Here is a 114,505-nt window from a genome sequence, read left to right on the forward strand (position 1 = left end):
TGGGACAACGTACCCGTCATCATCAGCGCCGAAGCGTCGATGCGCGAATGGCTGGCCACCCATGCCGCCAAGGTCGGCGAACTGCCCCTGGAGCATTTCGCCAGCCTTCGCCAGCAGGTGCTGGAACGCCATCCCGAACTCAAACACCGCATCAGCGTGCTGCGTCACCGCGTATTGATGTACGCCTTCGAAGAAGCGGGCTACCCGCAGCCGCAAGCCGGGGAAATGGCCGATGTGTGCTTTGAAGCGTTCATTCATGCGCGCCACCAGCTCACCGTATTCCCCGAAGCCGTGCCGATGCTGCAAGCGCTGCGCGAGCACTTCTTGCTGGGAGTGATCACTAACGGCAACGCGGACGTGCAGCGTGTGGGCCTGGCGGACTACTTTCACTTCGCCCTGCGCGCCGAAGACCTCGGCATCGCCAAGCCGGATGCGCGGTTGTTTCAGGAAGCGCTGCAACGCGGTGGCGTGGACGCCAGCGCAGCGGTACATGTTGGCGATCATCCCGGGGATGACATCGCGGGAGCCCAACAAGCAGGACTGCGCGCGGTGTGGTTCAACCCGACGGGTAAGGTCTGGGAGGCGGATCAACGCCCGGATGCGCAGATTCGCAGCCTGACGGAGCTGCCACCGCTGCTCCGCAGTTGGCAGTAACGCTGTAGCGGCAACACCGCGGGTTCATAGACATTGTTTCAGACATGAAAAAGCCCGCAGCGACGGCGGGCTTTTTCAGCAAGCGGGAAGCTGACCTCAGATAGGTCGGCTGCCGTACTTGTTATCCGGTTTCTTGGGCGGGTCTGCCACCACGTTGGCCTCGACTTCCTGCACTTTGCCGCCTTTAGCGAGGAACTCTTCCATCGCACGGGCCAGCGCATCGCGCTCTTTGTTCTTGGCTTCAACGCTCGGCAGCTCATCGACCGAAACTGCGGCCTTGGCCTTGCCTTTGGCTGTTTTGGCAGGCGCATCATCGCCACCGTCATCGCCTTCGTCAGGAGCGTCTTCCGCTACCGCCTCCAGCTCTTCGGTATCGTCGTCCTCACCTACTTCCAGGTCGTCTTCCAGATCATCGTCGCTCATGTTCTACCTCATGACTTGCGAAAAGCAGATTAGTTATAGCCCAGCTTCACCCTCTGTCGAAGGTCGCCGGAAAAAAAATCAACATCCACCGGATAACCAATGGCTTATGCCCCATCACCGTGCAAAGTGGCGAGGACTTTACGAGCACCGCCATGATCACGGTGCTCGCCCAGATAAACACCTTGCCAGGTCCCCATCGCCAAGCGGCCGGCCTTGACCGGCAAACTCAGCTGGCAGCCCAGGAGACTGGCCTTGAAGTGCGCCGGCAGATCGTCCGGGCCTTCGTCGTTGTGTTCGAACCCGGCTCGGCCTTGCGGCACCAGCGAGTTGAAAAAACGCTCGAAGTCACGACGAACCGCCGGATCGGCATTCTCGTTGATGGTCAACGAGGCCGAGGTATGCTGCAACCACAGATGCAACAGGCCCACGCGACACGCCTTCAATTCAGGCAAGCCGGCAAGCAACTCGTCGGTTACCAGGTGAAAGCCCCGGGGCTTGGCCCGCAGGGTAATCAGGGTCTGTTGCCACATACAGTTCTCCGCCCATCGGCGCGCATTCTAGCGCGCTCAGGGAAAAAACAAAGTGCCGAATACGCCTACATGCCTGTAAGACATTCGCATCCGGAAAAGTGCCGTGTGCGCGCCATCACATACGCTGCGCAAAAAACCGGCACCACGCGTTATGACTGACAAACGCCAGACAAAAAAATGCCCGGCAAGCCGGGCATGTTTTTTCGCCTACTTACAAGTTGTAGCCGCGCTCGTTGTGTTGCGCCAGGTCGAGGCCGACAGCCTCTTCTTCGTCGGTAACCCGCAGACCCATGACCATGTCCAGCACCTTGAGGATGATGAAGGTCACGATGGCGGTGTAGATCACAGTGAAGCCGACGCCTTTGCACTGAATCCAGACTTGAGCTGCCACGTCAGTCACGGTGCCGAAGCCGCCCAGTGCTGGGGCTGCAAACACACCGGTCAGGATTGCGCCGAGGATACCGCCGATACCGTGCACACCGAAGGCGTCCAGGGAGTCGTCATAGCCCAGTTTGCGTTTCAGGGTCGTGGCGCAGAAGAAGCACACCACACCGGCCGCCAGGCCGATGATCAGCGCGCCCATCGGGCCCACAGTGCCGGCTGCTGGCGTAATTGCCACAAGGCCCGCAACCACACCCGAGGCGATGCCCAGGGCACTTGGCTTGCCGTGGGTGACCCACTCGGCGAACATCCAGCCCAGTGCGGCGGCGGCAGTAGCGATCTGGGTCACCAGCATCGCCATACCGGCAGTACCGTTGGCCGCCGCTGCGGAACCGGCGTTGAAGCCGAACCAGCCGACCCACAGCATGGCCGCACCCACCAGGGTGTAACCCAGGTTGTGAGGCGCCATTGGCGTGGTCGGGAAGCCTTTACGCTTACCGAGGACCAGGCACGCTACCAGGCCGGCCACACCGGCGTTGATATGCACCACGGTACCGCCGGCAAAGTCCAGCACGCCCCAATCACCCAGCAACGAACCCGGACCGCCCCACACCATGTGGGCAATCGGCGCGTAGACCAGGGTGAACCAGACGCCCATGAAGATCAGCATCGCGGAGAACTTCATACGCTCGGCGAAGGCACCGACAATCAGCGCCGGGGTGATGATGGCGAAGGTCATCTGGTAGGTGACGAACACCGCCTCAGGGAACAGCGCCGCAGGGCCGGTGATGCTGGCTGGGGTCACACCCGACAGGAACAGCTTGGACAAGCCGCCCACGAACGAGTTGAAGTTGACGACACCCGCTTCCATACCGGTGGTGTCGAACGCCATGCTGTAGCCGTAGACGAACCACAGGATGGTAATCAAGCCAGTGATGGCGAAGCACTGCATCATCACCGACAGAATATTTTTGGAGCGAACCATACCGCCGTAGAACAGCGCCAGGCCGGGAATGGTCATGAACAGCACGAGCGCGGTGGATGTGAGCATCCACGCCGTGTCACCGGAATTGAGGACTGGAGCAGCCACTTCGTCTGCCGCCATGGCCAGGCTTGGCATTACGATGGACAACAGGGCTCCGAGCCCTGCGAATTTACGCAGAGTCATATTGTTTTCTCCTGGGGCGTTGGGTTTGGCGGCTTAGATTGCGTCGGTATCGGTTTCGCCGGTACGGATGCGAATAGCCTGTTCCAGATTGACCACAAAGATCTTGCCGTCACCGATCTTGCCGGTGTTGGCGGCCTTGGTTATCGCCTCGATAACCCGATCAAGATCCTTGTCGTCAATGGCGACATCAATCTTCACCTTCGGCAGGAAATCAACCACGTATTCCGCGCCGCGATACAGCTCGGTGTGACCCTTCTGCCGCCCGAAGCCTTTGACCTCAGTAACGGTAATGCCCTGCACGCCGATCTCGGACAACGACTCGCGTACATCGTCCAACTTGAACGGCTTGATGATGGCAGTGACTAGCTTCATGAAAACTCTCTCCCGAATTGGTGGACTTGCCCCAGGAAAACAAACCCGTCTCAAGTCTAAGCGCAGCGCCTGGCTTTGTAACGCGTCGTCGCAAGAGCAATTGCCATTACGACGCCAGCGAACCACTGGTGACGAAACCTGTACCCCTGATCCGTCGGCGCACTGCATTCGTCACAGCGACTGCATCAGTGCATGGGTCATGTTCGTCTAAGCAGAAACCTTGCCAGCTCCGTAAAAATCATTGAAATCAGTCCTTTGCCCACTTATGCCCACCTGCGGGGCTTTTTGGCGGGGTGATTGCGCACGAAAACGGTGCGCTACCGCCCGACACCCTGCGCGAAAAGCGTGCGCCCGAGGTCGTGGAAATGACTATAGACGCTGCGTGATACACTGCCCGCCAACAGTTTTCCGGAATATTTCCCATGCTCGCGCCCAAAGACCTCCTCGACGCCCTGAGCGGCCACGCCTCCCGCCTGTTCAGTGGCGAGACCCCGCTGCCCCGCAATGAAATCGAAAGCCAGTTCAAGGCCTTGCTGCAAAGCGGCTTCAGCAAGCTCGACCTGGTCAGCCGGGAAGAGTTCGACAGCCAAATGGTGGTGCTGGCCCGCACCCGAGCACGCCTGGAAAGCCTGGAGGCGAAGGTGGCGGAGCTGGAAGCGCGGTTGACCCCGGCAGCCTCTGAATAAACCCCGGTCAATGTAGGAGCTGGCTTGCCTGCGATGGGATCGACTCGGTCCCTCTGACACACCGAACCGCCTATATCGTAGGCAAGCCAGCCGCCACACTCGTTCTGCGTCACTCTCCGGATACGTCCTGTAAAACCTCCCCCGCTTCGCTCTTCCCCACCTCGTCTACCCTTGAAAAACCGCAGGAAGCGGCCCGCCCTTTCAAGGAATGAGCATGTCCCTCGCCATCGTCCACAGCCGCGCCCAGATCGGCGTCGAAGCCCCTGCCGTCAGCGTCGAAGTACACATGGCCAATGGTCTGCCATCGCTCACGCTGGTGGGTTTGCCGGAAACCGCCGTCAAGGAAAGCAAGGACCGCGTGCGCAGCGCCATCCTCAATTCAGCGCTGCAATACCCGGCCCGTCGCATCACCCTCAACCTCGCGCCCGCCGACCTGCCCAAGGACGGCGGGCGTTTTGACCTGGCGATTGCCCTCGGGATTCTCGCGGCGAGCGTGCAGGTGCCGGCGCTGATGCTCGATGACGTGGAGTGCCTGGGGGAATTGGCGCTCTCGGGCGAGGTACGCGCGGTGAAAGGCGTGTTGCCGGCAGCGCTGGCGGCGCGCAAGGCCGGGCGCAGCGTGATCGTGCCTCGGGCGAATGCCGAAGAGGCCTGCCTGGCGTCCGGGTTGAAGGTGATTGCGGTGGACCACCTGCTGCAGGTGGTGGCGCACCTGAATGGGCACGTGCCGATCGAACCCTTCAAGTCTGACGGTTTGCTGTACTTGAACAAGCCCTACCCGGACCTCAGCGAAGTCCAGGGCCAACTCGCCGCCAAACGCGCGCTGCTGATCGCTGCGGCAGGCGCGCATAACCTATTGTTCAGCGGGCCGCCCGGCACCGGTAAGACCTTGCTCGCCAGCCGCCTGCCGGGTTTGCTGCCGCCACTGAGTGAACACGAAGCGCTGGAAGTCGCCGCGATTCAATCCGTGGTCAGCCTGGCACCACTGAGCCATTGGCCCCACCGGCCGTTTCGCCAGCCGCACCATTCGGCCTCCGGCCCGGCGCTGGTGGGCGGCGGGTCGAAGCCGCAACCGGGGGAAATCACCCTGGCCCACCACGGGGTGCTGTTCCTGGATGAGTTGCCGGAATTTGATCGCAAGGTGCTGGAGGTACTGCGCGAGCCACTGGAGTCGGGGCATATCGTGATCTCCCGCGCCCGTGACCGCGTGAGTTTCCCGGCGCGCTTTCAACTGGTCGCCGCGATGAACCCCTGCCCTTGCGGTTACATGGGCGACCCCAGCGCGCGCTGTCGCTGTACGCCGGAGCAGATCCAGCGCTACCGCAACAAACTCTCCGGGCCGCTGCTGGACCGGATCGACCTGCACCTGACCGTCGCCCGCGAAATCACCGCACTGAACCCGGCCCCGCAGCCCGGCGACAACACGTCCACCGCCTCGGCGCTGGTTGCCCAGGCACGGGAACGCCAGCATCAGCGCCAGGGCTGCGCCAATGCGTTCCTGGATCTACCGGGGTTGCGCCAGCATTGTGCGCTGTCCAAGCCGGACGAAGCCTGGCTGGAAAGCGCCTGCGAGCGCCTGACCCTGTCCCTTCGAGCAGCCCACCGCCTGCTCAAGGTCGCCCGCACTCTGGCGGATCTGCAACGCGCCGACACTATCGGCCGCCCCCACATTGCCGAAGCCCTGCAATACCGGCCCTCGGCCTCCAGCCAAGTCGACTGCGCAAACGCTTAGACATAAAAAATCAGCAATAAACCGGGTGCCGCCGGCACAGCGCAATCACCTGTTCACGCACCTGATGTGCAACGTTCTCGCTCTCCCCGCGCTCCAGAGCGTCGAGTACATCGCACAGCCAACCGGCCAGTTGCTCGCACTCGAACACGCCGAAACCGCGGGTCGTGACGGCGGGCGTGCCGATGCGCAGCCCCGAGGTGACAAAGGGTGAGCGCGGATCGTTGGGCACCGAATTCTTGTTGGCGGTGATGCCGGCGTTGCTCAGGGCCGCATCGGCGTCTTTGCCGGTGTAGGGCCGGTCGGACAGGTCGATCAGCATCATGTGGTTATCGGTGCCACCCGAGACAATCGTGTAACCGCGCCGCTGCAATACGGTCGCCATGGCCCGGGCATTGACCACGACCTGGGCCTGGTAGGTTTTGAACTCGGGCCTCAAGGCTTCCTTGAAGGCCACTGCCTTGGCCGCGATCTGATGCATCAACGGCCCGCCCTGAACACCCGGAAATACCGCCGAATCGAGCTTTTTGTAAAACGCTGCGTCCTGGCCCTTGGACAAAATCAACCCGCCCCGTGGGCCACGCAAGGTTTTGTGCGTGGTGCTGGTGACCACATGGGCGTGCGGCAACGGGTCCGGGTATTCGCCAGCCGCGACCAGCCCGGCGATGTGAGCCATGTCGACCCAGAAAATCGCACCGACCTTGTCGGCAATCGCCCGCATGCGCGCCCAGTCTTTGTACCGCGAGTAGGCAGAGAACCCGCCGATCAGCATCTTCGGCCGCGTTTCCACAGCGATGCGCTCCATCTCGTCGTAGTCGAGCAAGCCCGTCTGCGGATCAAGCCCATAAGGCACGATGTGGTAATGCCGGCCCGAAAAGTTAGAGGGATTGCCGTGGGTCAGGTGACCGCCCTGGGCCAGGTTCATGCCCATCACCGTATCGCCGGGGTTGATCAAGGCCAGGAACACCGCGGCGTTTGCCTGGGCGCCCGCATGGGGCTGCACGTTGGCGTAATCGCAGTCGAACAGGGCCTTGACCCGTTCGATGGCCAGGCGTTCGGCCACATCGACGTATTCGCAGCCGCTGTAGTAGCGCTTGCCGGGATAACCCTCGGCGTATTTGTTGGTCAATACCGTGCTCTGGAGGCTCATGACCAGCGGGCTGGCGTAGTTTTCGGAAGCGATCAGTTCGACATGGTCTTCCTGACGGCGCTCCTCGTTATGAATCGCCTCACACAACTGCGGGTCGAAGGCTTCAAGCGTCAATGTTGAGTCGTACATGATGAACAGGTCCTTGCTGAAAAAGTCAGGTCGTTGACGGTTGATCGGCGCTCGGCCAGTAGTAGTCATCCGGCATGGCGCGGGCGCCGAAGATGGCCTGGCCGACGCGGACAACGGTCGCGCCTTCCTCGATGGCGATCTCGAAATCCCCGGACATGCCCATCGACAACTCCTCCAGGCTGACGCCCGCCGGGGCGTGATCGCGCAGGCGCTCGCGCAGTTCGCGCAGCCGCACAAAGCACGGGCGCACGCGGGCCACGTCGGCCGAGAACAGCGCCAGCGTCATCAGCCCGCGAACGCGCAAGGCCGGGAATGCCGGCAGGGCCTGCAGAAAGTCCGCGACGGCGTGCGGCTCCAGGCCGTATTTGCTGGCTTCCCCGGAGGTATTCACCTGCACGAACACATCCAGTTGCCGCCCTTCGATCTGCAGGCGACGATCCAGCGCCTCGGCCACTCGCAGGCTGTCCAGCGCCTGGAACTCACTGGCAAAACGCGCGACCTGCTTGGCTTTGTTGGTTTGCAGGTGGCCGATCACCGACCACTGCAGATCGGCCAGATCGCCCATGGCCTGCCATTTGCGCAGGGCTTCCTGCACCTTGTTCTCGCCCAGCAGCCGACAGCCCGCCGCATACGCCAGGCGCAGGTGCGCCTCGTCAAAGGTTTTGCTCACCGGCAACAGGCGCACGCTCGCCGGGTCGCGGCCGACCCGCGCACAGGCACTGGCGATACGTTGCTGTACGGCCGCCAGATTGCGCCGAAAATCCTCCACGCTGGTGGCCTGCGGGTAACGCCCGTGACGCGCATGCAGGGTGGCGAGGGCTTGCGCTTCGGCGCGCATCATTGGGCCGCTTCCTTGGCCACCGCCACCGCCTCGGAAACCGCTGCACGACGACGTGGCAAGCGGCCGTTGAGCAGCGCATACGCGGCCAATCCGATCAACAACCCCCAAAACGCGCCACCGATGCCCAGCAGGGTGATGTTGGCGGCGCACGCCAGAAAGGTGATCAGCGCGGCTTCACGCGACCTGACGTCCGCCATCGCGTTGGCCAGGCTGGCGCCGATGGTGCCCAGCAGGGCCAAGCCGGCCAGCGTGGTGATGAACGCCGGCGGGAACGCCATGAATACGGCGGCCAGCGTCACCCCGAACACCCCGACGAGGATGTAGAACACCCCAGCGGCAACCCCGGCGACCCAGCGCTTGGACGGGTCCTCCGAGGCTTCCTTGCCCGTGCAGATGGCCGCCGTGATCGCCGCGACGTTGAACGCGTGCGAGCCGAACGGCGCCATCAACAGCGAACCCAGCCCGGTCACTGTCAGGATCGGGTTGGCGCTGGTCTTGAAACCATCATTGCGCAACACCAGCATACCCGGCATGTACTGGCCCGTTAGCGTGATCAGAAACAGCGGCAGCGCCACACTGAGCAACGCATTGAGCGAAAACTCGGGCCGGGTGAATACCGGCGTCGCCAGTTGCAGGGACAGGCCCGACAGGTCCACCCGCCCCTGCGCCAGCAGGAATCCCAAGCCCAGCAGCAGAATGCCGACGACGGCGTAGCGCGCAGTAAAGCGCTTGAGCCCGACGTAAGCGGCGATCAGCAACCCAACCAACACAGGGTCGAGGCTCATGCCACCAAACGCGCCGATACCGAACTGCAGCAGAATTCCCGCCAGCATGGCCGCCGCGATGCCAGACGGAATCAGCCGGATGACTTTTTCGAAACAGCCGGACAGCCCCAGCAGCACAAACGCCACGGCTGAAACGATGTACGCGCCGACCGCCTCGGCGTAAGGCGTGGCAGACAGCGCGACCACCAGAAACGCCGCAGCGGGCGTCGACCAGGCGGTGATGATCGGCTCACGGCTCACCCAACTCAGAAACAGCCCGGTCACCCCCACACCGATCGACACCGACCAGACCCACGAAGCGGTCAGCTCGGGACTCAGCCCAGCCACCTTGGCGGCCTGGAACACCAGAATGAACGTGCCGCCATAATTGACGATGACCGAAATCAGCCCGGCCACGATGGGGTGGAACAGGTCGCGCAGGCGCAGCGACGACGGCGATATTGACGAAGACATAGATACTTAGCTCCTTGCCAGGCGAGGGGTTGAGCCATCGCGTGATGGGCCATTGGCCGGCGTGAAGGCCGTGGCGCAGGTCGAAGTCTACGGATAGACTGGCCTGCCAATACCAGCCAATTTTTCAAGGCAAGGCAGACCGCATGGCGAAAACCTTCGAGCTGGAAACCCTGCAAATGCGCCTCAACGATGCGCAATTCCAGCGGTTGGGCCTGCACCAGCGCATTCAACGCGCGCTGCGTGCCTTGATCCTCGACGGCGCGCTGGCACCCGGCCTGAAGCTGCCAGCGACGCGGGTGTTGGCCAAGTCGTTGGGGATCGCGCGCGATACGGTGGAGAACGCCTACGTGCAGTTGCAGCGCGATGGTTTTATCGTGCGCCGCGAAGGTTCCGGCAGTTACGTGTGCGAGGCCATCGGCACCGAATTGCGCGGTGCCTCGCGCCGCCGCATCAAGGCGCAGGCGGTCAAAACCAGCCAGGCGGCTCCCGGCGCCGGCTTGAGCCAGCGCGGGCGGATGATCCTCGACAGCGGCGGCGTGGCCGACCAACAGGTGATCAAGGCATTTGCCACGGGCCTGCCCGAAACCCGCTCGTTCCCGACCGAGGTCTGGGAGCGCCTGCAGCGCCAGGTGATGAAGGACTATCGCAGCAGCGTGCTGTTGCACGGCGACCCGCAAGGGGCCGAGTCGTTACGCAAAGCCATCGCCACCTATTTGAACCTTGAGCGTGGGGCCAAGTGCTCGCCCGACCAGGTCCTGGTGCTGAGCAGTACGCGCCAGGCGCTGTTTCTGTGCGCGCAGCTGCTGGTGGACGTCGGCAAACCGATCCTGCTGGAGAACCCGGGCTACTACGGCGCCCGGAAGGCCTTCGAAACCGCGGAGGCCAAGGTCGTGCCGATCGATGTCGATGAGTCGGGCATCCGCACCGACCTGCTGCACGCCGACCGCAGCGGCGCCACGTGCGTGTATGTCACGCCCTCGCATCAATACCCGACCGGCGCCACGCTGACCCTGGAACGGCGTCTTGAGTTGATCAACTGGGCTGCGGAAAAAGGCAAATGGGTCATCGAAGATGACTACGACAGCGAGTTTCACTACGCCGGCAAACCCACGGCCTGTGTGCAGGGCCTGGACAAGTATCAGCGCACGCTGTACCTCGGCACCTTCAGCAAGACCCTGTTCCCCGGCCTGCGCATGGGCTACATGGTGCTGCCCCCTGAACTGGTCAAGGCCTTCACCTATGCGCGCAGCATGATGGACGGCCACACCCCGCAAATCCTGCAACTGACGCTGGCGCGCTTTATGGAGGACGGTCATTACAACGCCCATGTCCGTGCGATGCGCAAACTCTACGCCGGGCGCCAAGCCATCATGCTCGACGCCATCGGCAAGCACCTGGGCGATGTCGTCACGGCATGCCGGCCCCAGGGCGGGCTGCAAATCCCTTGCGTGCTGCATGAGGGTTGGTCGGAAGAAAAAACCATCCGCCAGGCCGCCAACGCGGGCGTGCAACTGGCCGGCCTCAGCCGGCTGTATGCCGGTGCCGCCACGCAACAGGGATGGCTATTGGGCTATTCGTCCTTGACCGCCCATGAAATCGAAACCGCCATGCTGCGCCTGGCTAACGCGCTCAAGGCGCGCTAGCCGCTTCAGGCGCGCCTTCAACGAAACCGATCGACCTCTTGGCGCAAGCTCGCCGCCAGCGTCTCCAGCTCCTTGGCGGTAATCGCCAGGTTCGACACCACTTCGCGTTGCTCGCTGTTGGCCAGCGCAATGCTCTGCAGGTTGCTGCTCAGCAACGTCGCCGTGCTGCTCTGCTCCTGGGTGGCGGTGGTGATCGCGGCGAATTGCTGCCCGGCCGAGCGGCTTTGCTCGTCGATGCGTGCCAGGGCCGACGCCACGTCGGCGTTGCGTGACAAGCCTTCCTGCATCAGCGCATTGCCCTGCTCCATGGTGCTGATGGCGTTACCGGTTTCCTGCTGGATGCTTTGGATCATCCCGGAAATCTCATCGGTGGCCTGGCGGGTGCGCGAGGCCAGGTTGCGCACTTCGTCGGCGACCACGGCAAACCCACGGCCTTGCTCGCCAGCGCGGGCGGCTTCGATGGCGGCGTTGAGCGCCAGCAGGTTGGTCTGTTCGGCGATCGCGGTGATCACGCCGACGATCCCGCCGATTTCCTGGGAGCGCTGGCCCAAGGTGTTGATCACCGTGGCCGTGCTGTTCAGGGCGGTGGCAATGTGTTCCAGGGACGACGAGGCCTGATCCATCGAGTTGCGGCCGATGCGCGTCTGCTGGGCGTTTTCCTGGGCCAGGCGTTCGGTGTTGCCCATGTTGTCGGCGATGTTCAGCGAGGTGGCGCTGAATTCTTCCACCGCGCCGGCCATGCTGGTGATCTCGCCAGACTGCTGCTCCATGCCCTCATAGGCCCCACCGGACAAACCGGACAACGCCTGGGCGCGGCCGTTGACTTCCTCGGAGGCCTTGCGGATATGCGACACCATGGTCGACAACGCTTCTCCCATCTGGTTGAAGCTGCGCGCCAGTTGGCCGATCTCGTCATGGCTGGACACGTTCAAGCGCGCGCTCAAATCACCGGCGCCCAAGGCTTCGGCCTGGCGTACCAGGTCGCTCAACGGCGCCAGTTTGCTGCGCAACAACCACACCGTCGCGCCCACCGCCAGCAGCATCGCCAGCAGGCTGCCGATCACCAGGCGAGTGCCCACCGACCACGTGACCGCGCGGATCTCGGCTTTCGGCATGCTCGCCACTACCGCCCAGGGGCCGCCGTCAAACGGCACCGAGACGCTGTAGAAATCTTCGTGCTTGTCGCTCCAGAAGCGGCCCTTGCCGGGAGCCTTGGCCAGGTCCAGCATCACCGCAACAGCCTGGTCCGGCGCCTGCACCCCGGCCGGCGGCACCAGCCAGTGTTTCTGCTCATCGAGCAGCGCCAGCGAACCGGTCTGGCCGATGCGGAAGCGCTTGAGGTTGGCGAACTGGGCGTTCTGCGCATCGGTGTAGTCGAAGCCGATGAACAGCACCGCGATGACCTTGCCGCTGGCGTCGCGCACCGGGCTGTACTGGGTCATGTAGGAGCGATCGAACAGCACGGCGCGGCCGATGTACGTCTGCCCGCCGACCACCCGCGAGTAGGCCGGCCCCTGGCGATCCAGCACCGTGCCGATGGCACGGCTGCCATCCTGCTTGGTCAAGGAGGTGCTGATACGGATAAAGTCATCGCCGCTGCGCACGAACACCGTGGCCACGCCGCCGGACATCTGCTTGAACTCGTCGACGCCATCGAAGTTGTTGTTCAGCAGCACCTTGCCCAGGTACAGGCTCGGGGTTTGCACACCGGCCACGGCGACCGGCTGATCCGCCTGCACACTCAAGCCGGCGCTGAAGCGCTTTTCAAACAGCCCGCTCAAACGCTGGGTGCTCTCGCGCAAGGTGCCGTGGAACGTACTGAGTTGGTCGGCCAGCAGGCGCGCCTCGCTGGCCAGGTGTTCTTCCCGGGTATCGAGGTTGGCGGAGTCGAGGGAACGCAAGGCAAAAACCGTACTGCCGCTGATAACGACAGCCAGAATCACGGCTAACGCGAGGCCTAACTGGGAGGCGATCCGAGCACGAGGTTGAGACATGACAGCTCCTGGCCGAGGCCTGGATCATCCTGATCTCATAGCGTTGCTCGGCAAATTTTCTAGTGAGATTCGTTGGTGCACGATAGTTCCAACATCCCTACTTCGGCGGACGATAGCAATACTTGAGCGAATCGCAGGGGTATCACGCAAACGATTGCAAACTCGCGCTGAAGCGCTTCAATCGAGACGTTCGACGACGGGCAAGACCATGGCCTGCACTTCGCCTTGCAGAAACTCCGCCAGCCGGCGCAGGCGCTCGCCGCCCGGGCGGGTTTTCGGCCACACCAGGTAATAATTTTCCCCGCTGGCCACGGCGGTTGGCCACGGCAGGCTCAGGCGCCCTTGAGCCACGTCTTCGGCGACCATCAGCAGATCGCCCATGGACACGCCATAACCCCGCGCGGCCGCGATCATGCCCAATTCCAGGGTATCGAACACCTGCCCGCCCTTGAGCGACACCTGGGCAGACAGCCCCATGCGCTCCAACCAGTTACGCCAGTCGCGCCGATCGGGCGTGGGGTGCAGCAACTCGGCGCTGGCCAGGCGATTGACGTCCCACGGGCCATCGCTCAACAAGTTGGGCGCACCGACTGGAATCAACAGTTCCGGGAACAGGTAACTGGCGTCCCAATCCGCCGGAAAGTGCCCGTTGCTCAACAGCACTGCGCAGTCGAAAGGCTCTTGGTTGAAGTCGACTTCATCCACGCTCATCCACGCGCTGGTGAGCTGCACTTCGTTGCCCGGCTGCAAATGCCGGAAACGACTGAGCCGCGCCAACAGCCAGCGCATGGTCAGGGTCGAGGGGGCCTTCATGCGCAAAATGTCATCTTCGGCGTTGAGGGTATGGCAGGCCCGCTCCAGCGCGGCAAAGCCCTCACGCACCCCAGGCAACAGCAGGCGCGCGGCCTCGGTGAGCTGCAGGTTGCGGCCGCTGCGCTGGAACAGGCGGCAGGCGAAATGCTCTTCGAGGGTGCGGATATGCCGGCTCACCGCACTTTGGGTGATGGACAGCTCTTGCGCCGCGCGGGTGAAAGAGTTGTGCCGGGAAGCGGCTTCAAAGGCCCGCAGGGCATAAAGCGGAGGAAGACGACGAGACATAAGGAAAGCTCCGACAGCACAATGTCGAAACCCTACCAGAATCAATCAAGCATGAGTTTTAATCATGCGAGCAATCGCTTTTATCCCTTTGTGCAATGGGCTGAGAGCGCCGAGAATCAGCCCTTTCCGAATCTTCCGAGCATTTGAGCGTGATGATCATCCAACATCCGGCACGTACCGAACTCTGGGCCATTCTGCGGCTGGCGGGGCCGCTGATTGCCTCACAGTTGGCGCACATGCTGATGGTGCTGACCGACACCCTGATGATGGCCCGCCTGAGCCCCGAGGCCCTGGCCGGCGGTGGCCTGGGCGCGGCGAGCTACTCGTTCGTGGCGATTTTCTGCATCGGCGTGATTGCCGCCGTGGGCACCCTGGTCGCCATCCGCCACGGCGCGGGCGATATCGACGGCGCCACCCGCCTGACCCAGGCCGGGCTGTGGCTCGCCTGGCTGATGGCCCTGGCGGCGGCGGTGCTGCTGTGGAACCTCAAGCCGGTGCTGCTGATGTTCGGCCAGACCGAGACCAACGTGGACGCGGCGGGACAATTCCTGACCATCCTGCCGTTCGCCCTGCCCGGTTACCTGAGTTTCATGGCCTTGCGCGGCTTCACCAGCGCCATCGGCAAGGCCACACCGGTGATGGTGATCAGCCTCGGCGGCACGCTGGTCAACTACCTGCTCAACCACGCGTTGATCGAGGGCATGTTCGGTCTGCCGAAACTCGGCTTGATGGGCATCGGCCTGGTCACGGCCATCGTCGCCAATGGCATGGCGCTGGCGCTGATGGGGTACATCCGCAGCAACCGCGCGTACTCGGCCTACCCGCTGAGCGCAGGCCTGTTGCGTCTGAACACCCAGTACTTGCGCGAGTTATGGCGCCTGGGCCTGCCGATTGGCGGCACCTACGCGGTAGAAGTCGGGTTGTTTGCCTTTGCAGCGCTGTGCATGGGCACCATGGGCAGTACGCAATTGGCGGCGCACCAGATCGCGCTGCAAATCGTCTCCGTGGCGTTCATGGTGCCGGCGGGGATGTCCTACGCGGTGACCATGCGCATCGGCCAGCACTATGGCGCCGGGCAACTGCTGCAGGCGCGCATGGCCGGGCGTGTCGGCATCGGCTTTGGCGCGGCGGTGATGTTGGGATTTGCCGCGGTGCTGTGGCTGTATTCCGATCCGCTGATCGGGCTATTCCTCGACCATAACGACCCGGCATTCCACGAGGTAATCGTGCTCGCCGTCAGCCTGCTGGCCGTGGCGGCCTGGTTCGAACTGTTCGACGGCGTGCAGACCATCGCGATGGGCTGCATCCGTGGGCTCAAGGACGCCAAGACCACCTTTCTGGTGGGCCTGGGTTGCTATTGGCTGATCGGCGCGCCGGCGGCCTGGATGATGGCCTTCACCCTGGGCTGGGGACCGACCGGCGTGTGGTGGGGCCTGGCGCTGGGCCTGGCCTGTGCGGCGGTGAGCTTGACCTGGGCGTTCGAGGCGAAGATCAAGCGCATGATTCGGCACGAGCCAGACGCTCAACGCTCATTCCATGCCGCGCAGACCGACTAGAAGTCTTGCGCGGTTGAAATGTGGGAGCGGGTTGGCAAATAGAGGATGAGCTAGCCCAATAAAGCCTGCTGGTCCTTGCCAAACGTCAGGTAATCCACCAGCTCCGGCAACGGCAGCGGTTTGCTGATCAGGTACCCCTGGGCCTGGTCGCAACCAAACAAACGCAACAGCGCCAACTGCTCTGCGGTTTCTACGCCTTCGGCCACCACTTCCAGATTCAGGTTGTGGGCCAGGTTGATCATGGCGTGAACCAGCTTGCGGTTTTCTTCGCGCTCTTCCATGCCGCCGACAAAACTCTTGTCGATTTTCAACAAGGCAATCGGCAGGCTGTTGAGGTGTACGAACGATGAGAAGCCGGTGCCGAAGTCGTCGAGGGAAAAGCGCACACCGAGGCGACCGAGGGCGTCCATGGTCTGCTTGACCAGATCACTGCGGCGCATCACGGCGGTTTCGGTCAGCTCGAATTCCAGCCATTGCGCATCCACCCCGCGCTCGGTAATCAGCCGGCTGAGGGTCGAAAGCAATTGGCTGTCCTGGAACTGGCGAAATGACAGGTTGACCGCCATATGCAGCGGCGGCAGGCCGCGTTCGCGCAGGTCCTGCATGTCGCGCAAGGCCCGGGAAATCACCCAGTAACCCAGCGGAACAATCAACCCACTCTGTTCGGCCAGGGGCACGAATTCGCTGGGCGGCAACAGGCCGCGCTCGCCATGACGCCAGCGCACCAGCGCTTCGAGGCCGACGATATGGCCGTCGTCCAGGTCGAGGCGGGGTTGGTAATGCAGTTCCAGTTCGTCGCGCCGCAGCGCTCGGCGCAATTCACTTTCCAGGTCGGCCAGGCTGCGGGCGTTGCGGTTGATGCGTTCGTTGAAGATATGAAAGGTGCAGCCCTGGGTGCTCTTGGCTTGCTGCATGGCGATATGGGCATGCCACATCAGCGGGTCGGCGCCAGCACGCGCGCGGGCATGCGCGACGCCCAGGCTGCAACCGATCAGCAGGCTTTCGCCATCCACCCAATACGGTTCAGCCATGGCTTCGGTGATGCGCTCGGCCATCCATTCGGCACGCTGGGGTGCGCGGCGGGTGTCGATCAGCAAGGCAAACTCATCGCTGCCCAGGCGTGCCAACTGGTCGCCGGCTTCGAGCTGGCTCTTGAGCCGCGAGACCACTTGCAGGATCAACCGGTCGCCGGCCTGGTGGCCGAGGGCATCGTTGGCGTGGCGGAAGTTGTCGAGGTCCAGGTGACCCAGGGCCAGGCCGCGACCTTCGTTGTCGGCCAGGCGCGCAGCCAGCAGGGTCTGGAAGCCCTGGCGGTTGGCGATGCCGGTCAGCGGGTCTTGTTCGGCCAGGCGCTGCAGGGTATTTTCCAACACGCCGCGCTCGCGCACATGGCGCAGGCAGCGGCGCAGGGTGGCGGTGTCCATGGCATGACGGACCAGCCAGTCACTGACCCCCAGGGGCGCCACCAGTGGCTCCAGTTCCAGCAACAACACGCACGGCAAGCTGCACCGCCCCGGGCCGGGTTGCAGGTTGGGCGTGGTCAACAGCACGGCGCTGTGGTCGTCCTCGAACAGACGACTCACCGAGTCCCAGTTGGGCGCACTGATCAGCACCGCCCCATCGCCCATCGGCGCCAGGCACTCGCGCAACAATGCTGCCCACTCAGGCGCATCGGCCAGCAGCAGCAAACGCAAGGGTTCGACAGGCGTAGACAAGCTAGCTCCCTAGACTCTGCAAGATTTCGTTGGCGGCGGGCATTATGACGTGCGGCCTAGTAACCACCAATGATAATGTTTATCAAATACAAACAATGCGCACAATAGTCGCAAATACCCGCACATCCTGCGGCAAAGTAGCAAAAGCGGCAAATTTAGATCGAGTGGTACGTCACACCGTCGATCCAAGGCAGCAGAATCTTGCCAGCCTGTTAAAATGCCCGCCCTTTTGAACAATGACTCCCTGAACTCTGTATGTCCCGACTCAATCCCCGGCAGCAAGAAGCCGTGAACTACGTCGGCGGCCCTCTATTGGTGCTCGCCGGTGCTGGCTCCGGCAAGACCAGCGTGATCACCCGCAAGATCGCGCACCTGATCCAGAACTGCGGCATCCGCGCCCAGTACATCGTCGCCATGACCTTTACCAACAAGGCGGCGCGGGAAATGAAAGAGCGTGTCGGCACCCTGCTCAAGGGTGGCGAAGGCCGTGGCCTCACCGTGTGTACCTTCCACAACCTGGGGCTGAACATCATCCGCAAGGAGCATGCGCGGCTGGGCTACAAGCCGGGTTTCTCGATCTTCGACGAGACCGACGTCAAAGCCCTGATGACCGACATCATGCAGAAGGAATACGCGGGCGACGACGGTGTCGACGAGATCAAGAACATGATCGGCGCCTGGAAAAACGACCTGGTCCTGCCGCCCGAAGCCCTGGAAAACGCGCGCAACCCCAAGGAACAGACCGCCGCCATCGTCTACACCCACTACCAGCGCACGCTCAAGGCGTTCAACGCAGTCGACTTCGACGACCTGATCCTGCAGCCGGTCAAGCTGTTCCAGGAACACGCCGACATCCTCGAAAAGTGGCAGAACAAGGTGCGCTACCTGCTGGTGGACGAATACCAGGACACCAACGCCAGCCAGTACCTGCTGGTGAAGTTGCTGATCGGCAAGCGCAACCAGTTCACCGTGGTGGGCGACGACGACCAGTCGATCTACGCCTGGCGCGGTGCACGCCCGGAAAACCTGATGCTGCTCAAGGTCGACTACCCGTCCCTGAAAGTGGTGATGCTGGAGCAGAACTACCGCTCTACCAGCCGTATCCTGCGCTGCGCCAACGTACTGATCTCGAACAACCCCCACGAGTTTGAAAAACAACTGTGGAGCGAAATGGGCCACGGCGATGAGATCCGCGTGATCCGCTGCCGCAACGAAGACGCCGAAGCCGAGCGCGTGGCCGTCGAACTGCTGACCCTGCACCTGCGCACCGACCGACCCTACAGCGACTTTGCGATCCTGTATCGCGGTAACTACCAGGCCAAGTTGATCGAGCTGAAGCTGCAGCACCACCAGATTCCGTATCGTCTGTCGGGCGGCAACAGCTTTTTCGGACGCCAGGAAGTGAAAGACCTGATGGCCTACTTCCGGCTGATCGTGAACCCGGATGATGACAACGCCTTCCTGCGGGTGATCAACGTCCCACGCAGGGAAATCGGTTCGACGACGCTTGAGAAACTCGGCAACTACGCCACCGAACGCAAGATCTCGATGTACGCCGCCACCGACGAAATCGGCCTGGGCGAACACCTGGACACGCGCTTCACCGATCGCCTGTCGCGCTTCAAGCGCTTCATGGACAAAGTGCGCGAGCAGTGTGCCGGCGAAGACCCGATCAGCGCCCTGCGCAGCATGGTCATGGACATCGACTATGAAAACTGGCTACGCACCAACAGTTCCAGCGACAAGGCCGCGGATTACCGCATGGGCAACGTCTGGTTCCTGATCGAAGCGCTGAAGAACACCCTGGAAAAAGACGAAGACGGCGAAATGACCGTCGAAGACGCCATCGGCAAGCTGGTGCTACGCGACATGCTCGAGCGCCAGCAGGAAGAAGAAGACGGCGCCGAAGGCGTACAGATGATGACCTTGCATGCGTCCAAGGGCCTGGAATTTCCCTACGTGTTCATCATGGGCATGGAAGAGGAAATCCTCCCGCACCGCTCCAGCATCGAAGCCGACACCATCGAGGAAGAACGGCGCCTGGCCTACGTGGGCATTACCCGTGCGCGTCAGACACTGGCCTTCACCTTTGCCGCCAAGCGCAAGCAATACGGCGAAATCATCGATTGTGCCCCCAGCCGGTTCCTCGACGAACTGCCGCCGGACGACCTGGCCTGGGAAGGCAATGACGACACCCCGACCGAGGTCAAGGCCGTTCGCGGCAACACCGCCCTGGCGGATATACGCGCGATGTTAAAGCGCTAGAATTGACTATTTTTTAATCTACTTTCGGCGCACTGCGCGCCATTAGAGGAAGCGTTCCGTGGAAGCACTGCACAAGAAAATTCGCGAAGAAGGCGTCGTGCTTTCCGATCAGGTACTCAAGGTCGACGCGTTTCTGAACCATCAGATCGACCCGGCGCTGATGAAACTGATCGGCGACGAATTCGCCACCCTGTTCAAGGATGCGGGCATCACCAAGATCGTCACCATCGAAGCCTCGGGGATTGCCCCGGCGATCATGACCGGCCTGAACCTCGGCGTGCCGGTAATCTTCGCCCGTAAGCAACAGTCCCTGACCCTGACCGAAAACCTGCTGTCGGCGACGGTGTATTCCTTCACCAAGAAAGTCGAAAGCACCGTGGCGATCTCGCCGCGCCACCTGACCAGCAGCGACCGCGTGCTGATCATCGATGACTTCCTGGCCAACGGCAAAGCATCCCAGGCGCTGATCTCGATCATCAAACAGGCCGGCGCCACCGTTGCCGGCGTGGGGATTGTGATCGAGAAGTCGTTCCAGGGTGGGCGTGCCGAACTGGATGCGCAGGGTTATCGGGTTGAATCGCTGGCGCGGGTGAAGTCGCTGAGCGGGGGTGTCGTTACCTTCATCGAGTAATCGCTGACGGAACCCGGTAAAAAATGTGGGAGGGGGCTTGCCCTCGATAGCGGTGTATCAGTCACCAAATGTGCTGGCTGACCCACTGCTATCGGGGGCAAGTCGAATCGTCGCACCGCCCCTCTCACATTTAGTGCGCGGTGGCCTGGAGGCCGGCGAGCAACAGCCGCTGATACACGTCCTCCTTCAAACCTTCAGGCTTATCCAACCCCATCCGCTTCAGATGCTCGGGAAACGCCTCCGGCTCCGGTGCATCCAGCGCCGCCTTGCCCAAGTCGAAAATCTCGCTCAGCTTGAATTTGCTCTTGAGCCAGTTCAACGCCCGCAGCAGATCCCGTTCCTCATCCGTGAAGTCAGTGCCCATCGGATACTCCGGAAACAATCGGCGATGCCGTGCCTGAAGGCTCTGCAGCCGCTCCGGGGTATTGTCGGTAAAGCGCGGGGCCAGCTGGAAATCCTGGGGCAACTTGCCGGCCTTTTGCGCCTGCTCGATCAAGTCGCCCTGGAACCTGGAGTCGGTGATGTTGAGCAACGCCTCGATCACCTTGGCGTCGGTCTGACCGCGCAAGTCGGCAATTCCGTATTCGGTGATCACAATGTCCCGCAGGTGCCGTGGGATGGTGCAATGGCCGTACTCCCAAACGATATTGGAACTGACCTCTCCCCCCGCTTCGCGCCAACTGCGCAGCATCAGGATCGAGCGCGCGCCCTCCAGCGCGTGGCCCTGGGCAACAAAGTTATACTGCCCGCCCACGCCACTGAGCACGTGCCCACCTTCCAGTTGGTCGGCAACCCCGGCGCCGAGCAAGGTCACCACAATCGCGCTGTTGATAAACCGCGCATCCAGACGCTGCAAACGCTTGAGTTCTTCCTGCCCGTACAGCTCGTTGATGTAACTGATGCGCGTCATGTTGAATGCCTGGCGCTTGGCGAGCGGCATGTCCTGCAAACGCTGGTAGAAACTGCGCGGGCCAACGAAAAAACCGCCATGGATCGAAATGCCCTCGGGCTGTGCCGCGTCATCGAGCAGACCGGCATTCGCCTGCTCCTGGGTCGCTACATCCGGATAGACCTTGCGCCGCACAATCCCGGCATCCGCCAATACCAGCAGGCCGTTGACGAACATTTCGCTGCAACCATAGAGGCCTTGCGCAAAGGGCTCGACGCCGCCTTCACGGCTGATCAGCGGCGCCCACTGGTACACATCGAGGTCGGTCAGCAGCAGCCGATAGGCTTCGTTATCCGCCTGGCGCGCGAGCAAGGCGGCGGTCAGCGCATCGCCCATCGAACCGATCCCGATCTGCAAGGTGCCGCCATCACGCACCAGCGTGCTGGCATGCAGGCCGATAAAGTGGTCCTGGAAGCCCACCGGCATATTCGGCGTGGAGAACAGCGTGGTGCTGTCCTTCTCATCGAGCAGGTAGTCGAATGCATCCATGCCCAGCTCCGCATCACCGGGCATGTAGGGCAGATCGGTGTGGACCTGGCCGACAATCAGCACGGTTTCCCCGGCGGCGCGGCGCTTGGCGATCATCGGCAGCAGGTCGAGGGTGATATCGGGGTTGCAGCTCAGGCTCAGCCGGTCGGGGTGTTCGGCGCTGCTGGCCACCAGTTGCGCCACCAGGTTCAGGCCAGCGGCGTAGATATCGCGCGCGGCATGGCTGTAGTTACTGCTGATGTAGTCCTGCTGCGCTGATTGGCTGTGAAGCAGGCTGCCGGGCTGCAGGAAAAATTGCTGTATGTGGATATTTTTCGGAAGACTGTCTTTATGCAGGTCGGCGAGAAAGTCCAGCTCGGGATAGTCGCCAAACACCCGTTCGGTAAACGGTTCCAGGAAGCGCTTCTGCAAGCCATCGCCCAACGCCGGGCGACCCAGGCTCAATGCGGTGTAGATCGTCAGCGCCCGCTCCGGCAGCTTGGCGATACGTCGGTACAGCGCATTAACGAACAGATTGGGCTTGCCCAGGCCCAGAGGCAAGCCCATGTGGATATGCGCCGGCAAGCGCGCAAGTACGTCGTCAACGGCTTGCTCGATTGAACATAACTGCACCATCCGACCCTCCTGAACATTTCGTGATTAGGGGTTGGACAGAGAGTGGCGGGTCTTTGCTGCAAAGAACAGCCTCTAAACATAAATCGAAGGCACAAAAAAGCCGCTCGTAAGCGGCATTTTTGACGAAGATCGCTGGATTACAACCCGGACATCTTCTTGATTGCGCCCTTCAGATCAGCATCCGAGCAATCAGCACAGGTGCCTTTTGGCGGCATGGCGTTGATACCCGTGATCGCCTTGGCCAGGATGCCGTCGAGGCCGCCCTGGTGGTCGGCGCGGTCTTTCCAGGCGGCGGTGTCGCCGATTTTCGGGGCGCCCAGCAGGCCGGTTCCGTGGCACGCACTGCAGTGCTTGGTGATGATCTCGTCCGGCGTTTTTGCACCGCCGCCGCCGCCCGCAGTTGCGGCGACTTCCATCCCTTTGCACTCCTGCCCCTGCACACACACTTGGCCAACAGGCTCCAGGCGCTTGGCAATGTCATCATTGGTCGCAGCTTGAGCGCTGACAGCCCATAGGGCCAGTACGGTTGCTGGTACAGCCAGCATTTTCATAATTAGGTTCACGCGTTCACCCTCAATGGTGGCTATTCACGCCTGCGGCCACGGTTTCGCAGGCGGCGAAAGTATAACGGTTAGCCCGCTTGGCTGAAACAACCCTATTAAGCAAAGGGAGATTCAGTTTCGCGGAATATGGCTGCGGGTGTCTCTGCAATGCTGGCAGGACGCCTCTTCTGTCAAAAGTTCGCGGGTGTGGCTGCGCTGATTAGTCGCGCCGGCACATCGAACGGATTGCGAAAACGATGGGGTTTGGTGCTTTCAAAGTAGTAGCTATCGCCGGCTTCGAGCACAAAAGTTTCAAGACCGACCACCAACTCCAGGCGACCTTCCACCAAAATCCCGGTTTCCTCGCCTTCATGGGTGAGCATTTCTCCGCCGGTATCGGCGCCAGGCGGGTAAATTTCGTTGAGAAACGTGATCGCCCGGCTCGGATGCGCGCGGCCCACCAGTTTCATGGTGACGGCGCCGTCGGAGATGTCGATCAGCTCGTTGGCTTTATAGACGATCTGGGTCGGTATTTCCTCGAGGATTTCCTCGGAAAAGAACTCGACCATCGACATAGGGATGCCGCCCAGCACCTTGCGCAAGGAACTGATGGAAGGGCTGACACTGTTTTTTTCGATCATCGAAATGGTGCTGTTGGTGACACCCGCACGCTTGGCGAGCTCACGCTGGGAAAGACCCTTCAGCTTACGGATGGATTGCAGTCGTTCGCCGACGTCCAATGCGGGAGCCTCCTAGGATTCAGGCTTTGTTGTAATTGAGCGTTATCATGGCGACAGCGTTCAGTATTTACAACACTTGAGCCTAAATCCTCGCCAGCTCCGTTCGTAACGGCCGATCAAGCGCCGGAATAGAGCCTTGGCACGCGGCGCAGGTTGCAGAAGATCTGGTAAGGGATGGTCTCGGCGGCGACTGCGATGTCACTGGCGAGGATGTTCTTGCCCCACAACTCCACAGTGGAACCGAGGCCGGCCTGGGGCACGTCGGTGAGGTCGACGCACAGCATGTCCATGGACACGCGGCCCAGTAACTGGCTGCGCTGCCCCGCCACCAGCACTGGCGTGCCGGTGGGGGCGTGACGCGGATAACCGTCGGCATAGCCCATCGCAACCACGCCGATCCGCATCGGTTTGGGGGTAATGAACTTGGCGCCGTAGCCTACCGGCTCGCCAGCCGGCAATTCGCGCACGCAGATGACTTTCGATTCCAGGGTCATCACCGGCTGCAAGCGTGCGGCGATGGCCTGGTCTTCACCAAACGGCGTCGTGCCGTACAGCATGATGCCGGGGCGTACCCAGTCGCTGGGCACATTCGGCCAGCCCATCACCGACGGTGAATTGCGCAGGCTGACCTCAGCCGACAAACCCTGGCGCGCCGCCTCGAACACCGCTACTTGTTCATTGCTGCGCACGCAATCGAGCTCATCGGCGCGGGCGAAGTGGCTCATCAGCACGATCTTCGCCACCTTACCGCTGGCCAGCAGGCGCTGGTACGCCTCGTGGTAATCCTTGGGATGCAGGCCGACGCGGTGCATGCCCGAATCCAGTTTGAGCCACACGGTGAGGGGCTTGCGCAAGGCCGCCTGCTCGATGGCCTCCAGTTGCCACAGCGAATGCACCACGCACCAGAAATCATGCTCAACGATCAGCGGCAGCTCGTCGGCTTCGAAAAACCCTTCCAGCAGCAATACCGGCGCGCGGATGCCGGCGGCCCGCAGTTCCAGGGCTTCCTCGATACAGGCCACGGCAAAACCATCGGCCTCGGCTTCCAGCGCCTGGGCCACGCGCACGGCACCATGGCCGTAGGCATCGGCCTTGACCACGGCGAGGGCCTTGGCCCCCGTGACTTCACGGGCCAATTGGTAGTTGTTGCGCAGGGCTTGGAGGTCGATCAGGGCACGGGCTGGACGCATGGCGGCAGGCTTCTAGGCGGCAGAGTGAAAAAAAACCGGCACCGACCAACAACATCGGTGCCGGGAGAGGGATCGTTGCTTAAGGCAGGGCGGCCACGACGGACAGCTCCACCAGGATTTGCGGTTCGCACAGTTTCGCTTCAACCGTGGCGCGGGCCGGGGCAACGCCTTTAGGCAGCCACGTGTCCCACACTGAGTTCATGCCGGCGAAATCGGCGTCAATGTCTTTCATATAGATCGTCACCGACAGCAACTTGGTCTTGTCGGTACCGGCCAGGTCCAGCAGGCGCTCGATAGTAGCCAGCGCTTCACGGGTCTGCTGTTCAACCCCGGCACTCAGGTCGTCGCCGACCTGCCCTGACAAATACACGGTCCCGCTGTGGGCAACGATCTGGCTCATGCGCTCATTGGTGAGCTGGCGCTGGATTGACATGTTTTTCAGACTCCTGGTGGTTGCCATAACGGGAAATATCGAGGCCTTCGGCGCTGATCTGCGGGGTTTTCTTCGCCATCAGATCCGCCAGCAAACGACCGGAACCGCATGCCATGGTCCAACCGAGGGTGCCGTGGCCGGTGTTCAGGAACAGGTTCTTGAACGGGGTGGCGCCGACAATCGGCGTACCGTCGGGAGTGGTTGGGCGCAGCCCGGTCCAAAAGATCGCTTCGCTCAGATCGCCGCCCTGAGGATAAAGGTCGTTGACGATCATCTCCAGGGTTTCACGCCGACGCGGGTTCAGCGACAGGTCAAAACCGGCTATTTCAGCCATGCCGCCGACACGGATACGGTTGTCGAAACGGGTGATAGCGACCTTGTAGGTCTCGTCGAGAATGGTCGACGTCGGCGCCATCGCCGGGTTGGTGATCGGCACGGTCAGCGAGTAGCCCTTGAGCGGGTATACCGGCGCCTTGATCCCCAACGGCTTGAGCAACTGCGGCGAGTAACTGCCGAGGGCCAGTACGTAGCGGTCGGCGGTTTCCAGCTTGCCGTCGATCAACACGCCGTTGATGCGATCACCGGCGTAGTCGAGGCGCTGGATGTCCTGTTCGAAACGGAACTCCACGCCCAACTGCTTGCACATTTCGACCAGGTGGGTGGTGAACATCTGGCAGTCGCCGGTCTGGTCGTTCGGCAGGCGCAGGGCACCGGCGAGGATGTCCGTGACGCTGGCCAGGGCCGGTTCGACGCGGGCGATGCCGGCGCGGTCGAGCAATTCGAACGGCACGCCGGACTCTTTCAACACGGCGATGTCTTTGGCCGCCCCATCGAGCTGGGCCTGGGTGCGGAACAGTTGGGTCGTACCGAGGCTGCGGCCTTCGTAGGCAATGCCGGTTTCAGCGCGCAGCTCGTCGAGGCAGTCGCGGCTGTACTCGGACAGGCGGACCATGCGCTCCTTATTCACCGCATACCGGCTGGCGGTGCAGTTGCGCAGCATCTGCGCCATCCACAGGTATTGGTTGATATCAGCGGTGGCCTTGATCGCCAGCGGCGCGTGGCGTTGCAGCAGCCACTTGATGGCCTTGAGCGGCACACCCGGCGCCGCCCAGGGCGAAGCGTAGCCTGGAGACACTTGGCCGGCGTTGGCGAAACTGGTTTCCATGGCTGCGGCAGGCTGACGATCGACCACGACCACCTCAAAACCGGCTCGCGCCAAATAGTAGGCACTGGTCACACCAATGACGCCGCTACCCAAGACCAGAACGCGCATTTTCATATCCTCATCGCGGCTTGACCGCCGACGTGTGTTGTTCGAGCAATAATGTGAGCAGTATAAAAAGCAATCACCAGTGCATTTCACTATATAAATGCTTATATTTGGCGACAATTCTCGGCAAAAACCCTTTTAACAGAGGCGTATCCCCTATGCGTACCAACACCCAGACCAAGCGGGAGCTGGACAAGATCGACCGCAACATCCTGCGCATCCTACAAGCCGACGGGCGAATTTCGTTCACGGAGCTGGGGGAAAAGGTCGGGCTGTCGACCACCCCCTGCACCGAGCGCGTGCGCCGCCTGGAGCGTGAAGGGATCATCATGGGCTACAACGCACGGCTCAACCCCCAGCATTTGAAGGGGAGTTTGCTGGTATTTGTCGAGATCAGCCTCGATTACAAATCCGGCGACACCTTTGAAGAATTCCGCCGCGCCGTGCTGAAATTGCCCCATGTGCTGGAGTGCCACCTGGTGTCGGGGGACTTCGACTACCTGGTGAAAGCGCGGATTTCCGAGATGGCCTCGTACCGCAAGTTGCTCGGCGACATCCTGCTCAAACTGCCCCATGTGCGGGAGTCCAAGAGCTATATCGTGATGGAAGAGGTGAAAGAGAGCCTCAATCTGCCGATCCCCGACTGACCGCCGCAATCAGGCCAATGTGGGAGGGGGCTTGCCCCCTCCCACATTTTGACCGCATCCATCGGTTAGACCAGCACCTGCCGGGTACTCGCCATGTATTCATGGATCTGCTTCTCGACGCGCGGGTGAATCAGCTCCACCGGCCCCCGCCCATTGGGGCACGGCAAGGTCTTTGTGGTGCCGAAAAGCCTACAGATCAGCGGGCGCTCGTCATACACCGTGCAGCCATTGGGGCCCAGGTGGACACAGTTCAATTCGTCCATGGCAGCTTCCTGCTCGGCAGCGGTCTTACGCGGCAGGCGCGACATTTCCTCGGGTGAAGTCGTCACCGGCCCACAGCAATCGTGGCAGCCGGGGACGCACTCGAACGAGGGAATCTGTCGGCGCAATGCGCTGATTTTCTGACTGTTGCAACTCATCGAAACACGTACCGAACGGCGAATAGGCGTGGATTCTGCCGCAAAAGCCCACGGTGAGACAGCTTCGTCCGACCGCTGTATCCTGCGTCAAGTTTTCCAAACAGGGATATTCCCCATGACTGCCAGTGCCCGGCACACCGCTTCCTACTACGCCGCCAGCAGCCTGCCGCAACCCGACTACCCGGCGTTGGCCGGCGAAAGGGTTGCCGACGTGTGCGTGATCGGCGGTGGTTTTTCCGGGCTCAACACCGCCCTGGAGCTGGCCGAACGCGGGTTCAGCGTGGTGCTGCTGGAAGCGCGCAAGATTGCCTGGGGCGCCAGCGGGCGCAACGGCGGCCAATTGATTCGCGGCGTCGGCCACGGCCTGGAGCAGTTCGCCAATGTGATCGGCACCGACGGCGTGCGCCAGATGAAACTGATGGGCCTGGAGGCGGTAGAAATCGTGCGCGAGCGCGTCGAGCGCTTCCAGATCGCCTGTGACCTGACCTGGGGTTACTGCGACCTGGCCAACAAACCCCGCGACCTGCTCGGCCTCGCCGAAGACGCCGAAGAGTTGCGCAGCCTGGGCTATCGCCATGAAGTACGCCTGCTGCAAGCCGGCGAAATGGGCAGCGTGATCGGCTCCGACCGCTATGTAGGCGGCATGATCGACATGGGTTCGGGCCACCTGCACCCGCTGAACCTGGCCCTCGGCGAAGCCGCCGCCGCAGAGCAACTGGGCGCGCAACTGTTCGAGCACTCCGAAGTGACGCGCATCGACTACGGCCCCGAGGTCAACGTACACACCGCCCGCGGCAATGTGCGCGCCAAGACCCTGGTGCTGGCCTGCAACGCCTACCTGAATGGCCTGAACCCCCAACTGAGCGGCAAAGTGCTGCCCGCCGGCAGTTACATCATCGCCACCGAGCCGCTAAGCGCAGCCCAGGCCGCCCAGTTGCTGCCGCAAAATATGGCGGTGTGTGATCAGCGGGTGACGGTGGACTACTTCCGCCTGTCTGCCGACCGTCGCCTGCTGTTCGGCGGCGCCTGTCATTATTCCGGCCGCGACCCCCAGGACATCAGCGCCTACATGCGACCAAAGATGTTGCAGGTATTCCCGCAACTGGCCGACGTGAAGATCGACTACCAATGGGGCGGCATGATCGGCATCGGTGCCAACCGCTTGCCGCAGATCGGCCGATTAGCGGATCAACCCAACGTGTATTACGCCCAGGCCTACGCCGGTCATGGCCTCAACGCTACGCACCTGGCGGGCAAGCTGCTGGGCGAAGCCATCAGCGGCCAGCAGCAGGGACGTTTCGATCTGTTCGCCCAGGTGCCGCACATCACCTTCCCCGGCGGCAAGCACTTGCGCTCGCCGCTGTTGGCGCTGGGGATGCTCTGGCACCGGCTGAAAGAACGGGTGTGACTCAACTGCGCCAGAACGGCTTCAAGCCTTCCTGGCGCGCCTGCTCGGCGGTCAGCCCGATATCCCGCAATTGCTCGGCAGTCAGGTCCAGCAACGCCTTGCGCGTGTGGCGGCGGCACCAGAACAGGCTCCAGCGGTTGCGCGTCAGGGTCGACATCGCCGGCTCCTGCCCTGCTTCCAGTTCCTGACCGTGTAACGTCAGCCGCACATCGCTCATGCCGTTCATTTTGCTGCCCTCATTTGCTGGTTGCCATGAGTGACTAGAATGGTCGGGCGGACAAAACCATTACAGATTCAACCAAATTTTATTAAATCCATACAGACGCTGCCCACGAACGGCTGAATCCTGTATTTTCCCTGGATCTGTACTGGTCCTTTGGGAGTGATCGCCGTGACCCTTTACGTCAACCTCGCCGAATTGCTGGGCACCCGCATCGAGCAGGGCTTCTACCGCCCCGGCGATAGGCTGCCTTCTGTACGGGCCTTGAGCGTGGAGCACGGGGTCAGTCTGAGCACCGTGCAGCAAGCGTATCGCGTGCTGGAAGACAACGGCCTGGCGATGCCGAAGCCCAAGTCCGGTTACTTTGTGCCCGCGAGCCGTGAGCTGCCGGCCTTGCCCGAAGTCGGCCGCCCGGCCCAGCGCCCGGTGGAAATTTCCCAGTGGGACCAGGTGCTCGAGTTGATTCGCGCAGTGCCGCGTAAAGATGTCATACAGATGGGCCGCGGCATGCCGGACGTGTTGTCGCCCACCCTCAAGCCCCTGCTGCGCAGCCTGGCCCGCGTCAGCCGGCGCCAGGATCTGCCAGGGTTGTATTACGACAACATCCTCGGCTGTATGGAATTACGCGAGCAAATCGCTCGACTGTCATTGGATTCCGGCTGCCAATTGACCGCCGAAGACATCGTGATCACCACCGGCTGCCATGAGGCGCTGTCCGCCAGCATCCGTGCCATTTGCGAGGCGGGGGATATCGTCGCAGTAGACTCGCCGAGCTTCCACGGCGCCATGCAAACCCTCAAGGGCCTGGGCATGAAAGCCCTGGAAATCCCTACGGACCCGCTCACCGGCATCAGCCTCGAAGCCCTGGAACTGGCCCTGGAACAGTGGCCGATCAAAATCATTCAGCTGACTCCCAACTGCAACAACCCCTTGGGCTACATCATGCCGGAGGCGCGCAAGCGAGCACTGCTGACCCTGGCTCAGCGCTTTGACGTGGCGATCATCGAAGACGATGTGTATGGCGAACTGGCCTACAGCTACCCGCGCCCGCGCACCATCAAATCCTTCGACGAAGATGGTCGCGTATTGCTCTGCAGCTCGTTCTCGAAAACCCTGGCACCGGGCCTGCGGATTGGCTGGGTCGCTCCGGGCCGCTACCTGGAGCGGGTGCTGCACATGAAATACATCAGCACCGGCTCCACCGCGACGCAGCCGCAGATCGCCATCGCTGAATTTCTCAAAGGCGGCCATTTCGAACCGCATTTGCGGCGGATGCGCACGCAATACCAACGTAATCGCGACTTGATGCTCGACTGGGTCAGCCGTTATTTCCCCGCCGGCACCCGCGCCAGCCGACCTCAAGGCAGCTTCATGCTGTGGATTGAGCTGCCGGAAGGCTTCGACACCCTCAAGCTCAACCGTGCGCTGATGGAACAAGGCGTACAAATCGCCGTGGGCAGTATCTTTTCAGCTTCCGGCAAGTACAGGAACTGCCTGCGCATGAACTACGCTGCCAAACCAACGCCGCAGATCGAAGAGGCGGTGCGCAAGGTCGGCGCCGCCGCGAGCAAGATGCTGGCCGACGCCGCCGACTGACCTTTCCCGGGAAATAGCCGTCATATGTCGACAACCGCCCTGATGTGGAAGCAGCGCCCTTGAAGACTCGACGGCTTTTAGCGTTTTTCCTGGCGGGCGCCCTGGCCCTGGGCGGCTGCGCTACGGTCGATGTGCCGCGCATCCCCAGCGACGCCCTGCCGGCGACGCAGTCGTCGTTCGGGCGCTCGATCCAGGCCCAGGCCGCGCCACATCAGGGCCGCTCCGGCTTTCGCTTGCTGCCCAACAGCAGCGAGGCGTTCATGGCCCGCGCCGAACTGATCCGCAACGCCCAGACCAGCCTCGACCTGCAGTACTACATCGTCCACGACGGCATCAGCACGCGCCTGCTCGTGGATGAACTGCTCAAGGCCGCCGACCGCGGCGTGCGCGTGCGCATCCTGCTGGACGACACCACCAGCGACGGCCTCGATCAGGTCATCGCCACCCTCGCCGCCCACCCCAACATTCAGATTCGCCTGTTCAACCCGCTGCACCTGGGGCGCAGCACCGGCGTGACACGGGCCGTGGGGCGCCTGCTCAACCTGTCGCGGCAACATCGCCGCATGCACAACAAGCTGTGGCTGGCGGACAACAGCGCAGCCATCGTCGGCGGGCGCAACCTGGGCGACGAATATTTCGACGCCGAACCGAACCTGAATTTCACCGATATCGACATGCTCAGCGTGGGACCGGTGGCCGAGCAACTGGGCCACAGTTTCGACCAGTACTGGAACAGCGCACTGAGCAAACCCATCAATGAGTTCGTCTCTAACCTGCCGTCCAAAGGCGACTTGAGCAAAGGGCGCCTGCGCCTGGAAGCATCACTGGCCCAATCGCGCCAACAGAACCACGCGCTCTACAACCGTCTACGCATCTACAAGACCGAACCGCGCCTGGACATCTGGCGCAGCGAGCTGATCTGGGCCTGGAATCAGGCACTGTGGGACGCCCCGAGCAAGGTACTCGCCAAGGCTGATCCAGACCCACGGCTGCTGCTGACCACCCAACTGGCGCCGGAGCTGGAAGGCGTCGACCATGAGCTGGTGATGATCTCGGCGTATTTCGTGCCGGGGCAGCCGGGCCTGGTGTACCTGACCGGGCGCGCGGACGCGGGCGTCTCGGTCAGCCTGCTGACCAACTCCCTCGAAGCCACCGACGTTCCGGCCGTACACGGCGGCTACGCACCCTATCGCAAGGCGCTGCTGGAGCACGGCGTGAAACTCTATGAGTTGCGCCGCCAACCGGGTGCGCCCGGCACAGGCAGCGGGCCACACCTGTTTCGTCGCGGCACGTTCCTTGGCTCGGACTCCAGCCTGCACAGCAAGGCGATGATTTTTGATCGGCAGAAAGCGTTTATCGGCTCGTTCAACTTCGACCCGCGCTCGGTGCTGTGGAACACCGAAGTCGGCGTGCTGGTGGACAGCCCGGAGCTGGCCGAGCATGTGCGCAACCTGGCGCTGCAAGGCATGGCGCCAGCATTGAGCTACGAAGCAAAACTACAGGATGGCCAGGTGGTGTGGACGACCGAGGATAACGGGCAACTGCACACCCTGACCCGCGAGCCCGGCAGTTGGTGGCGCCGCTTCAATGCCTGGTTCGCCACCTCTGTCGGCCTGGAACGCATGCTGTAAAACCCTAGCAGTACCAGTATCAGGCCGATTGCACGACGCCAAACGCGCCCTGGCGCAACAACAGCACCACCAACCCAAGTGCCCCTGCCGCCATCAGCCACGGCAATGCCTGCCCGCTGACCCACTGACTGCCCGCACCGGCCACCAACGGCCCGATCAAGCAACCGATGCCCCAGAGTTGCGCCACGTGGGCATTGGCGCGCACCAGCGCATCGTCGCGGTAACGCTCGCCAATCAGGATCAACGACAACGTAAACAACCCGCCCGCACTGGCGCCGAACAGCACCCACACCAGCCAGATCAACGGCGTGTGCAACAACAACGGAATCGCCAGGCTCGACGCCAGCAACACGAGGGCGCAACTCAAGAACAGCGTGCGGCGCGGCAGGCAGTCGGCCAGTGCGCCGATGGGCAACTGCAGCAACGCGTCGCCCACCACCACCGTACTGACCATCACCAGGGCGACCTCGGCCGTGAAGCCCTGTTGCAGGCAATACACCGGCAGCAGCGTCAGAATCATCGCCTCGAACGCAGCGAACAACGCCACCGCCCAGGCAATCACCGGCAGGCTCCGGCAAAAGCGCCACAGCTCGGCAAACGTCACGCTGAAGGACTCGGCGGTCGGCGCCCCGGAACGCCCCAGCAACAGCAACGGCGCCAGCGTCAACAGGCCTACGCCCACCCAGAACCCATAATCATGGTCGGTGCCCAGCAGGCCCAACAGCAGCGGCCCCGACAGTTGGCTCAGCGCATAGGTGCAGCCATACAGCGCCACCAGCCGGCCACGCCATTGCTCCACCACCAACTGGTTGATCCAGCTTTCACCCAGGATAAACACGATGGTCAGGATCACCCCGATCATCAGCCGCAGCACCAACCACACCGGGTAGCTTGGCAGGATCGCCAGCAGGCCGATGGACACCGCCCCCGCCCACAGGCACAAGCGCATCAGATGGGCGGTGCCCAGCCAGGACGCCAGCCGGCTGGAGACCTTCGCCCCCAACAGCACGCCGAAGGCCGGCATCGCGGCCATCACGCCGATGGCGAAGCTGCCGTAGCCCCAGCCTTCCAGGCGCAGGGATACCAACGGCATGCTGACGCCCAACGCCAGGCCGACGCTGAGCACCGAGGCCAGGACGGCGAAATAAGTCGCCCAACGCATTTCCACGCTCCTGTGGATAACTACTTTCAGGGTTGTAAACGAACTGTAGGAGCGAGCTTGCTCGCGAAGAACGCCAACGATAACGCGTACTGTCTGGTTGAACGCGGTGTCTTTGAGTTCTTCGCGAGCAAGCTCGCTCCTACAGGGGACCTGCGGTGTTGCTTAGAGCTTGATCCAGGTCGCCTTCAGCTCGGTGTACTTGTCGAACGCATGCAGCGACTTGTCGCGACCGTTACCCGACTGCTTGAAGCCGCCAAACGGCGCGGTCATGTCACCGCCGTCGTACTGGTTGACCCACACGCTACCGGCGCGCAAGGCTTTGGCGGTGAGGTGCGCCTTGGAGAGATCCGCCGTCCACACCGCTGCGGCCAGGCCGTATTGGGTGTCGTTGGCGATGGCGATGGCTTCTTCGGCGCTGTCGAAGGTGAGCACCGAGAGCACCGGGCCGAAGATTTCTTCCTGGGCAATCTTCATGGCGTTGGTTACGCCGTCGAAAATCGTCGGTTCGACGTAGGTGCCGCCGGTCTCTTCAAGGATGCGCTTGCCGCCGGCCACCAATTTGGCGCCGTCGGCGTGGCCGGCTTCGATGTAGGACAGCACGGTGTTCATCTGTTGAGTGTCCACCAGCGCGCCGACGTTCGTGGCCGGGTCCAGCGGGTTGCCTGGCTTCCAGCCCTTCAGCGCAGCGATCACCAGCGGTAGGAATTTATCCTTGATGGAACGCTCCACCAGCAGGCGCGAACCGGCGGTGCAGACTTCGCCCTGGTTGAAGGCAATGGCACCGGCGGCAGATTCGGCGGCGGCTTGCAGGTCCGGGGCATCGGCAAACACGATGTTCGGGCTCTTGCCGCCGGCCTCCAGCCATACACGCTTCATGTTCGATTCACCGGAGCGGATCAACAGTTGTTTGGCAATTTTGGTGGAGCCGGTGAACACCAGGGTGTCGACATCCATGTGCAGCGCCAGCGCGTTACCCACGGTGTGGCCATAACCCGGCAGCACGTTGAATACGCCTTTTGGAATACCGGCCTCAACGGCCAGGGCCGCGATGCGGATGGCGGTCAGCGGGGATTTTTCGGACGGTTTGAGGATGACGGAGTTACCGGTGGACAGCGCCGGCCCGAGTTTCCAGCAAGCCATCATCAGCGGGAAGTTCCACGGCACGATGGCGCCGACCACACCGATCGGCTCACGGGTCACCAGACCCAATTGATCGTGAGGGGTGGCGGCAACCTCATCGTAAATTTTGTCGATTGCCTCGCCGCTCCAGCTCAGGGCATTCGCCGCGCCAGGTACGTCGATGTTCAGGGCATCGCTGATCGGCTTGCCCATGTCCAGGGTTTCCAGCAGCGCCAGCTCTTCGGCATTGGCCTTGAGCAACGCAGCGAAACGGATCATGGTGGCCTTGCGCTTGGCCGGCGCCAGGCGCGACCAGACACCGGAATTGAACGTGGCGCGGGCATTTTCCACGGCGCGCTGGGCGTCGGCGACGTCACAACTGGCAACGCTGGTCAGCAGGCGGCCATCGACCGGGCTGATGCATTCAAACGTGTCGCCGGAAACCGCAGCGGTGTACTCGCCATTGATATAGGCGCGACCTTCGATCTTCAGGTCCTTGGCGCGTTGTTCCCAGTCGGCACGGGTCAGGGTGGTCATGCGAGTGTCCTCCTCTTATTGAATACAAGGGCCAGGCAATGTGCCCAGGCAGCCTCAAAGAATGCTTGCCCCACCAGCCATTTGTTCGGCTAAAGGCAGCTACCACCCTAAACCAGCGGCTGGGGATGTATCAATATATTTGACATAACGCCGGTAAACGCCCTTGCGATGTTCATTTTAATAAACATAGACTTTGGGCTCCCCAACCGCAGGCCAGACGGGACACGCACATGAGCATCCAGGACATCATCGATTTCAGCCAAGCCAAGACCGCCGCCGATCGCTATCGCCCTGCTGCCGAGAAAATCCTCAAGGGCGATCCCGAGCAGACGATCTACAACCACTACAACAGCCCGTGCGGCCAGATGAGCGCCGGGGTCTGGGAAGGTGAGGTCGGGCAGTGGAAGGTCAACTACACCGAGCATGAGTACTGCGAGATTGTGCAGGGGGTTTCCGTACTGCGCGATGCCGAGGGCAACGCCAAGACCTTGCGCGCCGGCGACCGCTTCGTGATCCCGGCCGGCTTCAGCGGCACCTGGGAAGTGCTGGAGCCCTGCCGCAAGATCTACGTGGTGTTCGAACAGAAAGCCTGATCAACAAATCCCACGCAAAAAAAAGCCCGCATCGTGAGATACGGGCTTTTTTTCACAAGGAAGAAAATCAATTACTTGATTTTGCCTTCTTTGTAGATCACGTGCTTGCGAACGCGCGGGTCGAACATTTTCTTTTCGAGCTTGTCCGGGGTAGTACGCTTGTTCTTGTCGGTAGTGTAGAAGTGACCAGTACCGGCGCTAGAGATCATTCGAATCAATTCACGCATGATAGAGCTCCTTAGATCTTGCCAGCGGCACGGATTTCGGCCAGCACGACAGTGATGCCACGCTTGTCGATGATGCGCATGCCTTTGGCAGATACACGCAGGCGAACAAAACGTTTCTCTTCTTCAACCCAGAAGCGGTGATGCTGCAGGTTCGGCAGGAAACGACGACGGGTTTTGTTATTTGCGTGGGAAATGTTATTCCCAGTCACCGGACCCTTACCGGTAACTTGACAGACTCTCGACATGCCTCAGCCCTCTAAAACCACATGCCCAACCCGGCATGGGTTGGCCGCTTAATCTCTCAGTCATTTGGCGCCAGGCGCCGCGTTTCTTTAGGGTCTTACCGGCTACACCTACAAGCGAAGGAACCGGGCCCCTAGAAAAGAGCGCTGCTTTATACCAGAAAGACCCAAGTGCAACAACAGCCCGTGTGTTTTTACCGGCGTAAATCTCGGCGACAGATGCCCGAACCGTTGCCAGGAGGGGCCGCTGCAATAGCCGACCGCTCGTCGCACAGAATGATTTACAACGCCCGCCGGCACCAAAAAGTACGCGGCGAAACGCGCTGAGGCGCCATCAAAACAGCATTTGAGGCAAAAGCACAGGCAAAAATGGACTAGTCATTTATCAATCAGACCACTACGGTAGGACTTTTCCAGACTGCACTCGCAGATGGGCCTTCGATCTGCACAGGAAACCGAACATGCGCCTCGCTGCCCTACCGCTTTTGCTAGCCCCTCTATTTATCGCGTCGCAGGCCTTGGCGGCGACCAATCTGAGCGTTTGTACCGAGGCCAGTCCCGAAGGGTTCGACGTGGTGCAGTACAACTCGCTGACCACCACCAACGCCTCGGCCGACGTGCTGATGAACAGCCTGGTGGACTATGACGCGGCCAGCGGCAAACTGGTGCCAAGCCTGGCGGACAGTTGGGAAGTGTCGCCGGACGGCCTGACCTACACCTTCCAATTGCACCCCAACGTAAAATTCCACCGCACCGACTATTTCACCCCAAGCCGCACCCTGACCGCCGAGGATGTACGCTTCAGCTTCGAGCGCATGCTCGACCCGGCCAACCCGTGGCACAAGATCGCCCAGAGCGGTTTCCCCCACGCTCAGTCCCTGCAATTGCCGACACTGATCAAGAAGATCGACGCCCTTGACCCGCTGACCGTGCGCTTCACCCTTGATCACGCCGACTCGACTTTCCTCGCCGCGCTGAGCATGGGTTTTGCCTCGATCTACCCGGCCGAATACGCCGACAAGCTGCTCAAGGCCGGCACCCCGGAGAAGCTCAACAGCCAGCCTATCGGTACGGGCCCGTTCATTTTCACGCGGTTCCAGAAAGATGCCGTAGTGCGCTACAAAGCCAACCCGGACTACTTCGCCGGCAAACCGGCTGTGGATAACTTGATCTTCGCCATCACCCCGGATGCGAACGTGCGCCTGCAGAAACTGCACCGCGACGAATGCCAGATCGCACTGTCACCCAAACCGCTGGATGTGGGCGAAGCCGAGAAAGACCCCGCACTCAAAGTGGAAAAAACCGCAGCATTCATGACCGCATTCGTCGCGATCAACAGCCAGCACCCGCCGCTGGACAAGCCTGAAGTGCGCCAAGCGATCAACCTGGCCTTCGACAAGAACAGCTATCTCAAAGCGGTGTTCGAAGGCACCGCCGAAGCCGCCAACGGCCCCTACCCGCCCAACACCTGGAGCTACGCCAAGGATTTGCCGGGTTATCCACAGGACATCGCCAAAGCCAAGCTGCTGCTGGAGCGCGCCGGGCTCAAGGACGGCTTCAAGACCACAATCTGGACACGCCCCACCGGCAGCCTGCTGAACCCCAACCCAAACCTCGGCGCGCAACTGCTGCAGGCGGACCTGGCCAAGGTCGGCATCCAGGCTGAGATCCGCGTGATCGAATGGGGCGAGCTGATTCGCCGCGCCAAGGCCGGCGAACACGACCTGCTGTTCATGGGCTGGGCCGGTGACAACGGCGACCCGGATAACTTCCTGACGCCGCAGTTCTCTTGCGCGGCGCTGAAATCCGGCACCAACTTTGCGCGCTATTGCGACCCGGCCCTGGACAAGCTCATCAGCGCCGGCAAGACCACCAGCGAGCAAGGAGTGCGCAGCAAGCTGTATCAACAGGCCCAGGCACAGATCCAGCAACAGGCTCTGTGGCTGCCGCTGGCGCACCCGACGGCGTTCGCCCTGGCCCGCAAGAATGTCGAGGGATACCAGGTGAGCCCGTTTGGGCGGCAGGATTTCTCCAAGGTCAGCGTCAAGCCCTGAGCGGCAAGCTGCAAGCCCACTTGAGGCTTGCAGCTGCTCCCCTCCTACATCCACCCGTATTCCGCCATCGACAATGGATCACCATCCCCCACGATGATGTGATCCAGCACCCGTACATCCACCACTTCCAAGGCTTTTTGCAGAATCTTGGTCAATTTTCGATCAGCCGCACTCGGCTCCACGCTCCCCGAAGGATGGTTGTGGCACAGGATCAACGCCGCCGCGTTGTACGCCAGGGCGCGCTTGACCACTTGCCGGGGGTAAACCACGGTGGCATCGATGGTGCCCTGGAACAACGCCTCGAAACCCAGTACCCGATGCTTTGAATCGAGAAACAGGCAGCCGAAAATCTCGTGAGGCTCGTGGCGCAACAGCGCCTTGAGGTAGTCACGCACAGCGACCGGGCTTTCCAGCACCGAGTCACCGCGCAACTGTTCGGCCAGGTGGCGCCGGGACATCTCCAGCACCGCCTGCAGTTGGGCAAACTTTGCCGGCCCCAGCCCCAACTGCTGGTTGAACAGCACCTGACTGGCCTCCAGCAACGGGCGCAGTCCACCGAACTGCGCGAGAAGATGGCGTGCCAGGTCCACTGCGCTTCGCCCGGTTACCCCGGTGCGCAGGAAGATTGCCAACAGTTCGGCGTCGGACAAACTCGCCGCGCCCCCCTCCAACAGTTTCTCTCGTGGCCGCTCTGCTGCCGGCCAATCACGAATACTCATCCCACCTCCCTGTGCATGTGTGCCGCTGTTGCCCGGCGGACGCTGTGTTATCGTAGCCGCTCTTTTTTGCATGCGATTTCACCTGGGGAGGGGGCGTCGCAGGCGTCACTGAACTGGCTTCACTGAACTGGAAAGGCAAACCAATGCAGCGTCTGTATCGGAAACGCATCGTTCTCGGCGTCGGCGGCGGCATTGCCGCCTACAAGAGCGCAGAACTGGTTCGCAGGCTTCTCGACCAGGGCGCCGAAGTGCGCGTGGTCATGACCCGCGGCGGCAGTGAGTTCATCACCCCGCTGACCATGCAGGCCTTGTCCGGCCACCCGGTTCACCTGGATCTGCTGGACCCGGCCGCCGAAGCCGCCATGGGCCATATCGAACTGGCCAAATGGGCCGATCTGGTGCTGATCGCCCCGGCCACCGCCGACCTGATCGCCCGCCTGGCGCAAGGCATCGCCGATGACCTGCTGACCACCCTGGTCCTGGCCACCGACGCCACCGTCGCCATCGCCCCGGCCATGAACCAGGCCATGTGGCGCGACCCGGCCACCCAAGCCAACACGCAACTCCTGCAAAGCCGTGGTCTCAAGGTGTTCGGCCCGGCCTCCGGCAGCCAGGCCTGCGGCGACGTCGGCATGGGCCGCATGCTCGAAGCCACCGACCTGGCGCTGTGCGCCGCCGAGTGCTTCCAGCACCTGGCCCTGACCGGCAAGCACGTGTTGATCACCGCCGGCCCGACCCAGGAAAACATCGACCCGGTGCGCTACATCACCAACCATAGCTCAGGGAAAATGGGCTTTGCCCTGGCTGAAGCGGCGGTTGAGGCAGGCGCGCGCGTGACGCTCATCACCGGCCCGGTGCATTTGCCGACCCCCGATCGCGTCACGCGAATCGACGTCGTCAGCGCCCGGGACATGTTGGCGGCCTGTGAGGCGGCCATTCCCTGCGACCTGTTTATCGCTTCGGCAGCGGTTGCGGATTACCGCCCGGAAGTCGTCGCCCCGCAAAAGCTCAAGAAAGACCCTACCAGCGGCGACGGCCTGCTCCTGCAAATGGTGCGCAACCCGGACATCCTGGCCACCATCGCCAGCCGCCCGGACCGCCCGTTCAGCGTCGGTTTCGCCGCCGAGACCGAGCACTTGCTGGACTACGCCGCTCGCAAATTGAAAGACAAAAATCTCGACCTGATCGTTGCCAATGATGTCGCCAACCCGAGCATCGGCTTCAACAGCGAGGAAAACGCCTGCAGCGTGATCGACCGCGACCTGCACGCCACCCTTTTCGCCCAGACCAGCAAGGGCAAGATTGCCCGCCAACTGATCTCTTTTATCGCCCAACGGCTGAACCAGGTTTAATTTACATGCACGCTTTGCAAGCCAAGATCCTCGACCCCCGCATCGGCACCGACTTCCCACTGCCGGCCTATGCCACACCGGGCTCCGCCGGCCTGGACCTGCGCGCCATGCTCAAGGAAGACACCGTCCTTGAGCCGGGCCAGACCCTACTGATTCCCACCGGCCTGTCGATCTACGTCGGCGACCCGGGCCTGGCGGCGCTGATCCTGCCGCGCTCCGGCCTCGGCCATAAGCACGGCATCGTGCTGGGCAACCTGGTCGGCCTGATCGACTCGGACTACCAGGGCGAGTTGATGGTGTCGTGCTGGAACCGTGGCCAGACCGCCTTCAACATCGTCGTCGGCGAGCGCATTGCGCAGTTGGTGCTGGTGCCGGTGGTGCAGGCGCACTTCGAACTGGTACAAGAATTCGACGCAACCCAGCGCGGTGCCGGCGGCTTTGGGCATTCCGGCAGTCACTGACCACGCTGAACCGGGGCGGACGCCACTGTCCGGCCCGGTCCGGCCCGACGCCACCGCATGGCCTTTCAGGATGAAGAATGCGCGGACCTGACGAACGATATTTTCTCAGTAAAATCAAAGCACTACCCGAACATAAGCGCGGAGCGGATGCTCCGATGGCCTTTTTGCACCACGAACTCTGCACCGAAAACGCCGTCATACCCTTCAGTTTAAGCCTGCCGGTCAGCCGCATTAAGGCCAGCCTTGCCTCTCTCAGATGGAGTTTCCCCCGCGATGAGTACCGCCGCCCGAGTAGCACCGACCTTTCCCGACAGCATCTTCCGCGCCTATGACATCCGTGGTGTGGTGCCCAAGACCCTGACCGCCGAAACCGCTTACTGGATTGGCCGCGCCATCGGCGCCCAAAGCCTGGCCCAGGATGAGCCAAACGTTTCGGTTGGCCGTGACGGCCGCCTGTCCGGCCCCGAGTTGGTGGAACAATTGATCCAGGGCCTGGCCGACAGCGGTTGCCATGTCAGCGACGTCGGCCTGGTGCCGACCCCGGCGCTGTACTACGCCGCCAACGTGCTGGCCGGCAAATCCGGGGTGATGCTCACCGGCAGCCACAACCCTTCGGACTACAACGGCTTCAAGATCGTCATCGCCGGCGACACCCTGGCCAACGAACAGATCCAGGCCCTGCACACACGCCTGAAAACCAACAACCTGACCAGCGGCAAAGGCAGCATCACCAAGGTCGACATTCTTCAGCGCTACTCCGACGAAATCACCGGTGACGTCAAACTCGCACGTCGCCTGAAAGTGGTGGTGGACTGCGGCAACGGCGCGGCCGGCGTGATCGCCCCGCAACTGCTCGAAGCCCTGAACTGCGAAGTGGTGCCGTTGTTCTGCGACGTCGACGGCAACTTCCCCAACCACCACCCGGACCCGGGCAAGCCTGAAAACCTGGTGGACCTGATCGCCAAGGTCAAGGAAACCGGGGCCGACGTAGGCCTGGCCTTCGACGGCGACGGCGACCGCGTGGGCGTGGTGACCAACACCGGCGAAAACGTATTCGCCGACCGCCTGCTGATGCTGTTTGCCCGTGATGTGCTGGCGCGCAACCCGAATGCCGAAATCATCTTCGACGTGAAATGCACCCGTCGCCTGACGCCGCTGATCAAGGAGTACGGCGGTCGCCCGCTAATGTGGAAGACCGGTCATTCGTTGATCAAAAAGAAAATGAAAGAAACCGGCGCGCTGCTGGCCGGCGAAATGAGCGGCCACGTGTTCTTCAAAGAGCGTTGGTTCGGGTTTGACGACGGCATTTACAGCGCCGCTCGTCTGCTGGAGATCCTCAGCAAGGAAAAATCCACGGCGCAGGAGCTGTTTCAGACCTTCCCGAATGATATTTCTACGCCAGAGATCAATATCCATGTGACCGAAGAGAGCAAATTCAGCATCATTGACGCATTGCACGATGCGCAATGGGGCGAAGGCGCCAACCTGACCTCCATTGATGGTGTGCGAGTCGATTACGCCAAAGGCTGGGGCCTGGTTCGCGCGTCCAACACCACACCGGTGCTGGTGCTGCGTTTCGAGGCGGATACCGAGGCTGAGTTGCAGCGCATCAAGGACGTGTTCCACGCCCAGTTGAAACGTGTTGCCCCTGATCTCCAATTACCGTTCTGATTTTTTTGCACCGGAGCCCTGAATGACCCTCGAACGCGAAGCCGCTGCCAACACCGCCAAGGTCCTGTCCGAAGCGCTGCCCTACATTCGACGCTACGTCGGCAAGACGCTGGTGATCAAATACGGCGGCAATGCGATGGAAAGCGACGAGCTGAAAACCGGCTTTGCCCGCGATATCGTGCTGATGAAAGCCGTGGGGATCAACCCGGTGGTGGTCCACGGCGGCGGCCCGCAGATCGGCGATCTGCTCAAGCGCTTGTCGATCGAAAGTCACTTCATCGATGGCATGCGTGTCACTGACGCGCAGACCATGGACGTGGTGGAGATGGTCCTCGGCGGCCAGGTGAACAAAGACATCGTCAACCTGATCAACCGCCACGGCGGCAGCGCGATTGGCCTGACCGGCAAGGACGCGGAGCTGATCCGCGCGAAAAAACTGACCGTGACCCGTCAGACGCCGGAAATGACCCAGCCGGAAATCATCGACATCGGCCAGGTGGGCGAAGTGATCGGTATCAACACCGACTTGCTGAACCTGCTGGTCAAAGGCGATTTCATCCCGGTTATCGCACCGATCGGCGTGGGCGCCAACGGTGAGTCCTACAACATCAACGCCGACCTGGTGGCCGGCAAAGTGGCCGAAGCGCTGAAGGCTGAAAAGCTGATGCTGCTGACTAACATTGCGGGCTTGATGGACAAGCAAGGCAAGGTGCTGACCGGCCTGACCACCCAACAAGTGGACGAGTTGATCGCCGATGGCACCATCTACGGCGGCATGCTGCCGAAGATCCGTTGTGCGCTGGAAGCGGTACAGGGCGGCGTCGGCAGCTCACTGATCCTTGATGGCCGCGTACCGAATGCGATCCTGCTGGAAATCTTCACCGATACCGGTGTGGGCACGCTGATCAGTAATCGCAAGCGTCCTTAAACACAAAAAGCCCCACCCTCTGTAGGAGCGAGCTTGCTCGCGAAAAACGTAAAGGCGCCGCGTTCATCCAGAATAAACGCGTCATCGTTGGCGTTCTTCGCGAGCAAGCTCGCTCCTACAGGGGTGGGGCTTTTTGTTGTGCGGCGGTTACTGGACGCCGAATTGCTCGCGGTACGCCCGCACCGCCGGCAAATGCTGCTTGAGCTGCGGATCGTCTTCGAGGAACTGCAACACCTGGTTCAACGACACGATGCTCACCACCGGGATGCCGAAATCGCGCTCCACTTCCTGGATCGCCGACAATTCACCATTGCCGCGCTCCTGGCGGTTCAAGGCGATCAGCACGCCTGCCGCCTTGGCACCCTCCTGGGACGCGATGATCTGCATCACTTCACGGATGGCGGTGCCTGCAGTGATCACGTCGTCGATGATCAGCACGTTGCCGGTCAGCGGCGCGCCCACCAGGCTACCGCCTTCGCCATGGGCCTTGGCTTCCTTGCGGTTGAAGCACCACGGCAGATCGCGCCCATGGTGTTCAGCCAACGCCACGGCCGTCGCGGCGGCCAGGGGGATGCCCTTGTAGGCCGGACCGAACAGAACGTCGAAGGAAATACCGCTTTCAACGATGGCTGCCGCGTAGAAACGCCCCAGCTGAGCCAGGGCCGAACCCGAGTTGAACAAGCCTGCATTGAAGAAATACGGGCTGGTGCGCCCGGACTTGAGGGTGAACTCACCGAAGCGCAAAACACCGCGATCGATGGCAAAACGAATGAAATCGCGTTGATACGCCTGCATGAAAAAAACCTCAGATACCACGGCTTTAGCTAATTAGGTAGACGGCGTGTATCATACACGCACGCGATTTTTGGGGCCATTTATGCGGATCATCAGTGTGAACGTTAATGGTATTCAGGCTGCAGTCGAGCGTGGTTTGCTCAGTTGGCTGCAAGCCCAGAATGCCGACGTCATCTGCCTGCAGGACACCCGCGCCTCCGCCTTTGAACTGGACGATCCAGCCTTCCAACTGGATGGCTACTTCCTTTATGCCTGCGATGCCGAAGTGCCCACCCAAGGTGGCGTGGCTTTGTACTCGCGGTTGCAACCCAAGGCGGTCATCAGCGGCCTCGGCTTCGAGACAGCCGACCGCTACGGGCGCTACCTGCAAGCCGATTTCGACAAGGTCAGCATCGCGACCTTGCTGCTCCCTTCGGGGCAGAACGGCGATGAAGACTTGAACCAGAAGTTCAAGCTAATGGACGACTTCGCCCGTTATCTGGATAAACAGCGACGCAAACGTCGCGAGTACATTTATTGTGGCTCGCTGTACGTGGCGCAACAGAAGCTGGATATCAAGAACTGGCGCGACAGCCAGCAATCCCCGGGCTTCCTGGCGCCGGAACGGGCCTGGATGGACGAGATTGTCGGCAACATGGGCTATGTCGATGCCCTGCGCGAAGTCAGCCGTGAAGGCGACCAGTACAGCTGGTGGCCCGACAACGAACAGGCTGAGATGCTCAACCTGGGCTGGCGTTTCGACTACCAGCTGCTGACCCCGGGTCTGCGCCGCTTTGTGCGCAGCGCACGCCTGCCGCGCCAGCCGCGCTTCTCGCAGCACGCGCCGCTGATCGTGGACTACGACTGGACACTGACCATCTGAGGTCTTTGCCCAGGCACAAAAAAAACCGACATCGCTGTCGGTTTTTTTGTGCGCGCCTGGTTACTTGATCAGCCGCCAGGTCCACGGGTAGCGGTAGGCCGTGCCGTTGTTGGCCTTGATCCCGCCAATGATCGTCAGCACCAATGCCGCGACCACCAGGATCAACATCAACAGAAAGCCGATCACCACAAACCCGAGCACCATGCAGACCAGCCAGGCGATGGCCACGGTGATCTGGAAATTCAGGGCTTCCTTGCCCTGATCATCGATCAGCGGGTCCATGTCCTTCTTGATCTGCCACAGGATCAACGGCCCCAACAGGCTGCCGAAAGGGAACACCAACCCCAGAAACGCCGCGAAGTGACACAACATCGCCCACTGGCGCACTTCCTTGGACGGTGCCGGAACCGGCAATTGGCTGTCACTCATGGCGCTTCTCCTTGAAGCTGGCTCAGTCGGCCAGCGCGGCGTTCTGCAGCTCGAAAATCTCGGTCATGCCTTTCTGCGCCAGGGCCAGCATGGCATTCAGCTCTGCCGGCTGGAATGGCGCACCTTCGGCGGTACCCTGCACTTCGATGAAACCACCGGTGCTGGTCATCACCACGTTCAGGTCGGTCTCGGCGGCCGAGTCTTCCAGGTAGTCCAGGTCCAGCACAGGCTCGCCCTGGTACATGCCCACCGACACAGCGGCGATCATCTGCTTGAGCGGGTCGCCGCCCTTCAGGCCGCCACGTTTCTTGATCACTTTCAGCGCGTCGACGAGTGCAACCATGGCACCGGTGATGGAGGCAGTACGCGTGCCGCCGTCGGCCTGGATCACGTCGCAGTCGACATACAGGGTCACGTCGCCCAGCTTGGACATGTCCAGCGCAGCGCGCAACGAACGGCCGATCAGGCGCTGGATTTCCAGGGTACGGCCGCCTTGCTTGCCACGGCTGGCTTCACGCTGGTTACGCTCGCCGGTGGCACGCGGCAGCATGCCGTATTCGGCGGTCAACCAACCCTGGCCCTGGCCCTTGAGGAAACGCGGCACGCCGTTTTCGACGCTGACGGTGCAGATCACCTTGGTATCGCCAAACTCGACCAGTACAGATCCCTCGGCGTGTTTGGTGTAGTTGCGGGTGATGCGGATCGAGCGGAGCTGATCGGCAGCGCGACCACTTGGACGTTTCATAGGGGATACCTGTACGGAGGACGAAAAACTGCCGAGCATTATAGAGCCGCGAGCCGATTCGGGGCACGTCTAAAAAATCCGGTTACGAATCGTCGACTGGCGGTGCTTTGTCAGTGCCAGGGTTTGGGGCCAATCGTCCCACTGCGCTACACTCCTGCGCCTTCGCAGCCTGTCGGCTTCAATTTACCTATCAGCCCGCTATCGCGGGACTGCAACGCGAGGTACCTCCATGGTGCACAGCATGACCGCCTTCGCCCGCGTCGAAAAAGCCGGCGCCCAAGGCACCCTGAGCTGGGAACTGCGCTCGGTCAACAGCCGCTACCTGGAGCCGCACCTGCGCCTGCCGGAATCGTTCCGCGACCTCGAAGGCGCGGTACGTGAGGCACTGCGCCAGGGCATTTCCCGCGGCAAGCTGGAATGCACCCTGCGCTTTACCGAGGAAACCACCGGCAAACCGCTGCAGGTCGACCGCGAGCGCGCCGCGCAACTGGTCGCCGCCGCCGAAACCATCGCCGGCCTGATCAAACAGCCGGCCGCGCTGAACCCGCTGGAAGTACTGGCCTGGCCCGGCGTGCTGGTGGCTGACGCCAGCGACCCGCAAGCCCTCAATGCCGAAGCCCTTGCCCTGTTCACCCAGGGCTTGAAGGAACTCAAGGCCGGCCGCGAGCGCGAAGGCGCCGAACTGGCCCGGCTGATCAACGAGCGCTTGACCTCGATTGAAGCCGACGTGGTCACCCTGCGCGAGCTGGTGCCGCAGATGCTCGCGACCCAGCGCCAGAAGGTCCTCGACCGCTTCGCCGATATGAAGGCCGACCTCGATCCGGTGCGCCTGGAGCAGGAAATGGTCCTGCTGGCGCAGAAGAGCGACGTCGCCGAAGAGCTCGACCGCCTGAGTACCCACATCCTTGAAGTACGCCGCGTGCTCAAGTCCGGCGGCGCCGCTGGTCGGCGCCTGGACTTCCTGATGCAAGAACTCAACCGCGAAGCCAATACACTGGGCTCCAAGGCGTTCGATCCGCGCAGCACCACGGCGGCGGTCAACCTCAAAGTGTTGATCGAGCAGATGCGCGAACAAGTACAGAATATTGAGTAAGGCAACCTCCATGACCCACAGCACCGGCACCCTTTACATCATTTCCGCCCCTTCGGGCGCGGGCAAGAGCAGCCTGGTCAAGGCCTTGACCGAGGCTGAAGAACAGATCCGCATCTCGGTGTCCCACACCACCCGCGCCATGCGTCCGGGCGAGGTGAACGGCGTCCACTATCACTTCGTCGAGCGCACCGAATTCGTCAAGATGATCGAGCACGGCGCCTTCCTTGAGCGCGCCGAAGTGTTCGGCAACCTCTATGGCACGTCGCAAAGCCACCTGCAACAAACCCTGGATGAAGGCCACGACCTGATCCTGGAGATCGACTGGCAGGGCGCCGAACAAGTGCGCCAACTGATGCCCAAGGCGCGGTCGATCTTCATCCTGCCGCCGTCGCTCGAAGCCTTGCACGAACGCCTGACCAACCGAGGCCAGGACAGCCACGCGATCATCGAAGGCCGCATGCGTGAAGCCGTCAGCGAAATGAGCCACTACGTCGACTACGACTACCTGATCATCAATGACGATTTTGCCCACGCGCTGGACGATTTGAAGGCGATTTTCCGCGCCAATCAGCTCCAGCAGAAGCGCCAACAGCAGCGTTTTGGTAAATTATTGGCCGAACTGCTCGGTTGATTAGCTCTTCCCAAAATAGCTGCGAGGGCCTTACATTGGCACTTGCAGCGGTTTTGCGAGGGCCTGGGAGAAATCAGCGCTTCCCTAAACGCTGGTGATTTTTTAAACTGTTTAGTCCGCTCGCCCAACCGGGCAGCGCGCATCTTGCATTCGCTCCGAGGAATATCATGGCCCGCGTAACCGTTGAAGACTGCCTAGACCACGTGGCAAACCGCTTTGAGCTGGTCATGCTCTCTACCAAGCGTGCCCGTCAACTGGCCACTGGCGGCAAAGAGCCCCTGGTCCAGTGGGAAAACGACAAGCCTACCGTTGTCGCCCTGCGTGAAATCGCTGAAGGCCTGATGAGCTACGAGTTCATCGCCAACGCCGAAATCGTTGAAGACGAACCGCTGTTTGCCGCGTTCGAAGGCGAGTCCAACGAGGACGCCTAAGCCTATGCCTGGTCGACGTAGCACGGCACGGTGTCAATGCCCGCGGCAGGAGCTCATCCTTTGCCGAGCATAGACGCCCTCGCCGATCGCTTATCGACCTACCTCGGCCCAGACCAGGTCAACCTGGTCCGCCGAGCGTATTTCTACGCCGAACAAGCCCACGACGGCCAACGCCGCCGCAGCGGCGAGGCGTATGTCACCCATCCTCTTGCGGTGGCCAATATTCTGGCCGACATGCACATGGACCATCAGAGCCTGATGGCCGCGATGCTGCATGACGTGATCGAAGACACCGGCATCGCCAAAGAAGCGCTCTGCGCGCAATTTGGCGACACCGTGGCCGAACTGGTCGATGGGGTCAGCAAACTGACCCAGATGAACTTCGAGACCAAGGCCGAAGCCCAGGCGGAAAACTTCCAGAAGATGGCGATGGCCATGGCCCGGGATATCCGGGTGATTCTGGTCAAGCTCGCCGACCGGCTGCACAACATGCGCACGCTGGAAGTGCTGTCCGGCGAAAAACGCCGGCGCATCGCCAAGGAAACGCTGGAAATCTACGCGCCCATCGCCAACCGGCTGGGCATGCACGCCATTCGTATCGAATTCGAAGACCTCGGTTTCAAGGCCATGTACCCGATGCGTTCGGCGCGCATCTACCAGGCGGTCAAGCGCGCCCGGGGCAACCGCAAGGAAATCGTCAACAAGATCGAAGAGTCCCTGAGCCATTGCCTGGCGATCGACGAGATCGAGGGCGAGGTCAGCGGGCGGCAGAAGCACATCTACGGCATCTACAAGAAGATGCGCGGCAAGCGCCGGGCCTTCAACGAGATCATGGACGTGTATGCGTTCCGGATCATCGTCGACAAGGTCGACACCTGCTACCGCGTACTGGGCGCTGTACATAATTTGTACAAACCCCTGCCGGGACGCTTCAAGGACTACATTGCCATTCCCAAGGCCAACGGCTATCAGTCGCTGCATACCACGCTGTTCGGTATGCATGGGGTGCCGATCGAGATCCAGATCCGCACTCGGGAAATGGAAGAGATGGCCAACAACGGCATCGCCGCCCATTGGCTGTACAAGTCCAGCGGCGACGAGCAGTCCAAAGGCACCCACGCCCGCGCCCGCCAGTGGGTCAAAGGCGTGCTGGAAATGCAGCAACGTGCGGGCAACTCCCTGGAATTCATCGAAAGCGTGAAGATCGACCTGTTCCCGGACGAGGTCTACGTGTTCACGCCCAAGGGCCGGATCATGGAGCTGCCAAAAGGCTCCACGGCGGTCGACTTTGCCTACGCCGTACACACCGATGTCGGCAACAGTTGCATCGCCTGCCGCATCAACCGGCGCCTGGCCCCGCTGTCGGAACCGCTGCAAAGCGGCTCCACCGTGGAGATCGTCAGCGCACCGGGCGCCCGGCCGAACCCGGCATGGCTCAACTTCGTGGTCACCGGCAAGGCGCGTACTCATATTCGTCACGCCTTGAAACTGCAGCGCCGCTCCGAGTCCATCAGCCTGGGCGAACGCTTGTTGAACAAGGTGCTCAACGGTTTCGACAGCGCCCTGGAGAAGATCCCCGGCGAACGCGTGCAAGCGATGCTCAACGAGTACCGCCAGGAAACCATCGAAGACCTGCTCGAAGACATCGGCCTGGGCAACCGCATGGCCTATGTGGTCGCCCGTCGCCTGCTCGGCGAAGGCGAGCAATTGCCAAGCCCGGAAGGTCCGCTGGCGATTCGCGGCACCGAGGGCCTGGTGCTCAGCTACGCCAAGTGCTGCACGCCGATCCCGGGCGACCCGATTGTCGGTCACCTGTCGGCGGGCAAAGGCATGGTGGTCCACCTGGACAACTGCCGCAATATCAGCGAAATCCGCCACAACCCGGAAAAATGCATCCAGCTCTCGTGGGCCAAGGATGTCACCGGTGAATTCAACGTCGAGCTGCGGGTAGAGCTGGAGCACCAACGCGGCCTGATCGCCCTGCTGGCCAGCAGCGTCAACGCGGCCGACGGCAATATCGAAAAAATCAGCATGGACGAGCGCGATGGTCGCATCAGCGTGGTCCAACTGGTGGTCAGCGTACACGACCGCGTACACCTGGCCCGCGTGATCAAGAAACTGCGCGCCTTGACCGGTGTGATCCGCATCACCCGCATGCGTGCATAGCCCACCTCTTACAAGGAGTCATTCATGACCAAGACTGTTATCACCAGCGACAAAGCCCCAGCCGCCATCGGCACCTACTCCCAGGCGATCAAGGCGGGCAACACCGTCTACATGTCCGGCCAGATCCCGCTGGACCCAAAGACCATGGAACTGGTTGAAGGCTTCGAAGCACAAACCGTACAGGTCTTCGAAAACCTCAAGTCGGTCGCCGAAGCTGCCGGTGGTTCGTTCAAGGACATCGTCAAGCTGAACATCTTCCTCACCGACCTGAGCCACTTCGCCAAGGTCAACGAGATCATGGGCAAGTACTTCGAACAGCCTTACCCAGCCCGCGCCGCCATCGGCGTTGCTGCCCTGCCAAAGGGCGCACAGGTTGAGATGGACGCGATTCTGGTCATCGAGTAAAACACCCGGCGCAGCCTCCACAGGCTGCGCCGACTTCGTTTTAAAAGGATTTCATGATGCGCAAAGCGCTAGTAGCCTCTTCGTTGCTCGCCCTGTTGCTCGGCGGCTGCGCCAGCAACCCTGCCGACCTGGATGTGAGCGGCACCTGGATCAACCAGGTTGCCATCGACGCGGCAGCCAAGGGCGGCCCTTTGCGTGAAGCACTGCAGAGCTTTGGTCCGAACCTCGAATGGGACGTCAACACCAAGGCTTTGCAGGCCCGCTACTACAACGGTTTTGAAGTAGCGGAAGGCAAGTTGCTCAGTGAGAAGCCTGGCGCCTGGAGCGTCGACTTTTACGGCAGCGCCGCCACTGAACTCAAGCGCAAAAGCAGGCAACTGCTGCAAGTGGCCAACGACAATGAGCCCGAACAGCTGTTTGCCCGCGCCAAGGAACCCGCACCGGAAGGCGCGCCATTGGGCGCCAACTTCGAGCGCGCGCTGTACGCCGCTTATATGGGCGGCGACTGGAAAATAGCCAGCGGCAATGGTGAAGGCGCCATCGTGCAGTTCCAGGCCAACGGCCAAGTCGCCGGCCTGCCGGGCGCCGATCGATATTCGTTGTGCCTGGCGGGTGATTGCGCCTCCATGAGCGGCGGCTACGACAGCATGTGGCTGCAACAGCACGGCGTGGGTAATCCGTGGATCTTTGCACGCAAGGGCAAGCAACTGGAAATCTTCCAGGCGATCAACACCGCGCAGGCTGATGAAGTGCCCTCGTTTACACCAGGGCCACGCCAGTGGTTACTGGAAAAACAATAACCGCCATCACACAGATCTGAATGTGGGAGGAGCTTGCTCCCTCCCACCCTTTCTGAACGCGGCTCAGCCCTTCAGGATCGCCGCATAGCCTTCACGATAACTCGGATACGTCGGCACCCAGCCCAACGCCTTCGCCCGGGCGTTGCTGCATTGCTTGCTCCCGGCACGGCGCACACTGGCGTCCTCGGACCACTGCGTCACACCCAGGTAATCGCGCAACCAGGCCACCACCTCGGCCAGCGGCGCCGGCGCGTCATCAACACCGATATAGATCTGATCCAGCGAACCGCCCTGCTCCACATGCCGCAACAAAAACGCCAGCAGGCCCGCCGCATCATCGGCGTGAATCCGATTGCCATATAAGGGCGGATCGATCGCCACGCGATAACCCTGGCGCACCTGAGTCAGCAGCCACTCACGGCCCGGCCCATAGATCCCCGTCAACCGCACGATGCTCGCCGGAATGCCGCTGTTCAGCGCCACTTGCTCGGCCTCCAGCATCACCTGCCCGGAATAGCCTTTTGCCTGGGTCTCAGACGTCTCGTCGACCCATTCGCCCTGCTGCTGCCCATACACACTGCTGCTGGACACAAATAGCAGATGCTTGGGCTCCTGGCCGTAATCCGTCAACCACTCCAACACATGCTGCAACCCTTGCACATACGCGGCGCGATAACCGGCTTCGTCGTGATCCGTCGCCGCCGCGCAATACACCAGGTAATCCACCCCGCCAATCGGCCAGGTGTCAGGGCAATCCTTATTGAACAGGTCACCGGCAATGCCGATCACGCCGTCGGGCAGGCGCGAAATATCGCGCCGCAGGCCATGAACCTCCCATTCCGAGGCGAGTAATTGGCTGGCCAGCCGGCTCCCCACATCGCCACAACCGGCAATCACAACAGAAGGCGCAGACATCACAAAACTCCGAACTGAAAGGTCTAGATTAGCCGTCACAAGAGACCAGCGGCCAGAAAAAGGGCAAATAAAGTTACTGCATTGCTTCTGTTAACAAGAATTACTTGCAATAATAACGACCCATTTGTCCTCGACCTCATAGGGTCTGGAAGGACGATCACTCATTTTTTTCTCTTAGGTCCGGCCAGCATGACACGTCATACAAACCCCGCTTCGCCAACCAGGCTTCACAGTCCGTCTCGCGCCTGGCGCGCGATTGCTGCGTTGCTGTTCAGCGTACTGCTGGCACCGACCGCCGCATTCGCTGATGCCACCGCACCGGCTGCTCCAGTTGCTGCCGAACAAAATGCTGCCGCCCCCGCCGCAGCGCCGGCCCAGGCTGCAGCGCCGGCCACCGCCGACGAACCCGGCGTAGTGCTGGAAGAGAACAACACCCTCGGCATGGCCCACGACCTGTCGCCGTGGGGCATGTACCAAAACGCCGACGTGGTGGTGAAAGCCGTGATGATCGGCCTGGCCATCGCCTCGATCATCACTTGGACCATCTGGATCGCCAAAGGCTTCGAGCTGCTGGGCGCCAAGCGCCGCCTGCGCGGCGAAATCGTCCACCTGAAAAAGGCCACCACCCTCAGGGAAGCGAGCGAGAGCGCGACCAAGAAGGGCACCCTGGCCAATACGCTGGTACACGACGCGCTGGAAGAAATGCGCCTGTCGGCCAACACCCGCGAAAAAGAAGGTATCAAGGAGCGCGTGGCGTTCCGTCTGGAGCGCCTGGTGGCAGCCTGCGGTCGTAACATGAGCAGCGGCACCGGCGTGCTGGCGACCATCGGCTCCACTGCGCCGTTCGTCGGCCTGTTCGGCACCGTGTGGGGCATCATGAACAGCTTCATCGGCATCGCCAAAACCCAGACCACCAACCTCGCCGTCGTCGCTCCCGGCATCGCCGAAGCCCTGCTGGCGACCGCCCTGGGCCTGGTTGCCGCGATTCCTGCGGTGGTGATCTACAACGTCTTCGCCCGTTCGATTGCCGGCTACAAGGCCCAGGTATCGGACGCGTCGGCAGAAGTCTTGCTGCTGGTCAGCCGCGACCTCGATCACCTGCCTACCGAGCGCAGCTCGCAACCGCACATGGTGAAAGTGGGGTAATCGGCCATGGGCCTGCATTTGAATCAAGGCGACGACGAACTCGTCGAGAACCACGAAATCAACGTCACGCCGTTTATCGACGTGATGCTGGTGCTGCTGATCATCTTCATGGTGGCGGCACCGTTGGCCACCGTGGATATCAAGGTCGACCTGCCCGCGTCCAGCGCCAAGCCTGCGCCGCGGCCGGAGAAACCGATTTTCCTCAGCGTCAAGGCGGACCAGCGCCTGTTCCTGGGCGAAGAAGAAGTCAAAACCGAAACCCTGGGGCCGGTGCTCGACGCCAAGACCCACGGCAAGAAAGACACGACGATCTTCTTCCAGGCCGATAAGGGCGTGGACTACGGCGATCTGATGAGCGTGATGGATGCCCTGCGGGCAGCCGGCTACCTCAAGGTCGGCCTGGTCGGACTTGAGACGGCAGCCAAGAAATGATCACGACGCGCCACAAACTGACGCGTTATGGCACCAGCCTCGCCGTCGTGCTGGGCGTGCATGCCATCGCGATCGCCATCGCGCTCCACTGGTCAGCGCCGCGCACGGTCCAGCTGCCACCGGCGGCCATGGTCATTGACCTGGCGCCGATGCCCGCACCGCCGCCAGCGGCACCGCCCAAAGTCATTACACCGCCGCAGCCGCCGGCCCCGGTGGAAGAGCTGCCGCTGCCGAAACTGGCCGAGGCGCCCAAGCCGACGATCCAGGTGCCCAAGCCGGTCAAACCCAAGCCCAAACCTCAGCCGCCCAAGCCGGTGGAGAAGAAGCCCGAACCGCCCAAGGAGAAACCTTCCGAAGCGCCACCGAGCGACACGCCGCCGACCAACACGCCAGCGGAAAAATCGGCCCAGCCCGCACCGGGTCCGTCGCCGCAACAGGTCGCCGCCAAAGCCTCCTGGGAAGGCGCCCTGCTGGCGCACCTGCAGAAGTACAAAAAGTACCCGCAAAGCGCTCTGAACAGTGGCAAGGAAGGCATGAATCGCTTGCGCTTCGTGGTCGATGCACAGGGCAATGTGCTGTCCTACGAGCTGGTGGGCCGCTCCGGCAACGCCAACCTGGACCGCGCCACCCTGGATATGATCCGTAATGCCCAGCCATTGCCCAAGCCACCGGCCGACATGGTAAAAAGCGGCAGCATTGAGATCGTCGCGCCGTTCGTTTACAACATCGAGAAGCGTCGCCGCTAAAGGCACGCGCAGGGCTGTGTGAGAGGGGGCTTGCTCCCTCCCACATTGGGTTTTATCGCTTCAGCAAAATCTCGCACATTCCCCGCTCAATCCTTATCAAAGTTCTGATAACGTGCGTCTATCGATTGCAGTCGGTATGCTTGGCTCGCAACCTCATGGACGCCCGCTATGACTCTTACAGAATTACGCTACATCGTGACCCTCGCCCAAGAACAACACTTCGGCCACGCGGCCGAGCGTTGCCACGTCAGCCAGCCGACGCTGTCGGTGGGTGTGAAAAAACTTGAAGACGAACTCGGTGTGCTGATTTTCGAGCGCAGCAAAAGCGCCGTGCGCCTGACGCCGGTCGGTGAAGGCATCGTTGCCCAGGCCCAAAAGGTTCTGGAGCAAGCCCAAAGCATTCGTGAACTGGCCCAGGCCGGCAAAAACCAGCTGACCGCGCCGCTGAAAGTCGGGGCCATCTACACCGTCGGCCCGTACCTGTTCCCGCACCTGATTCCGCAACTGCACCGCGTCGCGCCGCAGATGCCGCTGTATATCGAAGAGAACTTCACCCACGTGCTGCGCGACAAACTGCGCAACGGCGAGCTGGACGCGATCATCATTGCGCTGCCGTTCAACGAGGCCGACGTGCTGACCCTGCCGCTCTACGACGAGCCGTTCTACGTACTGATGCCGGCCTCGCACCCGTGGACACAGAAAGACACCATCGACGCCGGCCTGCTCAATGACAAGAGCCTGCTGCTGCTCGGTGAAGGCCACTGCTTCCGCGACCAGGTGCTGGAAGCCTGCCCGACCCTGACCAAGGGCCACGACGGCGCCAAACACACCACCGTCGAATCCAGCTCCCTGGAAACCATTCGCCACATGGTCGCCTCCGGCCTGGGCATCTCGATCCTGCCGCTGTCGGCGGTGGACAGCCATCACTACGCCCCAGGCGTGATCGCAGTACGCCCACTCACGCCGCCGGTGCCGTTCCGTACCGTGGCGATCGCCTGGCGCGCCAGCTTCCCACGACCCAAAGCCATTGAGATCCTGGCCGACTCGATCCGCCTGTGTTCGGTGGCCAAGCCGCCTGCTGCGAGCTAAGCCGCAGTATGACTGAGCTGTCGCAGGTGTCGGTGACGGCGCTCAAGGGTGTCGGCGAAGCCATGGCCGAGAAGTTGGCCAAGGTCGGCCTGGAGAACCTTCAGGATGTGCTGTTCCACCTGCCCCTGCGCTACCAGGACCGCACCCGCGTGGTGCCCATCGGCCATTTACGTCCAGGGCAAGACGCGGTAATCGAAGGCACCGTCAGCGGCGCCGACGTGGTGATGGGCAAGCGCCGCAGTTTAGTCGTGCGCTTGCAGGACGGCACCGGTGGCCTGAGCCTGCGCTTCTATCATTTCAGCAACGCGCAGAAGGAAGGCCTCAAGCGCGGCACCCGCGTGCGTTGCTATGGCGAAGCACGCCCCGGCGCCTCCGGCCTGGAAATCTACCACCCGGAATACCGCGCCATTACCGGCGACGAGCCGCCGCCAGTCGACACCACCCTGACGCCGATCTACCCGCTGACCGAAGGCCTCACCCAACAGCGCCTGCGCCAACTGTGCCAGCAGACCCTGAGCATGCTCGGCCCGAAAAGCCTGCCCGACTGGCTGCCCGTGGAGCTGGCCCGCGACTATCAACTGGCGCCGCTGGACGATGCGATCCGCTACCTGCATCACCCGCCGGCCGACGCCGATGTCGACGAACTGGCCCTCGGCCATCACTGGGCCCAGCATCGCCTGGCCTTCGAAGAACTGCTGACCCACCAACTGTCCCAGCAACGCCTGCGCGAGAGCATGCGTTCCCTGCGCGCACCGGCGATGCCCAAGGCCACGCGCCTGCCCGCACAGTACCTGGCGAACCTCGGCTTTGCGCCGACCGGTGCCCAGCAACGCGTGGGCAATGAAATCGCCTACGACCTCAGCCAACCGGAACCGATGCTGCGCCTGATCCAGGGCGACGTCGGCGCGGGCAAGACCGTGGTCGCCGCCCTCGCCGCCTTGCAGGCGCTGGAAGCCGGTTACCAGGTGGCGCTGATGGCACCTACCGAGATTCTCGCCGAGCAGCACTTCATCACCTTCAAGCGCTGGCTCGAACCGCTGGGCCTGGAAGTCGCGTGGCTGGCGGGCAAACTCAAAGGCAAGCACCGCGCAACGGCGCTGGAACAGATCGCCGCCGGCGCCCCGATGGTGGTGGGCACCCACGCGCTGTTCCAGGACGAAGTGCAGTTCAAAAACCTCGCGCTGGTGATCATCGACGAACAGCACCGCTTCGGCGTGCAACAGCGCCTGGCCCTGCGCCAGAAAGGCGTGGGCGGACGCATGAGCCCGCACCAATTGATCATGACCGCCACACCGATCCCGCGCACCCTGGCCATGAGCGCCTACGCCGACCTCGACACCTCGATCCTCGACGAACTGCCGCCCGGCCGCACCCCGGTCAATACCGTGCTGGTCACCGACACGCGGCGCGTGGAAGTGATCGAGCGGGTACGCGGCGCCTGTGCCGAAGGCCGTCAGGCGTATTGGGTATGCACACTGATTGAAGAGTCCGAAGAGCTGACCTGCCAGGCCGCCGAGACCACTTACGAAGACCTCACCAGCGCCTTGGGCGAACTCAAGGTCGGGCTGATCCACGGGCGCATGAAGCCAGCGGAAAAAGCTGCGGTGATGGCTGAGTTCAAGGCCGGTAACCTGCAATTGCTGGTGGCCACCACGGTGATCGAGGTCGGGGTGGACGTGCCCAACGCCAGCCTGATGATCATCGAAAACCCCGAGCGCCTGGGCCTGGCGCAACTGCACCAGTTGCGCGGCCGCGTCGGCCGGGGCAGCGCGGCCAGTCACTGCGTGTTGCTGTATCACCCGCCGCTGTCACAGGTCGGTCGTCAACGCTTAAGTATCATGCGTGAAACAAATGACGGCTTTGTCATCGCCGAAAAAGACCTCGAACTGCGCGGCCCCGGCGAAATGCTCGGCACCCGCCAAACCGGCCTGTTGCAATTCAAGGTCGCCGACCTGATGCGCGACGCCGACCTGCTGCCGGCGGTGCGCGACGCGGCCCAAGCCTTGCTCGAGCGCTGGCCGGATCACGTCAGCCCGCTGCTGGACCGATGGCTCCGGCATGGGCAGCAATACGGCCAAGTGTGACGCCTGTTTCACTTATCCGACCAACATATGTATCAAGCTGGTTATACTCCGAAGACTGTACGAAATTGGATCAGGCCATGTCAGAAGCTGCCCACACCACCGCACCGCTGACCGCACCAGCGGTTATTCGGGCGCTGCTCGCGAAGCTCTCCATCAGCTACACGGAAGTCGCCGAACATCCGGGCCTGAACCCTGCGCGAAAGGTCCAGGCGGTGCTGCTGGAGGATGCGGTGGGCGCACTTATGGTGCTGTTCCCTCAAAGCCAGTTGCTCGACCTCAACCGCCTCACCGAACTCACCGGCCGCCGCCTGACGTCGGTGTCACCGGAGCGTATCGAACGCATGCTGGGCAAGCACGACCTGAGCCTGCTGCCCGGCCTGCCGGCGCTGACCAGTTCACCTTGCCTGTATGAAGGCAGCCTGCTGGATGAGCCGAGCCTGCTGGTTCACTCGGGCGAAGCCGGTTTGCTGCTGGAGATCGCCAGCGTCGACTTCAAGACCATGCTGACCAAGGCCAGCGCCGCGCAATTCGGCGAGCCGCTGAGCAACATCCGTCCCAACCTCGACCGGCCCAATGATGACCGCGAGGAGATCTCCCAGGCCATGCAGGCGTTTACCGCCCGACGCATCCAACAGCGCCTGGAAGCGACCATCGAGATTCCGCCGCTGGCCGACACCGCGCAGAAGATCATCAAACTGCGCGTCGACCCCAACGCCACCATCGAAGACATCACCAGCGTGGTCGAAACCGACCCGTCGCTGGCCGCCCAAGTGGTCAGCTGGGCCGCCTCGCCCTATTACGCCTCGCCGGGCAAAATCCGCTCGGTGGAAGACGCGATCGTGCGTGTGCTGGGCTTCGACCTGGTGATCAACCTGGCGCTGGGCCTGGCCCTGGGCAAAACCCTGAGTCTGCCCAAGGACCATCCGCACCACGCCACACCGTACTGGCACCAGTCGATCTACACCGCCGCCGTCATCGAAGGCCTGACCCGCGCGATGCCGCGCGCGCAACGCCCGGAAGCCGGCCTGACCTACCTGGCCGGCCTGCTGCACAACTTTGGTTATCTGCTGCTGGCCCACGTATTCCCGCCGCACTTCTCGCTGATCTGCCGACACCTGGAGGTCAACCCGCACCTGTGCCACAGCTTTGTGGAGCAACACTTGTTGGGGATCAGCCGCGAGCAGATCGGTGCCTGGTTGATGCGCTACTGGGACATGCCGGACGAACTGTCCACCGCCCTGCGCTTCCAGCACGACCCGTTCTACGACGGCCAATACGCCGAGTACCCGAATCTGGTGTGCCTGGCCGTGCGCCTGCTGCGCAGCCGAGGCATCGGGTCCGGGCCGGATGAAACCATCCCCGACGAGTTGCTTGAACGTTTGGGCTTGAGCCGTGACAAGGCTGAAGAAGTCGTGGCCAAGGTGCTGGATGCCGAGGTGCTGTTGCGCGAATTGGCCTCGCAGTTCAGCCAGGGCTGAATCGGTAGCTTGTTAGATCGCTATCGGGGGCAAGCCCCCTCCCACATTTTGATCTGCGAACACGCTCAAGTGTGGGAGGGGGCTTGCCCCCGATGAATCCACCTCGATCTACTTCTTTTTCTTCGGCTTCAAATACTTGGTCAACCCCTGGAACCAGATCACCAGCGCCGGGTTGCCCTTGATCTGAATCGACTTGTCCTGAATCCCCGTCATGAACGCCAGTTGCTTGTTATTCGCCTGCATCGTGGCGAAGCCGTAGGCGGCATCTTTAAAGGCAATGGCGAAGGCCGGCGCGGGGTGAACACCCGAACGGCTGGTGATGCGCTGGTCTTTGACGATGAAATGACGGGCAACCTTGCCGTCGAGGGTCTGCAACTGGAACGCCAGGTCTTTGTCACCCAACTGCTGCTGGAACGCAGGGTTGGTGCGACTGGCTTTGCCCATCATCAGGCCCAGTACCCAGAGGAGAAAACGAAATTTCATGCACACGGCCTCGGTGTAATTATTGAGTGGCCGCAGCAGTGTAACAATTTGCCGAAAGAACGCCACCGACCTCGCGCTTTAGCCGGAGATCGGTTGGCGTTTAACGCTTATAGCAACAACTTGCTTATACGTTCGGGCAAGGTACCGGTGCCCAGTCGGCCAGGTTTGGATCGCGGCAAGTGCCTTCGATCTGCGCTTTACCGGCGCTGGCGACCTGCTTGCTTTCAGCTTGCTTGGTCTGGGCAGTCTGGAAGGTTTTTTCGGTGGCGACCGCTTCTTTCGGCACCACAGGCAGCGGCGGACGCTTGGTCACGACTTTGCTGGTCGATTTGCCTTTCTTGGCCGGTACGACCGCCGGAGTGGCATCCGCTGTCGCCACGGTGACCACGTCGTTGCGCTGCACGCCAACCTGTTGCAGGTCTTTCTCGTAAGCCTGGGTGTAGTTGTTCAGGTCTTCACTGGCTTTGCCATTGACCGCAACGATCAGGTCATTGGATTCCTTCAGGCCGGAAACGATTTCCGCCAGGCGCTTGCGGCCTTCGGTGTCGTTGACGGTCTTGGCTTTACGGTCGGCCACCAGCTTGGTGAACGCGCTCTGGTAGCACTGCTGGGAGGCCTTGGCGTAGGCGGTGCTGCGATCGATGTCGGAGGCGCTTTTGTTCACATCAGCCGCGTAGGACGCAATGCGCTGGTTGTCATCGGCGACCTGCTTCTGACGCTCGGTGTAGTAACCCGCCGCGCCGCCGACCAGGGCGCCGCCCGCAGCACCAATCGCTGCGTTACGGCCGCGCTTCTCGGAGTCGCCGGTCAGGGCGCCGAGCAATGCACCGCCGGCAGCGCCGATGGCCGCGCCGGTGACGACCGACTTGGTCATGTTCGAATCGGTCGTGCGCAGGTGCTGCACCGGCTCGTAGCAGTTCGGGTAGTACTCGACCTTGGTGCTCGACGCGACCTTGGAGGCCGGCGACGTGGCGCAACCAGTCAACACGGTGCTGAAACCGGCTGCGATCAGCAGCAGGTGACGCTTGGAAACCGCCTTACGGGAAAAAAGCATAGATGTGTTCTCTTTTAAGTTTGACTTGCCCAGCACGGCCCACCGCCGCCTGAGTCCCTTCCAAGCTCGCCCGCAAGCCAACGGTCAAGACCGCTGACCGCTGGCTGCGAGCAATTCCTTCAAGATCGTTGCCGGGTCGGCCCGCTGTTGCTTGCGGTAGTCGCCGACATGGCGAACGAACAGTGTCGCGCGCGTCACCAGGCTTTTGCCGAGCACTGGCTTGCGATCCAACTCTTCCTTGATCCGTTGAAACTGCGCCTGGATCACCGCATCGGTGTAGCGCGTGCCGGTGGCCAGGTTGTCGATATAGATCGCCACCGCACCGTCGAGCGCACTGCGCCCGTTGGCGATGGCCGTGGCAAACAACTGCGCGCTGGCCTCGTCCTTGGCATCCACGGCCTGCTGGCGACTCTTTTGCAGGTTGATCAGGCGGATGTTGTAGTTGTTGATGGTCTCGGCCACCAACGCCGCCGACTGAATCAGGTTGCCCGCCGCTTCTTCGCGTTGCTGGGCGATCAGCGAGACGTTGCGCTTGAGCTCTTCGTTGACCAGCCCCAGCTCGGCTTGCAGCCGTGGGTCGACGCTGGCGGCGATGATGCTGTCCAGGCGCTTGGTCGGGTCCTGGGCGTCATCGATGGCATCGGTCAGCGAGGCCAGGCGGCCCTCTTTCTGCCACTGCGCGAACAGCTCCTTGTAGCGCGAACGCGGTGCCGACAGCGCGCCAATCGCCACGCGAAAACCGGTGGTCTCGTTGCTTTGCTCGGTGCCGTCGGCGGCGAACAACGGGTACTCACGGCGCATGCCAGTGAACAGCGTGCCCTCGCCTTCCAGGTAATTGCCGCCCTTGACCACAAAGCCGCCGTAGGCGCCCTGGCGACGCCCGGCATGCACCAGTTGGAAGGATTCCTGGACCATTTCCGCCGCGTTGCCGATCACATCGAACATACCGATCGGGTTGGGCAATTTGGTGCCGATGGGCATCAGTCGTGCGGCCTGGCCGGTGCCGCCGGCGACCTGGTTGAACACCGCCCAATCCGCCAGCGGGCCGTCGCTTTCACTGCCCTCGATACGCCGGGGGAACAGGCGCCCTTCCAGGTCCTGGCGACTCACGGCCTGCCCCCCGCGCGCGGCGAATTCCCATTCCACTTCGGTGGGCAGGCGCACAAAACCGAGGCCGCCGTCGTCGGCAGAAGCGCCGCGCCCGCTGACCGGCAGCAACTCGCGGTGGTATTTCATCAGCCAGGCGCTGTACACCGCAGAGAAGCGCTCGGCTTCAAAGCGCGACAGCTTGACCTTGGGCAAACGCCCGGCCATGCCGCTGGGCGCATCGCACGCGGGCGCCGGTTCGCCACTGGCCAGCGATTGCGCCTGGGACATCACCTGGGCGTATTGACGCGCGGTCACTTCGTACTTGCCGATGAAGTACAGCATCGGCTTGAGCGGGGTCTTGGCGTCGGTCTTCGGCATCAAGGGCGCGATGACTTTATTCCAGTCTTTGGGCAGGTCCTTGAGGCTGAACTGGCCGTTGATGAAGTCGCGGCGATAGCCGGAAATAAACGACTGCTGATAGCCCGCCTCGCCTTCGGCAAACGGGTAGCCGAGGCTGATCTCGCGGTCGTCCAATGTGCCTTGGGCCAGCACATAGACGTAGCGGAACAGCAGGTTGCCTTCGCACGGCAGCGGCAGGCTGACGTCGCCCGGCAACGGTTTGGGGTTGTCGAGCTTATCGCTGGCTTCATCGGCCCAGGCCAGTGAGGCCAGGCTCAGCGCCAGGGCGGCGCCCAGTAACTTATACATCTCGGATTCCTTCAGAAGCCTGGATACGCGCCACGCGCCAACCGCCACAGGCCGCCGCCACGGCGCTGACGCCGAGCACAGCAAGCAGGGCCAGGCCGTAATGACGCACCAACAGGTGGCTGGCGTGTTCACCCGGCACCTGCACGAATAATTGATTCAACCCCGCCTCGGCCAGGCCATACAGACCCGCACTGAACACAGCAGCCAAGCCAGCGCTGTAGAGCGCCTGCAGCACCACAAAGCGCAACAGCGCGGCGGTGGAAAAGCCCAACAGGCGCAACACCGACAACTCCCTGCGCTTGCGCGCCACGGCGGCCAGCGCCCCGGCGAAGATCGCCGCGAACGCCCCGGCCAAGGCCAACCCGGCGATGATCCAGAACACGATCGACAGGTTGCGGCTCAACGACTGCACCTGGGCGATGCTCAATGCCTGAGTCGACACCAACAGATTCTGTCCGGCGAAATACACCCGCAGCGGCTCCACATCGGTGAGGTTGCGCGCATACAGGCGAAACGCCGGATACACCCGCTGCTCGCCCACGCCGACCGCGTCGCCGTCCCAGCCCAGCGCCGCGACGGCGCGGCCATCGCGGTAGTCTTCCACCGCTTCCAGCAGGCTCAATTGGGCAAACAGACCGTCGCGGGCGAAAGCCTCCAGCGGCAGTACCGCGAGCACCTGCAAGCGTGTACGCCGGGCTTCGACGCGCCCCGCGACTTGACGCGCAAAACTGGTTTCCAGCCAATCCCCCGGCCGCGCCGCGAGCTTCTCGGCGGCGGTGTGGCTCAGCACGATCTGCTCCAGGCCCTGGGGCATCGGCAAACCTTTGAGCAGCGGATCACCCGGCGCGGTCGGCAGCATTTCCAGGGTCAATGTGCCCACCTGCGCGGTCGCCGCGATCTGCCGCGTGCGCGGGATGGCGAACGCCACGTCGCCGCGCTGGCCCAACTGCTCGACAAAGGCGCGGCTGAATCGACCACCGCCCAACGGAATAATTTCGCGGGTGGCGGGGTCGGTCTCCAGGCGCTCGGTCAAACTGCTGACCAGTCCGAATTTCAGGCCAAATAGCACCAGCAACGGCGCGATAACGGCGACCAGCGCCAGCACCGAGCAGGCCGACAGCCACGCATCGTTGCGGTAATCCTGCCAAGCCAGGGAAGCCACCAAGCCGAGGCGCATCAGCACACCTCCCCGAGGGTGGCGGTGACGCCGCCGTCGCTGTCGCGGCGGCAAGCGATGCGGCGCACCTGCAAGCCGCTGGCGCGGGCCAGGGGTTCGTCATGGGTGGCGATCACGCAAGCGGCGCGGTGTTCACGAGCGCGGGCCAACAGCGCCTGCATCACCCGTTCGGCGTTAAGCGGGTCGAGGGACGCGGTCGGCTCATCGGCCAAGACCAATTGCGGCGCATGGGCCAGGGCGCGGGCGCAGCTCACGCGCTGGCGTTGGCCGACCGACAGCGCCGCCGGCTTCTTGGCCAACTGATCGCTGATCTCCAATTGCTCGGCCAGGCGCGCCACGCTGCCATCGTCCTTTAACCCCAGCAATTGCCGGGACAAGGCGATATTGCTGCGCACATCGAGAAAACCCAGCAAACCGCCGGTTTGCAGCACATAACCGAGGTGCCGGCTGCGCAGGTCGGCCAAGGCGGTCTGCCGATCGGCGCGCCACAAGCCGCCGATGTCGGTCTGATTGAATTCAAACCGGTCCACCTGATCCGGCGCGAGCACCAGGGCCAGCAGGTCGAGCAAGGTGCTTTTGCCACACCCGCTCGGCCCGACAATCGCCACTTGCTCACCCGCGCGCAGGTGCAACGCCGGAATCACCAGGCTATAGCGCTGGCTACCGACGCCCCGGCTCTTGTGGACCGCGTTCAGGTTCAGCATTACGGCAGCGTCGACAAGGGCACGCGGTACAACGCATCGCCCGGCTCGGCAGCGCCGAAACGGACCCAGTTGGCCAGGTCATTGTGGAAGGTTTCATAGAGGCGGATCTTCGAATCCAGCTCGTCGATAAAGTCTTCCTGCTCGGCCACGCTCAACGACAGCCATAGATCCTGGGTCATGTTCAGCGACTTGCTGCGGTACGGCAGGCCTTCCAGGTATTCGCCGAGAATGCCGCCATCGGCCAGGTTGCCGCCCTTGCGCAGGGCCTGCGGGTCGCGGCTCATATAGGCCGAGGCGCTGGCGATTTCCTGGAAGAAGTCTTTGGGCGAGGTCTGGGTTTTGCGGGCGGCGTCGACGATCAGTTTCAGCGACTGCTGCAAGTCGTTGAGCTGCAATTTGCTCAACATCACGCACACCTGGAACGCCGGCAACGCCGGGTTGGTCAGGTCGCGGTCGGCGGTCCAGGCGCTGACCAACTGCGGCGCCTGGCTTGCAGTTTTGCGCCCGAGGAAGTCCATGTGCATGGCGTAGCCGATGGCGGCGGATTTATCCGCCAGGCTCGGCGCGGCACTCAACAACGGCACCGGCTGCGGCGTGTTACTGCGCACCTGATGCACCAGGTTGGCGAATACCGTGCCGATCTCATCGACGCGCTCGCCCAGCTTGCGTACATCGCCACCCGGCACCGGCGTGTACAGGTCGCCGATCTGCGGGTTGGCGTCGGCGGTGAGGATGCGGTACTGGCTTTCGGCGCCGCCATGGGTTTTCTTGCCAGCATCGGTGCGCAGGTGCAGGGCGTAGATCTTGATCTGCTTGCCCAGCGCCGCCTGGCGCACTTCGGCTTCGTTCATCTGGGTGGCGGCGAACGGGTCGTTCTTGCGCAGCGCGCCAGCGTCGGTGACCAGCAGGATCAGACGGCCGCCATAGCCAGACCAGTCCATGCCTTCCACCGCCTGCATCACTCCGGCAAACGCGTCCTCGTTGAAAGAATGACTGGACACGCTGGACGCCCTGACCTCACGCGCCAGGTCGAGGAACCGCTGCGGGTCGCGACCCTGGTCGAGGGTAATCAGAGTCTTGGCCACGTATTCCAGGCCCGGGGTTTTCTCGATGCTGCTGCGAAAGCCCACCAGGCCGAAACTGACGCTGTCCAACTCGCCACGCTCGGCGATGCGGGTTTGCAGTTCGTGGACCACATCGCGGATCTGGTCGATATACGGCTGCATCGACACGGTGGTGTCGACCACCAAGACCACGGCGGTACGGAAGGCATCGGCGTTGGCGTTGATTACCGGGGTCGCAGGCTTGGCAAGCGCGCTGCTGCCGGGGTCGATGGACGCGACGTTGAGCAACTGCACCGGCTGGCCGTTTTCGTCGAAGCTCTCTTTGGAATCGAAGATCGGCAACAGGTAGAACTGGTTCTGCGGCACGGCGCTGGCGGCCGGTTCCAGGGCCAGGACCTGACCGTTGTCGTCACGGTTGTTCTGCGCCTTGGCCAGCACGCCTTTGGCGGCGGCGGGATCGGCCAGCAGCTTTTCCACGTCGCCGGATTGACGCAGGAACATCACCGGCGCCCGGCCGGAACGTTCGGTGAACTTGAGCACCAGGCTTTGCTTCCAGTCGCTGACCTGGGCGGCCGGCAACCAGCCGTCGCTGCGCCCATCGGTGGCGGCACCGACGCGCACCCACGGGCTGCCGTCGACGTCCTTGCGCTGATACACGTAGAGCACGGAAAACGCCGGCAGGGCTTTGCCTGGCGCGCTGCCGGCAGCGCTGGAGAGTTTCGCGCCGGGCTTGCTGAGCACGCGCTGGAACAGGGTTTTCTTGCCCGCCATCAGCAAGGGGCGTTGACCACCGTCCACGTCGGCGACCACGACAGGCGGCGCGACCTTGGGCGCTCCAGCCGCCAGCGGCTTGGCAGGCGTATCGCTACCGCTCAACCACCAGTAACTGGCGCCACCGATCGCCAACGCGACGGCGATCGCCACGGCGGCCAACGCCAACACCGGCCCTCGGCGCTGCTCGGACACTGTGTGGTGTGGGGTTGGCGGCACCACCGGCTGACGCACCGGTTGCGGCTTGTCCGTCGGTATCTCGATGGATTGCGGGGTGATGCCGGCCAGATCGAAACTCAGCGGAATCGGCAACGGCCGCACCAGCGTGGCGTCCGGCGACTCGGTCGGCAGTTGATCCAGCGCCAGCAGCAACGCCGCCGCATCCGGGAAACGCTCATTCGGGTCCTTGGCCAACAGCTTGCGCAGCACCTCTTGATAACGCCCGTGATGCAGCGGCAGCTCCGGCAGCGGCTCGGTCAGGTGGGCCAAGGCCGTGGAGAGCGCATCGGTGCCGTTATAAGGCAACTTGCCGACGAGGATCTCGTAAAGCACCACGCCCAGCGCATACAGGTCCGCACGGCCATCGATTTCCTGGCCCCGCGCCTGTTCCGGGCTCATGTAGCTCGGCGTGCCCACGGCGAAACCGGCCTGGGTGAACTGGGTGCGGTCGTCCAGGGATTTGGCGATGCCGAAGTCCGACAGCACGGCGGTGCCATCGGCGCGGAACAGAATGTTCGCCGGCTTGACGTCACGGTGGACCAGCCCTCGGGCATGGGCGTAACCCAGGGCCGACGCGATCTGGCGGATCAGCGTGAGGCCTTGCTCCGGCGTGAGGCCGGCGGCGATGCGCTCCTTGAGCGTGCCGTTGGGCAGGTATTCCATGGCCATGTAATACAGCTCGCCGACATTGCCGATGTCATGGATGGTCACCGTATGCGGGTGCGACAGCCGCGCCAGGGTCTTGCCCTCGCGCAAAAAACGCTCGCAGAAACTCGGGTCCGCCGCCAGCGCTGCAGCCATCACCTTTAGCGCGACCTTGCGCTCCAGCGAGCGCTGGGTCGCCAGGTATACGCTGGCCATGGCGCCTTCGCCGATCTCGCCTTCGATGTCGTAGCCCGGGATCACGATGTTCATGCCGATACCTTCACGACGATGGCGGTGATGTTGTCCGGTGCGCCTCGGTTAAGCCCCAGGTGGACCAGGCTGCGCACGATTTCATCCGGTGCGTCATGGTTGAGCACTTCACGGATCTCATGATCTTCGACGGTCTTGTTCAGGCCATCGCTGCACAGCAGGTAGCTGTCGCCAGGGGCGATCAGCAGGTCGACCACCGCCAGTTCCAGTTGGGCTTCCACGCCGATGGCACGGGTGACGATGTTGGCGCGCGGATGCACACGGGCATCAGCCTCGCTGAGCAGGCCGCTGTCTTGCAGGTCCTGCACGTAGCTGTGGTCGCGGGAGATGCGGTCGAGCACGCCGTCGCGCAGGCGATACAGGCGACTGTCGCCGGCCCACAGGCACACGCCGCGCAAGCCGCGTGCGGCGAACACCACCACGGTGCTGCCCATCATGGTCACGCCACGGTTGGCGGTTTCTTCACGCACGGCCGCGTTGACGCGGATCAGGTCATTGCGCAAGGCCGCCGAGTATTCCTCGAGGGAACGCCCCAGCGGCACACTGCGCAGGCTGTCGACGATCAGGCTGCTGACGAAATCCCCGGCGGCATGCCCGCCCATGCCGTCGGCCACCACCCACAGGCGATTCTCGGGCAGGTCCAGGCACGCGTCTTCATTGACCTGGCGAACCATGCCCACATGGCTTTTGCTCGCGGATTTGTACGTCGACCCCATCTACATCACACCTTCTTGTCCGAGCAAAAACTGCGCAAAATCGCGGGTGGCAGGCAAGCCCTGACACCGCAATAAACCCGGGGAAATCGTCTGCGAACCACGACCCCACCACAGGCTGGCGCCGTCGCAGGCCTGTTCGGCGAGCGCGGTCATGCGTGCATGAGGCACGGTGGCGGCGACCCGCTGTAGCCCGGCGAAACGGCGGTCCACCGCGCGCAGTTCAGTCGCCGGCAAGCCCAGGCTGTCGACGCCGTCGTTGAAGCGTTCGAAGGTGGCGCCGGCGTCCAGGGTGCTGAGCAGCAGCTCTTCGGCCTCTTCAAACCAGCGGTCCGGGCCACCCACCAGGGACGCCGGGTTGGTGTCGTGATCGAGCAACGCGACCACGGCCAGCGGGAAATACCGCCCGACCCGGTCGATGCTCGGCATCACCACCCCTGCCGCCGCGTTCGGCCCGCACACGCCGGGCGCGAGCACAAAGCGCCACAGCGGGCTGACCAGGTACACGTTGAGCCAGTCGGCACCCAGGCTGTGTTGGCTGGCGAGCAAACCCGCCGCCAGCCAGCTGTCCCACGGGCCGATAAAACTCTGGGGTAAGGCGCGGCTGACAAAATCCCCGCGGCTGGCCAGCTTGCCGTAGAAGCCCAGCGTCGTCATAACCGCTCCGGCAGGCTGAAGCCACTGAGCACGCGGCTCTTGAACGGGTTGAAGGCGCTGTTGGCGCGCAATTCGTAGGCGATGCTCGCACCGTCGACCCGCAGGCGCAGGCTGAAGCGGTCCGGCGCATTGCCGGGCGTGAGGTCCGATTGTTCGAGCAGGCGGAACCAGGCCCACGGGCCGTCCAGGGTCACGCCAGAACGGCCGCTGGCCGACGGCGGCATGATCGAAATACGCACCACACCAATGCTGCCGGGGTTCGGCCACTGCATCGCCACCGGGCGGCTCGGGCCGTGGTCGTAGCTCAATTGCTGGCCGTCGAGGTCAAGCAGGAACTGGGTGATGCTGGCGTCCATTGCCACCGGTTTGAGCTCGAAACGCACGATCGGCTGAGTACCGCCTGCGCGAAAGAACGCGTCACGGATCGTCGCGGCACGCTGGAAGGTTTGCAGCACGCCCGGCGCAATCCCGAGTTTCTGCGCCGCGCCCGGCTGCCAGCGCCAGGTCTGTGCGGACGTATCCACGTAGGGCTGCAGGTATTTGCGGAAGTAGTTATCCATCACCCCGCCCACGCCGAAGAACTGGCCAAAATCATCCAGCGTGGCGTCACGGGTGCTGCCCGGCGACATCGGATAACGCCCGGCCAGCGACTGGCGATACACATTCACCACTTCGCTGACCCAGGCCGCGTTCAGTTGGTTACGCACGCCGCCCATCATGCTGTTGGTGGTCGAGTTGACCACCGACTTGACCATGCCCTGCACCAGCGGCGGCTGGCGCTCGGCGTTCAGGCTGACCCGCGTGGCTGCAGCCGCCGCCTGGTTCTTCGCCTCGCCAAGCAAGGCATCGCCGCTGGCGCCGACCATGGCGCTGACTTGCACATACAGCGCGTTCATGTCGGCCAGCAGGCCGTCGATGGCTGCCGGCTCGCCTTCGTTCTTACTGACGATGCTGTTGAGCTCGGCAAAGTGCGCGGTCACCGGGTCGTCCGCCGCGGCCGGCGCATTCGCGCTGGGCTGCTCCTGGCCGAGCAGGTTGCCCAGGCGCTCCTTGAGCTTGTCCACACCGCCTTCAACCGGCACGCCCTTGGCCGCCAACTGGCGCTCTTGCGCTTGCAAGTCGGTTTCCCTGGCCACCGCCACCAGCAGCTTTTTCAGCGGCGAAGTCGGCCCGGAAATCACTCGCAGTACGTCCGCCGCCTGGGCCACGCTGGTGATCGGCACAAAGTCGATGTCGGCGAGCAACGCATCCCACTGACGCTGATAGTCCTGGAAGTACAGGCGGCGCACGTCGGCAGCCAGGCTGACCACGTTCTGCTGGTCGGCCTGTTCCTGGCCAAGCACCCATTGCTCTTCGGCCAGGGTGCCGGTCTGGTTCAGGCTGCTCAGCAGGAACGCCTGGCGATAGCCTTTGGCGGTGAAGAAACCACTCAGCGGCTCGCCCAACGGCTTGCCGCTTTTGCGGCTGAACACCAAGGCGGCGTCGCGGCCGGCGGCTTCGTTGAGGCGGAAGTCTGGAATGCCGTCGGGCAGTTTCTGGCGTTTGACCCGGTCATACACGCGCTGGGCCACCGGCAGTTGTTGCAACTGCCGACGCAGGTCGTCGATCAAGCGCGGATCGAGGCGTGCGCTCGGCGGGTGGCGTTCGAACAACGCCTGCATGTGTTCGGCCAGCGCCTGGCGCTGATCAGCCGGCAAATCGCGCGGCAGGTTGCGGTCCCAGTCGAGGGCGATCCAGGCTTTGATGAAGTCCGGGTCGTAATGCTCGGTGTCGGCGAGCATCAGGTAGGCCTTGAGGCCTTCGTAGAGGAAGTCGGAATTGCCGCCGCCGTGCAGTTGCTCCTCGATGCGCGTCACCAGGCGTGGCGCGAAGACGGCGATCAACAGCTTGCGATAGACGCTGGCGGATTCGGCTTCGAGCATATCGCCTTGATACAGGCCCAGGCCCTCGGACCAACTTGGCGAATCACCGGCAAGGTGTTTCACCGCGTTGAGCAACGGCAGCACGGCGAGCACTTCGCGCTGTGCCGGGCTGAGGTTCTGTACGGCCTGGCCCAGGGGCGCGACCTTCTGGTCGACCTGGGCGATATATGCCTGGTTGGCGCGATAACTGACCCACCACAGGCTGCTGACCCCGATCACCAGCGCCACGGTGGCCGCGAGCACACCGCGCGCGATCCATTTGCGCCGCCGTTCGACCTGCGGGTTGACGCCCACCAGCCCGCGCTCGGCAAAGGCTACCGCGCTGAACAGTTTTTCGATGAAGTAACTGCGCCCGCTGCCGCTCTGGCGCGCCAGGTGCTGACGGTCCAGGTTCATGCTCTGGGCCATCGCGCCGATCAAGCGATCGATCGGGCTACCTTCCTGGGTGCCGCTGGTGAAGTACACGCCGCGCAGCAATACGCGCTCTTCAAAGGCGTTGGGTTTGAACACGCCTTCGAGGAAACCTTGCAGACAATCCTTCAACGCGCCGAACTGCTGCGGGAAGCCGTAGATCAGGTCGCGCCGCGCCGGGTCGCGCTCCTGTTGCAAGCGTTCGACCAGGCGTTCGTTGAGGCGCTGTTCGAGGCCGGCGAATTCGCTTTGCAGGTGGGCCAGCGGGCTGTCGCCCTGCTTGCCGTCGTCCAGGGCAAAGGTCATGCCCCACACCTGGGCGCGCTCTTCTTTGCTCAGGTTGTCGAAGAACTCCATGAAGCCCGGCACCAGGTCGAGCTTGGTCAGCATCAGGTAGATCGGGAAGCGCACGCCCAGTTGGGTGTACAGCTCCTGGATACGCAGACGGATCGCCGCCGCATGGGCAGCGCGTTCGGCATCGCTGCCCAGCAGCAGGTCCGACAGGCTGATGGCGATAAAGGCGCCATCGATCGGGCGGCGCGAACGCTGCTTTTTCAACAGGTCGAGGAAGCCCAGCCAGGCGGCTTTGTCCACCGTGGAGTTGCTGTCCTGGGTGGTGTAGCGGCCGGCGGTGTCGAGCAATACGGCCTGGTCGGTAAACCACCAGTCGCAGTTGCGCGTGCCGCCGACGCCGCGCACCGCACCGGCACCCAATTGGGCCGCCAGCGGGAAATGCAGCCCGGAATTGACCAGCGCGGTGGTCTTGCCCGAACCCGGCGGGCCGATGATCACGTACCACGGCAGTTCGTAGAGGTTGCGCCGCTCGTCACCGCCGAGCTTGGCTTTTTTCAGCAGGGCCAGGGCTTCGTCCATGCGCTGGCGCAGGCTGGTGAGTTCTTCGGCGGTGGCGACGCTGTTGGGGTCGGCCGGCGTTTGCGCGGCCAGGCTGCGCATCACTTCGGCGGCCTGGTGGCGGGCCTGGAGGATGCGGAACACGCGGTAGGCGAGCCACACCGCAAACACCAGGATGATCAGCGCCCAGCGCCGCCCTTCGGGCATCAGTACGTCGAGCAACGGCCCGACAAACCAGATGATCAGGCTCAGGGCGATCAGGCCCAGCAACGGGATCACCCAGCGAATCATGAAACTGAAAAACGCCTTCACTCGACGCCCTCCGCGAGTACGGTGATTTCAACCCGGCGATTGCGGGCACGGCCTTCTGCGGTGGCGTTGGTGGCCACCGGCTCAGTGTCGCTTCGGCCCTCGGCACTGAAGCGATCGCCCTGGCCGGTCTTGGCCGCAAGGATCTCCAGCACCGACTTGGCCCGCGCTTCGGACAAGGCCCAGTTGGACGGGAAGCGCAGCGTGGCAATCGGGCGGTTGTCGCTGTGCCCGGTGACGCGCACCTGGCCCTTGACCTTGCGGATCGCGTCGGCGATGCGCAGCATCAACGGCTGGTAGTCATCGACGATGCTGGAGCTGGCCGAGGCAAAAAGCTCATCACCGCGGATCGTCACGACGGAACGGTCGACCTTGTCTTCCACCGCGACGCGACCGGCCTTGATGTCTTCCACCAGAAAACCGGCGAGGCGCGGGCGCTCGATCACTTTCGGCTGCGCCACGGGGCGGTCGATGGCCTGCACCGGGATCTCGCCCAGGGCATGGATATTCTTGAACACCGGCTCGGCGTCCGCGGCCAGCTTCAGGCGCAGGCCGAACAGCAACGCCAGCAGCAACGCCAGGCCGATAGCCACGGCGATCCACGGCGGCATGAACTGCGCCAGGCGATCGCGTACCACGCTCACGCCGCGCCAGTGCGGCGACAGTTCGCGCTCATGCTCGCCACGCGCGCTGCGAATTGCCGCCGCGGTGCGTTCACGCAGGGCTTCCAGTTGGCTGCGCCCATCGTTCATCACGCGGTAGCGACCTTCGAAACCCAGACACATGCACAGGTACAACAGCTCCAGCAGGTACAAGCGCTCGCGTGGGCTTTGCAGGCAATGGTCGAGTAGCTGAAAGACCTTTTCACCGCCCCAGGCTTCGTTGTGGACGGTAATCAGCAGGCTCTGCTTGCCCCAATCGCTGGTGCTGCCCCACGGCGTGCTCAACACGGCCTCATCCAGGGCGGTACACAGGGCGTAACGCGCCAGCAGCACTTCGTTGCGTGCCACGCCAGCAGCTTCGGCGCGCTCTTCGAACTGGCGCAGGTAGGCCAGCAACTGCGCACGCAAACTGGCCGGCGCCGGATGGGCGATGGTGTTGCGCAGGCGTGTCAGCAACGCCAGCAGCGGGCCGGCGGCGCTTTCCAGCGGATTCAGGCCTTGGCTTTTGCCGGTCAGGATCGGCGCGGCCGGCATCGACAGCGGCGCCGGTTCGGCACGCGCAGGAGCAGGCTCCCGGCCACCCGGGCGCGGCATGAACTGGGTGCGGTCATCATCATTGGGGTGCATCGCGGATTATCCTCGGATCGCCCAGAAGGCCAGGTTCAAGCCCGGGAACTGCCCGGCGATATGGAAGGCGAAACCACCGGAATTGCTCAACTGCTGCCAGTGCTCGCTGCCCCGGTCCAGCTCGTAATAGGTCGAGCCTGCGTGGTACGGCAGTTGGCGCGGCGCCACCGGCAACGGCAGCAGGCCGATGCCAGGCAGTTGCAGGTTGACCAGGTCGCGAATGTGCTCCACCGAGCCGACTTTGCTCTGCTGGCCAAAGCGCGCGCGCAGGGTTTCGCCGGGCACATCGGCGCGCACCACGAGGATGAAGCTGGCGCTGTCGATCAGGGTTTTGTCGGCGAGCATGGCCACGTGGATGCCGTAGGCTTTCTCGACAATCGGGATCGGCGTGGCCTTGCTGTCGATCAACATCGACAGCGCTTCACGCAGAGCCTGCATCACCGGGGCAAAGCTCAGGACCAGGTCGTCGTGCTGATACTGCGGGTATTCCTGGGGCCGCCGGCCGGCGGTGGAGAAGGTGGCGAACTCACCCGCCAGGCTGACCAGTTCACTGAACAAACGCTCCGGGTGCAGCGGGCTCAGTTGGCTGAGGTGCTGGATCAGCGGCTGGGCACGGTTGACCAGTTGCAACAGCATGAAGTCGGCAATCTCCGACGCGCCGCCCGCGCCCGAAGCGACCACGCGCCCGGCCAGGGCTTCGCCGCGCTGGTGCAGCAGGCCGAGCAGTTCGCTGCGAAACGCCGTCAGCGGTTTGCTCACGGCCACGTCGAGTACCGGCGGGATGTAGGTGTCGTCGAGGACCAGCGCCCGGTCGGCGCGTTTTTCCTTGATGCGCACCAGGCCAATCGCGGCGTAATCGCTGATGCCGTCCTGCGCGGTCAGCAGGCGCAGTGCGCGGGAACCGACGGCCACCGGGGCGCGGTTCTCGAACGGTGCGTTGTCGTCGCGCACTTCGCGCACCTGGCTCACGTAGCGGGCAGCGCCAAGCTCTTCGCCGTCGTCGACGGTGTCGCGGGCCCCTGCGCGTTTGAGCGGCAAGGCCAGGTAGACGAGGCCGTCGCGCAGGCTGTCGTCGATATTCAACGGGCTGGGCGCCAGGTCATCCTGGGGAATATTGAACGGCGTGCCATCGGGCAGCAGGCCGCGTGCCGACACAATCGCCAGCTTGCCCTGGGCCAGCAGGCCCTGATCGATCAGCAACTCGGAAAACCCCCAGGCCCCGGCGGACAAAGGGCGACTGCGGGCGTCGATCAGGTTTTCCAGGTAACGGTCATGCTGCTGGAAGTGCTGCGTTCCGATGAACATGCCTTCCGACCAGACCACGCGATTGTTCCAGGACATGGGGGCTCCGTTTGCTTGTTATTGGGCTGGGCTGGATGGGGAAACCACGACGTCCGCACGCACGGCGCGCACATCGAGGCTGATCTGGTATTCGGTGTATTGGCGCGGCGGCACGCTGAGCACCGTGCGCCATTGCGCGCGGTCCAGCTCGCGATAGCCCACCAACAGGCCGATCTGGCGGGTGGACGGGTCGAGGTCGCGCTGGATGCTCAGTTGCTGGCCGGGCTGCACCATCACTTCGTCTTGGTCCAGCAGGTCGAGGCCAAGAGTGGATTGCGCGCGGTCAGCCAGGGCGAAGTAATCCGAACGGCTGAAGGTGGCGGCGTTTTTCAGTTCGAAGATCCGCACCCGCACCGGGGCGGCCTGGCCGTTGGCGCCGGGGTTGAGCCCGGCAATCGCATGAAAGTGCAACTCGACGGCAGCGGTGTTCGCTTCGACCGAGGCTGCTGCTTCGGGTTTGACAGCATCCTTGGCGCACGCTGTCAGCATCAGCAGGGTGGCTACTGCGAGTAAAAACCTGGGAATCATCCTTCGTCCTCAATGACGTACTTAGCTTTCCGTTTTATCCATGGTTGCGACACGCTTCAGCGACGCTGGCGTGCGCTGTGCTCTTCGTAGGCTCGGCTGAATTCGCGGCCGAACAGGTCCTGGAAATCTTCCTGGGCCTCGCGGGAAATATTGCTGTAGAGCTCGGTGAACTGCTGCCAGTACTGGGCCTGGCGCGAGCCGCTGAACAGGCTCGACAGCCCGCCGGGCTTGCCCATGCGCTCTTCCAACTGTGCCGGCTCGAAGCGGCTGAGCAGATGTTTGATCGCCGCTTCCACACCGGCCATTACTGCCAACTGGTGAGCGCGCAGGTCGTCGAAACTGTCGCGCACCGCGATGTCCGGCGCCATAAACGCCTGGTTTCCATGACGAAGCAGCAGCAGTAACGCTTCGTCGGCATTCGGGGCGAATTTCAACGGATTGTTTTCCGCTGGCTGGATCATCGTTTGCTGCATGCGGAACTCGCCCTTGAGGCTCGCGCGGGCGCGCAACACGTCAATCAGGCCGTCGACCATCAGCCGGTAGCTGCGGCCGATGCTTTCCATCTGGGCTTCGGCCTGGGCCTTGTCCAGGCGCAGTTGGTCCAGGCCGGCACCGCGCAGGAAGGCTTGCAAAAGATCGGGTTGTTGGCTGTCGGCCACGGGGAGCAAGGGCTCAACCACGGGTGGCGGCGGGACAACGGGCGCGGGAGATGGCGGTGGCGGTGCGCTGACCACGGGAGCTGGCGTGTCGCCAAACAGGTCCCAATCTTCGGGAATGACCGAGCCCGACACGGCAGGTGCTGGGACAACCGGCACAGCCACCGGGGCCGGCGGGCGGAAGTCGTGTTGCTCGCAAGGCACGTGATCGGCCACGGTCGGCGGCGGCACGGCGGTCGGGCTGAGAAAATCGAACAGATCCGGCAGAGTGTCCATCGACGACGCGCCCTGGAACTGCGGTGCGATCACCGGCGCGGCGGCCGGTTTACTCACGACGGCGCCCATCAGCGCTTCAAAACTGTTCGGGGAATCCCCGGCAAACGCCTGGCTATCCACGGCTTGCACATTGAAATCGATGCGCGCCTGAATTTCGTAATCACCGATGCGGATCAGCTCGCCATCCTGCAACAGCTCGCTATTGCCCCGACGCAGACGGATGCCGGCGTTAACCAACTCCACGCCATTTGTGCTGTTATCGGTTAAATAATAACGACCATCTTTGTATTGAATTACACAATGTTGCGAGGAAACCAGACGCTCAGGATCAGGCAATACCCAGTCATTATCCGAGCTGCGGCCGATCGCCATCGAACCCTGGCTCAAGGATTTTTCGGCACACTGCCCAGGGGTAATCTTGTGATAACTAGTGATAGTCAAACACAGCGACATCTTGCCTCCTTGCTGATACTTCGCGCGCAGTCGATTCCCGGCGGCAACCTTTCCCGAGGGGTCCCGTCAGGTGCTGCGAACGACCGTCATAACCTGCTTTTACCAGCATGATCGCTGATCTTAACCGGTGCCTGTGAGAAAAATCCTGCTTTAGTCCGCAACCTGACCAATTAGTCGCGCAGCTTGCCAAGCACCGCACATCTGTCACAGAGGGCGAATAGCTTACCTTGACAAGCCATAACTACTACACCAAAAATGCACAACTTCTTGAATACCAGTGATGGCACATTAGTGGCGTCGCACTTATATGACCAAGAAAACATGCAAAGTTCATCACGCAACTAACGCATGAATTGCCCGCCATCTAACGGGCCGATAGGGAGATCGATTTCAGTGGATGTGCCGTTGCTGCTCGCTGCCGTTTCCGCGACTTCGCCATGTGGTGAAGACATGGAATATGACGCGCAATTTCTACAATTGGAGCGTGATGCCAAGGGTCAGCCCGAGCGCAGCATGGGCGACTCCGTCCTGCCTGCCGAACCACCGGACTGGCGCAGCATCCAGCAACAAAGTCTCGACTTATTGCAGCGCAGCAAAGACCTGCGCATCACCCATTTCCTGCTGCAAAGCGCCCTCGCCCTCCAGGGTGTGGCCGGGCTGGCCGACGCGCTCACGCTGATCAACGCACTGCTGCGCGAATACTGGGCCGACCTGCATCCGCACCTGGATGCCGACGACGATAACGATCCCACCGTGCGCATCAACGCCCTGTCCGGCTTGACCAGCGACGCGACGATTCGCCTGCTGCGCGAAAGCATCCTCACACGCTCGCGCACCTTCGGCCCCGTGAGCCTGCGCGCCGCGCTGAACGCCAGCGGCCTGATGAGTTTCCCCGACGAACAACTCGGCGCCCAGCAGCTCAACGCCGCGTTTCTCGACAGCGACCCCGAGCAACTGCAAGCCACCCGCGACGCCTTGAGCACCGCGCGTACCGCCTGCGAAGCCATCGAACAACAGGTCAGCGACCAGGTCGGCTCGGCCCAGGGCGTCGACCTCAGCCTGTTGAAGCAACCGCTCAAGCAGGCGCTGCAGATCCTCAGCCAGTTTGTCCCAAGCAGCGAGACCGACAGCCGCGAACCCGAGGCCGTCAGTGACGACAATGCCCCCTCGGCCGACTTCGCCGCCGCCCCCGTCGCACCGCGCCCCAGCGGCGATATCGCCAACCGCGATGACGTGCTGCGCAGCCTCGACAAGATCCTTGCGTACTACAGCCGCTACGAGCCTTCGAGCCCGTTGCCGGTGCTGTTGAACCGCGCAAAGCACCTGGTGCATGCCGACTTCGCGGCCATCGTGCGCAATCTGATTCCCGACGGCATATCCCAATTTGAAAACCTGCGTGGCCCGGACGGCGAATAAGCCGACCGACTGCGCAGTAACAATACCGTCGCTCAAGCGACCAGGAGCAGCAACGTGGCGAAGCAAAGTTCTCAGAAATTCATCGCGCGCAACCGCGCGCCTCGAGTGCAGATCGAGTACGACGTCGAGCTCTACGGCGCCGAGAAAAAGGTCCAGCTGCCCTTCGTGATGGGTGTGATGGCCGACCTCGCCGGTAAACCCGCCGAGCCGCTCGCGCCCGTGGCCGACCGCAAATTCCTTGAAGTGGACGTCGACAATTTCGACTCGCGCCTCAAGGCCATGCAGCCGCGCGTAGCGTTCCACGTACCCAACGAGCTGACAGGCGAAGGCAACCTGAGCCTGGACATCACCTTCGAAAGCATGGACGACTTCAGCCCGGCCGCCGTGGCCCGCAAGGTCGACGCGCTGAGCAAGCTGCTCGAAGCCCGCACCCAGTTGGCCAACCTGCTGACCTACATGGACGGCAAGACCGGCGCTGAAGAAATCATCATGAAAGCGATCAAGGACCCAGCATTGCTGCAGGCCCTTGCGAGCGCGCCGAAGCCGGCAGGGGACCAGTAATCATGACCGAGAATACCGTTCGCGAAAGCGCTCAAAACCTGGGCGCTACCGAAGAAACCAGCGAGTTCGCCTCGCTGTTGCTGCAAGAATTCAAACCGAAGACCGAGCGTGCCCGCGAAGCCGTGGAAACCGCCGTGCGCACCCTGGCCGAACAGGCGTTGGCGCAGACGGACCTGGTGTCCAACGACGCGATCAAGTCGATCGAATCGATCATCGCCGCCATCGACGCCAAGCTCACCGCGCAGGTCAACCAGGTCATCCACCACCCGGACTTCCAGCAGTTGGAAAGCGCCTGGCGTGGCCTGCACTACCTGGTCAACAACACCGAGAGCGATGAGCAACTGAAGATTCGCGTGCTCAACATCTCCAAGCCGGACCTGCACAAGACCCTGAAGAAATTCAAGGGCACCGCCTGGGACCAGAGCCCGATCTTCAAGAAAATGTACGAAGAAGAATACGGCCAGTTCGGCGGCGAACCTTACGGTTGCCTGGTCGGCGACTACTACTTCGACCAGTCGCCACCGGATGTCGAGCTGTTGGGCGAATTGTCCAAAGTCTGCGCCGCGATGCACGCCCCCTTCATCGCGGCCGCTTCGCCGACCGTGATGGGCATGGGCTCGTGGCAAGAACTGTCGAACCCGCGCGACCTGACCAAGATCTTCACCACCCCGGAATACGCCGGCTGGCGCTCGCTGCGTGAATCGGAAGACTCGCGCTACATCGGCCTGACCATGCCGCGCTTCCTCGCGCGCCTGCCGTATGGCGCCAAGACCGACCCGGTGGAAGCCTTCGCCTTCGAAGAAAACACCGACGGCGCCGACAGCTCCAAGTACACCTGGGCCAACGCCGCCTACGCGATGGCGGTGAACATCAACCGTTCGTTCAAACACTACGGCTGGTGCTCGCGCATCCGTGGCGTGGAATCCGGCGGTGAAGTGGAAAACCTGCCGGCCCACACGTTCCCTACCGATGACGGTGGTGTGGACATGAAGTGCCCGACCGAAATCGCCATCAGCGACCGCCGTGAAGCGGAGCTGGCGAAGAACGGTTTCATGCCGTTGCTGCACAAGAAAAACACCGATTTCGCCGCGTTCATTGGCGCGCAGTCGCTGCAGAAACCAGCCGAGTACGACGACCCGGACGCCACCGCCAACGCCAACCTGGCGGCGCGCCTGCCGTACCTGTTCGCCACCTGCCGTTTCGCGCACTACTTGAAGTGCATCGTGCGCGACAAGATCGGTTCCTTCAAAGAGAAGGACGAAATGCAACGCTGGTTGCAGGACTGGATCCTCAACTACGTCGACGGCGACCCGGCGCACTCCACCGAAACCACCAAGGCCCAGCACCCATTGGCTGCAGCCGAAGTGATCGTGGAAGACGTCGAAGGCAACCCGGGTTACTACAACTCCAAGTTCTACCTGCGCCCGCACTACCAGCTCGAAGGGCTGACCGTGTCGCTGCGCCTGGTATCGAAACTGCCTTCGGCAAAAAGCGCATAACCAGCGGTTGAACTCGCTCTTCTGTGGGAGGGGGCTTGCCCCCGATGGCATCGACGCGGCCTGACTGAAAGACCGTGTCGCCTGCATCGGGGGCAAGCCCCCTCCCACACAAACCAAATCAAGTGGCTGAGTCCACACAGGGAGAAAACATGGCTGTTGATATTTTCATCAAGATTGGCGACATCAAGGGCGAGTCCATGGACAAAGCCCACAAGGACGAAATCGACGTGCTGAACTGGAGCTGGGGCATGTCCCAGTCCGGCAACATGCACGTAGGCGGTGGCGGCGGCGCGGGCAAGGTGAACATCCAGGACCTGTCGCTGACCAAGTACGTCGACAAATCCTCGCCGAACCTGATGATGCACTGCGCCAGCGGCAAGCACATCGACAAGGTCAAGCTGACCGTGCGCAAGGCCGGCGGTGAAAGCCAGGTCGAATACATGGTGATCAATCTGGAAGAAGTCCTGGTCACGTCCCTGAGCACCGGCGGTTCGGGCTCCGATGATCGCCTGACCGAAAACGTCACCCTGAACTTCGCCCAGGTGATGGTCGACTACCAGCCGCAGAAAGCCGACGGCACCAAAGACGGCGGCGCGATCAAGTTTGGCTGGAACATCCGTTCCAACACCAAGCGTTGATATGAACACCCCCTGGCGCCATGCGCCGGGGGGTTGGTGCGTGCTCACATTCGACCCCTTCTTTTTCGGTATCTGAGTCATGGCCAAACCTTCGTTTATCAATGTGTGGAAGGCGTATTCCGATCTTTTGGTTACGCATCCAAAAGCAGACCCTTGCGATGGTCCTTGGGCCAATCAATGCGCTATCCGTATGAGTCTGGTGCTCAATGCCGAGCTGAGCATCAAGGTCAACACATCTACCTATACGGAGCCCAAGTGTGCGCATGGACACGCCAGGGGTGCCGAGTCGTTGGCTAATTGGCTGTGGAAAAGGCATCTAGGACGACCCGCCATTCTGGGTAACACCGCCGAAGACCGTCGCACGCTGATGGGCAAAACCGGGCTTATTTTTTTCAAGGATTGTTTCCAGCAATCAGGCGAGTCCCTGGATAACCGTACCGGCGATCATATTGATCTATGGAACCGAGGAATAACCCAAACCGGCGATCTCTTTTTCCGCTCCAGAGCTGTCTGGTTTTGGGAACTCACATAATGAAAAAACCATTGCTCGCCCTCTGCCTGGTCATGAGCTTTATCAGTCTGAGCGCATGCGCCGAACATGCGGAAAATCCTTCGATCCAAGCAATCTTTGTCGGGCAGAAACTCCGGTTGATCGATGATAAAGGTCAATGCACGCTACTCCAGTCCGACCAGGGTCGCGTGCAACTGGATATGGAGTGGCCTTGCAGCTTCAGCCTGGATAAACAGCAGGCACTGCGCGTAGAGATCTTTAATGGCATCCCGATTTTTTCGGTGTGGCATAGCGAGCACATGCCTGCGCCGAGCCGCGATTGCCTCACCAAAATGCAGGCGGTTCGCCAAATCCAAGGACGCCTGGAGACAGCGCAAGTCAGTAGATTTGCGTCTTGCGGCTCAGGCTGGGATCAAAAAATGTATGTAGCGCCCTTTACGTGGTAACCGAAATCGCCACCCGCGACCGTCTGCAACCATCCCTGCTGGACCGGTTGACCGACGACGACCCGACCAATCCGAAGGAAAGCGCCGACAAACGCGTGCTGTCCCTGACCCAATTGAAGGCCTCGGTGCTGCGTGACCTGGCGTGGCTGCTCAACACCACGTCGTTGCTCGATGCCGATGCCACTCTGCACACCCCGGCCGGCACCTCGGTGGTCAATTACGGCCTGCCGGCCCTGGCGGGCAATAGCGTGTCCAGTGTGGATATCAAGGCCCTGGAAGCCCTGATCTACCAGGCCATCGCCACTTTTGAACCGCGCATTTTGCGCCATACCTTGCGCGTGAAAGCGCGCGTCGGCCACGGTGAAATGAACCACAACGCGCTGAGTTTCGAGATCGAAGGCGACCTGTGGGCGCAGCCGGTGCCGTTGCGCCTGCTGCTGCAAACCGACCTGGACCTGGAGTCCGGCCATGTACGCGTGGTCAACGCCGACCAGCGGAGACGCCCATGAACCCGCGCCTGCTGGAGCTGTACAACCAGGAACTGCACCACGTGCGCGAAAGCGCCGCCGAGTTCGCCAAGGAATACCCGAAGATCGCCGGTCGGCTGAGCCTGTCCGGCATGGACTGCGCCGACCCTTACGTCGAACGTCTGCTCGAAGGCTTTGCCTACCTCACGGCCCGCGTGCAACTCAAGCTCGACGCCGAGTACCCGACCTTCACCCACAACCTGCTGGAAATCGCCTACCCGCACTACCTGGCGCCGACCCCGTCGATGACCGTGGTGCAACTGCAGACCGACCCGGATGAAGGCTCCCTGGCCAGCGGCTTCCCGTTGCCGCGCGACACCGTCTTGCGCGCCGCGTTGGGCCGTGAAACCCAGACCTGCTGCGAGTACCGCACCGCTCACCCGGTGACGCTGTGGCCGTTGCAGGTCAGCCACGCCGAGTACTTCGGCAACCCCGCCGCCGTGCTCGGGCGCCTGGCGGCCAGCGAACCGAAAGCCAAGGCTGGCTTGCGCCTGACCCTGCGCACTGGCGCCGAGTTGCCGTTCAACAGCCTCGAACTGGACAACCTGCCGCTGTACCTCAGCGGCGCCGACGAGCAACCGTTCCGCCTCTACGAACAGTTGCTGGGCAACGCCTGCGCGGTCTTTGCGCGCAAGCCGGGGGGTGATTGGGTCGAGCGCCTGCCGCAAGACGCGCTGCGCTCGCGGGGTTTTGACGACGCCGACGCGGCCATGCCCGTGGTGGCGCGGGCGTTCCAGGGCTATCGGCTGTTGCAGGAATACTTCGCCCTGCCCCACCGTTTCCTGTTCGTCGAGTTCGCCGAACTGCGCCGCGCAGTCAAACGTTGCGACGGCCAGGAACTGGAACTGATCGTGCTGTTCGACCGTCACGAACCGAGCCTGGAAGGCAGCGTCGGCGCCGCGCAGTTCCTGCCGTTCTGCACCCCGGCGATCAACCTGTTCCCGAAACGCGTGGACCGTATCCACTTGTCCGACCGGGTCAACGAACACCATGTGATCGCCGACCGCACACGGCCGATGGACTTCGAGATTCACTCCCTGAGCGGCATCACCGGCCACGGTACCGGGCCGGAGCAGCCGTTCCTGCCGTTCTATGCGGTGCGCGACCCATCGCGCTATGGCCGCGACCAGGCGTACTACACCGTGCGCCGCGAGCCCCGAGTGTTGTCCAGCGACCAACGGCGCAACGGCCCGCGCTCCACCTACGTGGGCAGCGAAACCTTCGTCAGCCTGGTGGACAGCCAGCAAGCGCCGTACCGCCACGACCTGCGCCAACTCGGTGTGACGGCACTGTGTACCAACCGCGATTTGCCTCTGTTCATGAGCGTGGGCAACGGCAAGACCGACTTCACCCTCGCCGACAGCGCCCCGGTGCTGGCCGTGCGCTGCGTCGCCGGGCCGAGCCGCCCGCGGGCCAGCCATGCCCATGACGCCAAGGCCTGGCGCCTGATCAGCCAGTTGTCGCTCAATTACTTGTCCCTCAGCGAACAGGGCCAGGGCGCGGGCGCCTTGCGCGAACTGTTGCGCCTGTATGGCGACAGCAACGACGCCGCCCTGCAATTGCAGATCGAAGGCCTGCGCGAAGTCAGCAGCAAAACGGTGACCCGGCGCCTGCCGATGCCCGGCCCGATTGTGTTTGGGCGCGGCCTGGAAATTACCTTGGCATTCGATGAAAACGCGTTTCGCGGCACCGGGGTGTTCCTGCTCGGTGCGGTGCTGGAACGCTTCCTGGCACGCTACGTGTCGATCAACAGCTTTACCGAGACGGTGATCCGTACCACCGAACGCGGCGAGATCATGCGATGGAAAGCCAAGCCCGGACGTCGTCCGACCCTGTGAGTACCCTGGATGCGATGCACCGGGAGCCCTGGGAATACGATTTCTTCCAGGCGCTGCGGCGTATCGAGTGCGAATCGCCGGACCTGCCGCGCCTGGGCCATTCCCTGCGTCTGGCGGATGACCCGCTGCGCCTCGGGCAACAGGCCGACTGCACCTTCGCCCCGGCCACCCTGGCCTCGGTCGACCCCGGTGGCGACGGCAAGCCGGCGCGGCTGGAACAGTTCTTTTTCGGCCTCGGCGGTCCCAACGGCCCGCTGCCGCTGCACATCACCGAATACGTGCGCGAGCGCCAGCGCAACAACGCCGACAGCACCAGCAAGCAGTTCCTGGATATCTTCCATCATCGCCTGTTGAGCCTGTTTTATCGGGCCTGGGCCGAGGCGCGGCCAACCGTCAGCCACGACCGCCCGGACGATGATTACTGGTCAGCGCGCCTCGCCGCCTTGAGCGGTCGGGGCATGCCGAGCCTGCTCAACCAGGGGCTGATCCCGGACACGGCAAAGCTGCATTACAGCGGCCACCTGTCGGCGCAAACCCGCTACCCGGATGGTTTGAAGGCGATCCTTGGCGAGTACTTCGGCCTGCCGGTAGAAATCGAAGAATACATCGGCCAGTGGCTCGAACTGCCCGAACGCAGCCGCGTCAGCGTCAGCGCCAACCGGCTGGGCGTGGACTTCTGCCTGGGCAGCCACGTGTGGGACCGCCAGCATAAATTCCGTATCCGCCTGGGCCCGCTGAAGCTTGATGATTACATGGGCATGCTGCCCGGCAGCCAGCCGTTCAACGAGCTGGTGGCCTGGGTGGCCGAGTACCTGGGCCATGAATTGGACTGGGACTTGAACCTGGTTCTGCAACAACCCGAAGTACCGGCGCTGCAACTCAACGGCCGCTTCCGCCTGGGCTTCAACACCTGGCTCGGCCGCCCTGCGGTTGATGCCAACGACCTAATCCTGGCCCGGCATTACGCCGATCACGCCACCACCTCAAGGAATCCAGAGCATGGGTGAAATCAGTCGCGCCGCACTGTTCGGCAAACTCAACAGCGTGGCCTACAAAGCCATCGAAGCCGCCACCGTGTTCTGCAAGCTGCGGGGCAACCCGTATGTGGAACTGGCCCACTGGTTTCACCAGTTGCTGCAACTGCAGGACTCGGACCTGCACCGCATCATCCGCCAATTCAACGTGGAACCGGCGCGCCTGGCACGCGACTTGACCGAAGCCCTGGACCGCCTGCCCCGTGGCTCGACCTCGATCACCGACCTGTCCTCGCATGTGGAAGAAGCCGTGGAGCGCGGCTGGGTCTACGGCAGCCTGATGTTCGGCGAAAGCCAGGTGCGCACCGGGTATCTGGTGCTGGGCATTCTGAAGACGCCGAGCCTGCGCCATGCGCTGTTGGGCTTATCGTCGGAGTTCGACAAGATCAAGGCCGAAGCCCTGAGCGAACGCTTTGACGAGTACGTCGGCGACTCGCCGGAAAATGCCCTGAGCGCAAGCGACGGTTTCAACGCCGGCGCCGTTCCGGGCGAAGCCAGCGGCGCGATGGCGCCGAGTGCGATGGGCAAGCAGGAAGCGCTCAAGCGTTTCACTGTCGACCTGACCGAACAGGCGCGCAGCGGCAAGCTCGACCCGATCGTCGGCCGTGACGAAGAGATCCGTCAGTTGGTCGACATCCTCATGCGTCGACGCCAGAACAACCCGATCCTCACCGGTGAAGCCGGCGTGGGCAAAACCGCCGTGGTCGAAGGCTTCGCCCTGCGCATCGTCGCCGGTGACGTGCCGCCCGCGCTGAAAGACGTGGAACTGCGCAGCCTCGACGTCGGCCTGCTGCAAGCCGGCGCCAGCATGAAAGGCGAATTCGAACAGCGCCTGCGCCAGGTCATCGAAGACGTCCAGGCCTCGCCTAAACCGATCATCCTGTTTATCGACGAAGCTCACACCCTGGTGGGTGCCGGTGGCGCCGCCGGCACCGGTGACGCAGCCAACCTGCTCAAGCCGGCCCTGGCCCGCGGCACCTTGCGTACCGTGGCCGCGACCACCTGGGCCGAGTACAAAAAGCACATCGAGAAAGACCCGGCCCTGACCCGCCGTTTCCAGGTGGTACAGGTGGCCGAACCGTCGGAAGACAAGGCGCTGCTGATGATGCGCGGCGTGGCCTCGACCATGGAGAAACACCATCAGGTGCAGGTCCTCGACGAAGCGCTGGAAGCCTCGGTGAAGCTGTCCCACCGCTACATCCCGGCGCGCCAGTTGCCGGATAAATCCGTCAGCCTGCTGGACACCGCCTGCGCCCGCGTCGCCATCAGCCTGCATGCGGTGCCGGCCGAAGTCGACGACAGCCGTCGCCGCATCGAAGCCCTGGAAACCGAGCTGCAAATCATCGCCCGCGAGCATGCGATCGGCATCGCCATCGGTGCGCGCCAGAGCAACAGCGAAGCCTTGCTGAGCGCCGAGCGCGAACGCCTGGCCAGCCTGGAAAGCCGCTGGGCCGAAGAGAAAACCCTGGTGGATGAGTTGCTCGCCACCCGCGCCACGTTGCGTGAAAAAGCCGGTGTCGTGGACAGCGGCAACGATGAGTTGCGTGCGCAATTGGTCGACCTGCAACAACGCCTCACCGCGCTGCAAGGCGAAACCCCGCTGATCCTGCCGACCGTGGATTACCAGGCCGTGGCCTCGGTGGTCGCCGACTGGACCGGCATCCCGGTCGGCCGCATGGCGCGCAACGAACTGGAAACCGTGCTCAACCTCGACCAGCACCTGAAAAAACGCATCATCGGCCAGGACCACGCCTTGCAGATGATCGCCAAGCGCATCCAGACCTCCCGCGCCGGCCTCGACAACCCGAGCAAACCGATCGGCGTGTTCATGCTGGCCGGCACCTCCGGCGTGGGCAAGACCGAAACCGCCCTGGCCCTGGCCGAAGCCATGTACGGCGGCGAGCAGAACGTCATCACCATCAACATGAGCGAGTTCCAGGAAGCCCACACCGTATCGACCCTCAAGGGCGCGCCACCGGGCTACATCGGCTACGGCGAAGGCGGCGTGCTGACCGAAGCGGTACGGCGCAAGCCTTACAGCGTGGTGCTGCTGGACGAGGTGGAAAAAGCCCACCCGGACGTGCATGAGATCTTCTTCCAGGTGTTCGACAAGGGCGTGATGGAAGACGGCGAAGGCCGGGTGATCGACTTCAAGAACACCCTGATCCTGCTGACCACCAACGCCGGTACCGAGTTGATTTCCCAGGTCTGCAAAGACCCGGCGAACATTCCCGAGCCGGAAGCCATCGCCAAGGCCTTGCGCCAGCCGCTGCTGGAAATTTTCCCGCCCGCCCTGCTCGGCCGGCTGGTGACCATCCCGTATTACCCGCTGAGCGACGAGATGCTCAAGGCGATCACCCGCCTGCAACTCGAGCGCATCAAGAAGCGTGTGCAGAACACCCACAAAGTCGCCTTCGATTACGACGACGCGGTGGTCGATTTGATCGTCTCGCGCTGCACCGAGACCGAAAGCGGCGGGCGCATGATCGACACCATCCTCACCAACAGCCTGCTGCCGGACATGAGCCGTGAGTTCCTCACGCGCATGCTCGAAGGCAAGGCGCTGGCGGGTGTGCGGATCAGTAGCCGGGATAATGAATTGCACTATCAGTTCAACGATTGACCTGAAGAAACATAATCAAATGTGGGAGGGGGCTTGCCCCCGATGGCGGTGAGTCAGTCACCATATGCATCAACTGACACACGGCTATCGGGGGCAAGCCCCCTCCCACATTTGCAGCCGGTTTCTTCAGTTATTTAGTCATTTTCGAGACGCCCGATGCTATTCAACCAAACCTCACGCCTGGCCAAAATCACCAGCCCCCTCGGGCCGGACGTGCTGTTGCTCAATCAAATGGGCGGCGGCGAAGAGTTGGGAAGGCTGTTCGCCTATGAGCTGCAACTGACCTCCCTGGACGCCAACATCGACCTCAACCAGTTGCTCGGCAAGCCAATGAGCGTCGGCCTGCAACTGGCGGACGGTGGCGAGCGGCATTTCCACGGGATCGTCGCGCAGTGCAGCCAGAGTATCGACCAGGGCCAGTTCGCCAGCTACCAGGTGACGCTGCGCCCGTGGCTGTGGCTGCTGAGCCGCACGTCGGACTGTCGGATTTTCCAGAACCAGAGCATCCCGCAGATCATCAAGCAGGTGTTCCGCGACCTCGGTTTTTCCGATTTCGAAGACGCCCTGAGCCGGCCGTACCGCGAGTGGGAATACTGCGTGCAGTACCGCGAGACCAGCTTCGATTTCGTCAGCCGTTTGATGGAACAGGAAGGCATCTACTACTTCTTCCGCCATGAACAGGACCGTCACGTACTGGTGCTGGCCGATGCCTACGGCGCCCACGCCACGGTGCCGGGCTACGCGTCGGTTCCGTATTACCCCAAGGACGAGCAGCAACGCGAACGCGACCACCTGCATAACTGGCACCTGGCGCAGCAAGTGCAGCCGGGCTCGCTGGAGCTCAACGACTACGACTTCCAGCGCCCCAGCGCGAGCATCGACGTGCGCTCGGCCATGCCGCGCCCGCACGCCGCCGGCGACTATCCGCTGTACGACTACCCCGGCGCCTACGTGCAAAGCGCGGACGGCGAACACTACGCGCGCACCCGCATCGAAGCGCTGCAAACCCTGCATGAACAAATCGAATTCAGCGGCAACGCCCGCGGCCTCGGTTCCGGCCACCTGTTCAGCCTCACCGGCTTCAGTCGCCAGGACCAGAACCGCGAATACCTGATCGTCGGCATCCGCTACAACATCCATCAGGAAAGCCTGGAAAGCGGCGGCGGCTCAAACTCTGCGCAGTACGAAAGCAGCCTCACCTGCATCGATGCCCAACAAAACTTCCGCCCGCTGGCCAACACTCACCGGCCCATCGTCAAAGGCCCGCAGACCGCGCTGGTGGTCGGCCCCAAAGGCGAAGAAATCTGGACCGACCAATACGGCCGCGTAAAGGTGCATTTCCACTGGGACCGCCACGACCAATCCAACGAAAACAGCTCGTGCTGGATACGCGTGTCGCAATCCTGGGCCGGCAAGAACTGGGGCTCGATGCAGATCCCACGGATCGGCCAGGAGGTGATTGTGAGCTTTCTGGAAGGCGACCCCGACCGGCCGATCATTACCGGGCGGGTGTACAACGCGGAGCAGACGGTGCCCTACGATTTGCCGGAGAACGCGACCCAGAGCGGCATGAAAAGTCGTTCGAGCAAGGGCGGCACGCCGGCCAACTTCAATGAAATCCGCATGGAGGACAAGAAGGGGTTGGAGCAGTTGTATATCCATGCCGAGCGGAATCAGGACATTGTGGTGGAGGTGGATGAGAGCCATTCGGTGGGGCATGACCGGAACAAGAGTATTGGGCATGACGAAGTGGTGACAATTGGCAACGACCGCGTGCGTGCGGTCAAGCACGACGACATGCTCATGGTCGGCTTCAGCAAGACCGACGCAATCAGCCAAAGCTACTTGATCGAAGTGGGACAAAACCTGCGCCTGGTCTGCGGAAAAAGCGTGCTGGAGCTCAATGCCAGTGGCCAGATCAACCTCACCGGCGTGCAGATTAACGTGTATTCCGAGGGCAATACTGAAATCAATACCGGGGGCAACCTGCACCTGAACATCGGCGGAAAAGCAGGCACGACGCCTATGGGCCAAGGGGTCAAGGCCGAGATAGATGCCGCCGTCAATTCCATGTTTCCCAATCCGCCTCCCAACCAATAACGAGATTCCGTTTCATGACCTATCAACTCAATGAACTGCAATTCACGCTGCCCAGCGATGACGTTCAAGATGCTTCCATCAATATCCTGAAGTTCGCCGCTCTGGGTACGTCGTTGATTGTCAGCCGTAGCCTTCTAGGTGATGGTGAGACGCTGCAAAGCAACTTCGAAGAGCAACTGGCGAAGCTGGAGAAGCAGGTACAGGACTTGCGCTACCAACCGGCCAAGGCACTTCGTGTGGGCGCCGCGCAGGATATAGACGCCATCGAAGTGCACAACCAGTTCAGCAAGGGCACCGAGCGGATCCATCAATACCAGTTAGCGCTTGTGATACCCGGCACTCGGCAGATGCTTGCCCTGAGTTATGTCAAAGCCCAACCCTTGGGCGATGCGGAACGCGCCCATTGGGCAACCATCAAAAGCACCTTGCAGCTGAATCCCAAGCCTTGAAGTCCCTAATAAATGTCTGACGCTCTCTGGGCGGCACGTCTCGGCGACGGCCTGCTGCACACCTCGGTGATGGCCGACATCCTGGGCGGCGTGCTGGAAATTGCGGCCAACATCGCTATTACGGCCGTCGCCACTGCTGCAATTGTGGCCGCCACCGGTATTACGGTCGTAACCGGCGGGCTAGGCTGCTTTGTGCTGGGTGCAGTGGTGGGCATCATCGTCGGCATAGGCATGAGCAAGACGGGGGCGGACAAGGGACTGACAAAGGTTTGTGACTGGATAGGCAATGCGTTATTCCCGCCGGTGGTAATGGCAACAATCGCCACCGGCTCCCACAACACCTTTACCAACGGTATCCCGTCTGCACGTGCCGCCGGTGCCATTGGTCCGGTCAGCCCGCAACCTACCGAAGGCGGAAGCCCCGAAGAATCCAGCTACTTGGACATGGCCAAGGGCTTCTTCTCACAGATGTGGCGCCCGACCGTCGCCGTTCCCGCACCGGGAGCAGTGCCCAAGCCACTGGACATCGTGATCTGCACCAAGCATCCACCGATGCCTCCGCAATTTATTGCCGAGGGCTCCAGCAAGGTCACCATCAACGGCCAACCGGCAGCGCGCAGTGGTGATCGCAGTACCTGCGATGCGTCAATTGTTGAATCGGGGATGATCTCCAGCAACGTGCGCATTGGTGGCGGCCCGGTGGTGGTCCGCGAGATTCGCAGCGGTAAGACTCCAGGCGTAGGGTTGGCGGTGACCGCACTGTTGATGCTGCGCGGTGGCGGGTCGAAATTCTTCAGCAAATTGCCGTGCATGGTGGTCGGCGGCCTGGTGTCGTGGGGCACCAGCCAGGTGACCAATGCGATCACCTCAGCCGTGGTGGGCTCCCCCAACCCGGTCCACAGCGCGACCGGCGCAAAGATTCTTGATGGCGAAGACGATCTAGACTTCGCCCTGCCCGGTTTGTTGCCGATTGAGTGGCAGCGTTATTACAGCAGTCGTGATGAGCGCAGCGACGGGCTTTTCGGCGCCAGTTGGAGCGTGATTTACGAAGTCTTCGTCGAAATTGACCTGCATCCCGACGGCGGCGAGCGCCTGATCTACACCGATGAGCAGGCGCGGCAGATCGACATGGGTGTCATTCCCTTGGGTGGTGCCGTATTCAGTGCCGGCGAAGGCTTGAGCGTGCGGCGCAACACCAATGGACAGTTACTGATTGAAACGGTGGATGGCTTGTATCAGCTGTTCGAGCCGAAGCCGGGCAACCCATCGCACCTGCGCCTGAGTCAGTTGGGAGATCGCAACGACAACCGGATCTACCTCGACTACAACGCCAGCAACCGCCTCGTGCAACTGCGCGACACCTTTGACCTGGTGCGTGTTGAATTGGTGTACAGCCCTCTATGGCCCGGGCGCGTATCACAGATTGAGCGTGTGTATCCCGATCACACTCGCGAGCAGTTGGTGAGCTACGAGTACGACAAACATGGCGATCTGGCGCTAGTGCGGGACGCTGGCGCGCAGGTGCAGCGGCGCTTTGCCTATGACGCCGGGCGGCGCATGGTCGAGCACCAATTGCCCACAGGGCTGCGTTGCTATTACCAATGGGCCTGCGTGGAAGAGAGCGAATGGCGTGTGGTCCGGCATTGGACCGATGAGGGTGACCACTATCAGTTTGACTATGACCTTCACGCCGGGATCACACGAATTACAGATGGCCTGCAAAGAGTCAGCACTCGACGCTGGAACCCACAATTCCAGATTACCGAGTACACCGACAACCTCGGGCAAACCTGGCACTTCGAATGGAATGATGAGCGCCAGTTACTGGGGGCCACCGACCCTCAGGGCGGGAAATGGCAGTTCAGCTACGACGAGTCCGGCAACCTGTGTACGACCGAAGATCCATTGGGCCGTATCGAATCGACACTGTGGCTGGAGCACTGGTCATTACCACTCGTGGAGACCGACGCCGCCGGCCAAGCCTGGCAGTATCAATACGATCAACGAGGTAACTGCGTCAGTGAGATCGACCCGCTGGGCCACATCACTCGATACCGCTATGACGCTTTCGGCCAAGTGGTCGAAATCGTCGATGCCACTGGAAAGTCCAAAACCTTGCGCTGGAACGGGTTCGGGCAGTTGGCTCAGCACACCGACTGCTCGGGCTACCCAACCGCCTTTGAATACAACCGTCAGGGCTTCTTGCAGGTGGTCATCGACGCCCTCGGCGAGCGCGTCCAGTATCAGCACGACAGCCAAGGCCGGTTGCTGCAAACCGAACTGCCGGACGGGCGCACTGAACAATACCTGCGTGACACCAGCGGCCAACTCACCGCTTACATTGATGCCGCAGGCGCCACCACGCGGTATCAGTACGGGCGGCGCGGCCAGGTGCACCGGCGTATCGATGCCCATGGCCGACAGATCGAATTCCGCTATGACGCCTATGGCCGCCTGCAAACTCTGACCAACGAAAACGGCGAGCATTATCGTTTTGCCTGGGACGAGGGCGACCGGCTCAGCGAACAGCAGGACCTTGACGGTAGCGCACGACGTTATGCCTATGACGGCCTTGATAACGTGGCTGGCGTCGAATACGTGCCCGTGGATGACAGGCTGACGACACAGCCCTCCATAGTGCATCGACTGGAACGCGATGCCGTCGGCCGCCTGCTGGTGAAAGAGACGAGTGACGGTCGTACCGAATACGCCTACGACCCGGTAGACCAACTTACTGCCGTCACCTTCAACGGCAACGACGGCAATGCGCAGGCCCTGGCTTTTGCCTACGACCCTTTGGGCCAAATGCTCACCGAACAAAGCGCCGCCGGTAGCCTCAACTATCACTACGACGAACTCGGCAGCCTGATCCAAACGCAACTGCCCGACGGCCGCTGGCTCAATCGCCTGTACTACGGCAGCGGCCACCTGCACCAGATCAACCTCGATGGCAGGGTGATCAGCGACTTCGAGCGCGACCGCCTGCACCGCGAGGTCCTGCGCACCCAGGGGCAAATCACCACCCGCAGCGAATACGACCGCAGCGGACGCCTGCGCTCACGGGTGCGGCGCCCCAGCGGCCAACCCGTGCAGCTGCCGGCGGGCCAGCAAAAGCATTTCGACTATGACCCGGCTGACAACCTGATCGGGCGCCTGGAGCGGAACCGCGACGCCGGACGCGACAATCGTCAGTTGCTGCACTACGACGCCACCGGTCGCATCATTGCCAGCCAGGACAACCTGCAAGGTCAGCGCGAAACCTTCGCCTACGATGCCGCCGCCAACCTGCTCGACGGCCCACATCCCGGCGCGGGGCTGGTGGTGCATAACAAGCTGCTGACCTATCAGGACAAGCGCTATCGCTACGACGGCTTTGGTCGCATGATCGAAAAGCGCAGTGCCGTGCGTGGCGTGCAGTACTTCGCCTATGACGCCGAGCATCGCCTGATCGAAGTACGTAGCCATAAGGACGGTCGCGAAACGGTCGTGAAAATGACCTACGACCCGCTCGGCCGGCGCATCGCTAAAACCGAACATGACAGCAACGGTTATCCGTTGGGCGAAACCCGCTTTGATTGGGAGGGGTTGCGTCTGTTGCAGGAACACCGACATAGCCAGACCAGCCTCTATATCTATGAAGAGGACGCTTATGTACCGCTGGCTCGAGTCGACGGCTCGGGCGAGCATCAAAGTGTGCGCTATTACCACAACGACCTGAACGGGCTACCCGAACAGTTGACCGAAACCGATGGGCGAACAGTGTGGCAGGCCAGGTATCAGGTGTGGGGTAACACGACTGAAGAGGTGCGTGAGCCGTATTTTATTGAAGAGCAGAATCTGCGGTTTCAGGGGCAATATCTGGATCGGGAAATTGGGCTGCACTACAACACGTTTCGGTTTTATGATCCGGATGTGGGGCGGTTTACGACGCCGGATCCGATTGGGTTGATGGGCGGTTTCAACCTTTACCAGTACGGTCCAAATCCGGTTGGATGGCTTGATCCATGGGGCTGGGCAGGCAACCCGGCCAATGCCACCCACATCACCTATGTCGGGGTGAAAGACGGCAAGCCTTATGTAGGTTATGCCAGCAAGCCTGGACTGGGGCATTCCGCGCAAGCTGTGTTGGACTACCGCTATCCTAACAAGCAAATTTTTGACGTCGCGCCAGAGGCAGTATTCAAAGGAGATGGGCAAAAAGGAAAAGACATCGCTAGGGGCCTGGAACAAAGGATATATGAGGATAAGTTGAAGGAGGGGCCTGTCGCGAACAAGCAAAGGCCTGTTGGCCCCAATAACAAAAGGCGAGATATTTATCTCGCAGCCGCTGACAAACATAGAGGTGTCAAACCTCAAAAAACAAATATTAAATCCAAAGGTCCTGGAAGATGCTGAAGAAAATCACGTGGCAAGAAGGCAAGGTTCTCAGTTTAAAACTGAAAGATGACCTGTACACACTTGTCCAGATGCGTAAAGACTACTACCTCCAGTTTTTTGATTTGACAAGTGCTCAGAATACCTGGAGTGACGTGGATCTCAGAACAGTCGATACACTATTTTTTATTTTCACATCCACAAAGGCTTTAAAGGGCCTTGCCGTAAGCGAACTGTCATCGGATGACGTTTCCTTGGATGAGCGTCCTCCCGAAAGAAGAATGCTGAGAGCTATCATCGGCGGCAATTATGGTGCAGATCTTATCGAATTGACTGACACTTTTGAAACGATTGATGCGACAACACTAAAAAGCAACCTAACATTAGCCAATGATCTAGATACCATTTACAAATATGAACTATCAGGCATGATCGGCGACCCGGAAAAGCTGCGAAATCGCTTAATAAATTATTTTGACAACGGAATAAACTGGGACAAGTCCAAGGAATTTTTATTTAAAGGTATCTTTCCTCCATCCGCAAAAATCGGAAGTCAACGACCATGAGAAAAGAGGAGCTAGAAGACTACCAAAGATATCACCTTACTCTAGATGGCGAAGAAAGTCTTGTTGACAAGATAAGTCCAATACTCAAAAAACTTATCCAACGCTTACTGGACCTGCCCGAAAATAAATCTAAATCAAATATCTTAAACTGCTTCAAAAAATGCATGCTCAGCATCAATGATTTCGAAGATGAAATCGAAACTGTAGAGCGCGAGTCTATACTTGAAGCTTTTTATGACTTAGGGGAAATTGTGGGCCTTGATCCAGCATCGGAATTCGCTGAGGCATGGAGAGGTGATTGGTAATCGAGTAACGCAGGGATGCGTCCGACCGCATGGTGCAGCAGCAAGACCTCGACCAGAGTCGGTAATGCTGCATCTATGACGCGCTGGGGAAATTGCTGGAAGAGAAAAGCTCGGCGGGTGTGCTGTAGCACCAGCACGACGAATTGGGAAACCTGATCCAGACCCAGTTGCCTGACGGTCGCTGGCTAAATCGCCTGTACTACGGCAGCGGCCACCTGCACCAGATCAACCTCGACGGCCACGTCATCAGCGACTTCGAACGCGACCGCCTGCACCGCGAAGTGCTGCGCACCCAAGGCCAACTCAGCACCCGCAGCGAATACGACCGCAGCGGCCGCCTGCGCGCACGCCAGCGCCGCCACGCCAGCCAGCCCTCGTTGATGCCAGCGGCGGCGCAAAAGCACTTCGAGTACGACCCCGCCGACAACCTGATCGGCCGCCGGGAAGACGAACACCGCGAACTGCTGCACTACGACGCCACCGGCCGCATCATCGCCACCCAGAACAACATACAAGGCCAGCGCGAAACCTTCGCCTACGATGTCGCCGCCAACTTGCTCGACGGCCCCCAACCCGGTGCCGGGCTGGTGGTGCATAACAAACTGCTGACCTACCAGGACAAGCGTTACCGCTACGACGGCTTCGGCCGAATGATCGAAAAGCGCAGCGCCAAACGCGGCGTACAGCGCTTTGCCTACGACGCCGAAAGCCGACTGATTGAAGTACGCAATGAAAACGGCAGCGTGGTCAGGATGACCTATGACCCACTGGGCCGGCGCATTAAAAAAACCGAGCATGACCGCGATGGTTATCCGCTGGGCGAGACCCTGTTCATGTGGGATGGCCTGCGGTTGTTGCAAGAGCATAAACACAGTCAAACCAGCCTGTACGTCTACGAAGACGAAGGCTACGAACCCTTGGCGCGAGTCGACGGCATCGGCCCGCTGCAAAAAATCCGCTACTACCACAACGACCTCAACGGCTTGCCGGAGCAACTGACCGAAGCTGATGGGCACAACGTCTGGCGAGCGACTTATCGGGTGTGGGGCAACACGCTGGAGGAGGCGCGCGAAGCGTATTTTATTGAAGAGCAGAACCTGCGATTTCAGGGGCAGTATCTGGATCGGGAGACGGGGCTGCACTTCAACACCTGAATCGCCTCGGGTTTCGTAGATACCTCCATGCCTCAGCCCATCTACTCGGTATGACGTTAGCTAAAGCAATGGCTGAATCGAGAACGCTCATCGGCGTGGCAATCCTTGTTCATATTGCTCGCGGGTAATTTCTCGGCCTGAGCACAACACCTCGCTATATAAGCGGTGGTCGGGAGCAACGGGTTTAGCACGCTCCTGCGCGCCGTAAAATTTGACGTATATTTTCTTTCCAAGGTGATCCCAGCGATACGTAACTTCTTCAAACTCGTAATCGATAAAAACATCTCTGATCAAAAGTGCTTCGAAATTAATTGTCACGATTGCCTCTGATAGCGTCGTAGTATATTTATATGGAACACGTCGCCTGATCAGATATCAGAGACCCGCAGTTTCAGCGAATTCATGACAATCTTCCAAGGCGTCTCATGATGAACAAAAATCAGGAGTGGTCGTCAATGCCTTATCAAAACGTCAGATCGCCGCGCCACGATTCGTACCCGGAGGGATAATCAAAAGCCCATCCAGTTCACGCCGACGGCAACGGCTCACAAATGGTAGCGCAGCATCTGGGTCATGGCTGAAAAGGTCAAAAGTCACCCGATCGATTTCATAATATTCCTCGTAGTCGACCATGCCATTGCTGACCGGAATCGATACATAGAATCGGCCTGAAATTTGTTCGACGCCTAAAGTGAACATATGCTCGGGTCTTACAACAATGTCCCGGAACTGAATGGTCATTTCTGAAGCTCCCTCTCGCCGACGAGTCAGGCGTCCGTAGTAGATATTGGACCGGCTGCACCGCACCCAAGCGGCTCTCAGGGATCGGTCTCTCTGCAAGCCAAGATCGTCCCGCAGGTATTCAAAGACCTCGGCAGGGCACCACTCCTTACCTGCCGAAAGTGCTTCAGATATTAAAGGGCACAAAATCCGGCCCGCCGAGTTTGTCCCTTACAACCAGAGCGGTACGCATCAACGGGTCCCATAGACCGTGCGGACTGTTCCAGGCAGCACCCGCCCAACGTGTATCAACGACAAGCGCTGCCTTGTTGGCTTCAAGTTGCGCCTGAAGCGCTAGTGCAACGGCACTCATGTCGATTTCGAACAACCCGGCATAAAAACCTTGTGGTTGTGCGTGCTTTTTGCTCAGACAAAAACGGTAGTACCAGACCCAAACCGCCGCCGCATAAATAGCCCGATTACGATCAGGGTAAGTCGCCAGAATTTTCAGCAAAGCCGCCACAAAGCGCGCGGGAAACAGGGGATCGTGGGTCTGCTGCCAGTAACGCAGCAGCAGCAGATCGAACGCTGCGACGATATTCTGCGGCTCATCGTTATCGCTTTTGGCTTCTTGGAAGTAGAACGGCTCCCCCACGAGGAATTTGTCTAATTCGTCATTCGCCAGGGCCAGTAGCAGTACGTTGTCTAGATTGGCACTCATTGAAGTCTCACTACATCAGGGTTCGCGAGCAGAATATTAATGTCATTACCGTGTGGAATGCCCACATTGTCCATTACCGCTTCTCGCATGCCACCAGGGTAGGTCCGTCCGCCGGGACGCCATAATGAATTGACCCCACGCTCATTACCGGTGGGCATGATCACCTTGGGGTTATCCAGGTTCATCATATAAATCTCCTTGCCGGCAAAAGTGCCCGGGTCATAGCCCAGAGCCGACTCCAATACTGATATATCGCCCGTCTTTTTAAATTCGCCAACCACGCCATGCAAATCTGACTTGGCCATAACGTACTTGGATGGGCTAAAGGTCGCATACATCGGATTGGCGATATCGTCCGGGGTGAACAGGAAAGCCGCCCCTTCATCCTGGAAGACCTTCAGATGCTTAGAGATATAGGAGGCTTCAAGGTAATCGGCGGGATTCGGCCGGCTGGATCGGGGAATCGCCAGAATATCGTCTTGCGTAAAACCCGGTTTGTACCTCACTTTGGGGGACATACCGATTTTCGCCATTTTCGGCCCAAGCCCCAAAAGCGCCATCCCGGCGACGCCTTGCAACAAGTCCCGATAGCCAGGCCCAAGGCGATCCCCCAGGTCCCCGAGTAAGGCCATGCCACCCATCATTGCACCACCGATCACCACAAACCCGACCAAGGCGGCAAAGCCTGCCATCGCCGCGAGAATTGCAGCTCCGCCCATGGCCATGATGCCGAGCGCTTCAAATCCAGTGTGCATCCAACCTTCGATATCAAGAACAAACGCAACCGAAACTGTCGGCCCGCCGATAAACGTATTGGGGCTGCCACTCTTGATATGCGCACCGCAGACCATTTTGCTATTAAGGCGGGCCGCCGGCTTGCCGTTGATAAATACCGTGGCACTGCCTTCGGCGATCAATACCGGAAACGGCCACATTGGGTGACTCATCGGAAAACCGCTACAGGACGAAGCGATGTCCTCTCCCGCCCGCATCGCATTGAGGCCATTGATATAGACATTGAAACTGCCCTTCAACAACTTCCCCGTGGCAGGTTCGGGCAGGTTGAAAAGCGTATTTAGACCTTTGACGATCTGGAACATCGACAAACCGCCCGCAGCGATCGAGCCTGCCATGATCGCCACCGCCACCCCACCTGTGGCAACGGTAGCAGCGATGACTGCCGCTCCAATCAATGCGCCCGCCACAGCACCGGCGATCATCGACATGACCCCAAAACCGTGGGCTATTTCATCACCCAAGCGTGCTGCCGCCTGCGCATCCATCGCGTACCTCTACCTTCCTGGTCCACTCGTGTTGTATCGACGCGGAACACATCACCCGATCAATCGGAAACCCGCGGTTTCAGCGAATTCATGACAATCTTCCAAGCCTTCTCATGATGAACAAGATCATCGGGGGTGGTTGTCAATGTCGTGATCAAAACGGCGGGTTTACGCTCTATAAAGACCTGTCGCAACATGATCTCTCGACCCTCACGTTGCCAGCTGTAATCCACCAATGTGGCCGCATGACCATAGAGCACCATGTCCCAACGCTGAGCCAGTTTGAACGCCGGCAACTGCTGCTCCGCACTCTTCATTTGGTTGTCGACGTAGTCCACAAAGGCAGACGCCCCCTGGGTAGCATCACGAGTGACGATGAAGCTAGCTTCTTTAGCACTACCGACTGCCGGCAGCTTAAAGATCGTGATGCTCTGGTCCTGCCAGGTGTCGGGGACTTCTAGATCTACTTCTTGAGTTCTGTAAGGAATCACTGTGCTTGCCTTCCATGATGGCTCGATAGATCGCGAATCTTCGGACAGCGCCTGGCAACAATCAAGAACTTCGCTCGCATCGTTTCCTAAACCCATTCACCGAGTTCCTGGGAGCCAGCAGTACTTGGGACGACCTGATCCACGTCGAACTGCCGGACGACCTATGACCCGCTGGGCCGGCGCATCGAAAAAACCGAGCATGGCCGCGACGGTTGGCCGCTGGGCGAAACCCGGTTCATGCGGGATCAAGCCGAGGGCGATACCCTGCTCCCGCCCCATAAAAAATGGGCACGCCAACCCAGTCAGCGTGCCCATTTTTTCTACCACCCCGCCAGCCTTCGAGACGCTAGTGAAGTTTGACGGCAATGGCAGACTTGCTTATAAAATCAGCCACTCTCTAATCCTGAAGCGAGCAATTACCAACTAGGCTCCCCATCGGCCTGCGCTTTGGCCTTCACATCGGCATCCACAGCATTTATCAGTCTCATGAGCGTTTTGTTCAGGTGCGTATAGTGTTTTGCAATATTGTCCATCCGAGACTTGTCAGTCGGCGTATCTGACGACTTCTCCGCTTCATACGGCTTATGAACAATGTCGTATCGTTTACTCAGGTCTTCTATCTGCTTTTCTATGCTTTCCAAGGTTTTTTCTTGATTGGTCAAGCGCTCGGCAGTGTTCTTTGATGCATCAGCCTTTTTACTAACCGCTTTAGCCTCAGGCCCTTCGTTAATAGAAAGGATCTGGTTGGCCATCAACTCTGTTTTTATTTCACTGTCTTCGAGGCGCGCGTCTATTTTTTGCTGTTCTGTCGCGGCCGGATCTACGGTCGTGATTTTGCCGTCCGCACCCTTTTTTTCCGCTCCTGGCATTGTAGCTTGCCCTTCGATTCTACTGATGATGGCTTTGGAAGCCATATGTTCCGTCACACTCATGGGGATACCCACCAGTAAATTTGTCCCCCCATTGATAAGTGCGCTGCGCGCACTGGCCGCCAGTTCAGAAGAGAGCGGCTTGAACCCATTTTTATCGTGGAGATCGTTAATATCTTGCGTGTTTTTTATAGAATTCCTCATACTAGGTGACGCGCCTTTGGGTTTTATCGGTGACCTAGAACCTGAACTCGATCCTGTTCTGGAACCTCCCTGTCCAACGCCCGGATTATTGCGACTTGGATTCGATCCTCCTCCGGAACCTCCCTGTCCAGCGCCCGAATTACCGCTACCTGGATTCGATCCTCCTGCACCTCCCTGTCCAACGCCCGAATTACCGCTACCTGGATTCGATCCTCCTGCACCTCCCTGTCCAGCGCCCGAACTACCGCTACTTGGATTCGATCCTCCTCCCGATCCACTTCCCCCTCCCCCTCCCCGCCTGGAGGGTTTGGCAGCCCTAGCGCTTCTTGACTTAGAATCCCCCACCTTCTCATTACTCGTCGTGGGATATTCAATACCTCCTCCGTTACCCGCATTCGAACCATATACAATCTTCGAGCGGTCAGCCGTTTGCTGCCCATTACCCGACGTCAATGGAGCGGAGTTATCTGGCGCGGTGGGCTGAGATGATGGAGTGATGGGAGGAAGATAAGTTTGATTGGTAAGTTTCATTGAGACACCTCTATAAAATAGTCATGAGTGCGTCCCTGCAACCTCGACCGATAAGTGGCACTCCGTAATAGTTAAGTTCCAGCGTTTCAATAATCGCGTTTCAGGCGTAATAAGAAACGCTGCACTCCTACAACTAATAACCCTATGGGCTGTCAGCCTCTGCCTTGCACTTCAATCGCTGTTCCACGCGCACAAAAAATGGGCACCCAACCCAGTCGGCGTGCCCACTTTTTCTACCACCCCGCCCCCTTCGAGACGATACCGCTATTACGGGTTGACGCTGTCTTTGAGTGACTTGCCCGGCTTGAACGCAACGGTATTACTGGCCTTGATTTTTACCGGCTCACCGGTTTGCGGGTTTTTGCCGGTGCGGGCGCCGCGGTGGCGTTGCAGGAAGGTGCCGAAGCCAACCAGGGTGACGCTGTCCTTGCGGTGCAGGGCGCCGGTGATTTCTTCGAGAACGGCGTTGAGGACGCGATTGGCCTGTTCTTTGGTGAGGTCCGCTTTTTCAGCGATGGCGGCTGCGAGTTCTGGTTTACGCATAAGTGAAGCCTCTTTGACGGTTTTTTGTTGTTATGTCCGTGCTGCTCTCTAGTGGAGCAGCGCCCAAGGCGCCGCAGGCTCTACTCTGCGGCAGACGGGAGTGAGGATGGCATGCCCTCGGACGCCGCGCCAGTCTCGCGGCGACCTTTCTAGGGTGAAAAACAGGGTTATTCCGACAGAACGACTGGTATTTACGCCAGCAACGGCGGAAGTTCTTTGTTCAACGCCAGTTTTTCCATCACGGCGCTGCCGGTCAGCGCGTAGCCCAGCAGGCGGCCGCCGGTGTCGCGGCACAGGGCCTTGATGTCGGCGCCCTGTCCTTCGACGCTCCACACGCCTTCGGTGCCCCGTGGCGGTGGCGAAACCACCAGCGGGCAGACCGGGGTTTTCACGGTGACCGGCATCGGCCCATAGCTCACAGCCGTGGCGTTGCCCGCCAGGGTCTGGGCCAGGGCGCGGGCGCAGCTCATCAGCGGCATGACGTACAGCAGGTTCAAGCCATCGACCTCGGCGCAGTCGCCCAGGGCATAGATGTTGGCGTGGGAAGTCTTGAGGTGGCGGTCGACCATGATCCCGCGGTTGATCTGCAGGCCGGCAGCCGCGGCCAGATCGACACGCGGGCGCAGGCCGATGGCCGAGACCACCAGGTCGCAGCGGACCACTTCACCGTCCGACAGGTGCGCTTCCAGGCCGTCGGCGCTGCGTTGCAGGCGGTTGAGCACCGGGCCCAGGTGGAAGCGCGCCCCAAGGCCTTCCAGTCCGGCCTGCACCGCTGCGGCAGCCGCCGGGTGCAGCAGGGTTGGCATGACTTGCTCGCACGGCGCCACCAGGTCGATTTCGTAGCCACCGAGGATCAGGTCGTTGGCAAATTCGCAGCCGATCAGGCCGGCGCCGAGCAGCAGGACGCGGCGTTTACCGACGGCTGCTGCGCGAAAGCGCGCGTAGTCTTCAAGATCGTTGATCGGGAAAATCAGCTGCGCAGCGTCGCCTTCGACCGGCACTCGCACGGTTTCCGCGCCCCAGGCCAGGACCAGGTCGCGGTAGGCCACCGCTTCTTCACCGATCCACAGGCGCTTGTGGCCCGGGTCGATGCCGGTGATACGGGTATGCGTGCGCACTTCGGCCTTGAGTTGCTCGGCCATGGCGCCAGGTTCAGCCATGCTCAGGCCATCGGCTTCCTTGTTCTTGGCAAAGCCGGTGGAGAGCATGGGCTTGGAGTAGGAGCGCCCATCATCCGCGGTGATCAGCAGCAACGGGGTTTCGCTGTCGAGCTTGCGAAACTCGCGGGCCACGTTGTAACCGGCCAGTCCTGTGCCGACGATCACGACAGGTGCGTTCATTCCTTTCTCCTTGTAATACGTTTCTTAAATTCGCGATTACGCGATTTCGATCATTTCGAAATCGGTTTTGCCCACGCCGCAGTCCGGGCACAGCCAGTCTTCCGGAACGTCCTGCCACAGGGTACCCGGAGCGATTCCGTCATCCGGCCAGCCTTCCGCTTCGTTATAGATCAGGCCGCAGACTACACATTGCCACTTCTTCATTTACTTGCTTCCTCAGGGTCCAGGCAGGTTGGCCGACGGTCGATAGATCTCGCGTTGCCGTGCGGCTCAGCGCGTTTTGTACTGATCGGGGCCTGCAGATGCAAGCACGATCGACGCAAGGCAGCGGTTCAGCCCGGCAAAAGAGCCGGGCGCCATGGTAAGCTCGCCGCCTCTTTTGCTGCCAATATTGACGCACCGTGCCGCACTCAATCGCCCTTCCCGATGCTTGCCAATGGCTGACCCAGAGCCTTCTGAGCCCCCTGCCCGCGCCGTTGACCCTTGACTGGCTGTTCGACGAGGGCTCGCTGACGCGGCGCCTGACGCGGCTGTCCAACGACGGTTTCAGCGTGACGCCGCTGTGCGAAGGCTGGCAGCCGCTGCGCGACGACGAATGCGCGGCGCTGGACCTGCCCTTGGCCAGTATCGGTTGGGTACGCGAAGTGTATTTGTGCGGGCATGCCCGGCCGTGGGTGTTTGCCCGCAGCGTGGCGTCGCGCAGTGCGTTACAAGGCGACGGGCTGCATATGGACGCGCTGGGGAGCCGCTCCCTGGGCGAACTGCTGTTCTGCGACCGCGCGTTCACGCGCCGGGCGATCGAGGTCTGCCATTACCCGCGCCCATGGTTGCCTGCGGCGGATCGGGTCGACGGGCTGTGGGCGCGCCGCTCGCGGTTCGATCGTGGGACGCTGAGCGTACTGGTCGCCGAAATCTTCCTGCCGAGCCTGTGGCATGCGGTGCATGACCACCCGGAGAACTGCTGATGTATCAACGCCTGCTCAAATCCTTGAACCATCTGAACCCCAGGGCCTGGGATTTCATTCAGTTGACCCGCATGGACAAACCCATCGGCATCTACCTGCTGCTGTGGCCGACGCTGTGGGCGCTGTGGATCGCCGGCAAGGGCTCGCCGTCCTTGAGCAATATCGTGATTTTCGTGCTCGGCGTGGTGCTGACCCGCGCCGGTGGCTGCGTGATCAATGACTGGGCCGACCGCAAGGTCGACGGCCATGTGAAGCGCACCGAGCAACGCCCGCTGGTCAGCGGCAAGATCAGCTCGAAAGAGGCGCTGGTATTTTTCGCGCTGCTGATGGGCATCAGTTTCCTGCTGGTGCTGCTGACCAACGCGACGACCATCCTGCTGTCCCTCGGCGGCCTGGCGCTGGCGGCAAGCTATCCGTTCATGAAGCGCTACACCTATTACCCGCAGGTGGTGCTGGGCGCGGCGTTTTCCTGGGGCATGCCGATGGCGTTCACCGCCGAGACCGGCAGCCTGCCTGCCGCCGCGTGGCTGCTGTATATCGCCAATGTGCTGTGGACGGTGGGCTACGACACCTATTACGCCATGACGGACCGCGACGACGACTTGAAGATCGGCGTGAAATCCACCGCCATTCTGTTTGGCGACGCCGACCGGGTGATCATTCTGACCCTGCAAGGCCTGGCGCTCGCGTGCCTGTTACTGGCTGGGGCGCGGTTTGAGTTGGGCGGCTGGTTCCACTTGGGGTTGCTGGCGGCGGCGGGCTGTTTTGCCTGGGAATTCTGGTACACCCGCGACAGGGACCGGATGAAGTGCTTCAAGGCGTTTTTGCACAACCACTGGGCAGGGTTGGCGATCTTTGTCGGGATTGTCGCGGATTACGGGTTGCGATGAGGAGCCAGGCCCCTCATCGCTAGGGGCTGAACTACGGCTTGGCGACTTTCCAGGCCCCGTCCATCTTGCCTTCACCGGTCGTGTCGCCGGCCTTCTTGTCCATGACGAAGGTGTAGAGCGGCTTGCCGCTGTAGGCCCACTGACTCTTTTGATCGTCACGGGTGATCACGGTCCACTTGCCCATAGGCTTGTCGGTGGATTCAGCCATCAACGGCGGCCAGTTGGCGGCGCACTTATCGTTGCACATGGATTTGCCATCGGCATCCTTGGCGAAGGTGTAGAGCGTCATGCCCTTTTGATCGACCAGCATCCCGTCTTTGGTCATCGCAGGGTCGGCGGCAAACGCCAATGTCGGCAGCGTCAACGCCGCCGTGACCAGCAAGGCCTTCCAGGAAAAAGTACTGTAAGTCATCGGAACCTTCCTTTTGTGGTTGTCAGGATTCGGACCCAAAGCGTAGTCCACGGAGGCGGGAATTGCGCAAGCAGCTAAATTACTGTCACACGACTGCAATAATTCCGTTATCTAATGCGGCGCAAGACAGTTAAATGACATGAGGATTTTAGGCATGGTTGGCAGGAGCATTCTGATCGTCGACGACGAAGCGCCCATTCGCGAGATGATCGCCGTCGCGTTGGAAATGGCCGGCTATGACTGCCTTGAGGCCGAAAACTCGCAGCAGGCCCATGCCATTATTGTCGACCGCAAACCGGACCTGATCCTGCTGGACTGGATGCTGCCCGGCACCTCCGGCATCGAACTGGCCCGCCGCCTCAAGCGTGACGAGCTGACCGGCGATATCCCGATCATCATGCTCACCGCCAAGGGCGAAGAGGACAACAAGATCCAGGGCCTGGAAGTCGGCGCCGATGACTACATCACCAAGCCGTTTTCCCCACGGGAACTGGTCGCACGCCTGAAAGCCGTACTGCGGCGTGCCGGCCCTACCGATGGCGAAGCGCCGATCGAAGTCGGCGGCCTGTTGCTGGACCCGATCAGCCACCGCGTGACCATCGACGGCAAGCCCGCCGAGATGGGCCCGACCGAATACCGCCTGCTGCAGTTCTTCATGACCCATCAGGAGCGCGCCTACACGCGTGGCCAGTTGCTGGACCAAGTGTGGGGCGGCAACGTGTACGTGGAAGAACGCACCGTGGACGTGCATATCCGTCGCCTGCGCAAAGCCTTGGGCGATGCCTACGAGAATCTGGTACAAACCGTGCGCGGCACCGGCTATCGGTTTTCCACCAAGGGCTGAGCCAGCCGGTTTCTGAACGCAAGAGCCTGACTTAACAGCTGACAAGGACGCATGTTCAAGTGAACCAAAACTGGCATGGCACGCTGATCCGCCACCTGCTGCTGTTGATCACCGGCTGCTTGCTGGTAGGCCTGGTCAGCGGCCAATACGGCTGGAGCCTGGCCGTCGGCATTGGCCTGTACCTGGGCTGGACCCTCAAGCAATTGCTGCGCCTGCATGAATGGCTGCGCCAGCACAAACCCGATGAAGCACCACCCGACGGCTACGGCCTGTGGGGCGAGGTGTTCGACAGCATCTACCACCTGCAACGCCGCGACCAACGGGTGCGCGGGCGCCTGCAAGCGGTGATCGACCGCGTACAGGAATCCACCGCCGCGCTGAAAGACGCGGTGATCATGCTCGACAGCGACGGCAACCTCGAATGGTGGAACCGCGCCGCCGAGACCCTGCTGGGCCTCAAGACGCCCCAGGACAGCGGCCAGCCGGTGACCAACCTGGTCCGCCACCCGCGCTTCAAGGAATACTTCGAGCAGGAAAATTACGAAGAAGCCCTGGAAATCCCCTCGCCCACCAACGACCGCGTGCGCATCCAGCTGTACCTGACGCGTTACGGCAACAACGAACATTTGATGCTGGTACGCGACGTGACCCGCATCCACCAGTTGGAACAGATGCGCAAGGACTTCGTCGCCAACGTCTCCCACGAGCTGCGCACCCCCCTGACGGTGATCTGCGGCTACCTGGAGACGCTGCTGGACAACGTCGACGAGATCAACCCGCGCTGGAACCGTGCCCTGCAGCAAATGCAGCAGCAAGGCTCGCGCATGCAAACCCTGCTCAATGACTTGCTGTTGCTGGCCAAGCTGGAGGCGACCGATTACCCCTCGGATAGCCACCCGGTGGCGGTGCAAAGCCTGTTGCAGACCATCAAGAACGACGCACAGGCCCTCTCTGGCGAGCGCGGGCAACAGATCACCCTGGAAGCCGACCCGTCGATACTGCTCAAGGGCAGCGAAGGCGAATTGCGCAGCGCGTTTTCCAACCTGGTGTTCAACGCCGTGAAATACACCCAGGACAAAGGCAATATCCGCATCCGCTGGTGGGCCGACGCGCAGGGCGCACACCTGAGTGTGCAGGACTCCGGCATCGGCATCGACGCCAAGCACCTGCCACGCCTGACCGAGCGCTTCTACCGCGTCGACTCCAGCCGCAACTCCAACACCGGCGGCACCGGGCTCGGCCTGGCGATCGTCAAGCATGTGCTACTGCGCCACCGCGCCCGCCTGGAAATCAGCAGCGTGCTCGGCCACGGCAGCACCTTTACCTGCCATTTTCCACCGACCCAGGTGACCCGTTCACGGATGGTCGTGAATGATGAGTAACCCGGACACTCCCACATGTGGATTTGTAGGGTTTCGGAGATAGCATTCCTGGCCCCGTCAGGCAGCGAGCACTAGGCAAGCGCTGCGCCAGACGCTACATTGGCCGACTTGCGTCTGCCTTTCAGGCGCTCCTGTCACCCCTATTGAACACACGGAACCCGCAAAACCCCATCATGGACCCTTCCCCAAGTATCACCCTCGCCACGCTCTTCGCCGATTTCGGCATGATTCTCTTTGCACTGATCCTGGTACTGCTCAACGGTTTCTTCGTTGCGGCGGAGTTTGCCATGGTCAAATTGCGTTCCACGCGGGTCGAGGCCATCGCCCACACCAACGGTTGGCGCGGGCAGATCCTGCGCACCGTACACAGCCAGCTCGACGCCTACCTGTCGGCCTGCCAGTTGGGTATCACCCTCGCCTCCCTGGGCCTGGGCTGGGTCGGTGAGCCGGCCTTTGCGCATATCCTCGAGCCGCTGCTGGGCGCCGTCGGCGTCGAGTCGCCGGAAGTGATCAAGGGCGTGTCGTTCTTTTCCGCCTTCTTCCTGATTTCCTACCTGCACATCGTGGTAGGTGAACTGGCCCCCAAATCCTGGGCCATTCGCAAGCCGGAATTGCTGTCGCTATGGACGGCGGTGCCGCTGTACCTGTTCTACTGGGCCATGTACCCGGCGATCTACCTGCTCAACGCCAGCGCCAACGGCATCCTGCGTATCGCCGGGCAAGGCGAACCCGGCCCGCACCATGAGCACCAATACAGCCGCGAAGAACTCAAGCTGATCCTGCACTCCAGCCGTGGCCAGGACCCTAGCGACCAAGGCATGCGCGTATTGGCCTCGGCCGTGGAAATGGGCGAGTTGGAAGTAGTGGACTGGGCCAACTCGCGGGAAGACCTGGTAACCCTGGACTTCAACGCCCCGCTCAAGGAAATCCTCGCGCTGTTCCGTCGCCACAAATTCAGCCGTTATCCGGTGTATGACGCGCAGCGCAACGAGTTTGTCGGCCTGCTGCACATCAAGGACCTGCTGCTGGAACTGGCGAACCTGGAGCATATCCCCGAGTCGTTCAACCTGGCCGAACTGACCCGCCCGCTGGAGCGCGTGTCGCGGCACATGCCGCTGTCGCAGTTGCTGGAGCAGTTCCGCAAAGGCGGCGCGCACTTCGCCCTGGTGGAAGAGGCCGACGGCAATATCATCGGCTACCTGACCATGGAAGACGTGCTCGAAGTGCTGGTGGGCGATATCCAGGACGAACACCGCAAGGCCGAACGCGGCATCCTCGCCTACCAGCCGGGCAAACTGCTGGTACGCGGCGATACGCCGCTGTTCAAGGTGGAACGCCTGCTGGGCGTCGACCTCGACCACATCGAAGCGGAAACCCTGGCCGGGCTGGTCTACGACACCCTCAAGCGGGTACCGGAAGAGGAAGAAGTGCTCGAAGTTGAAGGCCTGCGGATCATCATCAAGAAGATGAAAGGGCCAAAAATCGTGCTGGCCAAGGTCCTGCTGCTGGACTGACCCTCAATTGCCCAATGCGAAATTGGGCAATACCCCCACGGGCTGGTTGAACTCATACGGGATCGATACCAGCCCTGCCTCGGTACTCTGCTGCACCACAAAGTGCAGGTGCGGCCCGCTGCTGTTGCCGGTATTGCCCGACAACGCCAACGCACCGCCCAGCGCCACCCGCTGCCCGACTCTGACGCTGACCGAACCTTGTTTGAGGTGCAGGTACACGCCCTGGGTGCCGTCATCGTGCTGCACTCGCACGAAATTCCCCGACGCATCGTTGCCGCGCCCGGCCTGGCTATTTTCGATCTTCACCACCACACCGCTGCGCGCCGCAATGATCGGCGTGCCTTCGGGCATGGCAATGTCCATGGCGTAGCGGCTTTTGGCGTCGGTATGGCTGAAGTTGCCGTTGGGGCCTTGGGTCAGGCGAAAGGGTCCACCGCGCCAAGGCAACGGGTAGCGGTAGGCTTGCAGCGAGTAACCGGGTTTTGGCCGGTCGAGCACCGGCCGTTGCACACGCTCGGCCCTGCGCTCCTGGATCACGAACGCCTGGGCGCCGGGGGTTTGCCGGTCGCTGAAAAACACCTCGCCATTGGCATCGGTGGATTTGTAGAGGGTCATGGCCAGGGTCGACGTGGCGACCGTGGCCAGCCCACAGAACAGCAATAGGCGAAGGAGCATGGCGTGAACCTGCCGGGGAGACTGAACGGCAGGCTAGCAACGGTTGATGACAACTCTGGGTGAGGTCAGGCCGGCAATGCGGTAAAACAGATATCGACGTCCATCCGGGCGGCGCCCGACAAGTTGGCTAACGCATCAAGAGAAAACTTATCGATCTTGCCGTTAAGCACATCGTTAAGGCGAGGCTGACTGATACCCAGCCTTTGTGCCGCATCCTTCTGAGAGAGCTCCCAACTGCGGATGGTCTTGCATAACGCCAACAGCAGTTTTGAACGCAGGCGCATATTGACGGCTTGCTCGGGAGTGTCTTCCAAGGCATCCCATACACAGTTGAAACGTTCGGTAGGTAACTTTTGATTTGTCATGGGCTTAACCTAATTCCTGCAGTCTGGCGCGAGCCAGTTCGATGTCTGAGATCCTTGAGCGAACTTCCTAGAAACACCACATCCTTGTGCCTCGGCATTGGCTTCTCCTTTCCTGGAAAGAAAAAGCGTAATAGACGATTCGGCCAGAGGCGGTAGAGGTTTGTTTCAAGGCATAGCAAAAGCTCGATGACACTGAAGCGTCATCGAAAGACTATATCGAAACAGATATAAATCAAGTAACCCAACGGGAATCAGACCGTCGGTCGATTCCCGTTATTCAGACGATCAAGCGCCCGGCACAAAATGCTTCTGCGCCGTACCCCGCGCGATCAGCCGTGAGATGTAGTCCAGCTTCTGCGCATCCTGGTCGATAAAGCGGAAGGTCAGTTGCAGCCAGTCACTGTCGGGCTTGGGCTCGAAGGCGACGATGGCGTGCAGGTAGCCGTTGAGGCGCGCGACTTCGGCGTTGTCGCCTTGCTCAAGGTCGAGCACCGCGCTTTCCAGCACTTGGGGCAGGACCTCACTGCGACGGACCACCAGCAGCGCTTCCTTGATGCTCAGGCCCTTGATCACGCATTGCTGGGTGCCGCTGGACAGGCGCAACTGGCCCTGTCCACGACCGCTGGCAGGCGCAGCGGCCGCAGCCGCCGGTACGGGCGGGCTGTTGAGCAGGCCTCTGCTCGGGGCAGCCGCCGCCACTGGTGCGGCCTTGACCGCTTCAGGCTTGCCACCGGTCAGGGCGCTCAGGGAGTCGTTACCGAAGGCTGAGTTCATCTTGGTCGGCGCGCTGGCGACCAGGGCGTCGAGGCGCCCGACCTTATGCAGGGCATGCTTGACCTTGGTCAATAGCTGTTCGTTGGTGAACGGTTTGCTGACGTAGCCGGAAACCCCGGCCTGGATCGCCTGCACCACGTTTTCCTTGTCGCCACGGCTGGTCACCATCACGAACGGCATGGCTTTGAGCTGCGGTTGCTCACGGCACCAGGTCAACAGCTCCAGGCCGGACATCTCGGGCATTTCCCAGTCGCACAGCACCAGGTCGAAGGTTTCGCGCATCAGGATGGCCTGGGCCTTTTTGCCGTTCACCGCATCTTCAATCTTGATCCCGGGGAAGTAGTTGCGCAGGCACTTCTTCACCAGGTCGCGAATAAACGAGGCGTCATCCACCACCAATACACTGACTTTACTCATCGACCCTTTATCCTATAAAAACGCGGCACGCAGAACGCCTGACTAATGGCATTTTGCCAAAACTCTGTAGTCACGTTGGGTTTTCTTTCACCCAACGCGCAAAAAAAATCAGCTGCCACAAATGAAAACGCCCGACCAAAGGCCGGGCGTTAATTTCTCGGGCAACCTTACTTATCGTCAGATTCACCCGGAACATTAGGGATTTGATCAGTTGAGCCTTCAACTTCGGCTTTCATGCGCTTGAGCCCCATGTGCCGCACGTCGGTGCCACGCACCAGGTAGATCACCAGCTCCGAAATATTGCGCGCGTGGTCGCCGATCCGCTCCAGGGAGCGCAGCACCCAGATAATGCTCAAGACCCGCGAGATAGAGCGCGGGTCTTCCATCATGTAGGTGGCCAGCTCACGCAGCGCGGTCTTGTATTCACGGTCGATGACCTTGTCGTACTGGGCCACCGACAACGCCAACTCGGCGTCGAAGCGGGCAAACGCGTCCAGGGCATCGCGCACCATGTTGCGCACCTGGTCGCCGATATGCCGCACTTCCACATAGCCGCGCGGGGCTTCGCCTTCTTCGCACAGTTGGATGGCGCGGCGCGCGATTTTAGTGGACTCATCGCCGATACGCTCCAAGTCGATCACCGACTTGGAAATGCTGATGATCAAGCGCAGGTCGGAAGCCGCCGGCTGGCGGCGGGCGAGAATGCGCAGGCATTCTTCGTCGATATTGCGCTCCATCTGGTTGATCTGGTCATCGATCTCACGCACTTGCTGGGCCAGGCCCGAGTCGGCCTCGATCAGCGCGGTGACCGCATCGTTGACTTGCTTCTCCACCAACCCGCCCATCGCCAGGAGGTGGCTGCGCACTTCCTCAAGCTCGGCGTTGAACTGCGCGGAGATGTGATGGGTAAGGCCTTCTTTACTAATCATGTTGGCGTCCTTGGAGCGTCCGGAAAGGTGCGGAGAACCGCAGCGTCAATGCAATCTGAACCACAGCATCCTAGCCGTAGCGACCGGTGATGTAGTCTTCGGTCTGTTTCTTCGCCGGATTGGTGAACAGGGTATCGGTATCGCCGAACTCCACCAGCTTGCCCATGTACATGAACGCGGTGTAGTCGGAAACCCGCGCCGCCTGTTGCATGTTGTGGGTCACGATGACGATGGTGAACTTGGACTTGAGCTCGTAGATCAGCTCTTCGACTTTCAGCGTCGAGATCGGGTCGAGTGCCGAGCAAGGTTCGTCGAGCAGCAGCACTTCCGGCTCCACGGCGATGGTACGCGCGATCACCAGACGTTGTTGCTGGCCGCCGGACAGGCCGAGGGCTGATTCATGCAGACGGTCCTTGACCTCGTCCCACAGCGCCGCGCCTTTGAGCGCCCACTCGACCGCTTCGTCGAGGATGCGCTTCTTGTTGATGCCCTGGATACGCAGGCCGTAGACCACGTTTTCATAGATGGTCTTGGGGAACGGGTTGGGCTTCTGGAACACCATGCCCACCCGGCGACGCAGCTCGGCCACGTCTTCGCCCTTGCGGTAGATGTTGCTGCCGTAGAGGTTGATCGCACCGTCCACGCGGCAACCGTCGACCAGGTCGTTCATGCGGTTGAAGGTGCGCAGCAGCGTGGACTTGCCGCAGCCCGACGGGCCGATAAAGGCGGTCACGCGCTGCTTGGGGATGTTCATGCTGACGTCGAACAGCGCCTGTTTTTCACCGTAGTACAGGCTCAGGCCCGGCACTTCGATGGCCACGGTTTCCTGGGCCAGGCTCAGGCTCTGTTTGTCGCGACCCAGGGCGGACATGTTGATGCCGTGGGAATGGGTTTCTTGTTGCATGGGATGCTCCCTGTGCTACCAATTCGTTTCGTTGAACCGCCTGGGCGGTTTACTCAAATTCTGCGTGTAGCGCGGTCCAGTGTGGGAGGGGGCTTGCCCCCGATAGCAGTGTGTCAGCCGGCATAGGTGTTTCTGATACGCCGCCATCGGGGGCAAGCCCCCTCCCACATTGAATCCGCGTCACTTCAATTAGCTATCCAACGCTTTATATTTTTCGCGCAGGTGGTTACGAATCCACACCGCCGACAAGTTGAGCGTGGCGATCACCAGCACCAGCAACAGCGCGGTGGCGTACACCAGCGGCCGTGCGGCCTCGACGTTGGGGCTCTGGAAGCCGACGTCATAAATATGGAAGCCCAGGTGCATGATCTTCTGGTCCAGGTGCAGGTACGGGTAGTTGCCGTCCAGCGGCAGCGACGGGGCCAGCTTGACCACC

105 protein-coding genes and 2 pseudogenes (2 of these 107 cut by a window edge) are annotated in these 114,505 nt (G+C 61.6%); 51 read left to right on the plus strand and 56 right to left on the minus strand.

Annotated elements, in window-relative coordinates; all coding sequences use genetic code 11:
* On the plus strand, positions 1–654 hold the 3' portion of the coding sequence (locus tag J2Y83_RS27945) for an HAD family hydrolase (protein ID WP_253400100.1). Its footprint begins 42 nt before the window's first position; the window shows 654 of its 696 coding nt (coding positions 43–696); its start codon lies off the left edge, out of view; it ends in the stop codon at positions 652–654.
* A 96-nt stretch (positions 655–750) separates the two neighbouring features.
* Here J2Y83_RS27945 and sutA read toward each other — a convergent pair whose 3' ends face one another.
* From sutA to glnK, 4 genes are all read right to left on the minus strand, one after another.
* Positions 751–1,077 carry a transcriptional regulator SutA gene (sutA, locus tag J2Y83_RS27950; protein ID WP_253400101.1) on the minus strand — a complete coding sequence of 109 codons (327 nt, stop codon included), beginning with the start codon at positions 1,075–1,077 and terminating at the stop codon, positions 751–753.
* Between the two features lie 104 nt (positions 1,078–1,181).
* The gene (locus J2Y83_RS27955) at positions 1,182–1,607 is read right to left on the minus strand and encodes a secondary thiamine-phosphate synthase enzyme YjbQ (RefSeq protein WP_017845176.1); all 426 of its coding nucleotides are present in this window, start codon (positions 1,605–1,607) and stop codon (positions 1,182–1,184) included.
* Positions 1,608–1,818: 211 nt separating this feature from the next.
* The gene (locus J2Y83_RS27960; RefSeq protein WP_247406751.1) at positions 1,819–3,156 is read right to left on the minus strand and encodes an ammonium transporter; all 1,338 of its coding nucleotides are present in this window, start codon (positions 3,154–3,156) and stop codon (positions 1,819–1,821) included.
* Positions 3,157–3,189: 33 nt separating this feature from the next.
* Positions 3,190–3,528, minus strand: coding sequence for a P-II family nitrogen regulator (glnK, locus tag J2Y83_RS27965; protein WP_002555808.1), 339 nt, complete (start codon positions 3,526–3,528; stop codon positions 3,190–3,192).
* A 422-nt stretch (positions 3,529–3,950) separates the two neighbouring features.
* Here glnK and J2Y83_RS27970 point away from each other — a divergent pair, with 422 nt between their 5' ends.
* Together J2Y83_RS27970 and J2Y83_RS27975 are read left to right on the plus strand one after the other, a co-directional pair.
* Complete coding sequence (locus tag J2Y83_RS27970; protein WP_017845178.1) at positions 3,951–4,214, plus strand: accessory factor UbiK family protein; 264 nt, start codon at positions 3,951–3,953, stop codon at positions 4,212–4,214.
* A 214-nt stretch (positions 4,215–4,428) separates the two neighbouring features.
* The gene (locus J2Y83_RS27975; protein WP_253400102.1) at positions 4,429–5,946 is read left to right on the plus strand and encodes a YifB family Mg chelatase-like AAA ATPase; all 1,518 of its coding nucleotides are present in this window, start codon (positions 4,429–4,431) and stop codon (positions 5,944–5,946) included.
* A gap of 10 nt (positions 5,947–5,956) precedes the next feature.
* Here J2Y83_RS27975 and glyA read toward each other — a convergent pair whose 3' ends face one another.
* The 3 genes from glyA to J2Y83_RS27990 are packed head-to-tail and all read right to left on the minus strand — an operon-like array spanning position 5,957 to position 9,301.
* Positions 5,957–7,222, minus strand: a complete 1,266-nt coding sequence (gene glyA, locus J2Y83_RS27980; protein WP_253400103.1) for a serine hydroxymethyltransferase — start codon at positions 7,220–7,222, stop codon at positions 5,957–5,959.
* 25 nt (positions 7,223–7,247) lie between these two features.
* Complete coding sequence (locus tag J2Y83_RS27985) at positions 7,248–8,063, minus strand: YggS family pyridoxal phosphate-dependent enzyme (RefSeq protein ID WP_253400104.1); 816 nt, start codon at positions 8,061–8,063, stop codon at positions 7,248–7,250.
* Positions 8,060–9,301: a benzoate/H(+) symporter BenE family transporter gene (locus J2Y83_RS27990; RefSeq protein ID WP_253400105.1), complete on the minus strand. Its 1,242-nt coding sequence runs from the start codon at positions 9,299–9,301 to the stop codon at positions 8,060–8,062. The genes J2Y83_RS27985 and J2Y83_RS27990 overlap by 4 nt, the downstream gene beginning before the upstream one ends.
* Positions 9,302–9,444: 143 nt before the next feature.
* Between J2Y83_RS27990 and J2Y83_RS27995 the strand changes: the two genes are divergently transcribed.
* On the plus strand, positions 9,445–10,944 hold the full coding sequence (locus tag J2Y83_RS27995) for a PLP-dependent aminotransferase family protein (RefSeq protein WP_253400106.1): 1,500 nt from the start codon (positions 9,445–9,447) through the stop codon (positions 10,942–10,944).
* Between the two features lie 17 nt (positions 10,945–10,961).
* Here the strand turns inward: J2Y83_RS27995 and J2Y83_RS28000 are convergent, their stop codons facing one another.
* Positions 10,962–12,938: a methyl-accepting chemotaxis protein gene (locus J2Y83_RS28000; protein WP_253400107.1), complete on the minus strand. Its 1,977-nt coding sequence runs from the start codon at positions 12,936–12,938 to the stop codon at positions 10,962–10,964.
* Positions 12,939–13,115: 177 nt separating this feature from the next.
* The gene (locus J2Y83_RS28005; protein ID WP_253400108.1) at positions 13,116–14,036 is read right to left on the minus strand and encodes a LysR substrate-binding domain-containing protein; all 921 of its coding nucleotides are present in this window, start codon (positions 14,034–14,036) and stop codon (positions 13,116–13,118) included.
* A 152-nt stretch (positions 14,037–14,188) separates the two neighbouring features.
* On the opposite strand from J2Y83_RS28005, the gene J2Y83_RS28010 reads away from it, so the two are divergent.
* Positions 14,189–15,592 carry a NorM family multidrug efflux MATE transporter gene (locus tag J2Y83_RS28010; RefSeq protein WP_253400109.1) on the plus strand — a complete coding sequence of 468 codons (1,404 nt, stop codon included), beginning with the start codon at positions 14,189–14,191 and terminating at the stop codon, positions 15,590–15,592.
* A 50-nt stretch (positions 15,593–15,642) separates the two neighbouring features.
* Here the strand turns inward: J2Y83_RS28010 and J2Y83_RS28015 are convergent, their stop codons facing one another.
* Positions 15,643–17,307 carry a putative bifunctional diguanylate cyclase/phosphodiesterase gene (locus J2Y83_RS28015; protein WP_253400110.1) on the minus strand — a complete coding sequence of 555 codons (1,665 nt, stop codon included), beginning with the start codon at positions 17,305–17,307 and terminating at the stop codon, positions 15,643–15,645.
* 255 nt (positions 17,308–17,562) lie between these two features.
* Here J2Y83_RS28015 and rep point away from each other — a divergent pair, with 255 nt between their 5' ends.
* Positions 17,563–19,572, plus strand: a complete 2,010-nt coding sequence (rep, locus tag J2Y83_RS28020) for a DNA helicase Rep (protein WP_247401984.1) — start codon at positions 17,563–17,565, stop codon at positions 19,570–19,572.
* Positions 19,573–19,630: 58 nt separating this feature from the next.
* A complete protein-coding gene (locus J2Y83_RS28025) occupies positions 19,631–20,203 on the plus strand; it encodes a xanthine phosphoribosyltransferase (protein WP_253400111.1) in 573 nt (190 codons plus the stop codon).
* Between the two features lie 130 nt (positions 20,204–20,333).
* On the opposite strand, the gene J2Y83_RS28030 is transcribed toward J2Y83_RS28025, so the two are convergent.
* The 6 genes from J2Y83_RS28030 to dadA all read right to left on the minus strand — a co-directional run bounded on the left by J2Y83_RS28030 (position 20,334) and on the right by dadA (position 26,434).
* Complete coding sequence (locus J2Y83_RS28030; protein WP_253400112.1) at positions 20,334–22,256, minus strand: acetyl-CoA hydrolase/transferase C-terminal domain-containing protein; 1,923 nt, start codon at positions 22,254–22,256, stop codon at positions 20,334–20,336.
* Between the two features lie 137 nt (positions 22,257–22,393).
* The gene (locus J2Y83_RS28035; RefSeq protein ID WP_253400113.1) at positions 22,394–22,807 is read right to left on the minus strand and encodes a c-type cytochrome; all 414 of its coding nucleotides are present in this window, start codon (positions 22,805–22,807) and stop codon (positions 22,394–22,396) included.
* 182 nt (positions 22,808–22,989) lie between these two features.
* Positions 22,990–23,538, minus strand: a complete 549-nt coding sequence (locus tag J2Y83_RS28040) for a cupin domain-containing protein (protein WP_247401978.1) — start codon at positions 23,536–23,538, stop codon at positions 22,990–22,992.
* Between the two features lie 116 nt (positions 23,539–23,654).
* A complete protein-coding gene (gene alr, locus J2Y83_RS28045; RefSeq protein WP_253400114.1) occupies positions 23,655–24,728 on the minus strand; it encodes an alanine racemase in 1,074 nt (357 codons plus the stop codon).
* Positions 24,729–24,807: 79 nt separating this feature from the next.
* Positions 24,808–25,161, minus strand: coding sequence for a RidA family protein (locus J2Y83_RS28050; RefSeq protein WP_247401974.1), 354 nt, complete (start codon positions 25,159–25,161; stop codon positions 24,808–24,810).
* Positions 25,133–26,434 carry a D-amino acid dehydrogenase gene (gene dadA / locus J2Y83_RS28055; RefSeq protein ID WP_247401972.1) on the minus strand — a complete coding sequence of 434 codons (1,302 nt, stop codon included), beginning with the start codon at positions 26,432–26,434 and terminating at the stop codon, positions 25,133–25,135. Before dadA ends, J2Y83_RS28050 begins: the two co-directional genes overlap by 29 nt.
* Positions 26,435–26,589: 155 nt before the next feature.
* Here dadA and J2Y83_RS28060 point away from each other — a divergent pair, with 155 nt between their 5' ends.
* Entirely contained in the window at positions 26,590–27,078 is a 489-nt protein-coding gene (locus J2Y83_RS28060) for an Lrp/AsnC ligand binding domain-containing protein (protein ID WP_003206849.1), read from the plus strand.
* A 65-nt stretch (positions 27,079–27,143) separates the two neighbouring features.
* On the opposite strand, the gene J2Y83_RS28065 is transcribed toward J2Y83_RS28060, so the two are convergent.
* Entirely contained in the window at positions 27,144–27,497 is a 354-nt protein-coding gene (locus J2Y83_RS28065) for a YkgJ family cysteine cluster protein (RefSeq protein ID WP_247401968.1), read from the minus strand.
* A gap of 115 nt (positions 27,498–27,612) precedes the next feature.
* On the opposite strand from J2Y83_RS28065, the gene J2Y83_RS28070 reads away from it, so the two are divergent.
* Positions 27,613–28,905, plus strand: coding sequence for an NAD(P)/FAD-dependent oxidoreductase (locus J2Y83_RS28070; RefSeq protein WP_253400115.1), 1,293 nt, complete (start codon positions 27,613–27,615; stop codon positions 28,903–28,905).
* 1 nt (position 28,906) lies between these two features.
* Here J2Y83_RS28070 and J2Y83_RS28075 read toward each other — a convergent pair whose 3' ends face one another.
* The gene (locus J2Y83_RS28075) at positions 28,907–29,131 is read right to left on the minus strand and encodes a DUF1127 domain-containing protein (protein ID WP_253400116.1); all 225 of its coding nucleotides are present in this window, start codon (positions 29,129–29,131) and stop codon (positions 28,907–28,909) included.
* Positions 29,132–29,296: 165 nt separating this feature from the next.
* Here J2Y83_RS28075 and J2Y83_RS28080 point away from each other — a divergent pair, with 165 nt between their 5' ends.
* Entirely contained in the window at positions 29,297–30,721 is a 1,425-nt protein-coding gene (locus J2Y83_RS28080) for a PLP-dependent aminotransferase family protein (RefSeq protein ID WP_253400117.1), read from the plus strand.
* Positions 30,722–30,780: 59 nt separating this feature from the next.
* Positions 30,781–32,352 (plus strand): phospholipase D family protein, encoded by a 1,572-nt coding sequence (locus J2Y83_RS28085; protein WP_253400118.1) that lies wholly within the window; start codon positions 30,781–30,783, stop codon positions 32,350–32,352.
* 19 nt (positions 32,353–32,371) lie between these two features.
* Here the strand turns inward: J2Y83_RS28085 and J2Y83_RS28090 are convergent, their stop codons facing one another.
* Both J2Y83_RS28090 and J2Y83_RS28095 read right to left on the minus strand, forming a co-directional pair.
* On the minus strand, positions 32,372–33,514 hold the full coding sequence (locus J2Y83_RS28090) for an MFS transporter (RefSeq protein WP_253400119.1): 1,143 nt from the start codon (positions 33,512–33,514) through the stop codon (positions 32,372–32,374).
* Between the two features lie 162 nt (positions 33,515–33,676).
* Complete coding sequence (locus J2Y83_RS28095; protein ID WP_253400120.1) at positions 33,677–35,170, minus strand: aldehyde dehydrogenase; 1,494 nt, start codon at positions 35,168–35,170, stop codon at positions 33,677–33,679.
* Between the two features lie 230 nt (positions 35,171–35,400).
* Between J2Y83_RS28095 and J2Y83_RS28100 the strand changes: the two genes are divergently transcribed.
* On the plus strand, positions 35,401–35,763 hold the full coding sequence (locus J2Y83_RS28100; protein WP_247398331.1) for a cupin domain-containing protein: 363 nt from the start codon (positions 35,401–35,403) through the stop codon (positions 35,761–35,763).
* 71 nt (positions 35,764–35,834) lie between these two features.
* Here the strand turns inward: J2Y83_RS28100 and rpmG are convergent, their stop codons facing one another.
* Entirely contained in the window at positions 35,835–35,990 is a 156-nt protein-coding gene (gene rpmG, locus J2Y83_RS28105; RefSeq protein WP_003176906.1) for a 50S ribosomal protein L33, read from the minus strand.
* Positions 35,991–36,001: 11 nt separating this feature from the next.
* Positions 36,002–36,235 (minus strand): 50S ribosomal protein L28, encoded by a 234-nt coding sequence (gene rpmB, locus J2Y83_RS28110; RefSeq protein WP_003176907.1) that lies wholly within the window; start codon positions 36,233–36,235, stop codon positions 36,002–36,004.
* Positions 36,236–36,693: 458 nt separating this feature from the next.
* Here rpmB and J2Y83_RS28115 point away from each other — a divergent pair, with 458 nt between their 5' ends.
* Positions 36,694–38,286, plus strand: a complete 1,593-nt coding sequence (locus tag J2Y83_RS28115; protein WP_253400121.1) for an ABC transporter substrate-binding protein — start codon at positions 36,694–36,696, stop codon at positions 38,284–38,286.
* A gap of 44 nt (positions 38,287–38,330) precedes the next feature.
* On the opposite strand, the gene radC is transcribed toward J2Y83_RS28115, so the two are convergent.
* Positions 38,331–39,005, minus strand: a complete 675-nt coding sequence (gene radC, locus J2Y83_RS28120; protein WP_253400122.1) for a RadC family protein — start codon at positions 39,003–39,005, stop codon at positions 38,331–38,333.
* A gap of 143 nt (positions 39,006–39,148) precedes the next feature.
* On the opposite strand from radC, the gene coaBC reads away from it, so the two are divergent.
* The 4 genes and pseudogenes from coaBC to argB all read left to right on the plus strand — a co-directional run bounded on the left by coaBC (position 39,149) and on the right by argB (position 43,417).
* A complete protein-coding gene (gene coaBC / locus J2Y83_RS28125; RefSeq protein WP_017846052.1) occupies positions 39,149–40,357 on the plus strand; it encodes a bifunctional phosphopantothenoylcysteine decarboxylase/phosphopantothenate--cysteine ligase CoaBC in 1,209 nt (402 codons plus the stop codon).
* A gap of 5 nt (positions 40,358–40,362) precedes the next feature.
* Positions 40,363–40,818: a dUTP diphosphatase gene (gene dut, locus J2Y83_RS28130; protein WP_017846053.1), complete on the plus strand. Its 456-nt coding sequence runs from the start codon at positions 40,363–40,365 to the stop codon at positions 40,816–40,818.
* A 264-nt stretch (positions 40,819–41,082) separates the two neighbouring features.
* Positions 41,083–42,489 (plus strand): annotated as a pseudogene (locus J2Y83_RS28135) (phosphomannomutase/phosphoglucomutase); the annotation flags it as partial.
* A gap of 22 nt (positions 42,490–42,511) precedes the next feature.
* On the plus strand, positions 42,512–43,417 hold the full coding sequence (gene argB, locus J2Y83_RS28140; protein WP_017846055.1) for an acetylglutamate kinase: 906 nt from the start codon (positions 42,512–42,514) through the stop codon (positions 43,415–43,417).
* A 147-nt stretch (positions 43,418–43,564) separates the two neighbouring features.
* Here argB and pyrE read toward each other — a convergent pair whose 3' ends face one another.
* Positions 43,565–44,212: an orotate phosphoribosyltransferase gene (gene pyrE, locus J2Y83_RS28145; RefSeq protein ID WP_017846056.1), complete on the minus strand. Its 648-nt coding sequence runs from the start codon at positions 44,210–44,212 to the stop codon at positions 43,565–43,567.
* An 82-nt stretch (positions 44,213–44,294) separates the two neighbouring features.
* Here pyrE and J2Y83_RS28150 point away from each other — a divergent pair, with 82 nt between their 5' ends.
* Entirely contained in the window at positions 44,295–45,074 is a 780-nt protein-coding gene (locus J2Y83_RS28150; protein WP_003195493.1) for an exodeoxyribonuclease III, read from the plus strand.
* Positions 45,075–45,134: 60 nt separating this feature from the next.
* Here the strand turns inward: J2Y83_RS28150 and J2Y83_RS28155 are convergent, their stop codons facing one another.
* The gene (locus J2Y83_RS28155) at positions 45,135–45,503 is read right to left on the minus strand and encodes a DUF4870 domain-containing protein (protein WP_017846057.1); all 369 of its coding nucleotides are present in this window, start codon (positions 45,501–45,503) and stop codon (positions 45,135–45,137) included.
* A gap of 22 nt (positions 45,504–45,525) precedes the next feature.
* On the minus strand, positions 45,526–46,248 hold the full coding sequence (rph, locus tag J2Y83_RS28160; RefSeq protein ID WP_016975928.1) for a ribonuclease PH: 723 nt from the start codon (positions 46,246–46,248) through the stop codon (positions 45,526–45,528).
* 229 nt (positions 46,249–46,477) lie between these two features.
* Here rph and J2Y83_RS28165 point away from each other — a divergent pair, with 229 nt between their 5' ends.
* From J2Y83_RS28165 to J2Y83_RS28190, 6 genes are all read left to right on the plus strand, one after another.
* Positions 46,478–47,341, plus strand: a complete 864-nt coding sequence (locus tag J2Y83_RS28165; protein ID WP_247398358.1) for a YicC/YloC family endoribonuclease — start codon at positions 46,478–46,480, stop codon at positions 47,339–47,341.
* Between the two features lie 10 nt (positions 47,342–47,351).
* The gene (gene gmk, locus J2Y83_RS28170) at positions 47,352–47,972 is read left to right on the plus strand and encodes a guanylate kinase (RefSeq protein WP_253400123.1); all 621 of its coding nucleotides are present in this window, start codon (positions 47,352–47,354) and stop codon (positions 47,970–47,972) included.
* 167 nt (positions 47,973–48,139) lie between these two features.
* A complete protein-coding gene (gene rpoZ, locus J2Y83_RS28175; RefSeq protein ID WP_247398362.1) occupies positions 48,140–48,403 on the plus strand; it encodes a DNA-directed RNA polymerase subunit omega in 264 nt (87 codons plus the stop codon).
* 60 nt (positions 48,404–48,463) lie between these two features.
* Positions 48,464–50,569: a bifunctional GTP diphosphokinase/guanosine-3',5'-bis pyrophosphate 3'-pyrophosphohydrolase gene (spoT, locus tag J2Y83_RS28180; RefSeq protein WP_253400124.1), complete on the plus strand. Its 2,106-nt coding sequence runs from the start codon at positions 48,464–48,466 to the stop codon at positions 50,567–50,569.
* A gap of 24 nt (positions 50,570–50,593) precedes the next feature.
* The gene (locus tag J2Y83_RS28185; protein ID WP_003176922.1) at positions 50,594–50,974 is read left to right on the plus strand and encodes a RidA family protein; all 381 of its coding nucleotides are present in this window, start codon (positions 50,594–50,596) and stop codon (positions 50,972–50,974) included.
* Between the two features lie 56 nt (positions 50,975–51,030).
* Entirely contained in the window at positions 51,031–51,774 is a 744-nt protein-coding gene (locus J2Y83_RS28190; RefSeq protein ID WP_247398368.1) for a hypothetical protein, read from the plus strand.
* Between the two features lie 63 nt (positions 51,775–51,837).
* Here the strand turns inward: J2Y83_RS28190 and J2Y83_RS28195 are convergent, their stop codons facing one another.
* Positions 51,838–52,689: an SDR family oxidoreductase gene (locus J2Y83_RS28195; protein WP_247398370.1), complete on the minus strand. Its 852-nt coding sequence runs from the start codon at positions 52,687–52,689 to the stop codon at positions 51,838–51,840.
* A gap of 189 nt (positions 52,690–52,878) precedes the next feature.
* Between J2Y83_RS28195 and exbB the strand changes: the two genes are divergently transcribed.
* From exbB to J2Y83_RS28225, 6 genes are all read left to right on the plus strand, one after another.
* Positions 52,879–53,835 (plus strand): tonB-system energizer ExbB, encoded by a 957-nt coding sequence (gene exbB / locus J2Y83_RS28200; protein ID WP_253400125.1) that lies wholly within the window; start codon positions 52,879–52,881, stop codon positions 53,833–53,835.
* 6 nt (positions 53,836–53,841) lie between these two features.
* Entirely contained in the window at positions 53,842–54,267 is a 426-nt protein-coding gene (gene exbD, locus J2Y83_RS28205; RefSeq protein WP_247408689.1) for a TonB system transport protein ExbD, read from the plus strand.
* Positions 54,264–55,013 (plus strand): TonB family protein, encoded by a 750-nt coding sequence (locus tag J2Y83_RS28210; protein WP_253400126.1) that lies wholly within the window; start codon positions 54,264–54,266, stop codon positions 55,011–55,013. Before exbD ends, J2Y83_RS28210 begins: the two co-directional genes overlap by 4 nt.
* 168 nt (positions 55,014–55,181) lie before the next feature.
* Positions 55,182–56,102: a hydrogen peroxide-inducible genes activator gene (locus J2Y83_RS28215; RefSeq protein WP_247406180.1), complete on the plus strand. Its 921-nt coding sequence runs from the start codon at positions 55,182–55,184 to the stop codon at positions 56,100–56,102.
* 8 nt (positions 56,103–56,110) lie between these two features.
* Entirely contained in the window at positions 56,111–58,186 is a 2,076-nt protein-coding gene (gene recG, locus J2Y83_RS28220) for an ATP-dependent DNA helicase RecG (protein ID WP_253400127.1), read from the plus strand.
* Positions 58,187–58,263: 77 nt separating this feature from the next.
* Positions 58,264–59,664, plus strand: a complete 1,401-nt coding sequence (locus tag J2Y83_RS28225) for an aminoacyl-tRNA deacylase and HDOD domain-containing protein (protein ID WP_253400128.1) — start codon at positions 58,264–58,266, stop codon at positions 59,662–59,664.
* A 108-nt stretch (positions 59,665–59,772) separates the two neighbouring features.
* On the opposite strand, the gene J2Y83_RS28230 is transcribed toward J2Y83_RS28225, so the two are convergent.
* The 13 genes from J2Y83_RS28230 to tagH all read right to left on the minus strand — a co-directional run bounded on the left by J2Y83_RS28230 (position 59,773) and on the right by tagH (position 77,255).
* Complete coding sequence (locus J2Y83_RS28230) at positions 59,773–60,147, minus strand: helicase (protein ID WP_253400129.1); 375 nt, start codon at positions 60,145–60,147, stop codon at positions 59,773–59,775.
* A gap of 124 nt (positions 60,148–60,271) precedes the next feature.
* The gene (tagQ, locus tag J2Y83_RS28235; protein WP_253400130.1) at positions 60,272–61,201 is read right to left on the minus strand and encodes a type VI secretion system-associated lipoprotein TagQ; all 930 of its coding nucleotides are present in this window, start codon (positions 61,199–61,201) and stop codon (positions 60,272–60,274) included.
* Between the two features lie 84 nt (positions 61,202–61,285).
* Positions 61,286–62,998, minus strand: coding sequence for a formylglycine-generating enzyme family protein (locus tag J2Y83_RS28240; protein ID WP_253400131.1), 1,713 nt, complete (start codon positions 62,996–62,998; stop codon positions 61,286–61,288).
* A complete protein-coding gene (locus J2Y83_RS28245; RefSeq protein WP_253400132.1) occupies positions 62,991–64,175 on the minus strand; it encodes an FtsX-like permease family protein in 1,185 nt (394 codons plus the stop codon). The genes J2Y83_RS28240 and J2Y83_RS28245 overlap by 8 nt, the downstream gene beginning before the upstream one ends.
* Entirely contained in the window at positions 64,175–64,879 is a 705-nt protein-coding gene (locus tag J2Y83_RS28250) for an ABC transporter ATP-binding protein (protein ID WP_253400133.1), read from the minus strand. Before J2Y83_RS28250 ends, J2Y83_RS28245 begins: the two co-directional genes overlap by 1 nt.
* Entirely contained in the window at positions 64,879–67,848 is a 2,970-nt protein-coding gene (locus J2Y83_RS28255) for a serine/threonine-protein kinase (RefSeq protein WP_253400134.1), read from the minus strand. Before J2Y83_RS28255 ends, J2Y83_RS28250 begins: the two co-directional genes overlap by 1 nt.
* Positions 67,845–68,564, minus strand: coding sequence for a PP2C family protein-serine/threonine phosphatase (locus J2Y83_RS28260; RefSeq protein ID WP_253400135.1), 720 nt, complete (start codon positions 68,562–68,564; stop codon positions 67,845–67,847). The genes J2Y83_RS28255 and J2Y83_RS28260 overlap by 4 nt, the downstream gene beginning before the upstream one ends.
* Positions 68,565–69,218 carry a type VI secretion system-associated protein TagF gene (gene tagF / locus J2Y83_RS28265; RefSeq protein ID WP_253400136.1) on the minus strand — a complete coding sequence of 218 codons (654 nt, stop codon included), beginning with the start codon at positions 69,216–69,218 and terminating at the stop codon, positions 68,565–68,567. It abuts the gene before it with no gap.
* On the minus strand, positions 69,215–72,715 hold the full coding sequence (tssM, locus tag J2Y83_RS28270) for a type VI secretion system membrane subunit TssM (RefSeq protein WP_253400137.1): 3,501 nt from the start codon (positions 72,713–72,715) through the stop codon (positions 69,215–69,217). The genes tagF and tssM overlap by 4 nt, the downstream gene beginning before the upstream one ends.
* The gene (locus J2Y83_RS28275; RefSeq protein ID WP_253400138.1) at positions 72,712–74,001 is read right to left on the minus strand and encodes a DotU family type VI secretion system protein; all 1,290 of its coding nucleotides are present in this window, start codon (positions 73,999–74,001) and stop codon (positions 72,712–72,714) included. Before J2Y83_RS28275 ends, tssM begins: the two co-directional genes overlap by 4 nt.
* 6 nt (positions 74,002–74,007) lie before the next feature.
* The gene (gene tssK / locus J2Y83_RS28280; RefSeq protein ID WP_253400139.1) at positions 74,008–75,342 is read right to left on the minus strand and encodes a type VI secretion system baseplate subunit TssK; all 1,335 of its coding nucleotides are present in this window, start codon (positions 75,340–75,342) and stop codon (positions 74,008–74,010) included.
* Positions 75,343–75,360: 18 nt separating this feature from the next.
* Complete coding sequence (gene tssJ, locus J2Y83_RS28285; protein WP_253400140.1) at positions 75,361–75,870, minus strand: type VI secretion system lipoprotein TssJ; 510 nt, start codon at positions 75,868–75,870, stop codon at positions 75,361–75,363.
* 56 nt (positions 75,871–75,926) lie between these two features.
* Positions 75,927–77,255, minus strand: coding sequence for a type VI secretion system-associated FHA domain protein TagH (gene tagH, locus J2Y83_RS28290; protein ID WP_253400141.1), 1,329 nt, complete (start codon positions 77,253–77,255; stop codon positions 75,927–75,929).
* 393 nt (positions 77,256–77,648) lie between these two features.
* Between tagH and tssA the strand changes: the two genes are divergently transcribed.
* The 16 genes and pseudogenes from tssA to J2Y83_RS28370 all read left to right on the plus strand — a co-directional run.
* Positions 77,649–78,671 carry a type VI secretion system protein TssA gene (tssA, locus tag J2Y83_RS28295; RefSeq protein ID WP_253400142.1) on the plus strand — a complete coding sequence of 341 codons (1,023 nt, stop codon included), beginning with the start codon at positions 77,649–77,651 and terminating at the stop codon, positions 78,669–78,671.
* 54 nt (positions 78,672–78,725) lie between these two features.
* Complete coding sequence (gene tssB, locus J2Y83_RS28300; RefSeq protein WP_247406909.1) at positions 78,726–79,232, plus strand: type VI secretion system contractile sheath small subunit; 507 nt, start codon at positions 78,726–78,728, stop codon at positions 79,230–79,232.
* Positions 79,233–79,234: 2 nt separating this feature from the next.
* Entirely contained in the window at positions 79,235–80,731 is a 1,497-nt protein-coding gene (tssC, locus tag J2Y83_RS28305) for a type VI secretion system contractile sheath large subunit (RefSeq protein ID WP_046488991.1), read from the plus strand.
* A 149-nt stretch (positions 80,732–80,880) separates the two neighbouring features.
* On the plus strand, positions 80,881–81,369 hold the full coding sequence (locus tag J2Y83_RS28310; protein WP_247406914.1) for an Hcp family type VI secretion system effector: 489 nt from the start codon (positions 80,881–80,883) through the stop codon (positions 81,367–81,369).
* A 79-nt stretch (positions 81,370–81,448) separates the two neighbouring features.
* Positions 81,449–81,901, plus strand: a complete 453-nt coding sequence (locus J2Y83_RS28315; RefSeq protein WP_253400143.1) for a type VI secretion system amidase effector protein Tae4 — start codon at positions 81,449–81,451, stop codon at positions 81,899–81,901.
* Positions 81,901–82,326 (plus strand): hypothetical protein, encoded by a 426-nt coding sequence (locus J2Y83_RS28320; RefSeq protein ID WP_253400144.1) that lies wholly within the window; start codon positions 81,901–81,903, stop codon positions 82,324–82,326. Before J2Y83_RS28315 ends, J2Y83_RS28320 begins: the two co-directional genes overlap by 1 nt.
* Positions 82,320–82,835, plus strand: coding sequence for a type VI secretion system baseplate subunit TssE (gene tssE / locus J2Y83_RS28325; protein WP_034116446.1), 516 nt, complete (start codon positions 82,320–82,322; stop codon positions 82,833–82,835). Before J2Y83_RS28320 ends, tssE begins: the two co-directional genes overlap by 7 nt.
* Complete coding sequence (gene tssF, locus J2Y83_RS28330; protein WP_253400145.1) at positions 82,832–84,691, plus strand: type VI secretion system baseplate subunit TssF; 1,860 nt, start codon at positions 82,832–82,834, stop codon at positions 84,689–84,691. The genes tssE and tssF overlap by 4 nt, the downstream gene beginning before the upstream one ends.
* Positions 84,655–85,698 (plus strand): type VI secretion system baseplate subunit TssG, encoded by a 1,044-nt coding sequence (tssG, locus tag J2Y83_RS28335; protein WP_253400146.1) that lies wholly within the window; start codon positions 84,655–84,657, stop codon positions 85,696–85,698. The genes tssF and tssG overlap by 37 nt, the downstream gene beginning before the upstream one ends.
* Positions 85,691–88,348 carry a type VI secretion system ATPase TssH gene (gene tssH, locus J2Y83_RS28340; protein ID WP_253400147.1) on the plus strand — a complete coding sequence of 886 codons (2,658 nt, stop codon included), beginning with the start codon at positions 85,691–85,693 and terminating at the stop codon, positions 88,346–88,348. The genes tssG and tssH overlap by 8 nt, the downstream gene beginning before the upstream one ends.
* A gap of 156 nt (positions 88,349–88,504) precedes the next feature.
* Positions 88,505–90,448 (plus strand): type VI secretion system Vgr family protein, encoded by a 1,944-nt coding sequence (locus tag J2Y83_RS28345; protein WP_253400148.1) that lies wholly within the window; start codon positions 88,505–88,507, stop codon positions 90,446–90,448.
* 14 nt (positions 90,449–90,462) lie between these two features.
* Positions 90,463–90,897 carry a DcrB-related protein gene (locus J2Y83_RS28350; protein WP_247407299.1) on the plus strand — a complete coding sequence of 145 codons (435 nt, stop codon included), beginning with the start codon at positions 90,463–90,465 and terminating at the stop codon, positions 90,895–90,897.
* A 12-nt stretch (positions 90,898–90,909) separates the two neighbouring features.
* On the plus strand, positions 90,910–95,292 hold the full coding sequence (locus J2Y83_RS28355; protein WP_253400149.1) for an RHS repeat-associated core domain-containing protein: 4,383 nt from the start codon (positions 90,910–90,912) through the stop codon (positions 95,290–95,292).
* Positions 95,286–95,837 carry a hypothetical protein gene (locus tag J2Y83_RS28360; protein WP_247408259.1) on the plus strand — a complete coding sequence of 184 codons (552 nt, stop codon included), beginning with the start codon at positions 95,286–95,288 and terminating at the stop codon, positions 95,835–95,837. The genes J2Y83_RS28355 and J2Y83_RS28360 overlap by 7 nt, the downstream gene beginning before the upstream one ends.
* The gene (locus J2Y83_RS28365; RefSeq protein ID WP_247408257.1) at positions 95,834–96,142 is read left to right on the plus strand and encodes a hypothetical protein; all 309 of its coding nucleotides are present in this window, start codon (positions 95,834–95,836) and stop codon (positions 96,140–96,142) included. The genes J2Y83_RS28360 and J2Y83_RS28365 overlap by 4 nt, the downstream gene beginning before the upstream one ends.
* A gap of 74 nt (positions 96,143–96,216) precedes the next feature.
* Positions 96,217–97,293, plus strand: a pseudogene (locus J2Y83_RS28370) (RHS domain-containing protein); the annotation flags it as partial.
* A 90-nt stretch (positions 97,294–97,383) separates the two neighbouring features.
* On the opposite strand, the gene J2Y83_RS28375 reads toward J2Y83_RS28370, so the two are convergent.
* The 9 genes from J2Y83_RS28375 to J2Y83_RS28415 form a co-directional block, all read right to left on the minus strand.
* Complete coding sequence (locus tag J2Y83_RS28375; RefSeq protein WP_253400150.1) at positions 97,384–97,614, minus strand: hypothetical protein; 231 nt, start codon at positions 97,612–97,614, stop codon at positions 97,384–97,386.
* A gap of 153 nt (positions 97,615–97,767) precedes the next feature.
* Entirely contained in the window at positions 97,768–97,995 is a 228-nt protein-coding gene (locus J2Y83_RS28380) for a hypothetical protein (RefSeq protein WP_373423789.1), read from the minus strand.
* Between the two features lie 208 nt (positions 97,996–98,203).
* Positions 98,204–98,737 (minus strand): hypothetical protein, encoded by a 534-nt coding sequence (locus J2Y83_RS28385; protein ID WP_253400151.1) that lies wholly within the window; start codon positions 98,735–98,737, stop codon positions 98,204–98,206.
* Positions 98,734–100,020, minus strand: coding sequence for a PAAR domain-containing protein (locus J2Y83_RS28390; RefSeq protein ID WP_253400152.1), 1,287 nt, complete (start codon positions 100,018–100,020; stop codon positions 98,734–98,736). The genes J2Y83_RS28385 and J2Y83_RS28390 overlap by 4 nt, the downstream gene beginning before the upstream one ends.
* Positions 100,021–100,079: 59 nt before the next feature.
* Complete coding sequence (locus J2Y83_RS28395; RefSeq protein ID WP_253400458.1) at positions 100,080–100,511, minus strand: DcrB-related protein; 432 nt, start codon at positions 100,509–100,511, stop codon at positions 100,080–100,082.
* A 416-nt stretch (positions 100,512–100,927) separates the two neighbouring features.
* On the minus strand, positions 100,928–101,584 hold the full coding sequence (locus J2Y83_RS28400; protein WP_253400153.1) for a type III secretion effector protein: 657 nt from the start codon (positions 101,582–101,584) through the stop codon (positions 100,928–100,930).
* Between the two features lie 798 nt (positions 101,585–102,382).
* A complete protein-coding gene (locus tag J2Y83_RS28405) occupies positions 102,383–102,658 on the minus strand; it encodes an HU family DNA-binding protein (RefSeq protein ID WP_003213368.1) in 276 nt (91 codons plus the stop codon).
* A 191-nt stretch (positions 102,659–102,849) separates the two neighbouring features.
* Entirely contained in the window at positions 102,850–103,998 is a 1,149-nt protein-coding gene (locus J2Y83_RS28410; RefSeq protein ID WP_253400154.1) for an NAD(P)/FAD-dependent oxidoreductase, read from the minus strand.
* 36 nt (positions 103,999–104,034) lie between these two features.
* A complete protein-coding gene (locus J2Y83_RS28415) occupies positions 104,035–104,202 on the minus strand; it encodes a rubredoxin (protein WP_253400155.1) in 168 nt (55 codons plus the stop codon).
* A 197-nt stretch (positions 104,203–104,399) separates the two neighbouring features.
* On the opposite strand from J2Y83_RS28415, the gene J2Y83_RS28420 reads away from it, so the two are divergent.
* Positions 104,400–104,963, plus strand: coding sequence for a chorismate--pyruvate lyase family protein (locus tag J2Y83_RS28420; RefSeq protein WP_253400156.1), 564 nt, complete (start codon positions 104,400–104,402; stop codon positions 104,961–104,963).
* Entirely contained in the window at positions 104,963–105,853 is an 891-nt protein-coding gene (gene ubiA, locus J2Y83_RS28425) for a 4-hydroxybenzoate octaprenyltransferase (protein WP_253400157.1), read from the plus strand. Before J2Y83_RS28420 ends, ubiA begins: the two co-directional genes overlap by 1 nt.
* A 31-nt stretch (positions 105,854–105,884) precedes the next feature.
* Here the strand turns inward: ubiA and J2Y83_RS28430 are convergent, their stop codons facing one another.
* On the minus strand, positions 105,885–106,265 hold the full coding sequence (locus J2Y83_RS28430; RefSeq protein ID WP_253400158.1) for a COG4315 family predicted lipoprotein: 381 nt from the start codon (positions 106,263–106,265) through the stop codon (positions 105,885–105,887).
* 154 nt (positions 106,266–106,419) lie between these two features.
* Here J2Y83_RS28430 and phoB point away from each other — a divergent pair, with 154 nt between their 5' ends.
* The 3 genes from phoB to J2Y83_RS28445 all read left to right on the plus strand — a co-directional run bounded on the left by phoB (position 106,420) and on the right by J2Y83_RS28445 (position 110,005).
* A complete protein-coding gene (gene phoB, locus J2Y83_RS28435) occupies positions 106,420–107,109 on the plus strand; it encodes a phosphate regulon transcriptional regulator PhoB (RefSeq protein ID WP_003176964.1) in 690 nt (229 codons plus the stop codon).
* 59 nt (positions 107,110–107,168) lie between these two features.
* On the plus strand, positions 107,169–108,491 hold the full coding sequence (gene phoR, locus J2Y83_RS28440) for a phosphate regulon sensor histidine kinase PhoR (RefSeq protein ID WP_253400159.1): 1,323 nt from the start codon (positions 107,169–107,171) through the stop codon (positions 108,489–108,491).
* A gap of 173 nt (positions 108,492–108,664) precedes the next feature.
* Positions 108,665–110,005 (plus strand): hemolysin family protein, encoded by a 1,341-nt coding sequence (locus J2Y83_RS28445; protein ID WP_253400160.1) that lies wholly within the window; start codon positions 108,665–108,667, stop codon positions 110,003–110,005.
* 3 nt (positions 110,006–110,008) lie between these two features.
* On the opposite strand, the gene J2Y83_RS28450 is transcribed toward J2Y83_RS28445, so the two are convergent.
* From J2Y83_RS28450 to pstA, 6 genes are all read right to left on the minus strand, one after another.
* A complete protein-coding gene (locus tag J2Y83_RS28450) occupies positions 110,009–110,680 on the minus strand; it encodes a M23 family metallopeptidase (protein WP_253400161.1) in 672 nt (223 codons plus the stop codon).
* Between the two features lie 65 nt (positions 110,681–110,745).
* Positions 110,746–111,045 carry a helix-turn-helix domain-containing protein gene (locus tag J2Y83_RS28455; RefSeq protein WP_253400162.1) on the minus strand — a complete coding sequence of 100 codons (300 nt, stop codon included), beginning with the start codon at positions 111,043–111,045 and terminating at the stop codon, positions 110,746–110,748.
* A 285-nt stretch (positions 111,046–111,330) separates the two neighbouring features.
* A complete protein-coding gene (locus J2Y83_RS28460; RefSeq protein WP_253400163.1) occupies positions 111,331–112,236 on the minus strand; it encodes a response regulator in 906 nt (301 codons plus the stop codon).
* A 167-nt stretch (positions 112,237–112,403) separates the two neighbouring features.
* Positions 112,404–113,165 (minus strand): phosphate signaling complex protein PhoU, encoded by a 762-nt coding sequence (phoU, locus tag J2Y83_RS28465; protein ID WP_247404684.1) that lies wholly within the window; start codon positions 113,163–113,165, stop codon positions 112,404–112,406.
* A 70-nt stretch (positions 113,166–113,235) separates the two neighbouring features.
* Positions 113,236–114,069 carry a phosphate ABC transporter ATP-binding protein PstB gene (gene pstB / locus J2Y83_RS28470; RefSeq protein ID WP_253400164.1) on the minus strand — a complete coding sequence of 278 codons (834 nt, stop codon included), beginning with the start codon at positions 114,067–114,069 and terminating at the stop codon, positions 113,236–113,238.
* A gap of 189 nt (positions 114,070–114,258) precedes the next feature.
* Positions 114,259–114,505 carry the 3' end of a phosphate ABC transporter permease PstA gene (gene pstA, locus J2Y83_RS28475; protein WP_253400165.1) on the minus strand. The gene runs 1,424 nt beyond the window's last position, so 247 of the gene's 1,671 nt are visible here — the last part of the coding sequence; its start codon lies off the right edge, out of view; the stop codon is at positions 114,259–114,261.

The sequence above is a fragment of the Pseudomonas marginalis genome, from assembly GCF_024169655.1.
Taxonomy (GTDB): Bacteria; Pseudomonadota; Gammaproteobacteria; order Pseudomonadales; family Pseudomonadaceae; genus Aquipseudomonas; species Aquipseudomonas paraveronii.

Excerpts from the sequence above, each read along its gene's own strand:
- J2Y83_RS27985 (WP_253400104.1), bottom strand. The coding sequence starts at position 8,063 with ATGATGCGCGCCGAAGCGCAAGCCCTCGCCACCCTGCATGCGCGTCAC.
- J2Y83_RS28100 (WP_247398331.1), top strand. The coding sequence starts at position 35,401 with ATGAGCATCCAGGACATCATCGATTTCAGCCAAGCCAAGACCGCCGCC.
- J2Y83_RS27995 (WP_253400106.1), top strand. The coding sequence starts at position 9,445 with ATGGCGAAAACCTTCGAGCTGGAAACCCTGCAAATGCGCCTCAACGAT.
- J2Y83_RS28225 (WP_253400128.1), top strand. The coding sequence starts at position 58,264 with ATGTCAGAAGCTGCCCACACCACCGCACCGCTGACCGCACCAGCGGTT.
- J2Y83_RS27955 (WP_017845176.1), bottom strand. The coding sequence starts at position 1,607 with ATGTGGCAACAGACCCTGATTACCCTGCGGGCCAAGCCCCGGGGCTTT.
- rep (WP_247401984.1), top strand. The coding sequence starts at position 17,563 with ATGTCCCGACTCAATCCCCGGCAGCAAGAAGCCGTGAACTACGTCGGC.
- J2Y83_RS28345 (WP_253400148.1), top strand. The coding sequence starts at position 88,505 with ATGCTATTCAACCAAACCTCACGCCTGGCCAAAATCACCAGCCCCCTC.
- tssH (WP_253400147.1), top strand. The coding sequence starts at position 85,691 with ATGGGTGAAATCAGTCGCGCCGCACTGTTCGGCAAACTCAACAGCGTG.
- J2Y83_RS28405 (WP_003213368.1), bottom strand. The coding sequence starts at position 102,658 with ATGCGTAAACCAGAACTCGCAGCCGCCATCGCTGAAAAAGCGGACCTC.
- tssC (WP_046488991.1), top strand. The coding sequence starts at position 79,235 with ATGACCGAGAATACCGTTCGCGAAAGCGCTCAAAACCTGGGCGCTACC.
- J2Y83_RS28310 (WP_247406914.1), top strand. The coding sequence starts at position 80,881 with ATGGCTGTTGATATTTTCATCAAGATTGGCGACATCAAGGGCGAGTCC.
- J2Y83_RS28060 (WP_003206849.1), top strand. The coding sequence starts at position 26,590 with ATGCGTACCAACACCCAGACCAAGCGGGAGCTGGACAAGATCGACCGC.
- J2Y83_RS28415 (WP_253400155.1), bottom strand. The coding sequence starts at position 104,202 with ATGAAGAAGTGGCAATGTGTAGTCTGCGGCCTGATCTATAACGAAGCG.
- tagQ (WP_253400130.1), bottom strand. The coding sequence starts at position 61,201 with ATGCTTTTTTCCCGTAAGGCGGTTTCCAAGCGTCACCTGCTGCTGATC.
- J2Y83_RS28095 (WP_253400120.1), bottom strand. The coding sequence starts at position 35,170 with ATGACCACCCTGACCCGTGCCGACTGGGAACAACGCGCCAAGGACCTG.
- J2Y83_RS28240 (WP_253400131.1), bottom strand. The coding sequence starts at position 62,998 with ATGTATAAGTTACTGGGCGCCGCCCTGGCGCTGAGCCTGGCCTCACTG.
- J2Y83_RS28315 (WP_253400143.1), top strand. The coding sequence starts at position 81,449 with ATGGCCAAACCTTCGTTTATCAATGTGTGGAAGGCGTATTCCGATCTT.
- J2Y83_RS28190 (WP_247398368.1), top strand. The coding sequence starts at position 51,031 with ATGCGCAAAGCGCTAGTAGCCTCTTCGTTGCTCGCCCTGTTGCTCGGC.
- J2Y83_RS28075 (WP_253400116.1), bottom strand. The coding sequence starts at position 29,131 with ATGAACGGCATGAGCGATGTGCGGCTGACGTTACACGGTCAGGAACTG.
- sutA (WP_253400101.1), bottom strand. The coding sequence starts at position 1,077 with ATGAGCGACGATGATCTGGAAGACGACCTGGAAGTAGGTGAGGACGAC.
- J2Y83_RS27960 (WP_247406751.1), bottom strand. The coding sequence starts at position 3,156 with ATGACTCTGCGTAAATTCGCAGGGCTCGGAGCCCTGTTGTCCATCGTA.
- pyrE (WP_017846056.1), bottom strand. The coding sequence starts at position 44,212 with ATGCAGGCGTATCAACGCGATTTCATTCGTTTTGCCATCGATCGCGGT.
- J2Y83_RS28005 (WP_253400108.1), bottom strand. The coding sequence starts at position 14,036 with ATGTCTCGTCGTCTTCCTCCGCTTTATGCCCTGCGGGCCTTTGAAGCC.
- J2Y83_RS28410 (WP_253400154.1), bottom strand. The coding sequence starts at position 103,998 with ATGAACGCACCTGTCGTGATCGTCGGCACAGGACTGGCCGGTTACAAC.
- glyA (WP_253400103.1), bottom strand. The coding sequence starts at position 7,222 with ATGTACGACTCAACATTGACGCTTGAAGCCTTCGACCCGCAGTTGTGT.
- argB (WP_017846055.1), top strand. The coding sequence starts at position 42,512 with ATGACCCTCGAACGCGAAGCCGCTGCCAACACCGCCAAGGTCCTGTCC.
- J2Y83_RS28035 (WP_253400113.1), bottom strand. The coding sequence starts at position 22,807 with ATGAAAATGCTGGCTGTACCAGCAACCGTACTGGCCCTATGGGCTGTC.
- J2Y83_RS28390 (WP_253400152.1), bottom strand. The coding sequence starts at position 100,020 with ATGGATGCGCAGGCGGCAGCACGCTTGGGTGATGAAATAGCCCACGGT.
- phoB (WP_003176964.1), top strand. The coding sequence starts at position 106,420 with ATGGTTGGCAGGAGCATTCTGATCGTCGACGACGAAGCGCCCATTCGC.
- J2Y83_RS28455 (WP_253400162.1), bottom strand. The coding sequence starts at position 111,045 with ATGACAAATCAAAAGTTACCTACCGAACGTTTCAACTGTGTATGGGAT.
- J2Y83_RS28030 (WP_253400112.1), bottom strand. The coding sequence starts at position 22,256 with ATGGTGCAGTTATGTTCAATCGAGCAAGCCGTTGACGACGTACTTGCG.
- J2Y83_RS28195 (WP_247398370.1), bottom strand. The coding sequence starts at position 52,689 with ATGTCTGCGCCTTCTGTTGTGATTGCCGGTTGTGGCGATGTGGGGAGC.
- J2Y83_RS28385 (WP_253400151.1), bottom strand. The coding sequence starts at position 98,737 with ATGAGTGCCAATCTAGACAACGTACTGCTACTGGCCCTGGCGAATGAC.
- coaBC (WP_017846052.1), top strand. The coding sequence starts at position 39,149 with ATGCAGCGTCTGTATCGGAAACGCATCGTTCTCGGCGTCGGCGGCGGC.
- glnK (WP_002555808.1), bottom strand. The coding sequence starts at position 3,528 with ATGAAGCTAGTCACTGCCATCATCAAGCCGTTCAAGTTGGACGATGTA.
- tssF (WP_253400145.1), top strand. The coding sequence starts at position 82,832 with ATGAACCCGCGCCTGCTGGAGCTGTACAACCAGGAACTGCACCACGTG.
- exbB (WP_253400125.1), top strand. The coding sequence starts at position 52,879 with ATGACACGTCATACAAACCCCGCTTCGCCAACCAGGCTTCACAGTCCG.
- J2Y83_RS28445 (WP_253400160.1), top strand. The coding sequence starts at position 108,665 with ATGGACCCTTCCCCAAGTATCACCCTCGCCACGCTCTTCGCCGATTTC.
- rpmG (WP_003176906.1), bottom strand. The coding sequence starts at position 35,990 with ATGCGTGAATTGATTCGAATGATCTCTAGCGCCGGTACTGGTCACTTC.
- rpmB (WP_003176907.1), bottom strand. The coding sequence starts at position 36,235 with ATGTCGAGAGTCTGTCAAGTTACCGGTAAGGGTCCGGTGACTGGGAAT.
- tagH (WP_253400141.1), bottom strand. The coding sequence starts at position 77,255 with ATGTCGCTGTGTTTGACTATCACTAGTTATCACAAGATTACCCCTGGG.
- tssK (WP_253400139.1), bottom strand. The coding sequence starts at position 75,342 with ATGTCCTGGAACAATCGCGTGGTCTGGTCGGAAGGCATGTTCATCGGA.
- tssJ (WP_253400140.1), bottom strand. The coding sequence starts at position 75,870 with ATGATTCCCAGGTTTTTACTCGCAGTAGCCACCCTGCTGATGCTGACA.
- J2Y83_RS28360 (WP_247408259.1), top strand. The coding sequence starts at position 95,286 with ATGCTGAAGAAAATCACGTGGCAAGAAGGCAAGGTTCTCAGTTTAAAA.
- tagF (WP_253400136.1), bottom strand. The coding sequence starts at position 69,218 with ATGACGACGCTGGGCTTCTACGGCAAGCTGGCCAGCCGCGGGGATTTT.
- J2Y83_RS28090 (WP_253400119.1), bottom strand. The coding sequence starts at position 33,514 with ATGCGTTGGGCGACTTATTTCGCCGTCCTGGCCTCGGTGCTCAGCGTC.
- J2Y83_RS28350 (WP_247407299.1), top strand. The coding sequence starts at position 90,463 with ATGACCTATCAACTCAATGAACTGCAATTCACGCTGCCCAGCGATGAC.
- J2Y83_RS28450 (WP_253400161.1), bottom strand. The coding sequence starts at position 110,680 with ATGCTCCTTCGCCTATTGCTGTTCTGTGGGCTGGCCACGGTCGCCACG.
- J2Y83_RS28255 (WP_253400134.1), bottom strand. The coding sequence starts at position 67,848 with ATGAACATCGTGATCCCGGGCTACGACATCGAAGGCGAGATCGGCGAA.
- J2Y83_RS27975 (WP_253400102.1), top strand. The coding sequence starts at position 4,429 with ATGTCCCTCGCCATCGTCCACAGCCGCGCCCAGATCGGCGTCGAAGCC.
- radC (WP_253400122.1), bottom strand. The coding sequence starts at position 39,005 with ATGAGTATTCGTGATTGGCCGGCAGCAGAGCGGCCACGAGAGAAACTG.
- J2Y83_RS28320 (WP_253400144.1), top strand. The coding sequence starts at position 81,901 with ATGAAAAAACCATTGCTCGCCCTCTGCCTGGTCATGAGCTTTATCAGT.
- alr (WP_253400114.1), bottom strand. The coding sequence starts at position 24,728 with ATGCGTCCAGCCCGTGCCCTGATCGACCTCCAAGCCCTGCGCAACAAC.
- ubiA (WP_253400157.1), top strand. The coding sequence starts at position 104,963 with ATGTATCAACGCCTGCTCAAATCCTTGAACCATCTGAACCCCAGGGCC.
- J2Y83_RS28245 (WP_253400132.1), bottom strand. The coding sequence starts at position 64,175 with ATGCGCCTCGGCTTGGTGGCTTCCCTGGCTTGGCAGGATTACCGCAAC.
- J2Y83_RS28210 (WP_253400126.1), top strand. The coding sequence starts at position 54,264 with ATGATCACGACGCGCCACAAACTGACGCGTTATGGCACCAGCCTCGCC.
- rpoZ (WP_247398362.1), top strand. The coding sequence starts at position 48,140 with ATGGCCCGCGTAACCGTTGAAGACTGCCTAGACCACGTGGCAAACCGC.
- J2Y83_RS28460 (WP_253400163.1), bottom strand. The coding sequence starts at position 112,236 with ATGAGTAAAGTCAGTGTATTGGTGGTGGATGACGCCTCGTTTATTCGC.
- J2Y83_RS28050 (WP_247401974.1), bottom strand. The coding sequence starts at position 25,161 with ATGTCAATCCAGCGCCAGCTCACCAATGAGCGCATGAGCCAGATCGTT.
- J2Y83_RS27990 (WP_253400105.1), bottom strand. The coding sequence starts at position 9,301 with ATGTCTTCGTCAATATCGCCGTCGTCGCTGCGCCTGCGCGACCTGTTC.
- recG (WP_253400127.1), top strand. The coding sequence starts at position 56,111 with ATGACTGAGCTGTCGCAGGTGTCGGTGACGGCGCTCAAGGGTGTCGGC.
- J2Y83_RS28070 (WP_253400115.1), top strand. The coding sequence starts at position 27,613 with ATGACTGCCAGTGCCCGGCACACCGCTTCCTACTACGCCGCCAGCAGC.
- J2Y83_RS28430 (WP_253400158.1), bottom strand. The coding sequence starts at position 106,265 with ATGACTTACAGTACTTTTTCCTGGAAGGCCTTGCTGGTCACGGCGGCG.
- J2Y83_RS28150 (WP_003195493.1), top strand. The coding sequence starts at position 44,295 with ATGCGGATCATCAGTGTGAACGTTAATGGTATTCAGGCTGCAGTCGAG.
- dadA (WP_247401972.1), bottom strand. The coding sequence starts at position 26,434 with ATGCGCGTTCTGGTCTTGGGTAGCGGCGTCATTGGTGTGACCAGTGCC.
- tssG (WP_253400146.1), top strand. The coding sequence starts at position 84,655 with ATGGAAAGCCAAGCCCGGACGTCGTCCGACCCTGTGAGTACCCTGGAT.
- rph (WP_016975928.1), bottom strand. The coding sequence starts at position 46,248 with ATGAAACGTCCAAGTGGTCGCGCTGCCGATCAGCTCCGCTCGATCCGC.
- pstB (WP_253400164.1), bottom strand. The coding sequence starts at position 114,069 with ATGCAACAAGAAACCCATTCCCACGGCATCAACATGTCCGCCCTGGGT.
- gmk (WP_253400123.1), top strand. The coding sequence starts at position 47,352 with ATGACCCACAGCACCGGCACCCTTTACATCATTTCCGCCCCTTCGGGC.
- J2Y83_RS28250 (WP_253400133.1), bottom strand. The coding sequence starts at position 64,879 with ATGCTGAACCTGAACGCGGTCCACAAGAGCCGGGGCGTCGGTAGCCAG.
- J2Y83_RS28010 (WP_253400109.1), top strand. The coding sequence starts at position 14,189 with ATGATCATCCAACATCCGGCACGTACCGAACTCTGGGCCATTCTGCGG.
- exbD (WP_247408689.1), top strand. The coding sequence starts at position 53,842 with ATGGGCCTGCATTTGAATCAAGGCGACGACGAACTCGTCGAGAACCAC.
- J2Y83_RS28365 (WP_247408257.1), top strand. The coding sequence starts at position 95,834 with ATGAGAAAAGAGGAGCTAGAAGACTACCAAAGATATCACCTTACTCTA.
- J2Y83_RS28000 (WP_253400107.1), bottom strand. The coding sequence starts at position 12,938 with ATGTCTCAACCTCGTGCTCGGATCGCCTCCCAGTTAGGCCTCGCGTTA.
- J2Y83_RS28115 (WP_253400121.1), top strand. The coding sequence starts at position 36,694 with ATGCGCCTCGCTGCCCTACCGCTTTTGCTAGCCCCTCTATTTATCGCG.
- J2Y83_RS28355 (WP_253400149.1), top strand. The coding sequence starts at position 90,910 with ATGTCTGACGCTCTCTGGGCGGCACGTCTCGGCGACGGCCTGCTGCAC.
- J2Y83_RS28230 (WP_253400129.1), bottom strand. The coding sequence starts at position 60,147 with ATGAAATTTCGTTTTCTCCTCTGGGTACTGGGCCTGATGATGGGCAAA.
- J2Y83_RS28185 (WP_003176922.1), top strand. The coding sequence starts at position 50,594 with ATGACCAAGACTGTTATCACCAGCGACAAAGCCCCAGCCGCCATCGGC.
- J2Y83_RS27970 (WP_017845178.1), top strand. The coding sequence starts at position 3,951 with ATGCTCGCGCCCAAAGACCTCCTCGACGCCCTGAGCGGCCACGCCTCC.
- J2Y83_RS28215 (WP_247406180.1), top strand. The coding sequence starts at position 55,182 with ATGACTCTTACAGAATTACGCTACATCGTGACCCTCGCCCAAGAACAA.
- J2Y83_RS28380 (WP_373423789.1), bottom strand. The coding sequence starts at position 97,995 with ATGTTCACTTTAGGCGTCGAACAAATTTCAGGCCGATTCTATGTATCG.
- J2Y83_RS28400 (WP_253400153.1), bottom strand. The coding sequence starts at position 101,584 with ATGAGGAATTCTATAAAAAACACGCAAGATATTAACGATCTCCACGAT.
- J2Y83_RS28065 (WP_247401968.1), bottom strand. The coding sequence starts at position 27,497 with ATGAGTTGCAACAGTCAGAAAATCAGCGCATTGCGCCGACAGATTCCC.
- J2Y83_RS28155 (WP_017846057.1), bottom strand. The coding sequence starts at position 45,503 with ATGAGTGACAGCCAATTGCCGGTTCCGGCACCGTCCAAGGAAGTGCGC.
- J2Y83_RS28260 (WP_253400135.1), bottom strand. The coding sequence starts at position 68,564 with ATGGGGTCGACGTACAAATCCGCGAGCAAAAGCCATGTGGGCATGGTT.
- J2Y83_RS28165 (WP_247398358.1), top strand. The coding sequence starts at position 46,478 with ATGGTGCACAGCATGACCGCCTTCGCCCGCGTCGAAAAAGCCGGCGCC.
- J2Y83_RS28275 (WP_253400138.1), bottom strand. The coding sequence starts at position 74,001 with ATGCACCCCAATGATGATGACCGCACCCAGTTCATGCCGCGCCCGGGT.
- dut (WP_017846053.1), top strand. The coding sequence starts at position 40,363 with ATGCACGCTTTGCAAGCCAAGATCCTCGACCCCCGCATCGGCACCGAC.
- phoU (WP_247404684.1), bottom strand. The coding sequence starts at position 113,165 with ATGATTAGTAAAGAAGGCCTTACCCATCACATCTCCGCGCAGTTCAAC.